Source organism: Corynebacterium tuscaniense DNF00037, from assembly GCF_000759055.1.
Classification (GTDB): Bacteria; Actinomycetota; Actinomycetes; order Mycobacteriales; family Mycobacteriaceae; genus Corynebacterium; species Corynebacterium tuscaniense.
This window is the reverse complement of record NZ_JRNG01000006.1, coordinates 1-95,723: the sequence shown is the minus strand read 5'-3', so window position 1 is coordinate 95,723 and position 95,723 is coordinate 1. Positions and strand designations below refer to the sequence as shown.

The 95,723-nt window shown below is 60.3% G+C and carries 91 protein-coding genes and 1 tRNA gene; 44 read left to right on the top strand and 48 right to left on the bottom strand.

Annotated features, from left to right (window positions below):
- Positions 1-1,029: 1,029 nt before the first annotated feature.
- Positions 1,030-1,884, top strand: a complete 855-nt coding sequence (gene erm, locus HMPREF2129_RS10780) for a 23S ribosomal RNA methyltransferase Erm (RefSeq protein WP_016456425.1) — start codon at positions 1,030-1,032, stop codon at positions 1,882-1,884.
- 70 nt (positions 1,885-1,954) lie between these two features.
- Here erm and HMPREF2129_RS10540 read toward each other — a convergent pair whose 3' ends face one another.
- Positions 1,955-2,362, bottom strand: a complete 408-nt coding sequence (locus HMPREF2129_RS10540) for a type IIL restriction-modification enzyme MmeI (RefSeq protein ID WP_425319843.1) — start codon at positions 2,360-2,362, stop codon at positions 1,955-1,957.
- Between the two features lie 434 nt (positions 2,363-2,796).
- On the opposite strand from HMPREF2129_RS10540, the gene HMPREF2129_RS02385 reads away from it, so the two are divergent.
- Both HMPREF2129_RS02385 and HMPREF2129_RS02380 read left to right on the top strand, forming a co-directional pair.
- Positions 2,797-3,771 carry an NAD-dependent epimerase/dehydratase family protein gene (locus tag HMPREF2129_RS02385; protein ID WP_034662607.1) on the top strand — a complete coding sequence of 325 codons (975 nt, stop codon included), beginning with the start codon at positions 2,797-2,799 and terminating at the stop codon, positions 3,769-3,771.
- A gap of 544 nt (positions 3,772-4,315) precedes the next feature.
- The gene (locus tag HMPREF2129_RS02380; protein ID WP_198021509.1) at positions 4,316-8,671 is read left to right on the top strand and encodes an NACHT domain-containing protein; all 4,356 of its coding nucleotides are present in this window, start codon (positions 4,316-4,318) and stop codon (positions 8,669-8,671) included.
- Between the two features lie 221 nt (positions 8,672-8,892).
- Here the strand turns inward: HMPREF2129_RS02380 and HMPREF2129_RS02375 are convergent, their stop codons facing one another.
- The 13 genes from HMPREF2129_RS02375 to HMPREF2129_RS02320 all read right to left on the bottom strand — a co-directional run bounded on the left by HMPREF2129_RS02375 (position 8,893) and on the right by HMPREF2129_RS02320 (position 16,804).
- On the bottom strand, positions 8,893-9,585 hold the full coding sequence (locus HMPREF2129_RS02375; protein WP_052092559.1) for an ABC transporter ATP-binding protein: 693 nt from the start codon (positions 9,583-9,585) through the stop codon (positions 8,893-8,895).
- A gap of 62 nt (positions 9,586-9,647) precedes the next feature.
- Positions 9,648-10,730: a FecCD family ABC transporter permease gene (locus tag HMPREF2129_RS02370; protein ID WP_084576451.1), complete on the bottom strand. Its 1,083-nt coding sequence runs from the start codon at positions 10,728-10,730 to the stop codon at positions 9,648-9,650.
- Between the two features lie 3 nt (positions 10,731-10,733).
- Positions 10,734-11,939, bottom strand: coding sequence for an ABC transporter substrate-binding protein (locus HMPREF2129_RS02365; RefSeq protein ID WP_034662599.1), 1,206 nt, complete (start codon positions 11,937-11,939; stop codon positions 10,734-10,736).
- 294 nt (positions 11,940-12,233) lie between these two features.
- Positions 12,234-12,584: a VOC family protein gene (locus HMPREF2129_RS02360; protein WP_034662596.1), complete on the bottom strand. Its 351-nt coding sequence runs from the start codon at positions 12,582-12,584 to the stop codon at positions 12,234-12,236.
- Between the two features lie 163 nt (positions 12,585-12,747).
- Positions 12,748-13,191 (bottom strand): alternative ribosome rescue aminoacyl-tRNA hydrolase ArfB, encoded by a 444-nt coding sequence (gene arfB / locus HMPREF2129_RS02355; protein WP_034662593.1) that lies wholly within the window; start codon positions 13,189-13,191, stop codon positions 12,748-12,750.
- Between the two features lie 31 nt (positions 13,192-13,222).
- Positions 13,223-13,534, bottom strand: a complete 312-nt coding sequence (locus tag HMPREF2129_RS02350; RefSeq protein WP_269544833.1) for a putative glycolipid-binding domain-containing protein — start codon at positions 13,532-13,534, stop codon at positions 13,223-13,225.
- 65 nt (positions 13,535-13,599) lie between these two features.
- Positions 13,600-13,842 carry a hypothetical protein gene (locus tag HMPREF2129_RS02345; RefSeq protein WP_034662591.1) on the bottom strand — a complete coding sequence of 81 codons (243 nt, stop codon included), beginning with the start codon at positions 13,840-13,842 and terminating at the stop codon, positions 13,600-13,602.
- A 2-nt stretch (positions 13,843-13,844) separates the two neighbouring features.
- Positions 13,845-14,090, bottom strand: a complete 246-nt coding sequence (locus HMPREF2129_RS02340; protein WP_034662589.1) for a ribbon-helix-helix domain-containing protein — start codon at positions 14,088-14,090, stop codon at positions 13,845-13,847.
- A 313-nt stretch (positions 14,091-14,403) separates the two neighbouring features.
- Positions 14,404-14,946, bottom strand: coding sequence for a DUF488 domain-containing protein (locus HMPREF2129_RS02335; protein ID WP_034662659.1), 543 nt, complete (start codon positions 14,944-14,946; stop codon positions 14,404-14,406).
- 123 nt (positions 14,947-15,069) lie between these two features.
- On the bottom strand, positions 15,070-15,444 hold the full coding sequence (locus HMPREF2129_RS02330) for a hypothetical protein (protein WP_034662587.1): 375 nt from the start codon (positions 15,442-15,444) through the stop codon (positions 15,070-15,072).
- A 15-nt stretch (positions 15,445-15,459) separates the two neighbouring features.
- Complete coding sequence (locus tag HMPREF2129_RS11300) at positions 15,460-15,585, bottom strand: hypothetical protein (protein ID WP_257997210.1); 126 nt, start codon at positions 15,583-15,585, stop codon at positions 15,460-15,462.
- A gap of 88 nt (positions 15,586-15,673) precedes the next feature.
- Entirely contained in the window at positions 15,674-16,273 is a 600-nt protein-coding gene (locus tag HMPREF2129_RS02325) for a hypothetical protein (protein WP_156959217.1), read from the bottom strand.
- A 36-nt stretch (positions 16,274-16,309) separates the two neighbouring features.
- Entirely contained in the window at positions 16,310-16,804 is a 495-nt protein-coding gene (locus HMPREF2129_RS02320) for a DUF1707 SHOCT-like domain-containing protein (protein ID WP_034662582.1), read from the bottom strand.
- Between the two features lie 51 nt (positions 16,805-16,855).
- On the opposite strand from HMPREF2129_RS02320, the gene HMPREF2129_RS02315 reads away from it, so the two are divergent.
- Complete coding sequence (locus HMPREF2129_RS02315; RefSeq protein ID WP_034662579.1) at positions 16,856-17,629, top strand: MerR family transcriptional regulator; 774 nt, start codon at positions 16,856-16,858, stop codon at positions 17,627-17,629.
- A 222-nt stretch (positions 17,630-17,851) separates the two neighbouring features.
- Positions 17,852-18,838 carry an NAD(P)-binding domain-containing protein gene (locus tag HMPREF2129_RS02310; RefSeq protein ID WP_084576449.1) on the top strand — a complete coding sequence of 329 codons (987 nt, stop codon included), beginning with the start codon at positions 17,852-17,854 and terminating at the stop codon, positions 18,836-18,838.
- A gap of 22 nt (positions 18,839-18,860) precedes the next feature.
- Here HMPREF2129_RS02310 and HMPREF2129_RS02305 read toward each other — a convergent pair whose 3' ends face one another.
- The gene (locus HMPREF2129_RS02305) at positions 18,861-20,753 is read right to left on the bottom strand and encodes a heavy metal translocating P-type ATPase (protein WP_034662576.1); all 1,893 of its coding nucleotides are present in this window, start codon (positions 20,751-20,753) and stop codon (positions 18,861-18,863) included.
- Positions 20,750-21,109, bottom strand: a complete 360-nt coding sequence (cmtR, locus tag HMPREF2129_RS02300) for a Cd(II)/Pb(II)-sensing metalloregulatory transcriptional regulator CmtR (protein ID WP_034662574.1) — start codon at positions 21,107-21,109, stop codon at positions 20,750-20,752. Before cmtR ends, HMPREF2129_RS02305 begins: the two co-directional genes overlap by 4 nt.
- Before the next feature lie 377 nt (positions 21,110-21,486).
- Here cmtR and HMPREF2129_RS02295 point away from each other — a divergent pair, with 377 nt between their 5' ends.
- On the top strand, positions 21,487-21,747 hold the full coding sequence (locus HMPREF2129_RS02295) for a HigA family addiction module antitoxin (RefSeq protein ID WP_034662570.1): 261 nt from the start codon (positions 21,487-21,489) through the stop codon (positions 21,745-21,747).
- Between the two features lie 91 nt (positions 21,748-21,838).
- Here HMPREF2129_RS02295 and HMPREF2129_RS02290 read toward each other — a convergent pair whose 3' ends face one another.
- A complete protein-coding gene (locus HMPREF2129_RS02290; RefSeq protein WP_052092549.1) occupies positions 21,839-22,876 on the bottom strand; it encodes an FUSC family protein in 1,038 nt (345 codons plus the stop codon).
- Between the two features lie 92 nt (positions 22,877-22,968).
- Positions 22,969-23,412: an alternative ribosome rescue aminoacyl-tRNA hydrolase ArfB gene (arfB, locus tag HMPREF2129_RS02285; protein WP_034662568.1), complete on the bottom strand. Its 444-nt coding sequence runs from the start codon at positions 23,410-23,412 to the stop codon at positions 22,969-22,971.
- 102 nt (positions 23,413-23,514) lie between these two features.
- Between arfB (HMPREF2129_RS02285) and HMPREF2129_RS02280 the strand changes: the two genes are divergently transcribed.
- Positions 23,515-24,024, top strand: coding sequence for a DUF1707 SHOCT-like domain-containing protein (locus HMPREF2129_RS02280; protein WP_034662565.1), 510 nt, complete (start codon positions 23,515-23,517; stop codon positions 24,022-24,024).
- On the opposite strand, the gene HMPREF2129_RS02275 is transcribed toward HMPREF2129_RS02280, so the two are convergent.
- Positions 24,025-24,723 carry a YoaK family protein gene (locus tag HMPREF2129_RS02275; RefSeq protein WP_232218072.1) on the bottom strand — a complete coding sequence of 233 codons (699 nt, stop codon included), beginning with the start codon at positions 24,721-24,723 and terminating at the stop codon, positions 24,025-24,027.
- 510 nt (positions 24,724-25,233) lie between these two features.
- On the opposite strand from HMPREF2129_RS02275, the gene HMPREF2129_RS02270 reads away from it, so the two are divergent.
- Positions 25,234-27,345 carry a YhgE/Pip domain-containing protein gene (locus tag HMPREF2129_RS02270; RefSeq protein WP_034662562.1) on the top strand — a complete coding sequence of 704 codons (2,112 nt, stop codon included), beginning with the start codon at positions 25,234-25,236 and terminating at the stop codon, positions 27,343-27,345.
- A gap of 87 nt (positions 27,346-27,432) precedes the next feature.
- Here the strand turns inward: HMPREF2129_RS02270 and trhA are convergent, their stop codons facing one another.
- The 8 genes from trhA to HMPREF2129_RS02230 form a co-directional block, all read right to left on the bottom strand.
- Positions 27,433-28,125, bottom strand: coding sequence for a PAQR family membrane homeostasis protein TrhA (gene trhA, locus HMPREF2129_RS02265; protein ID WP_052092548.1), 693 nt, complete (start codon positions 28,123-28,125; stop codon positions 27,433-27,435).
- Positions 28,126-28,309: 184 nt separating this feature from the next.
- Complete coding sequence (locus HMPREF2129_RS02260) at positions 28,310-29,170, bottom strand: SDR family oxidoreductase (RefSeq protein ID WP_084576448.1); 861 nt, start codon at positions 29,168-29,170, stop codon at positions 28,310-28,312.
- Positions 29,171-29,273: 103 nt separating this feature from the next.
- Positions 29,274-30,065: an ABC transporter ATP-binding protein gene (locus tag HMPREF2129_RS02255; RefSeq protein ID WP_034662556.1), complete on the bottom strand. Its 792-nt coding sequence runs from the start codon at positions 30,063-30,065 to the stop codon at positions 29,274-29,276.
- A complete protein-coding gene (locus HMPREF2129_RS02250; protein ID WP_052092547.1) occupies positions 30,058-30,966 on the bottom strand; it encodes an ABC transporter permease in 909 nt (302 codons plus the stop codon). Before HMPREF2129_RS02250 ends, HMPREF2129_RS02255 begins: the two co-directional genes overlap by 8 nt.
- Positions 30,963-31,955, bottom strand: coding sequence for an ABC transporter substrate-binding protein (locus HMPREF2129_RS02245; protein ID WP_034662553.1), 993 nt, complete (start codon positions 31,953-31,955; stop codon positions 30,963-30,965). The genes HMPREF2129_RS02250 and HMPREF2129_RS02245 overlap by 4 nt, the downstream gene beginning before the upstream one ends.
- A 124-nt stretch (positions 31,956-32,079) precedes the next feature.
- Positions 32,080-33,453, bottom strand: coding sequence for a DHA2 family efflux MFS transporter permease subunit (locus tag HMPREF2129_RS02240; protein ID WP_034662644.1), 1,374 nt, complete (start codon positions 33,451-33,453; stop codon positions 32,080-32,082).
- Positions 33,454-33,569: 116 nt separating this feature from the next.
- Entirely contained in the window at positions 33,570-35,600 is a 2,031-nt protein-coding gene (locus HMPREF2129_RS02235) for a bifunctional metallophosphatase/5'-nucleotidase (protein WP_034662550.1), read from the bottom strand.
- A gap of 150 nt (positions 35,601-35,750) precedes the next feature.
- Positions 35,751-36,179: a cupin domain-containing protein gene (locus HMPREF2129_RS02230; protein ID WP_034662548.1), complete on the bottom strand. Its 429-nt coding sequence runs from the start codon at positions 36,177-36,179 to the stop codon at positions 35,751-35,753.
- 108 nt (positions 36,180-36,287) lie between these two features.
- Here HMPREF2129_RS02230 and HMPREF2129_RS02225 point away from each other — a divergent pair, with 108 nt between their 5' ends.
- A complete protein-coding gene (locus HMPREF2129_RS02225) occupies positions 36,288-36,605 on the top strand; it encodes a DUF4298 domain-containing protein (protein ID WP_034662545.1) in 318 nt (105 codons plus the stop codon).
- Here the strand turns inward: HMPREF2129_RS02225 and HMPREF2129_RS02220 are convergent.
- Both HMPREF2129_RS02220 and HMPREF2129_RS02215 read right to left on the bottom strand, forming a co-directional pair.
- A complete protein-coding gene (locus HMPREF2129_RS02220) occupies positions 36,602-37,936 on the bottom strand; it encodes a DUF4185 domain-containing protein (RefSeq protein WP_084576447.1) in 1,335 nt (444 codons plus the stop codon). The two genes, HMPREF2129_RS02225 and HMPREF2129_RS02220, sit on opposite strands and share 4 nt — an antisense overlap.
- A gap of 78 nt (positions 37,937-38,014) precedes the next feature.
- A complete protein-coding gene (locus tag HMPREF2129_RS02215; protein ID WP_034662542.1) occupies positions 38,015-39,181 on the bottom strand; it encodes a hypothetical protein in 1,167 nt (388 codons plus the stop codon).
- Between the two features lie 145 nt (positions 39,182-39,326).
- Between HMPREF2129_RS02215 and HMPREF2129_RS02210 the strand changes: the two genes are divergently transcribed.
- From HMPREF2129_RS02210 to HMPREF2129_RS02165, 10 genes are all read left to right on the top strand, one after another.
- Positions 39,327-40,049: an Rv1157c family protein gene (locus tag HMPREF2129_RS02210; RefSeq protein WP_232218071.1), complete on the top strand. Its 723-nt coding sequence runs from the start codon at positions 39,327-39,329 to the stop codon at positions 40,047-40,049.
- A gap of 35 nt (positions 40,050-40,084) precedes the next feature.
- Positions 40,085-40,621, top strand: a complete 537-nt coding sequence (locus HMPREF2129_RS02205; protein WP_034662539.1) for a DUF402 domain-containing protein — start codon at positions 40,085-40,087, stop codon at positions 40,619-40,621.
- A 37-nt stretch (positions 40,622-40,658) separates the two neighbouring features.
- A complete protein-coding gene (locus tag HMPREF2129_RS02200) occupies positions 40,659-41,585 on the top strand; it encodes a DUF808 domain-containing protein (protein WP_034662537.1) in 927 nt (308 codons plus the stop codon).
- Positions 41,586-41,650: 65 nt separating this feature from the next.
- Entirely contained in the window at positions 41,651-43,567 is a 1,917-nt protein-coding gene (typA, locus tag HMPREF2129_RS02195; protein ID WP_034662534.1) for a translational GTPase TypA, read from the top strand.
- A 2-nt stretch (positions 43,568-43,569) separates the two neighbouring features.
- Complete coding sequence (locus HMPREF2129_RS02190; protein WP_034662531.1) at positions 43,570-45,216, top strand: ABC transporter family substrate-binding protein; 1,647 nt, start codon at positions 43,570-43,572, stop codon at positions 45,214-45,216.
- On the top strand, positions 45,206-46,084 hold the full coding sequence (gene mshB, locus HMPREF2129_RS02185; RefSeq protein ID WP_034662529.1) for an N-acetyl-1-D-myo-inositol-2-amino-2-deoxy-alpha-D-glucopyranoside deacetylase: 879 nt from the start codon (positions 45,206-45,208) through the stop codon (positions 46,082-46,084). The genes HMPREF2129_RS02190 and mshB overlap by 11 nt, the downstream gene beginning before the upstream one ends.
- Positions 46,081-46,443 (top strand): hypothetical protein, encoded by a 363-nt coding sequence (locus HMPREF2129_RS02180; RefSeq protein ID WP_034662526.1) that lies wholly within the window; start codon positions 46,081-46,083, stop codon positions 46,441-46,443. Before mshB ends, HMPREF2129_RS02180 begins: the two co-directional genes overlap by 4 nt.
- A 36-nt stretch (positions 46,444-46,479) precedes the next feature.
- On the top strand, positions 46,480-46,803 hold the full coding sequence (gene fdxA, locus HMPREF2129_RS02175) for a ferredoxin (RefSeq protein WP_034662523.1): 324 nt from the start codon (positions 46,480-46,482) through the stop codon (positions 46,801-46,803).
- 3 nt (positions 46,804-46,806) lie between these two features.
- Entirely contained in the window at positions 46,807-47,910 is a 1,104-nt protein-coding gene (gene dapC, locus HMPREF2129_RS02170) for a succinyldiaminopimelate transaminase (protein WP_034662520.1), read from the top strand.
- Positions 47,911-48,008: 98 nt separating this feature from the next.
- Positions 48,009-48,632, top strand: coding sequence for a GtrA family protein (locus tag HMPREF2129_RS02165; RefSeq protein ID WP_084576446.1), 624 nt, complete (start codon positions 48,009-48,011; stop codon positions 48,630-48,632).
- Here the strand turns inward: HMPREF2129_RS02165 and HMPREF2129_RS10535 are convergent.
- The 5 genes from HMPREF2129_RS10535 to HMPREF2129_RS02140 form a co-directional block, all read right to left on the bottom strand.
- Positions 48,610-49,695: an HNH endonuclease signature motif containing protein gene (locus HMPREF2129_RS10535; RefSeq protein WP_052092546.1), complete on the bottom strand. Its 1,086-nt coding sequence runs from the start codon at positions 49,693-49,695 to the stop codon at positions 48,610-48,612. The two genes, HMPREF2129_RS02165 and HMPREF2129_RS10535, sit on opposite strands and share 23 nt — an antisense overlap.
- A 115-nt stretch (positions 49,696-49,810) precedes the next feature.
- Complete coding sequence (gene dapD, locus HMPREF2129_RS02155) at positions 49,811-50,755, bottom strand: 2,3,4,5-tetrahydropyridine-2,6-dicarboxylate N-succinyltransferase (protein ID WP_034662518.1); 945 nt, start codon at positions 50,753-50,755, stop codon at positions 49,811-49,813.
- Between the two features lie 5 nt (positions 50,756-50,760).
- The gene (locus HMPREF2129_RS02150) at positions 50,761-52,119 is read right to left on the bottom strand and encodes an amino acid permease (RefSeq protein WP_034662516.1); all 1,359 of its coding nucleotides are present in this window, start codon (positions 52,117-52,119) and stop codon (positions 50,761-50,763) included.
- Complete coding sequence (locus tag HMPREF2129_RS02145; RefSeq protein WP_034662513.1) at positions 52,119-53,510, bottom strand: amino acid permease; 1,392 nt, start codon at positions 53,508-53,510, stop codon at positions 52,119-52,121. The genes HMPREF2129_RS02150 and HMPREF2129_RS02145 overlap by 1 nt, the downstream gene beginning before the upstream one ends.
- Positions 53,511-53,579: 69 nt before the next feature.
- A complete protein-coding gene (locus tag HMPREF2129_RS02140; protein WP_034662510.1) occupies positions 53,580-54,500 on the bottom strand; it encodes a DapH/DapD/GlmU-related protein in 921 nt (306 codons plus the stop codon).
- A gap of 27 nt (positions 54,501-54,527) precedes the next feature.
- Here HMPREF2129_RS02140 and dapE point away from each other — a divergent pair, with 27 nt between their 5' ends.
- Genes dapE through HMPREF2129_RS02110 form a run of 7 tightly spaced genes read left to right on the top strand, consistent with a single transcriptional unit; the run spans position 54,528 to position 59,362 of the window.
- Complete coding sequence (gene dapE / locus HMPREF2129_RS02135) at positions 54,528-55,601, top strand: succinyl-diaminopimelate desuccinylase (protein ID WP_034662507.1); 1,074 nt, start codon at positions 54,528-54,530, stop codon at positions 55,599-55,601.
- A gap of 41 nt (positions 55,602-55,642) precedes the next feature.
- Complete coding sequence (locus HMPREF2129_RS02130) at positions 55,643-56,437, top strand: LOG family protein (protein ID WP_034662505.1); 795 nt, start codon at positions 55,643-55,645, stop codon at positions 56,435-56,437.
- 23 nt (positions 56,438-56,460) lie between these two features.
- Positions 56,461-57,273: a dihydropteroate synthase gene (gene folP / locus HMPREF2129_RS02125; protein WP_034662631.1), complete on the top strand. Its 813-nt coding sequence runs from the start codon at positions 56,461-56,463 to the stop codon at positions 57,271-57,273.
- On the top strand, positions 57,270-58,001 hold the full coding sequence (locus HMPREF2129_RS02120) for a glucosyl-3-phosphoglycerate synthase (protein ID WP_034662503.1): 732 nt from the start codon (positions 57,270-57,272) through the stop codon (positions 57,999-58,001). Before folP ends, HMPREF2129_RS02120 begins: the two co-directional genes overlap by 4 nt.
- A 9-nt stretch (positions 58,002-58,010) precedes the next feature.
- A complete protein-coding gene (locus HMPREF2129_RS02115; protein WP_198021508.1) occupies positions 58,011-58,301 on the top strand; it encodes a cell division protein DivIVA in 291 nt (96 codons plus the stop codon).
- A gap of 13 nt (positions 58,302-58,314) precedes the next feature.
- Positions 58,315-58,485 carry a DUF3117 domain-containing protein gene (locus tag HMPREF2129_RS10770; protein ID WP_084576442.1) on the top strand — a complete coding sequence of 57 codons (171 nt, stop codon included), beginning with the start codon at positions 58,315-58,317 and terminating at the stop codon, positions 58,483-58,485.
- 10 nt (positions 58,486-58,495) lie between these two features.
- The gene (locus tag HMPREF2129_RS02110; RefSeq protein WP_034662500.1) at positions 58,496-59,362 is read left to right on the top strand and encodes a methyltransferase domain-containing protein; all 867 of its coding nucleotides are present in this window, start codon (positions 58,496-58,498) and stop codon (positions 59,360-59,362) included.
- A 121-nt stretch (positions 59,363-59,483) separates the two neighbouring features.
- Here the strand turns inward: HMPREF2129_RS02110 and HMPREF2129_RS02105 are convergent, their stop codons facing one another.
- On the bottom strand, positions 59,484-60,860 hold the full coding sequence (locus HMPREF2129_RS02105; RefSeq protein WP_034662499.1) for a GH32 C-terminal domain-containing protein: 1,377 nt from the start codon (positions 60,858-60,860) through the stop codon (positions 59,484-59,486).
- 38 nt (positions 60,861-60,898) lie between these two features.
- On the bottom strand, positions 60,899-62,077 hold the full coding sequence (glgA, locus tag HMPREF2129_RS02100; RefSeq protein ID WP_034662627.1) for a glycogen synthase: 1,179 nt from the start codon (positions 62,075-62,077) through the stop codon (positions 60,899-60,901).
- 110 nt (positions 62,078-62,187) lie between these two features.
- Here glgA and glgC point away from each other — a divergent pair, with 110 nt between their 5' ends.
- The gene (gene glgC / locus HMPREF2129_RS02095; protein WP_034662496.1) at positions 62,188-63,411 is read left to right on the top strand and encodes a glucose-1-phosphate adenylyltransferase; all 1,224 of its coding nucleotides are present in this window, start codon (positions 62,188-62,190) and stop codon (positions 63,409-63,411) included.
- Between the two features lie 18 nt (positions 63,412-63,429).
- On the opposite strand, the gene HMPREF2129_RS02090 is transcribed toward glgC, so the two are convergent.
- Positions 63,430-64,083: an O-methyltransferase gene (locus HMPREF2129_RS02090; RefSeq protein WP_034662624.1), complete on the bottom strand. Its 654-nt coding sequence runs from the start codon at positions 64,081-64,083 to the stop codon at positions 63,430-63,432.
- A 121-nt stretch (positions 64,084-64,204) separates the two neighbouring features.
- On the opposite strand from HMPREF2129_RS02090, the gene sigE reads away from it, so the two are divergent.
- Genes sigE through tatB form a run of 3 tightly spaced genes read left to right on the top strand, consistent with a single transcriptional unit; the run spans position 64,205 to position 65,557 of the window.
- Entirely contained in the window at positions 64,205-64,816 is a 612-nt protein-coding gene (sigE, locus tag HMPREF2129_RS02085) for an RNA polymerase sigma factor SigE (protein ID WP_034662494.1), read from the top strand.
- Positions 64,817-64,827: 11 nt separating this feature from the next.
- On the top strand, positions 64,828-65,151 hold the full coding sequence (locus HMPREF2129_RS11295) for a hypothetical protein (protein WP_198021507.1): 324 nt from the start codon (positions 64,828-64,830) through the stop codon (positions 65,149-65,151).
- Between the two features lie 4 nt (positions 65,152-65,155).
- Positions 65,156-65,557, top strand: coding sequence for a Sec-independent protein translocase protein TatB (tatB, locus tag HMPREF2129_RS02080; protein ID WP_034662491.1), 402 nt, complete (start codon positions 65,156-65,158; stop codon positions 65,555-65,557).
- Between the two features lie 15 nt (positions 65,558-65,572).
- Here tatB and HMPREF2129_RS02075 read toward each other — a convergent pair whose 3' ends face one another.
- Positions 65,573-66,724 carry an Mrp/NBP35 family ATP-binding protein gene (locus tag HMPREF2129_RS02075; RefSeq protein WP_034662488.1) on the bottom strand — a complete coding sequence of 384 codons (1,152 nt, stop codon included), beginning with the start codon at positions 66,722-66,724 and terminating at the stop codon, positions 65,573-65,575.
- Between the two features lie 47 nt (positions 66,725-66,771).
- On the opposite strand from HMPREF2129_RS02075, the gene HMPREF2129_RS02070 reads away from it, so the two are divergent.
- From HMPREF2129_RS02070 to HMPREF2129_RS02060, 3 genes are read left to right on the top strand one after another with little or no spacing between them, the layout of a single operon-like run.
- The gene (locus HMPREF2129_RS02070; RefSeq protein WP_308410345.1) at positions 66,772-67,293 is read left to right on the top strand and encodes a general stress protein; all 522 of its coding nucleotides are present in this window, start codon (positions 66,772-66,774) and stop codon (positions 67,291-67,293) included.
- Positions 67,294-67,995, top strand: a complete 702-nt coding sequence (locus tag HMPREF2129_RS02065; RefSeq protein ID WP_034662486.1) for a hypothetical protein — start codon at positions 67,294-67,296, stop codon at positions 67,993-67,995.
- Between the two features lie 32 nt (positions 67,996-68,027).
- On the top strand, positions 68,028-68,363 hold the full coding sequence (locus HMPREF2129_RS02060) for an SdpI family protein (protein ID WP_034662483.1): 336 nt from the start codon (positions 68,028-68,030) through the stop codon (positions 68,361-68,363).
- Positions 68,364-68,433: 70 nt separating this feature from the next.
- Here HMPREF2129_RS02060 and HMPREF2129_RS02055 read toward each other — a convergent pair whose 3' ends face one another.
- Both HMPREF2129_RS02055 and HMPREF2129_RS02050 read right to left on the bottom strand, forming a co-directional pair.
- Positions 68,434-72,174: a multifunctional oxoglutarate decarboxylase/oxoglutarate dehydrogenase thiamine pyrophosphate-binding subunit/dihydrolipoyllysine-residue succinyltransferase subunit gene (locus HMPREF2129_RS02055; RefSeq protein ID WP_034662480.1), complete on the bottom strand. Its 3,741-nt coding sequence runs from the start codon at positions 72,172-72,174 to the stop codon at positions 68,434-68,436.
- Positions 72,175-72,445: 271 nt separating this feature from the next.
- Positions 72,446-73,321 (bottom strand): hypothetical protein, encoded by an 876-nt coding sequence (locus HMPREF2129_RS02050; protein WP_102723189.1) that lies wholly within the window; start codon positions 73,319-73,321, stop codon positions 72,446-72,448.
- A 79-nt stretch (positions 73,322-73,400) separates the two neighbouring features.
- On the opposite strand from HMPREF2129_RS02050, the gene HMPREF2129_RS02045 reads away from it, so the two are divergent.
- Together HMPREF2129_RS02045 and HMPREF2129_RS02040 are read left to right on the top strand one after the other, a co-directional pair.
- On the top strand, positions 73,401-74,990 hold the full coding sequence (locus HMPREF2129_RS02045; protein ID WP_034662475.1) for a carboxylesterase/lipase family protein: 1,590 nt from the start codon (positions 73,401-73,403) through the stop codon (positions 74,988-74,990).
- A gap of 92 nt (positions 74,991-75,082) precedes the next feature.
- Positions 75,083-75,886 (top strand): hypothetical protein, encoded by an 804-nt coding sequence (locus HMPREF2129_RS02040; protein ID WP_034662472.1) that lies wholly within the window; start codon positions 75,083-75,085, stop codon positions 75,884-75,886.
- On the opposite strand, the gene HMPREF2129_RS02035 is transcribed toward HMPREF2129_RS02040, so the two are convergent.
- Together HMPREF2129_RS02035 and HMPREF2129_RS02030 are read right to left on the bottom strand one after the other, a co-directional pair.
- Entirely contained in the window at positions 75,887-76,348 is a 462-nt protein-coding gene (locus HMPREF2129_RS02035) for a hypothetical protein (protein WP_034662469.1), read from the bottom strand.
- Positions 76,349-76,400: 52 nt separating this feature from the next.
- Positions 76,401-76,895, bottom strand: a complete 495-nt coding sequence (locus HMPREF2129_RS02030) for a hypothetical protein (RefSeq protein WP_034662466.1) — start codon at positions 76,893-76,895, stop codon at positions 76,401-76,403.
- A 62-nt stretch (positions 76,896-76,957) separates the two neighbouring features.
- Here HMPREF2129_RS02030 and HMPREF2129_RS02025 point away from each other — a divergent pair, with 62 nt between their 5' ends.
- Together HMPREF2129_RS02025 and HMPREF2129_RS02020 are read left to right on the top strand one after the other, a co-directional pair.
- The gene (locus HMPREF2129_RS02025) at positions 76,958-78,196 is read left to right on the top strand and encodes an MFS transporter (RefSeq protein ID WP_052092544.1); all 1,239 of its coding nucleotides are present in this window, start codon (positions 76,958-76,960) and stop codon (positions 78,194-78,196) included.
- A gap of 13 nt (positions 78,197-78,209) precedes the next feature.
- Positions 78,210-79,205: a nucleoside hydrolase gene (locus HMPREF2129_RS02020; protein ID WP_156959215.1), complete on the top strand. Its 996-nt coding sequence runs from the start codon at positions 78,210-78,212 to the stop codon at positions 79,203-79,205.
- Positions 79,206-79,216: 11 nt separating this feature from the next.
- Here HMPREF2129_RS02020 and HMPREF2129_RS02015 read toward each other — a convergent pair whose 3' ends face one another.
- Together HMPREF2129_RS02015 and HMPREF2129_RS02010 are read right to left on the bottom strand one after the other, a co-directional pair.
- The gene (locus HMPREF2129_RS02015) at positions 79,217-79,774 is read right to left on the bottom strand and encodes a DUF4352 domain-containing protein (protein WP_034662463.1); all 558 of its coding nucleotides are present in this window, start codon (positions 79,772-79,774) and stop codon (positions 79,217-79,219) included.
- A gap of 384 nt (positions 79,775-80,158) precedes the next feature.
- Positions 80,159-80,698 (bottom strand): hypothetical protein, encoded by a 540-nt coding sequence (locus tag HMPREF2129_RS02010; RefSeq protein ID WP_034662459.1) that lies wholly within the window; start codon positions 80,696-80,698, stop codon positions 80,159-80,161.
- Positions 80,699-81,175: 477 nt separating this feature from the next.
- Between HMPREF2129_RS02010 and HMPREF2129_RS02005 the strand changes: the two genes are divergently transcribed.
- On the top strand, positions 81,176-83,227 hold the full coding sequence (locus tag HMPREF2129_RS02005; protein WP_034662612.1) for a DEAD/DEAH box helicase: 2,052 nt from the start codon (positions 81,176-81,178) through the stop codon (positions 83,225-83,227).
- A 91-nt stretch (positions 83,228-83,318) separates the two neighbouring features.
- On the opposite strand, the gene HMPREF2129_RS02000 is transcribed toward HMPREF2129_RS02005, so the two are convergent.
- The 3 genes from HMPREF2129_RS02000 to putP form a co-directional block, all read right to left on the bottom strand.
- Positions 83,319-83,801: a hypothetical protein gene (locus HMPREF2129_RS02000; RefSeq protein WP_034662455.1), complete on the bottom strand. Its 483-nt coding sequence runs from the start codon at positions 83,799-83,801 to the stop codon at positions 83,319-83,321.
- 209 nt (positions 83,802-84,010) lie between these two features.
- On the bottom strand, positions 84,011-84,634 hold the full coding sequence (locus tag HMPREF2129_RS01995) for an HNH endonuclease family protein (RefSeq protein ID WP_034662452.1): 624 nt from the start codon (positions 84,632-84,634) through the stop codon (positions 84,011-84,013).
- 6 nt (positions 84,635-84,640) lie between these two features.
- Complete coding sequence (putP, locus tag HMPREF2129_RS01990) at positions 84,641-86,233, bottom strand: sodium/proline symporter PutP (protein ID WP_034662449.1); 1,593 nt, start codon at positions 86,231-86,233, stop codon at positions 84,641-84,643.
- Positions 86,234-86,411: 178 nt separating this feature from the next.
- Between putP and HMPREF2129_RS01985 the strand changes: the two genes are divergently transcribed.
- The 5 genes from HMPREF2129_RS01985 (at position 86,412) to HMPREF2129_RS01965 (ending at position 94,712) form a co-directional block, all read left to right on the top strand.
- Positions 86,412-89,420 carry a DEAD/DEAH box helicase gene (locus HMPREF2129_RS01985; protein ID WP_034662446.1) on the top strand — a complete coding sequence of 1,003 codons (3,009 nt, stop codon included), beginning with the start codon at positions 86,412-86,414 and terminating at the stop codon, positions 89,418-89,420.
- Between the two features lie 3 nt (positions 89,421-89,423).
- Entirely contained in the window at positions 89,424-90,296 is an 873-nt protein-coding gene (locus HMPREF2129_RS01980; protein ID WP_034662443.1) for an SWIM zinc finger family protein, read from the top strand.
- A 59-nt stretch (positions 90,297-90,355) separates the two neighbouring features.
- Complete coding sequence (locus tag HMPREF2129_RS01975; protein ID WP_034662440.1) at positions 90,356-91,507, top strand: metallophosphoesterase family protein; 1,152 nt, start codon at positions 90,356-90,358, stop codon at positions 91,505-91,507.
- Positions 91,507-94,161 (top strand): AAA family ATPase, encoded by a 2,655-nt coding sequence (locus tag HMPREF2129_RS01970; RefSeq protein WP_034662437.1) that lies wholly within the window; start codon positions 91,507-91,509, stop codon positions 94,159-94,161. The genes HMPREF2129_RS01975 and HMPREF2129_RS01970 overlap by 1 nt, the downstream gene beginning before the upstream one ends.
- 71 nt (positions 94,162-94,232) lie before the next feature.
- Positions 94,233-94,712, top strand: coding sequence for a MarR family winged helix-turn-helix transcriptional regulator (locus HMPREF2129_RS01965; protein ID WP_034662432.1), 480 nt, complete (start codon positions 94,233-94,235; stop codon positions 94,710-94,712).
- On the opposite strand, the gene HMPREF2129_RS01960 is transcribed toward HMPREF2129_RS01965, so the two are convergent.
- Positions 94,709-95,251, bottom strand: a complete 543-nt coding sequence (locus HMPREF2129_RS01960) for a YceI family protein (protein WP_034662428.1) — start codon at positions 95,249-95,251, stop codon at positions 94,709-94,711. The genes HMPREF2129_RS01965 and HMPREF2129_RS01960 overlap by 4 nt on opposite strands.
- A 196-nt stretch (positions 95,252-95,447) precedes the next feature.
- Between HMPREF2129_RS01960 and HMPREF2129_RS01955 the strand changes: the two genes are divergently transcribed.
- Positions 95,448-95,521 (top strand) — tRNA-Arg (locus HMPREF2129_RS01955).
- Positions 95,522-95,723: the final 202 nt, after the last annotated feature.

The window sequence follows — 95,723 nt, the reverse complement described above, 5'->3', positions numbered from 1 at the left end:
CGCTGCAACACGTCCGTGGCGCGCCGTTGTGTGACACGCAACACAGGTGTTGTGTGTTCGTTTCGTAGTTTTGACCTCGTTTCGTAATTTGCCGATCAAAATACGAAAAAATTACGAAACGCTCTACCTGCGGTTTCGTGATTTCCGCAAACGAAAAGAACAAAACTACGAAACACGCGATAACGCTGTGACCTGCATAGACACGTCACATTTCGGCGGTGTTTCGTAATTTTGCGGTATTTCGACCCAAACCTTTTAAGAGAGAGACACAGACACGCATTGCAGGCACATGTCTACGACACAGAGCGTCCTCGTTGAGGGCACGCTGCAGGGGTTGCAGCTATGTGACACGGGACACAATCGCAATCAAGGTGTCTCTTCTTATTTAGATTTTCTTCAAAAAGTGGAAAAATTACGAAACGAAAACCATTTACGCTGCTCAACGTATGTTTTTGTGTTTCGTAGTTTTGTTCTTTTCGTTTACGAGATTACGAAATGACCCGCAAATACCTACCGTGACCTGCGGTGATGTGTTTCGTATTTTTCTGCGTAATTTCACGTCGCCCGAAGCAGGCACCCTGCCGTGTGCTTGCTGCAGGGCTGCGGCCGTCCCTCCATGTGGAGCGTCAGTGTCGATGCTGTAACTTAAACGTACATACATTTGTGGCGCTCTCGTTACGTGTCTGTGCATTGCCGAGCTCTTTACTGTTGTGTGTGGGCGCGCAGCCGTAGTGTCCGTGCCACTCCGAGTAGGGCGCGTCGTACCCCAAACCCATGTTCAATTAAATTCCAATCCAGAGAGGTCTTGCACTGTTGCGGTGCGGTTGTCTTCTTTCTCACCGTATTGGACCCTGCGAAATTAATTGGATACGATAGGCCCATGTTGATTTCAGGTTCCGTTTTCATGCGGCCGCTCACCAGCCGCTAAGGCGGTTTTCTCCCTCCCGCAGGTTAGAAACCGCTCCGGTCCTTTAGCCGGGCGGCCATTTGCCATGCCCGGCTCCGTTTCAACTCCACGGAGCACACCTGATGTCTACATACGGATACGGCCGTCACGAACATGGCCAAAATTTTCTCACAGACCACAAGATCATCAACTCCATCGTCGATCTTGTAAAACAAACCTCCGGCCCCATCATTGAGATCGGGCCAGGAAGCGGTGCCCTCACTCACCCGATATCCCACTTGGGGAGGGCAATAACGGCAGTTGAGGTAGACGCAAAACTAGCTGCCAAACTCACAAAAAAGACCGCCTCGGCGTCGGTCGAAGTGGTCCATGATGATTTCCTCAACTTCCCGTTACCCGCCACTCCCTGCGTCATTGTGGGAAACATTCCCTTTCACCTCACCACTGCCATTCTTCGAAAGTTGTTGCATGCGCCGGCATGGACTGCCGCTGTACTCCTCATGCAGTGGGAAGTCGCTCGCCGCCGGGCCGGGGTAGGTGCAAGCACGATGATGACAGCTCAGTGGTCCCCATGGTTCACGTTTCACCTTGGTTCCCGAGTACCAAGGTCTGCTTTCCGGCCACAGCCAAACGTTGACGGGGGGATCTTAGTGATCCGCCGGGTGGGTGACCCGAAGATCCCGATAGAGCAACGCAAAGCCTTTCAGGCGATGGTGCACACCGTTTTCACCGCCCGGGGACGCGGGATAGGGGAAATTCTCCGAAGGGCAGGGTTGTTTTCATCACGTTCAGAGACACAATCATGGTTGCGCTCGCGAGGAATCGACCCCGCAACCCTACCTCCCAGATTGCACACCAGCGACTGGATCGATCTCTTCCAGGTGACTGGTTCCTCTTCACCGCGCCATCGGCCCATTTCACAATCGGGAAGTAGTCAACGCCCTCCTCAACGGAAAAATCGAGGCCGGCGGCGGTAATCCCCCCACCACCAAAACCGAAATCCACCAGTAGTAGTGAACGACCCATGTTCGTCTACCGTGAGCCGCGTTATGGCAGTGACGTGTTCTCGTCGGGCACAGTCATAGTTCCCGGCGTTGCCAGCGACAGGGTTCTACACCCAGCAGCGGGACCGATCAAAATCACCCGCACGGGGAACGACCCTGCTGGTGGTTTCGATTTTGATGAAAGCGAGGAGACATAGCCCCTCGCCAACTCCCCGTAGCTGGCGAACAGTAGCTCCTGGCGCTGGCGCTCGTTGGTGAGTTTGCGTGCCACATCGAAAGCCTTATCGACTTCCCGGTCCAAGTTGTTGTGAGCCTTGAGCAGAATTGGGTCCATCGATAACGGGTTGTAGTGCTCCGCGAGTGACCGCTGGGGGTGCCGCTCGCGTGCCCGCAGCACCAACTGTCCAGCGTCGATGATTCGCTGCTGCGCCTTCTCATCTAGTTCACACAGAGCTGGTCCGCAGTTGTAGCTCCCGATGTACTCCGAAAAACGGAAAAAATAAATAGTGGGGATACATCAACCTTCCACTTTCCATTCTTCCGGCTCAGAGTATTGAGGGGTCTGGGACCGGGTCCGTAAACCCTTTATGTTTTTCGCGCACAGCGGTTTTTAGCGACGCACCCTATAGGTTTTCCGCAGAACCTATATGTGTTTCTGTGCACCCCCATATGTTGTCTGTTTCTAGCGGTATTTCGTTGTACTTTGCGCATCGAATAGTTATTTATCGACGACACTCCGTCGAGTTCAAGTTCAACGTGTAGGTTAGCCGAATAAGAAGCTCTGGCAGATGGTGGGGCAATCCTGCTCTGACATCTTAATCTAGCTTGGGTGCGCTGGGATTAGGACTGGTCACGTGTGAGAAGTTTTCGTGTACAACTAGTGACATGAACTTTTTATTGCTCGGTGGTACCGGTTTCCTTGGAGGACACATTGCGGCTGCAGCAGTCGACCGAGGCCATCAAGTTACTTGCCTTGCACGAGGTAACGGGAAGGCTCCCAACGGAGCTGAGTTTGTGAGTGCGGACCGTGACCGTGACGGTGCGTACGATGAGGTTGCGGGGAAAACTTGGGATACCATTGTGGATCTGACGAGTCAGCCGAAGCATGCGCGGGATGCGGCGGCGAAACTCCAGGCCAAGCATCGTATATTTGTGTCTTCGAGCAGCGTATATGAGGATCAGGGAAGTATTTCTTCCGAGTCTGATTCCGTAGTCACTCCGCTTGAAATTGACTACATGGAGGACATGGGGCAGTACCCAGCCGCAAAGTCTGCTTGCGAAACGATTTATCGCAGCACAAATCGGTCGGTAATGGTAGTTCGACCCGGTCTGATCGCTGGCTACGGCGACGAAACAGGGCGCAGTGGTTACTATCCGTGGCGCTTCGCGCATCCCACGGGTGAGAACGTGATCGTCCCAGACCCGGCGTTTCCCGTCGCTATGATTGATGTGAAAGACCTTGCAGGCTGGATAGTTGAGTCTGCAGAAGTTGGGACTTTCGGAACCTTTAATGCTACGGGGTTTGCTACTTCCTTGTCCGATGTGTTCAAGATTTCGCGTGAGTTAACCGCATCGGAGGCTACGGAGCGACCTTGCTCTGATGAACTGCTTCTCGCTAATGATGTAACCCCGTGGATGGGCCCAAAATCGTTGCCGTTGTGGGTACCAGGTGAACAGTTTCGCAACATCGCGCTACTCGATTGCACCGCAGCCTACGAAGCTGGCCTGCAGATTCGCCCGTTGAAAGAAACATTGGCGGATGCGCTGCGATTCGAAGAAGAACAGCAGGGGGAAAGACTCGCTGGGCTCAGCGATGAAGAGGAAGTCGTGCTTCGCCAGCGGTTAGAAGGTGGTATTTAGTTTCGGCAGGAACAGTTTTAGTTGCAGTCGGGACCGTACTAAGTTGGTTTTCGTTCCGCGACTGACTGTGAGAATGAGTCCGAATCTGGCTTGAGGGCAACTTCGGCGGTGCTAGCTCTTCATGACGCGGAACGATCTAGCCTGCGGAGGTTGCCTTTCCGAGCAGGAAACGCCTTGCGGCACACTTTTCAGCTTCTCGAATCGCTTGCAACTGAGTGAGGTAGCCTTCTTTCGCCACTCCGTTGAATTCGAGTTCAACGTGTAGTTCCTGGACAGGGTTACTTTTAGTTGTAATCGCATTTTGGCCCGTAGTCGTTTGAGTGTACTTAAATAGACGCAAGTGCCTCACACTCGGTGCCCATACTCGGTCGAGCCTGCACTAGTCTGCTATGAGTGTCGCCATACGGCATCCCACGTTGAAAGTGATCTCGGAGGTCTGATGTCGCCTAGACCTGGCGGAGAAACAGACAAGCTTGGAAATAGGTACGAGCTCGCATGGGCTATCCGCCATGCCTTATATTGCATCGTCGACGATAGACGGGCGTTGACTGCGGAAGACATCGACGCCGAGCTAAATCGAGGTTCCGAGTTCACTTACGACGACGGTCTCGTTACCGAAGTGCACCAGTTAAAACGACAGAACGGCACTAGTAACAGTTGGACAGTCAAGGCTCTCGCCGATCAAAAGATCTTCGAGGCGGCTGCGGAGCATGTGGCGGCGGGCCGAAGTTACCATTTTGTCTCCCTGGTGCCGTGCCGGTCCTTACAAGAATTGTCCGATCGTGCTCGCAAGTCAGATGATCTAACGAGTTTCACCGACTGCTGGCTTTCTAAAGAGCTAACACCGGTCTTTAACCAATTGGCGGCGGCCGAAATCCTGGGCAATCCCCAAGTGGCCTGGAACACACTTCGCGGAATGCGGTTCTTAGTTCAAGATGAACTCGACATCGTCCGCACGAACAGTATGCTTGCTGTGTGCAGTCTGAGGGGAGCTAGCGGCGACCTCATATCTCTTGCTATAGGGGATATCCTTCTCGACAACCTCGGTAAGCGGTTGACTCGAACTGAACTTTTTGCTCTTCTCGCTCAAAGGGGCATCAAGCCACTGGAACCTGGGTCGCATCTGACGTCGCACCAGCAGGTGTTTAAGATCACGAAAAGCTGGCGTCAGTCCGTTGAACGTGAACTCTTGCAACCACCGATTAAGCGTGCAGAGGCCGCCCACCTAGTGGAGGCGCTTGATAAATATCGGATCGGGCTCGTCGCAGGTACGGCGGGAGGTGGGAAGAGTTCCGTTCTCGAACAAACTGCTGCCGCTCTTGAATCGGCTGGTGCCGAGGTGCTGGCGCTACGATTGGACCGATGCGGTCCGTTCGCGTCGACTGTCGAGTTGGGGCATCAGTTCGGGTTCGAAGTCTCTCCCGCAGCCGCTTTGGCGAGGGCGGCTGACGATCGCGACGCCTTCCTGATTATCGACCAACTCGACGCGGTGAGTCTTGCCTCCGGACGTATGCCGGAGAGTTTCGATGTCGTTATGGATCTCATCGACGAAGCACTGTCAGTGTGCGGAATCCGTGTTGTTATGGCATGTCGCCAGTTCGACATCGATAATGATCACCGTATCCGCGCATTTGCGTCTCGTACCGACGTAACAACGGTGGAAGTCGACCGATTGTCGAAGGAGGAAGTCGAAGCGGCAGTGACAAGAATGGGACTCGACCCAGCGCGGTTAAATCCATCACAACTAGCCCTTCTGCAGACGCCGCTGCACCTTGTACTCCTGCAAACGATTTCGACTCAGGCTGACGCGCTGGCCTTCCATTCGCGCGGATCGCTCTTTGAAGCGTTTTGGGAGCGCAAGCGACAAGCAGTGCGTTCGCGGCGAGTGAATGTCAGATTCAACGACGTGGTCAGTCGGATCGCCAACGCTGCAAGCGATCTGCAAGCGCTGTCTGTCCCAATCGAGATTCTGGACGATGAGGACCTTATTGAAGACGCCAACGTCCTCGTTTCAGAACACTTGCTTGCGCAAGACGGCGGTCGCATCGCGTTCTTCCATGAAACGTTTTTCGACTACGCCTTCGCACGTCTGTGGGTGTCACGCGGGGAGTCACTCGTTGACTTCCTTCTCCGTGACGAGCAGGCACTTTTTCGACGTGCCCAGGTTCGCCAGGTCCTGCAACATCTCTACGAGCGAGCGCCGGATCGTTTCCATACCGAGGTCGAATCAGTACTTACCGCTAACGACATCCGATTTCACATAAAGGAGACAGTCCTTGCCGTCGTAGCTAATCTTCTTGCGCCGACGACTGCCGATGCCGAAGTGATGGTCCGGATCGCCGCGGGACATCCGGGCTTTGAAGACCGGCTCTGGCAGCAGTTGAGTAGACCACAGTGGTTCAGACGATTCCTTGAGGATGGTCAGATTGCTGCTTGGCTTGATGGCCCGAACGAGGGTATGCGGAATCACGCGTTGAATATGATGGCTAGTGCGGTCAAAGAGCACCCAGTATCGATCGCAAAGCTGTTAGGGGACCGCAAGGCCCAGCCGGAATATCACCGCTGGTTGCGTTGGGTCAGCCGTTTTTCGGATGTCTTTCAGAACCGAGATTTGTTCGATTTGGTGCTCGAAGGAGTTCGCGAAGGCGCCTACGATGGGGCACAGCATGAACTTTGGCTAACGATGCGCAACCTGCCTAAGCACGAACCACTTTGGGCGATCGAGGTGTTGCAGGCTCGGCTGATCGATCACGGGGATGCCCTGACGCTTAACGAGGAAGGCAAGGTGACTGTGCTCGGCATGCGAGAGTACAGCGCCGCCGAACTCGTTAGGTATACCGCACATGCTGAACCGTTGGCATTCGTGCTGGTCACGGTGCCGTATCTCCGACGAGTCATGGCGAGGACCGCGATCGAGCCTGGCGTCGACGGCCTGATTCGCGATCTGCACTTCAGCTTTCGCATCAAGGACGATGACTTCGGCAGCTACCGGCTTGATGGCATCCTGCTGGCGGCGTCGGTCCGAGCGCTGGAGAGTGTGGCAAAGAGCGCCCCTGAGGAGATCCGGTTCCTTCTCGAGGAACTGGCTTCCGATCCCTACGACGGATCGCAATTCTTGCTCTACCGAGCATTGTCAGCGGGCGCAGAGCATTTTGCCGGGTGGGCGGCGAGTCTCTTGCTCGAAGGCGGACGTCGTCTCCGTTGCGGCTATATCTCCGATTCCCTATGGGTTGCACGGGAGCTTGTCCTGGCGATTGCACCACACGTGTCCGACGAAATTCACCAGCGGCTCGAGAAGTTGTTTCGAGATTTGCCTTGCGAGTGGGGGAGTAACTGCGGCTCGGGACGCTCGGCTTTCACGTTTCTATCCGCCCTGGAAGAAGCGCGGCTTACTACGGTCGGTCAACGACTCCTCGGGGAATATCGACGGAAGTTTGGGGAGGACGCCCCCGCAGAGCCACAGGGAATTACCGGTGGTTCCATCGGTTCGCCGATCGGCCTTGGTGCCGCAAAGAAAATGAGCGATTCACAGTGGCTGAGGGCTATGTCAAAGTATGACACTGACAAGACGAATTGGGCGACCTTCACCGGCGGAGCCCATGAATTGTCCAGCGTGCTGGGCAATCAAGTAGCCGCAAACCCCGAGCGCTTCGCTAGGCTGGCGCTGCGGCTGTCCCCAGAGTTCAATGCGGCTTACTCCGGTGCGATGCTTAGGGGCTTTGGCGAGGCCGATGCGAGCGATAGCACCGCGCCGCTGATCTTCGACGCTGTCCGTCACATTGCTTCGCTGGGACAGGCAGAAAATGATCGGTGGCTCGGGATGGCGCTACAAAAATACTACCGCGAAGTGCCGCTTGACCTGGTCGAACTGATTAGAGACAGCGCTGTGCACGCGCTGGATCCGGCCGATTGTTCTCCTGTGATCGTTCGGGATGGAACGGACGCACCAAGTGCCGTGGATATGCAATTGAACGGCATCAACACGGCACGAGGGAGTTTGGCCGAAGCTCTCGGCGATCTTTTGGTCACCGACAGTGACGGCAAGAGAACTGCACTGGTCGCGCCATATCTCAACGCGATGGCCGGCGATCCGGTACTCAGTGTCCGTTCGTGCGTTGCCTACACCCTCGCCGCCGCGCTACGGCATGCTCGCCCAGAGGTCATGAGGGCGTTCTCAACCCTGATCAATACTGACGATCGTCTCCTCGCCGCCGGATCTGTTCAGCATTTGATGGTCTACATCGGCAACGTGAATCCCGAGGTTATAGATCCGGTAATTCAGCGCATGTTGGCATCGGATGATGCCGAAGCTCGTGAGGCTGGTGGCGCCGTCGCGGCGTTCGCGGCGATGGAATGGGACCGCCCCGATCTTATGAAACAAGCGCTGTCGGGAGACTTTCACGCCCGAAAGGGCATCGCTGAAACCTGTGTTCAGTGTGTCGATCGCACTTCGAATGTCGAACTGGCCACGGCGACCCTAACCCGGCTTATGAACGACGAGGCGGATGGGGTGCGTAAGGAAGCGGCTACTGTGGCGCTTCACCTTCGCGAGCAACCGCTCCAGCCATTCGTTAAACTACTCGCGGCTTTGATCGACTCGCCGGCTTACGAACACGCCACGCCCCAGTTGCTGGTCACGCTACAGTACGCGCCGGATAGGGTCGATGAACTGGTCTTGAGAGCTGCAAAACGGTTCGTTGATGTCTTCGGGCACGATGCCGCGGACATTCGCACCGGCGCAGCGGGAGATGCGCATTACATCAGTGAACTGGTGGTGCGTGGGCTAGCGCAGTGCCGGGATCCTACCCACCGAGCGGAGTTGCTCGACGTTTTGGACTCTCTCTTAGAGCTTGGCGCGTACGGCATCAGTGAGGCCATAACGGATTCAGAGCGGTTATAACCGATAGCGCTCGAAAGGGCCGCGGGTTTCATTGGAGCCAATGTCTCCTGGCGGGAGAGGTTGATCCGATTCGTAACGTGGTCGAATTTAAGTTCAATGTGTAGCTAACGTGTAGTCAGGGTGTACCGCGTCGCGCTCGACTTCCCACGCGAAGCTAGCCCCAGCGATGCGTCCCTGGAACCCGGACATGAACTGGCCGGGCTGGATATGGGCCCGCGCATTCACACCGGGCAGATGACCGGCACGCCGTCGTCGTCGAGGATGCGGGCGCTAATGCCGTAGACCTCGTTGAGGAGCTCAGGGTTGAGCACCGCGGCCGGGGTATCCAGTGCCACGACACGGCCCGCTTTGACCACGAGCAGCTCGTCGCAGAAACGTGCGGCGAGGTTGAGGTCGTGGATTGCAACCAGGGCAAGCCTGTCGGTTCCCACCACTTCATCGCGGATGATGTCAAGCAGGTGCACCTGGTGGCGCAGGTCGAGGGCGGACGTGGGTTCGTCGAGAAGCAAGACGCTCGGGGTGCGCACGAGCATCTGCGCGACGCTGACCAACTGGCGCTGGCCGCCAGACATGTCGGAGACCATGCGGTCGGCGAGGTGCGTGATGTTGAGTCGCTCCATGATGTCCGCCGTTGCCGCGACTGGATCAGTATCGACCGCGCCGCGGCGCTTCGCGGAAACCATGATGGACTCGAACGCGGTGAGTGACGCGGTGGTCAGCATGTCTTGGGGCACGTAGCCGATGGCGGTGGTGCGAGACTTGCCGGTGACTTCGCACCCATCGACGACGATGGAGCAGGTGCCTTGCGACGGCTTCTTAATCCCCGCGATGGTTTTCACCAGCGTGGACTTGCCGGCGGCGTTTGGGCCGATGAGCCCTACGACTTTGCCTTCTTCCAGCGGGCCGAAGGTCATGTCGTCGATGATCGTGGCACGGCCGTAGCCGACGGTGAGGTGCTCAGCGGAAATTACCACGGTTAGCCCCTCTTTCGTGCGCGGGTGAAGATGAGGAAGACGAAGAACGGCACGCCGACCAGCGATGTGATGATGCCGATGGGGATCGCGAGCCCTGGGATGATGGAGAGCGATACCGCATAAGCCACGCTGAGCAGCATCGCGCCCGCGGCTGCCGCGCCGGGAAGGAAGAACTTCTGGTCCTCGCCCACCAGCATGCGGGCGACGTGGGGGCCGACAAGGCCGATGAAGCCGATGATGCCGGTGAACGCGACCGCCGAGGCGGACAGGAAGGATGCCACAAGCAAGGTAGTGAGGCGCAGGCGTTTGACGTCGATGCCGAGGGCGGCAGCGCGATCGTCGCCAAGCCGTAGTGCCGTTAGGCGCCAGGAGTTGACCACGCAGAAGGGGATCGCTGCGGCGACCACCACAGCGAGGATGACGTTCGCGGTCCAGTTCGCGCGCTGCATCGAACCCATGGTCCAGAACACGATCTGTTGGAGTGCTTCGATGTTGGCGCTGTACTGCAGCAGCGAGAGCAGGGCCTGGAAGAAGAAACTCAGCGCGATTCCGAGGAGGATCATCGATTCGGCGGTGGCGCCGCGCCACACGGACGCGACTGCCACGATAGCGACGGCGAGAAGTGCTGCTATCGCCGCGGTGAGCGCCAGGTTAAACTGCGGGTTCGGGATGAGCGTCCAGCCCATCACAATGGCGATCGCCGCACCGAACGCGGCTGCCGCCGAGATACCGAGGGTGAAGGGCTCGGCAAGGGGGTTGTCCAAGATGGTCTGCATCTGCCCGCCAGCGAGGCCGAGCGCGGCGCCGCACAGCAGTGCCATCACCGCAGCGGGCAAGCGCAGGGTGCGAATGACCACGCGGGTCTGATCCTCCACCGACTCGGGGTGGAAAACGGCGTTGTAGACGTCGGCAAGTGCGATGTCGATGGGGCCGACGACGACGGCGACGAGGAAGCTCGCGAAGGCCGCGATGACCAGCCCCACGATAGCGAACGCTTTGTTGCGCCCGCGCTTGTGGTAGCTCGTAATCGCGGCCTGGCGAGCATCCACGTTTGCGGCGGGCTGCGCGGATACTCGAGTTGTCATGGGTTAGCTCTCGTCCGGGTTCGCAGGATCGTAGAAAAACACGCCGCTGTACTCGAACGGCATCCACTCCTTGTGGAACTCGATGAAGTCCTTGGTGGGGTGGTAGTCAGCGAACTCCTCCGGGTGGATCCACTTGGCAAAGGCTTCAAGCGCGAAGACGTTGAACGGGTTGTCGTAGAACTGGTGGTACACGGCGAAATAGTTGCCGGTCTGCGGCGCTTCGAGCAGCTCGAAGCCGGGCAGTTGCAGCGGGCCGCTGCTAGTTTCTTTCGCCAGCTTGACATCAGACTGGTAGCCCATCTCCACGTGACGGAAGAGGTCGGTCTTGTTCGGTTCGCGCGCCCACTCGCCGCCGGTGACAATGATTTTCTCCGGGTCGAGCTCAATCATCTTCTCTGGGGTGATGGTCTTAGTTTCCGGGCCGAGGACTTCTGGGCCGAGGTTGTGGCCGCCGGCCGCGGTGACCAAGGTGCCCAGGTGCACGTTGCCTGCGATGGCGCAGCACTCGTTGTATCCGGCTGCGGTCCACAGCAGTACGTCAGGCTTCTCGGCAATCTTCGCTGCACGCTCGGAGATTTCCTTGACCTTCGCGTCGTAGAACTCGTTGTACTTCGCGGCGCGTTCGCTCTGGCCGAGCAGGTCACCCAGAAGCTGCATGGATACGGTGGTGTTTTCCAGCGGCTTCTGGCGGAAGTCGATGTAGGCGTAGGTAATGCCGGCGGCATCCATGTCTGCGATCATGCCGGCCTCTTCGGCGGCCTTCTTCTGGTCGAGCGTCATAATGACCACGTCCGGGTCCTGCGCGAGCAGGTTCTCAACGGTGACGTCGCCCTTCTGGATCATCCCGATCGCCGGCAGATCCTTCGCTTCCGGCTGCAGTTCGAGGAGCTTATCGCGGAACGCGCCCGCGTTCTTCACCAGGTCTTGGCCGTACGCAACTATGTTGTCCAGCGGGTTCTCCTGCAGCAGGGCGGTGGCGTAGGCTGCGCGGCCCTCAGCCAGCACGATGCGGTCCGGCATCTCCGCGAACTCGATGGTGCGGCCCGCCGCATCCTTCACCGTCAGCGCTGCGTCCGCAGTGCGTGCCGACGTGGCAACCTCAGAGGATGCCGTGCTGGCGGTGGTGCTGCCGGAGTCGGAGCAGGCGGCCAGGCCGATCGTGGTGGCGAGTGCAACCACGGTTGCGCCGATCTTTTGTGAAAGCTTCAAAACTTCCCCTTTAGTTAAGTAAGCCTAAGCTTAGTTACAGGAACGATGGGAAGACTAAGGTAAGGCTAGGCAAATGTCAACGGTCTGAGTCGTGCATCATGCCACTTGCCCCATAACCATCCCCATGTACCCCATATTTTCGCGGTTCGGCTGCCTACCCAACGCGGGGGCGACATGCGTGGCGAAGCTGTCCAAGATCTTCCCGTTGACGTCCATGCCCATCCCGGTGGGGATGGTGTTAACGAGAATGTAACCGTGCAACGAGATACCGCCGAGTTCAAATTTAACGTGCAGTTACGCTTCGGGGCTACCCACGCAAAACTCGTTGCCTTCTGGATCCTGCATAACGGTCCAAACAAGTCCCGGTGCCTCATGACGGCCGAGTTCAGTGGCACCCAACATCCTGAGGCGCTCCACTAGGGCTTCGCGTTCAGTGCCGCCGCCGTCGATGTGAATGCGGTTTTTACCGGGGGTGGGGTCGGCAACGCGCGGAAAACCCAGCGCCGGGGTGGAGCCGACCATGACAAAGTCTCCGTAGTCGGCGACAATCTCGCACCCTGTCGCGGAGGGCCAGAATTCGGCGAGCCGAGAGGGATCGTTGCAGTCGAAGGTTATCTGGCGGATAGCGAAAGTTGAGTCACGCATAGTCCGCACCGTATCCGTGCTTCACACTCCACGTCTCGCTTCGTCTTCTTTGAGAATTCGTGGGATGCCCCGAGCCGCCGCACGTTCTCCCCTCAGACATCTGAGCGGGGGGCACGGCTTTTCGGCTGTTGAGGTTCTTTGGTACGAGCCTGCAGGAGTGGTGTTACGGCAGCCGGGGCTTACGCCTCATCGCCTTCAACTCCGAGCGCCGCTTTTTCGCTTCGAGACGGCGCCGCACTGAGCCGCGCGTCGGCTTCGTTTTCCGCCGCGGGGGAGGCGGTGGGGCGAGCGCCTCACGCAATAGGGAGGCCATGCGCTCTCGCGCCTCGGCGCGGTTACGGACTTGCGAGCGCTGCGTCGACGCGCTCACGGTGAGCACAGTGCCGTGCAGGCGGTGTTCGAGGTTGTGGAGGGCGCGGCGGCGTTGGGCGTCGGAAAGCGATGCGCATTCCGCGATGTCGATGGAGAGCTGCACCTTGCTGTCGGTGGTGTTGACGCCCTGGCCGCCGGGGCCCGACGCTTTCGCAAACCGCTCCGTCAGGTCGGCGGCGACGATGACCAGACCCCCAGGGATCCCTGGGCCGGGCGCGATGGTCAGGTCGTTCATACCGCCCAGCTTAGTTAGAGTTGTTTCCGGATCAGACCCGCCGTGCGAGATCAGGGTAGTGTACGACCACTCCGTCACCGTTGACCTCCAACTCGACGTCGACTCCCCTTGTTCCGCTTTCGTATCGGACAGTTTCAGCATCGACGGAGCTGTAGTACTGGTCTGATGTGATCACCTGGAGAGACGGGATATCAATCCAAGCCATGATCAGCTGCGTTTTCGGAACCTGAGTCTCAAGCAGCGTCAAGCGACGAATAGGCATTGTGTTGGTGAGAGGGCACAGACCGAGATCGCAATCGAGTGCGGCGGACCAAAACTCGCCGAGTTTTGAGACACTTGCAATGCCTTGGCGAGCTCATGATTGCTGTATCCGGTAAGCACACCGGGTTTCTTCGAAGATATTCGTGCCTAGTCGAGCAGGGTGCGGTACTGTTTGCGTGCCTTCAGGGAGTGAATGATCGTTTCGGTGCCGTCATCCCAGATGAGTACGACAATCTCGAGTAGTCTCATTGAGCCGTCGAATCCGAGGCGCAGTTCCCTTTGAGGGTGTTCCTCATCGAGTGGGGTCTTAAAAACGCAGCCTGAAGTCGCGGCAGTAACGGAGTCGTCTGGCTTGATGCCGTGTTTCGTGGCGCTTCGGCGTACGTCCATTTCTAAATAGCATTCTTTAGCGCTTCGCGGATTGCCTGAGAGCGTGACCATCCGTTTTCAGCCGCAAACTTGTCGAGGTCCGATATCTCGCCGGGGGAAAGCCGAATGGAGATAACCTTCGCAGCATCTTCGTTTCGAGGTTTCCTTCCACGTCGACGAAGTGTCTCTACGTCGTAGCCTTTCTCGGCTTCGGTTACCCACGCATCGATTTGCTCTTCGCTGACTAGCTTCCCGTTGATAGTTTTCATGCATCTAATCGTAATACGGAAAAGGGCTTGGCGGCTAGGGGGAGGTTATATTCTTTCGACAATCCGTGGACTTCAAGCTCGACGTCTAGGGCCGTGGCAAGTCGGTAGCATGTTTTTCGATTCGACGCTTTGGGGCACTAACGGGGTCCCAGGTGGTTTTCTTAGATTGAGCGGTTCAGATTTCCTAACCTAAAGCTCGTTTGAGCGTGCTATCCGTTGGTGCGCCTCCGATGCTGCTGTTCATAAGGTGGCGGGCTACAAAGGCGTAGATCAGGCCGAGAAGGGTGCAGCCCCCTGGCTTCTGGTGTACGCGCTAGCCCTGCTCGGGGTAGCGCACGAGGAGATCGTTGCCGATGACTGCGCCGTCGCTGAGCGTTGCCTCGCTCACCTTCGCCCCGGCTGCACCCAGGCCCATAATGTGGCCAACCTTGTCACCGTGGGCGATGAGGTGGTCGGCGATGATACGTCGGTGGCAGCGCCACCACACCGCCTCGGCGCACATGATCGCGGTGGGGGTTTCGGCGGCGTTCGCCCGTAGCTGCGAGATCGCGTCCGAGAACTCCTCGCCCAGCGCATGGTCGGCGTAATTGTGGAAGCTGCGGTTACGCCAGTTGCCGTTAACCTCAAACGGCACCGAGTGGGACACGTTGCGCCGCCCGGTGAGGCCCTCGCTTCTGCTGTAAGTGATGCCACATGTGGGAAGGTGTTCGGCAAGGTGGTCGCCGTTGAACCACGGGTACTTCCTGGACCCGGGTAGCTTGCGCACATCCACGATGGATGCCACACCGGCAGCCTTGATCATTTCAGCGAAGTCCTCGAACTCGAGGTTGGAGTGGCCCACGGTGAAGATGCGCATGTCGCCAATGCTACGCGCCAAGCGGTTACACCCACATCGGCGTACAGGTATCGTGCACTGACAGGTGGTCGGACTGGTAGGCGGGGGTAGCAGGCAGTATGTTTGATGCATTCGCACCTGCCTTTAGTGGCATAGATCCGGCTTACCGCTGAATGTCGGGGCCGGGACCGATTGCTTGAATCTCAACGGGTCACCAGGGCGCCGACGAAACCCTGACCTTCCTGTTTGCGGGTCAAAATCCATGAACTCTTTGTTAAAGGAGCCATCTCCGTGCTCGTTGTTGCACCTGTGGTGCTCACGGAACAGCCCGGTGAGGTTTTCGATGCCGGTGTTGGTGTCGAAAAGCATCGCGGCATCGTCATCCGCGAGGTCGTCCAACGTCAGCGCAAGCACCATGGACGCTGCGCCGTCGTTCGACTTCTGACAGTGATCCTCGTACTGCTCGAGAATGGCGAAGAACTGGTCAAAGCGCCGTTGCGCCGGCGTGCGGGGATCCATCTCGCCTTGCAGCTCCTACAAGCGCTCCATGTCGTGCCGGACGTCCTCGAATGCGAGGTTGGAGGGGTCTTTGAACAGTGCGCTAAGCGTGCGCAGCGCCGTGGAAATCTCGTTGACGCACCGGGCGATTTCGCTGGTCATGGCCCCTCCTTCCTGTCAAGAGTGCGGTTGTATGAAAGTGATGAACTCAATCTAACAACGCGTCCGACACAGCCATTCGAAAGGAGGGTTAATTTAGCACTTCAATGCCCATTTTGGCGTTGTCGTTGAGCATGAGCTGGCTGCCGAAGGGCAGGCTCGCGTCGGACGAGTACGAGAAATGGTTAGGTGAAACCCGCAGCCGCACCCGCTTTCCTACGTACTCGTCCCAGCCATTGGTGTAGTCCGAGGTTCCGAAATCCCAATGCTGCACGGATCCGAGGCGAGCGAAAGGGTTTTCTTGGGCGACCTGGCTTCCCGCCTTATTTGCCGTGATGTTGACGGGGGAGTCGAAGGCCAGCACGTAGTACACGTTGTCCGGGTCTTCGTCGTTCGGAGCGGGGCGGCCCTTCCTTGCCTGCTCCGTCGACCACGCTTCCACGTTGCCGGTGACGAGCAGGTCACCGTTCGAGTCGACGACTACCGGCGCGTCTTCCGCAGTATCCGCCGGTGCTTCAGCCTCCCCGCCAGGCTCTGCAACCTCCGCAGACTCCACAACCGCGCCCGAATCCGGGTCCACCCACTGCGTGGACGTGACCACCACGGGCTCGGGCACGCCACCTCCGGCGCAACCCGTAACCACCCCGACAGAACTAGCTACAATAAGCGCGCACGCACGAGGAAAACGCATGCTCCCATTCTAAAAGGAGCGCGCAGGAATTCTCGGCTACTTCCCAAGCTCCTTGCGTCGCTCGGCGGCAAGTTTCAACCGCTCGGCGCGATCAGAACGTTCCTTCTCTAACAGGTCCTCGAGAATCTCGTCCTCCTCGTCGGAGATGTCGAAGACGATGTACCAAGCGACCGCGAGAATGCCCACCACCGGCCACACCACCCAGGCGTAGTCCAGGTCGAACCCAAGTTGCAGCACAAAAAATACCGCCAAACCGCCGATGAGGGTGGTGTAGATCGCGGTGTCCAGCTTCCGCTTCGCTGCGAGTTTCTCATCCAGCTCGAGCTCAGACGGCATCCGCTTCTCCAGTGGGGCCGGTGCGGCCGGGAGGTCGTCGAAAAGCATGGAAAGCTCCCCGCGCGTGCGTGCGACTGCGGCCTGACCTGTGCGTTCTTCGAACTCCCCGACATCCAGGTAACCGTCTGCGAACAGTGTGCCCAGCCGGTCCAGCGCTTCCGAACGCTCGGCGTCGCCCACGCGGACTTCGTCCATGAATGCTCCCAACTTGCACTTACCTCTGCGGCAAGCTGTTCAATCGTAACCATGGTAGATGGTATCGAATACACGATCGGCGAAGCAGCGGAGGCCCTCGGCGTTTCCACCAAGGCGCTGCGCCACTGGGAGGCGCTCGGCCTCATCACACCCGCGCGCACGTGGGCCGAACACCGCGTTTACAGCGAGGCGGACCTCGAGCGCGGCGCGGCCATCGCTCTCTACCGTTGGGTCGGCGTGCCGCTTGCGCAGATCGCGCAGCTTCTCGACGCCTCCGGCGCGGCCCTCACCCGCGCCCTCAAGCACCACCAAGAAGCACTCGCTTCTCGACGGCGCACGCTCGACGCCCAACTCACATCTGTCCAGCAACTCATTGACAACGCAACGAAAGGATCGATCGACATGGACGCAATGAAGAAGTACCTCGGCGAAGATATGCCCGCCTACCAGAAGGAGGCTGAGCAGCGCTGGGGTGATACCCCGGAGTGGGCGCAGTCACAGAAAAAGCTCGCTCAAATGGGCGAAGGTGACTTCAAACGCCTGCAGGAAGAACAGGACGCACTCGCCGCGGAACTGATCGCCGCACGCGATTCCGGCGTGGACCCCGGCTCCGAGGAAACCGAAGCACTGGTGGAGTGCCACCGCGCAAGCATCGCCCAGTGGTACGAGGTGACCCCGGCTCGCCAGCTCATCCTCGCGCGCATGTACGTTGACGACGCGCGCTTCCACGAAGCCTACGGCGGCGCGCAGGACTACCTGCTCGAGCTGGTCACCGCCCACGTGGCGGCCGAAGGTGTGGACGTGGGCAACCCGCAGTGGGATTAGCAACGGAGCAGTAACCCCGCCGTGCCCTGTTGCTTCTTTGGATTTACTTACTATCTTTCGCGGAAAGATTCCTTTGCGCAGATGCGCCTTGGAGTTCAAGTTCAGTGTGTAACGCGGGTGTTAGGGTGGGGATTGTTGACTACTACTGACAAGCTCTCCCCGTTGGTGAATTCGCGGAGACGCAAAGTGGTCGGGCATGTGCCCGATGAGGTGAGAGGCGTCATGGAGCATCACACGGCCGTCGTCGTTGGTGGTGGCCAGTCCGGTCTAGCCACGGCATACTACCTGCGGCGCTACGAAGTGGACTTCTTGATCTTGGACAATCAAGAGGAAGCCGGTGGAGCGTGGTTGCACACGTGGCCTTCACTGACGCTTTTTTCGGCCGCGGAGTTCTCCAACCTGCCCGGCTGGCCTATGCCGCGGTACCCGGGGTACCCGCCGGCACGTCATGTCATCGACTATCTGGAAAGCTACGAACGACGGTACGGCCTCCCGGTTCGGCGCCCAGTGCACGTGCGCAGCGTGTCCCATGAGGAAGGGATGTTCTTCCTAGATACGAGCGCCGGTCAATTCACAGCGGACCACGTTGTCGCGGCCACCGGCACGTGGTCCGCGCCTTTTGCGCCCCACTATCCGGGCACCTTCCGTGGACGTCAGTGGCACTCGTCGACCTACCCCGGCCCCGAACCATTCCGCGGCGCGAAGGTCGCGGTGGTCGGTGGGGCGAATTCGGGTGCCCAGATCGCCGCAGACCTCATTGGGACATCGGAAGTCACATGGTTCACACGTGAGCAACCGCGCTGGATGCCTGACGACGTCGATGGCCGCGATCTCTTTCTCCGCAGCCGCCGCCGGATTCTCGGTGGCGATTCCGGCCCGAACCTCGGGGACCTCGGCGACATTGTCGCGCTTCCTCATCTCCGTGAGCTCCGCAACTCCGGCCAACTCACCGCTACTCCCATCTTCGATAGTTTGAGCGAGCTCGACCACGACCATCTGATCTGGTGCACTGGTTTCCGCCCGGCCCTTGGCCCATTCCGCCACCTCATGCGCGACCGCGAACCAGAAGTGGAGAATCTGCATCTAGTCGGTTACGGCAACTGGACCGGCGACGGATCGGCAACCCTGATGGGTGTCGGGCCCTTTGCCAAACACACTGCCCGGGTAGCCGCGGGCCGTGTCGATGAAGCACGGCAGCATGAGTTTTGAAATGGCGCCAACGTAACTCGACTCAGCGCTTCGCTTGCGCAGCTCGCAGGCCGTTCAAAATCACGATGACTTCGGCGACCTCGTGAACCAACACGACGGCGGCCAGGCCCAGCACGCCGCTGATCGCCAGTGGCATCAACACGATGATGATGGCCAGAGACAGCACGATGTTTTGGTTGATGATCCTGCTGCCTCGGCGGGCGTGTTGCAGCGCCTGCGGGATCAGCCGGAGGTCGTGGCCGGTGAAGGCGACGTCAGCGGACTCGATTGCGGCGTCAGAGCCGGTTGCTCCCATCGCTATGCCCACTGTCGCGCTCGCCAGCGCAGGAGCGTCGTTGATGCCGTCGCCAATCATCGCTGTCGGCGTCTTGGAGGAGAGTTCGGCAACGATGCTTGCCTTGTCCTCTGGACGCAGCTCGGCGCGCACGTCGTCGATTCCGGCGATTTCAGCCAGCGCCCGGGCGGTGCGAGTGTTGTCGCCGGTGAGCATGCTCACTTCCACGCCGTTGGCGTGCAGGGCCTGCGCGGCTTGGGGTACCTCGGGCCGCAGCTCGTCGCGGACCCCGATCACCCCGGCGAGGGCGTTATCGACGGTGACAAGGACGCAGGTCTGGCCCTCGGACTCCATGCGCTCAACATCTGCCTTTAGTGGCCCGGCATCGATCCACCGGGGGCTGCCCACCAGCACCCGTCGACCTTCGACGGTGCCGCCGATGCCATGCCCGGCTTCCTCGCTGATGTCCTGGGCGGCGGGCGCTTCGGGCACCGCTGCCGCGATCGCCGCGGCGAGGGGGTGCGTCGATTGCTGCTCGACTGCCGCCGCGAAGGCAAGCACCTGCGCCCGATCGAATCCGTCTGCCGGGACCACGCCTGTAACCTCGGGCTGGTTGCGTGTAAGGGTTCCGGTCTTATCCACCGCCAGGTGACGGATGCCGCCGAGCCGCTCGAACGCCGCGCCGGACTTGATGACCACGCCGAACTGGCTGGCCGCGCCGATCGCGGCTACGACCGTCAGCGGCACGGAGATTGCCAGCGCGCACGGCGATGCTGCGACCAGGACTACCAATGCCCGGGTAATCCACGTCTCAGGGTCGCCGAGCAGCCAGCCAATCACGCCGACCAGCATCGCCAGGATCATCACCCCGGGCACTAGGGGTTGGGCAATCCGGTCGGCGATCCGGGCGCGGTCGCCCTTTTCCGCCTGCGCCTGCTCGACCAGGTCCACGAGTGTGGTCAGCGAGTTGTCCGTTCCAGCTGCGGTCGTCTCGACCTCCAGCACGCCGGCGGAGTTGATTGCTCCCGCGGGCACCTCGTCGCCGGGTGCAACCTCTTCCGGAATGGATTCTCCGGTGATCGCTGAGGTGTCAAGGCTGGAGCGCCCAGACCGAATGATGCCGTCTGTGGCGATTCGTTCCCCGGGGCGAACAAGCATCAGCTCGCCAGCCACGAGGTCCTTCGCTGCGACCTCGACCGTCGTACCGTCGCGCAGCACCGTCGCGGTCTGCGGTACCAACTTCAACAGTGCCCGCAGGCCGCCCTGTGCCCGGTCCATTGCCTTGTCTTCCAGCGCCTCGGCGATCGAGTACAGGAACGCTAGCGCCGCGGCCTCTCCGACGTAACCGAGGATTACCGCGCCGACCGCGCTGATCGTCATCAGCAAACCAATGCCGAGCTTGCGCTTCGTGGCAAGGTTTCGGATCGCGTCGGGCGCGAACGTATACGCCCCTAGCAGCAGGCCGACCCAGAACAGTACTGTCGCGGGTGTCTCTACCCCGGACCAGTCCAGCGCCAGGCCTATGCCGAGGGCTACGCCGGAGAAGATCGGCAGTAGCAACTCGGGGTCCTTCCACCATGGCCGATCGAGTTCTTCGATCTCTGTGGCGGGTTCGTGTGCGCATCCACACGCCGAGCTCATGCGTCCGCTCCCTTCTCGCCGCAGCCGGGCACCGAGCATTCAGGGTCGATGCACGGGGCGTTTTCGTCGACAGCCAACGTCGCGTTTACCAGCGCGTTGAGCGCTGCCGCGAGGTGCGGATCGGCGATTTCGTAGCGTGTCTTGCGGCCCTCCGGCTCGGCGACGACGATGCCGCAGTCGCGCAGGCAGGTCAGGTGGTTCGAGACGTTCGAGCGGGTCAGGTCCAGGTCGCGCGAAAGCACGGCCGGGTAGCTCGGGCCGTCGAGTAGTGTCATCAGGATTCTGGAGCGCGTCGGATCCGCCATGGCCCGGCCGAGCCGGTTCATGACGTCGAGGCGTGAAGCAATGGTCAGCATGTGCTGAACAATACATCGTGTGCTGAACTATTCAAAATGTGCTGAACTGACAGTTACGCGAAGGTCCTGCGACCTGCAAGAATTAGTCGATGGGATAGCAGATGACTGATCCTTTGTGGTTCGGCTGCCACCCAACGCGGGAGCGACGTGGGCGGCGAGGTTCTCGAGAAAGTAACTTTGCAACTACATACCGTGGAGTTCAAATTTAACGTTTAGCGTTATTGATGCGTCGCGTTATGGGGGTAGCGTGAGTATGATCCAGTCGTTCGCTAGTAAGCGCACTGAGCGTCTTCGGTGGACGGCAGCTGGTCCAGAGGAGGTCGAGATCGTTGACTATCACTGACAAGCTTCCACCAGTGCACCCTGGTGAAATTCTCATGGGGGACTTCCTCAAGGAGATGGGGGTTATCCAGCACAAACTCGCTGTTTCCATCGGCGTTCCACCGCGCCGGATCAACGAGATTATTCACGGGAAGCGGGCTGTTACCGCCGACACTGCACTCCGTTTAGAGAAATATTTTGGGATGAGCCCGCAATTCTGGCTCGGGTTACAAACCCAGTACGACTTGGATGTGGCCGAGGACAAAATCCTCGCCGAGATTGAGCAGATTCAGCCGGTCCAAGCTGCCTCGGCATAGCTGTGGTAGTTCAATCCAAGCCATGATGAGATTCGTCTTTGGAGCCTGCGCTTTTTAACGAGCTTCGGTGCTTCGTGGGTGCTTAGTTCGGTTACTTGTCACGCCGAGGCGATATGGCGATAGGGTTGGCACGCACGTACCCCACAGCGATGATCGTCAGGGCAGCCACCGCGCCAAGCATGGTTTCGGCGGTGCGGGCGAGCAGCATTGGGACGACGGGAGCGGCGTCCACAACTTGCACCATCAGCAGTGCGGTCGGGGTGATGAAGCTGGCAGCGATGGTGTAGTTGCGGGTCACGTACATCTCGGTCAGGTACTGAAGGATGACTATCCACACGACGATCTGCCAGCCCTGCAGCGAGTGTGACAACAGGAAGCCGGTGATGGCGATGCCTGTCAGGGTGCCTAGGACGCGTTCGATGGCGCGGAAGTACTGCATCTTGAACCGGGAGTTCACCAGGGGAGCGGCGGCGGCGACCATGGCCCAGTAGGAGTGGGAGAGGGAATCGATGAGCGCCACGGAAATCAGCCCCAAGGTGCCGGCGAGCAGCGGGGCGAAGAAAAACCGGTTGGCTTCCAGCACAAGGCGCTGGCGTGGTACTCGGCCGGCGTCAGGGGCGCGGGTGGGGACCTCATCTTCTTTCGCATCTCCGCCGGGACCTTCACCGATGAGGTGGGAAACTTGCCCTAGTAGGAGACTCACCAGAGCCGCGCCACCCGCGATGGCGCAGGCGAGCAGGGGATGAACGGGGTTGCTCAAGGAACCGACAGCAGCGATGGAGAAGATGATAAACACGGACCCTGTTGGCTTCATATCTGTAGCTAGTGCAATCGTCGCCCAAATCGACGATGCAAAAGCCGTTACGATCATCAGGATCCACGGGCTGACACCGAACCATGCGATGGTCGCGCCGAGAGTAACCATGAGGGTGAGCGCTACGCCAGAGAGGATGTGGTGCTTCAGACGGGTCTTGCGCGTGGTGTGGCGACCGTACACGCCGGTGAAGGCGCCGAAGTTTGCGTAAATTGCAAGATCGAGTCGACCGAGCGCTAACAGCGTGAACATCGGTATGGCCACGCCGAGTGCGGTTCGGAAAGCCGGAATGTGGTCGCGTTGTGCAGGCCTCATGGTGAAGAGTGGACTGAAATGACGCAACCGTGGCCTCCATGCCTATTGATTGTTGTGACAGCGACACTGTAGCGGGTCGTGCTCGTGGGGCATTAAGGAAGGTCGGGGCGTCGCCTCAAGGATTTGAGTTCTGAGCGCCTCTTTTTCGCTTCACGACGGCGCCTCATCGCGCCCTGCGTCGGTTTCGTTTTGCGTCGCGGGGGAGGAGGCGGGGCGAGCGCTCCTCTCAGCAGGGCAGCCATGCGGTCACGAGCCTCCGCGCGGTTGCGGGCTTGGGACCGCTGTGTGGACACGGAGACGGTGAGTACAGTGCCGTTGAGGCGGCGGCGGAGGTTGTGGAGGACGCGGCGACGGTGTGCGTCGGAAAGCGATGCGCACGTTGCGATGTCGAGGGAGAGCTGAACTTTACTGTCCGTCGTGTTCACACCCTGGCCGCCCGGACCCGATGACCTGGAGAAGCGTTCCGTCAGGTCGGCGGCGGCGATGATGACACCGTCGGGGATCCCCGGGCCGGGAGCGATGGTCAGGTCTTTCATGCCGTCCACTGTACTTTTGGCACAGTAGAAAGGGAGCGGGGCAGGTACGATTGCAGACCTATCCGTTCTGTAGCGAACCGTGTAGAGGAAGGTTTGAGCGATATGACATCACAATTCGATCCGTCCGAGGTCCGTGTAGGCGACTCCGAACGGACGGCCGCGCTTGACCAACTCGGGCAGCATTTTGCCAACGGCTACTTGAACGTTGAGGAGTTTGAGGAGCGAACAGCACGAGCAGCAGTCGCACGGACCCGCGCGGATGTTGCACAACTGTTTGGGGATTTGCCGGATGCGGAAGATGGCCAGAAGGCTCAGATCAGCACAGGCGAACTCGATGACATGCTGGAGCGAAAAAGGAAGCTGGATCGTGCGCTCGGCCTTATTTGGTCGGTCACGATAGCGGTGTTTTTTGTAGGGCTTTTCGCGTTCGATTGGGATTATTTCTGGGTGGTATTTCCCATTGCCGGCTTGGCAACGTGGGGGCTGTACGAGTTCTACGGGATTAGTGGTGAAGAAGACGAAGTCCTCGACAAGATCATCGAGGACGAAGGATTGTCTCGCGCTGAGCGCTTGCGCATTGAGCACAAACGCCGCAAGGAACTGGGGAAGTAATTAGACGGGCAACCCGCGAACACGTCTGCGGTGACGGTTGAGTATCGCCACAGCGGTTCCGGCGCAGAGCAAGCCGGTGACAACCCACACGGATTTCAAGCCAAACACCACGTAGCAGCGACCGCCAAGCAGTGCGCCACATGCGAGGGAGAACCAGAGCGCAAAATTGATCAGCCAGGCGCTGTGAGGCCCGCCGAAGAACGCACCAACGAAGCGTTGAGACATCTTCACCAGGGTGCCAGTCGTATAAGTGAGGGAAATGGTGACTTCACCATCACGTTCAAAGGTGGAGTTCATTGCGCCGACGGTGAAAGCGAGGAAGTAAACCGATAGTCGCTCGTGCCCAAGTGCCAGGAATAGTGAGGAAACACCAGACATTGCGCAGATGAACAGCAGCACGGCTTCCCGCGTTCTGGTGGGGGGTAGGTGCCGGTGGCCAAGCTGACTAATCAAAGCGCCGACGGCCACACCTACGAGGAATGTGATCATGACGCTGCCGGCGATGGACACCACATCCCATTTGCCTGCGTTGACTGCCGCGGTCAGGCGCGTGGTGTTGCCCGACATGAATGACAGGAAGTATCCGCCCAGGTACAAGAAGCCGATCGTGTCTACGAAGCCGGTGATTGAGGACAAATAGATTGCGAGTGCGTGTTCGCCTCTGCGGTATTTGCTCATCATTCCCCCCTTTTTCTTCATTGTTTGATTCTTATTTCGCACATATTAATCATTACGAGTCGTTTCCGCCAAGACTACCGCCGACTTTGGATGCGCAGAATCAGGGGAGGGGACGTGCCAGATAAGTCGCTAAAAAGACGAGTTGAACGGGTGTGTGCGACGCGTATTCCCAGCTAAGATTCCTTCTTGTTATTGGTATTGGTGCGCTCGTTTAACTTGCTTTGGTAGCTAATCTCGTTGGTCTGAATGTAATTTGTTTCCGGTTTGGTGTGGGGGTGGGCGGTGGCTTGGTGGATGTTGGGGGCGCCGATAAGCTTCGAAGCTTTTAAAACGGCGGTGAGCTGCGGGAAGGGCCAATTAAGGGGTGAGCCACCGAAAAAATCTATGGAAGCTGAAAATTTTTCATCCGATACTTCGTAATTCTTCGCGTCCGCATACTATATTCCTCTACAAAGTAATTTGGATCACGTCCTTGTGGTGAGTGTGCTGTTGTACATGATGGCAAGGTGTTGGCAGGAAAGAGGTAATCGTTTGAGCACCGCAGTCATCCCTGAGGGCGACAACGCTTCCCAGGATTCAACTGTTGAGGCTGGGGATATGAATCGCCTGGAACGCCTCCTCATGTGGCGGCCTTTCTCCACGACGGCGCGAACACTTATCATCCTGGCTCTCGTAGTCCCCTTGCTGTTCTCGGGCTTGTTCATGTGGGCCATGTGGGATCCGACTGGGTCCGTGCCGCAGACGCGCCTCGCCGTGGTCAATGAAGACAAGGGAGTGAACCGTGGTGAGGGCGCCGGGCTGGAGAAATTCGGCGACGACGTGGCAAAAGGCTTGACCTCCCGTGACTACCTTGACTTCACGCAGGTCTCCGCGGAGGAGGCCCGTGATGGCCTGCTGAAGGGCAAGTACCTGTTCACGGTGACGATTCCGGAGGATTTCTCTGAAAACGTTGTCACCGTGATTGATCCGGAGCCGAAGCAGGCAGAGATCCTCATTGACTACAACGATTACAACGGCACGAACGGTGCCGTCCTGACCTCGGGCCTTGTTCCGAAGATTCAGACTGAAGTTGCTTCGCAGGTGGCCAAGACCTACGCGGAGCAGGTTCTGTCCGGCATTAATCAGCTGGGTGACGGCATTCGCGCTGCAGCTGACGGTTCGAAGCAGCTTGATGACGGCGTGGGGCAGCTCAAAGACGGCGCCGGCCGCGCGATCGACGGCATCAATCAGCTTGACGACGGCGCGAATCAGCTCCACGACGGCACCACCCGCCTTGTTTCCGGCACCGGTGAACTCAATGATGGCGCATACCAACTCAAGGACGGTCTGAACCAGCTCAGCGACGGCACTGACCGCCTGGCAGACGGTGCTCGTCAGATCGACGAAGGCGTGAACAAGCTTACCGGCATGCTCATCCCCGTGCTGGAAGGAGTAGAAGGGGCCGCTGGGCAGCTGCGCCCGGTCATTGATACGCTGCGCTCCGTCGGCATGCATGAGCAGGCGGACAAAATTGAAAACTCGCTTGGCCGCATCATGCCCGGCAGTGACACCAATGTGGTGAACGACCTCCGGCGCCTGAGCGCGGGTACCGGTGAGCTTCATGCCAACTTGTCTGACCCGAACATGCCGTACCGCAATGGTCTGAACCGTCTGGTGGATGGTGCTAGTCGCCTCGCCGAAGGTACGGACACGTTGAAAGATGGCGCGAATCAGCTTAACGACGGCACGGGGCGCCTCGTCGACGGCACCGGCCAGCTCGCCGATGGTGGTGCGCAGCTCGGTGACGGCATCGGCCGCCTGAAGGACGGTTCGGAGGAACTGTCCACCAAACTGGGCGACGGTGCGAAGCAAGCACCCGCAGTGAAGTCCCTTGATGCCTCCTCCGAACAGATCGCTGTGCCGATCCTGTTCCAGGAAGCAAACCTTCACCCGACGCAGGTTGTTGTTGACCCGGCTGACCCGACCGTGAAGAAGCCGTCCAGCGGTTTCTCCATCCTCGGCCTTATTGTGATCAACTTCCTGCTCATGGCGGTTGTCTCGATTCTATTGCCGCACGCGATTGGACGCCGCCACAAGGCGTCTGGCCCGGTTGGCCCGGTGATGAGCGCGTGGGTCCGCATGTTCGGTATCAACGTGAGTCTGACTGCGCTGCTCGCCTTCGTGTCTGCCTCCCTGGGTTGGCGCCCGAGTAGTTGGATCGTGGCCATCCTCGCACTGCTGATCATCGATGCGGCAGGCACATCCATCTTCCAGTTCTTCCGCATCCTCTTCGGACGCGTCATCGGTGCTCTGTTCAACGTCGGATTCTTTGCCATGGGTCTGTTTGTGGCCGGTGCCGTGTGGCCGCTGTCCACCCTGCCGGGACCGCTCGCAGCCCTGAACCCACTGCACCCGATGAGCCATGCACGCAACCTGTTCGTTCGCTCTGTCGATGGCATTTACGACGGCACGTTCTGGCTCGCCTTCACCGTCCTCGTTGTCGCGGGATTGGTGGCGGTGGGGGCGTCCATCGTGATTTACGACGCTCGCCGCAAGGCCCTGCACATCCAGGACCCGAACGAGAATGAGCGTCAGCGCGAAGAATACGAACGTGAGATCCGCGAAGGTGAAGAGCCACTGGAGTCGGTGTTCTCCCGCAGCTAATCACTGGAGCGCTTAGCTGGAGCTGGAAGTAAACCGTGGTTTCCGTTCATCGGAGCCACGGTTTTCTTGTGCGCTGATGATGGGTGTTTAGGCGACCAGCAGCCAGATCGCCACACAGTGGATCACGGCGGCGACGATGGTCAGCGTGTGGAAGTGCTCGTGGTAGCCGTAATAGCGCGCTTGACGGCCTGGCCATTTGAAGCCGTAAATAGCGGCGCCGAGGGTGTACAGCACACCGCCCGCGAACAGAAGCCACAGCACCGCCGCGTTGCCGGAGCGCAAGAGCGTGGGAATGAGCGGAATAACAATCCACCCCAACCCGACGTAGATGACGGGGGAAAGCCACCGTGGGTGGTTGATCCAGAACAGCTTCAACGCCATGTTGGCCAGCGCACCACCCCACGCCACGGTAAGTGTGATGGCAGCCATCTTCGGGGGCAGCGCGATGAGGCACAGCGGAGTGTACGTGGAGGCGATGAAAACGGCGATCATCGCGTGGTCCGCACGCCGCCAGGATTCGACGCCACGCTGCGTACGCCAGGGGAAACGGTGGTAGGTTGCCGACACCGTGAACAGGGCAGTCAAACCGAGCCCGTAGATGGTTACGCCTAGCGCTTCCCACCATGGGCGCGTCATCCAGGAGAAAGTGATCAGGACAGTCGCCGCGATCGTCGCTACCTGCGCCGCGAAAAGGTGCGCCCAGCCGCGCACGAGTGGGCGTTCACCACGGTCGGCGACCCACCGGGTCTCCTGGACTTGGTCTTTGCTGGTGACGGTCATGTGGACCATTTTAGGACGCGGACGGCAGTTCCGAGTTCGGCACCGTCGCCTGGCGGTGACACATTCTGGGGTGGCAGATCAAAGTTCGCAGCCTTGAGATCGCACAGGGCGCTGCCGATATCCACCACAATATTGCGTGAACTTGTCGCGCATCAGCAGATAAGCGTGGCGTCCTGCGTGCTATCTACCAGACGGACGCGATGCGCACGGCTACATGCGCCAAAGGATCCGGGAACGGCTTGCGCATCCACTTCAGCAGGCGATCTGGCAGGCTCACCGCGTGGTGCTGCACGTACTTGATCCACGGCTGCTTGGAGTAGAGCACCTTGATGGTCTCATCCGCGATGTCGCCCGGGGTGAGGTTGACACCCATGTTCTTCACGGACTGCGCATTCACATTAGCCACTTGGGTGGCGGCCCACAGTGGCATCATGTCGTGGACGCGGATATCGTCCTTGCGCCATTCCACGGACAGAGCCTCGGTGATGCCGTTGACGTAGAACTTCGTGGCCGAGTAGGTAGAAATTTCAGGCTGGCCAAAGATGGCAGATGCCGAGGACATGGAGATCAACACCGCGCCCTTCGTCGCCTTCAGGTAGGGGTGTGCCGCCTGTGCGCCGAAGGTGACGCCAAGGCAGTTAATGTCCAGGATCTTACGGATCTTGTCCTCTGGCTGATCAACCAGCAGGCCATCGATGATGATGCCGGCGTTGTTGAACAGGAAGTCCAGGCGGCCACCGGTCTGTGCGGTGAATTCTGCCAGTGCCTTATCCCAGTTAGCGCGGTCCGCTACATCGAGGTGGCCGGAGATGAGCTGGCCTTCCGGAATATCATCCGTGCCCCACGTGGTGTCCTGCACGTCGTAGGAGCCAACGGTCCACCCAAGGTTGAGCAGGCGCTGCGCCGTTGCCTTACCAATGCCGGAGGCGCCACCGGTGATGAATGCAGCTGGGCGCTGCTTCGCATCCGCCACAAAGTCAGCGGGCTTGACATACGGGACCTCACTGAGGTCTTCATGAAAGGGCTTTGCAAATGGGTTCCACATGCGTTCAACCCTAAAACTAAAAAACGGGCTGTGTGGGCGGAATCACAAAATAATTGCGATTGCCCATCGGGCTGCTCAGCGCGCGCAGCCCGATGGAGAGGAGTTAGCCCAGGAACGCCTTGTCCGACAGCGTTGCGCCCTTGATGTTGGCAAACTCCTGCAGCAAGTCGCGCACCGTGAGCGTCTTCTTCAGGGCCTCATCGGCCTCGTAGACGATTCGCCCCTCGTGCATCATGACCAGCCGGTTTCCCACGCGGAGCGCCTGCTCCATGTTGTGGGTGACCATGAGGGTGGTCAGGCCACCGTCTTCGACGAGGCGTTGGGTTAGCTCGGTCACCAGGGCGGCGCGGCCGGGGTCGAGGGCGGCGGTGTGTTCGTCGAGAAGCATGACCTTGGGATGAGTAAACCCGGCCATGAGCAGTGACAGTGCTTGGCGCTGACCGCCGGAGAGAAGGCCCACTTTGTGCGTGAGGCGATCCTCCAGACCGAGTTCGAGTGTGGCCAGCTGCTCTTTGAAGAAGGTGCGGCGCTTCTCCGTGAGTGCAGGGCCCAGGCCGCGACCTTTGCCCCGTAGGTACGCGAGCGACAGGTTCTCCTCGATAGTCAAGTTCGGCGCGGTGCCGGCGAGCGGGTCCTGGAACACACGCGCGATCGATGCAGCACGCTGGTGCTCCTTCATACGCGTGACATCCTTGTTGTCCACGCGCACCGTGCCGCTGTCCGGGCGCAGGCGGCCCGACACGAGGTTGAGCAGCGTCGACTTACCCGCACCGTTGGAGCCGATGATGGACACAAAATCGCCCTCAGCGAGTGTCAGGTCCACCCCGTCCAGCGCCACGCGCTCATTGACGGTTCCCGGGAAGAAGGTCTTGTGTACGTGATTAATCTCAAGCATGAGTAGCCTTCTTTTCGCTTATCGACGTCTTCTTCCCCGCCTTACCCACACCCTTACCCATCGCCTGGAACTTGGGCAGCAGCAGTGCCAGCACAACGAGGACGGCGGAGACGAGCTTCATGTCATTCGGGTTCAGGCCGACCTGGAGCGCCGCGAAGATGATGAGGCGGTAGAGCACCGCGCCAACCACGACGGCGAGAATGGCCTGCAGCAGGCGGGACTGGCCGATGACGGCTTGGCCAACGATGACAGACGCAAGACCCACGACGATGAGGCCGATACCCATGGAGATATCGGCGAAGCCCTGGTACTGCGCTACGAGAGCGCCGGCAGTACCAACGAGGCCGTTGGACAGAGCCAACGCCAGAATCTTCGTGTTGTCGGTGTTCACACCGAAGGATGTGATCATCGGGTCATTGTCGCCTGTTGCGCGGATGGCCAGACCGAGGTCCGTTTTGAGGAACCAGTACACAATCAAAGCCAGGACGACGACGATGGCGGCCAGCAGCCCAACACCACCCCATGTGCCCATGATCTTGGCGTCACGCAGGGTAGTGAACACCGTGTCTTGGCGCAGCAGTGGCAGGTTCGCCCCACCCATGATGCGCAGGTTGATGGACCACAGGCCGATTTGAGTGAGGATACCGGCCAGCAGGCCGTCGATACCGCCCTTGGTGTGCAGCAAACCGGTGATGATGCCGGCAGCGAAACCAACGACAAAACCCATCGCCGTGGCTGCAAATGGATTCCAGCCAGCAACGATGAGCACTGCGGCTGTACCGCCACCGGTAGTGAAACTTCCGTCGACGGTCAGGTCGGCGAAATTGAGGACCCTGAAGGTGAGGTAGACACCAAGTGCCATAACCCCATAAAGGATGCCTAGTTCAAGTGCGCCGATCATACAGTCTCAGCCTGGTCCTTAATCTCCTGCGGAATGGTGACACCCTGGGCCTTTGCAGCGTCCTCGTTAATGACGTAGCTGTACTTCACAGCCTTCTCAACAGGCATCTTGGCCGGGTCTTCGCCGTCACGCAGGATGCGGATGGCCATCTCGCCGGTCTGCTTGCCCAGCTCCTTGTAGTCAATGCCGATGGTGGCCACTGCGCCGCCTTCTACGGTGCCGGCCTCAGCGCCGATCACCGGGATCTGCTTTGCTTCAGCAGCCTGGACGAGGGAGGAGATGCCGGAGACAACCATGTTGTCCGTGGGCACGTAGAACGCATCCACATCGCCGATCGCTTCAACAGCCTGCGGGATCTCGTTGACGGAAGTCACGGTCTGGGTGACAATCTCCCAACCGCGCTTCTTAGCCTCTTCCTGAGCGGCCTTCACCTGGATTTCAGAGTTGACCTCACCTGAGGAGTACACGATGCCGACCTTCTTGGTCTCCGGCACCAGCTGGGAGATGAGGTTGAACTGTTCATCCAGCGGCGTCTCGTCCGACGTGCCGGTGACGTTGCTGCCCGGTGCGTCCATGGAGTCCACGAGCTGCGCTTCCACCGGGTCAGTCACAGCGGTGAACAGCACCGGTGCGTCCGCGATGTTCTGCACAACTGCCTGCGCAGCTGGGGTTGCCACTGCCAGGACAGCGTCCAGGTTGGAGTTAGCAAACTGTTGGGAGATAGTCAGTGCGGTGGACTGCTCGCCGTTAGCGTTTTGCTCATCCCACGTGACCTCGATGCCGGCATCTTCGAAGGCTTCTTTGAAGCCTGCGGTTGCAGCGTCGAGAGCGGGGTGCTGGACTAGTTGGTTGATGCCAATGGTGTAGGAGCCGTCCTTGCCACCAGCATTATCGCTGGAGCCGCTGGAATCGTTGGAGCAGCCGGCCAAAGCCAGGGTTGCCGCCGCAACAGTGGCGGTCACGGCACGGGAAAATGTGCGTTTGAACATGAGTGAGCCTTCCGGTTCGTGGTCTACCGTCTTCATCGCGGAATGACGTAGACCCTAGCCCAGAACCGGTGTGGCTCATGCGCGAATCAAAGAATTTTATACACTTTTGTGGAAAAATCAGGTTCTAGGAGTTATCGCTCCACGTCCGCGTCTGAGCAAAAAAGAACGCCACCACGACGCCCACTGCCAACACGCCGGCGGGCAGAAGAAGCGAGTGGCTCATCGCCACCGCGAGAGGTTCTCGTGCGACCTGCGCCGACATCAGCGCTGCGATCGCTGCCGAACCAATCACCGCACCTACTTGCCGCAGGGTGTTGTAAATACTTGAACCCGCCCCGGCCAAGGCTGGATTGAGGTTTCGCGTGGCAATCATGGACAGTGGCCCCCACATCATGGAGTTGCCCAGGCCATAGAACACGGAAATCAGCAGCATCCAGTTCGGAGCAATGCTCGGGTGGGTGATCGCCGCAGCCGCCCCAATGCTTGCTGCCGTTACTGCGATTCCGCAGATGGCAATTGGCTTCGGGTCCTTTGTGTTCGTGAGCTTGCCTACATGCGATGACAATGCCCCCGACACCACCCCCGACGGCAAGATCAACAACGCCGCCTGGGTTGGAGTGAGCCCTTGGACATTTTGCACATAAATCATCCACGGGATAGCAAAGGTAGACACTGCGAAGCCGACGCAGGCGATGGTGAGCGAGGCGAGGGTGAAGTTGCGGTCGCGGAAAAGCGAAAGGGGAACGAGTTGATCGCGTGTGGTGCGTGATTGCCACACCATGAATGCGCCGAGCATAAGCACGCCCGCGATGATCAGACCGAGCGCGCGGTAGTCCCAGTTCAGCGCCCTGCCTTCCTGGATACCGAAGATCAGGCAGAACATGCCCGTTGCGGACATAGCGACGCCGAGCCAGTCCAGGCGGCGCGCAGTGAGCGGGAGAGCGGGCACGTGCTTGGCCGCGAGGAAGAGGCCGATGATGCCCACTGGCACATTAATAATGAAGATCCATTCCCAGCCACCAAGATCAACCACGAACCCACCGAGGAGAGGGCCGACGACCGTGGCCACGCCCGCGGTGGCGCCCCACACGCCCATGGCTGTGCCACGTTGCATCGGCGGGAACGTGCGGATCATCACTGACATTGTCTGCGGCGACAGCATCGCCCCGCCGAGGCCCTGGAACGCGCGCGCAATGATGAGCAGTTCCACCGTGCCTGCCAGACCACACGCGAGAGAGGCTAACGTGAATACTGCGAGGCCCAACATGTAGAGGATCTTCGGGCCGAAGCGGTCGCCCAACCTGCCGGTGATAAGCAGTGGCACCGCGTACGCCAGCAGGTAGGAGCTGTTGACCCAGATGACCTCGTTATAGCTGGCGTTTAGATCAGTGGCGATAGCCGGGATGGCCACCGCCACGATCGTGGAGTCAACGAGGATGATGAAAAATCCCAGCATCATTGACCACAGCGCCGGCCACGGGTTGTTTGTCTGCGTCACATTCACTCCTTGCTGCCGCTGTTACCTGCCAGCGGGGTCTGACGGGGGAAATGTACCCCCTTTGAGGGCGGGAGTCGAGTGGTGCGTGCGGGGCCAGAGCTGGCCCCGCAGCAGATTTAAGGCAGCAGTGCCTTGATCTGCTTCTGTATCTCCTCTGCGAAGTGCGGGTTGAAGAAGAAGAGGCCACCGATCAGCGCAGCGATTGCAGCCAGCGCGCCGAAGAAACCGAGCACGCCCTTGGCCGCGGGGGAGGATCCTTCGCCCGGGGTGTCCTGGCCGGAGCCAGCGCCGGTGGTCTTCACCGGGAGGAACACGTTGGTCTTGGCATCGGTGGTGATGCGCAAACGGGCATCGGCAGGAGCGTCGGCGGGGACAGCCAGGGTGACGGTGGCCTTGCCAGCTTCGCCGAGTCCTGGTGCGCCAAGGTCTGCGTCGATGGTGGAGGAGGCCTCCGTCAGCTTCTTTCCGTCTGCGTCTTCGAGGGCCACGGTGACAGTGGTGGCGGTGTCATCCTGGGTATAGATGAGGGAGGACAGGTTGATGGTGTTGTTCTCACCAGTCTTGAGTGGCTCGTCTACCTTGACACCCACGGCAGACTGTCCACGCGGTGTCTTCTCTTCGTCGCTCTTGAGGTACTGGATGAAAGCATCCACGTCCACGAGGCCGATGTTGGTCATCGGGGATCCCTTCTTAAAAGCGTCGAAGCTATCGCCGCCGCTGAGGAGGAAGGTGGAGCCAGCAATGATGTAGTCCTTCGCCGGGTCCAGAGGCTTGCCGTCGATGTTCACCGATGTGATGCGGTTGCCGTGCTCCGCGTCCGGGTTGTAGGTGTAGGACACGTTGTTGGACAGGCCGAGTGCCAGGCGTGGGCGGTCTGCTCCTGGCTTCCACTGCTGCTCGAGGGCTTCCTTGAAATCCGCGCCTTTGATGGTTTTGTAAGAGTTCTCGTTGCCGAAGGGCTGAACGGAGAAGGCCTGCTGGTAGGTAATGTCCCCGGCTGCCAAGTCGTCCCGCACGCCGCCAGCGTTCATCACACCGATGTCAGGTGTGACGCTGGAGTTCGCCGCGATCGACCACTTGGCAGCTTCAGCCAGAAGGTTGTTGAGGGAGGACTCCACACCACGGTTGGAACCGGAGTCTTTGCCCTCGTTTCTACCGCGAGTGAAGGCCTGGTCGATGGTGGCAACCAGATTCTCCCCCTCCGTCTTTGCCTCTGCTTCAGCTGCATCGACGATGGCGGCGATCTCCGGGTACTTCGTATTGCACGCAAGGATCGTTGCATTATCGACGACCTTTGCCTCATCCACCGTCACCTTCTTTGTCGCGCGGTCGATGCTCAGATCGACGTTGGCGAAACCTTGGGAGTACTGGCCAGCCTGCAGGACTACCGGGGTGTCAGTTCCAGTGGGGTTGACGTAGGCATGGGTGTGGCCGAGGAATGCGACGTCGACGTTCGGGAACTTGTCTGGGCTGATGTCGCCTGCGTGGACCAGCGCCACGACGACGTCTGCCTCGCCGGACTCCTTAATCTTCTTGGCCACAGCGTTGGTGGCTTCTACCGGGTCACTCCAGGTTATGCCCGCGATGCCGTCGGGACTCACCAAGTTCGGCATATCAGCGGTGACGGTGCCGATGAAGGCCACCTTCACGCCGTCGAGCTCCTTCATCTCATACGGCGCGGTGCCCTTGACGGTTTCAGCGTTTGCGGCCAGGTATGAAAACGAAGCGTTGGGGATCACACGGTCCGACAGGTCGGCGGCGCCCTTGTCGAATTCGTGGTTACCCACTGCGGAGACCTCGAGGTCCATGGAATTGAGGACGTCGATGGTAGGGGCATCATCAAGCAGCATTGCTTCGAACGGGCTGGCGCCGATGTTGTCGCCGGAAGACGTGAAGATGTGCGCGCCACCATACGGCTCCGCTTCCTTATCAATAGCGCACTTGAGACGCTCTGCTCCGGGAACCGAATTCGCAGGATTGCGGACATCCTCGGCGTACTTGAAACGACCGTGGAAGTCGGTGATGTTGGAAATGGAGATCTTGGCAGTGTCCTCGTCGGCCGACGCCACAGGGACGGTCAGTGCAGTGACGGACAGGGCGCTGATCGTCGCGGTGGCAACGGTGGCGCGCAGGGAACGGAAGCTCATGCGGAAAACCTTGTGTCTAGGGGATGCAGGTCAACCACAGACGCTAAGAACGCAAGGTGTCACGGGAGTGAATCTGACGTGACACTTCAATGAAAAACCGGCTCACATGTTGCGGGCCGGTTGAATCAGAGTGCGATCAGGACGGGGTGTTTACACGCCATCAGTCTCCTGCGGGTCGCTGTCAGCGTCCGCCTTGGTCTCGTGGCGGGTGCCCGGCTTGTGCTCTGGCGGAGCGTAGATGGAGTACAGCTTCGCTGGAACAGAGCCCTCGTTGGTGAAGTTGTGCCACTTGCCAGACGGAACGAATGCCGCCCAGTCAGGGCCGACAACCTGGTCAACTTCCAGGTCGTCCTCGCTGGCGCCGATCATGGCGCGGAGCTCACCAGCTTCGAGGCGCAGGAACTGGTCGTGGCCACCGTGAATCTCAGCACCGATCTCGCCGCCCGGCGGGATCGTCATGACGGTGAGCTGGAGGTTCTCACCGGTCCACAGGGTGTCACGGAAAGCCTCGTTGTCCAGGGTCGCCTTCTCAATGTCGACGACGTATGGGTTTGGTCCTTTGTCGTTACCAGTTGCCATGGTGTCCTCCTTGGGTGACGAATAATCAGGCACGTTCCATGGTAGTCCTGTTCTCACACTTAGGAAGCGAAAAACATTCTGCAGGTATTCTGCAGGTATCGTGCAGCTATGACTTCTGAGAACGTCCCCGAGCACATCAAACAGGCCGACTCGCGCCTCCGGCATATCACCACCGTGAATGAGAAGTGGGAAGCCGCAGGGGAGCAGCTGGCGCAAGATTGGGCGTCGCTAAGGCTCCTCATCGAGTATTACGAGTCGCAGTGGGGCGAGGACATGGAAAAGTTCCCACGTGCACCCTACGGCGTGCTGTCGGAGGACGGCGTGTGGAATGAGATGGGACGTTTTTACGAGGCGCTCAAGGAGATTCGGGACGTGTCCACGCGCATCGTGCATGAATACGAGGGGGAGGAAACGGAGAACGCCTAGACCACGTCCGCAGCCTCCTCCACGGCCCGCTCCTCGCTGAGTTTCGCTTCAACGTCTGGCGTGACTGGCTCCTCAATAGTGTTGACGCTGTCCTGATTGCCTACCTCGTGCGGCGCGGCGGGTGTGATGCCAAAGAAGGTGTCCAGCCCCTTCACGTTGAATTGCGTAGCCATGTATCGCGAATTATTCGATGTGTTCCATTGAGACACCACGAGGTCAAGGTTGTCCAGAGTGGAGCCGGGCACTATGTAGCCACCATAGAGTTGTGTGAAGTTATTCTCATTTTGCGTCCCCAACCAGCCGCGGGACCCCGCAACAACGGCGTGCGCAGGTGAGATCGCGTTCCAATCGGTCGCGATAGTGGGAGAGATGCGCACTTCAATCGACGCGGTCTGCTCGTTGAACATTGCCAGCACCCAGTGGCCCTGGATGTAACGCAGGGACATCTCGCCAGCACGCACGTTGTTGCTCAAAATCGGCACCAGGTCCCCGCCCCACATCCCAGTGCGCGGATTGAATCGCTCCCACCGCGCCGGGTTGGCAATATCAGCCTCGCGGAACCGGGACAGATACACCGGGTGGTTGCGCTTAAATTCAGACGACACCACGTAGATGAACCCGTCCGGCCCCAGCTCCCAGCTGATCAAGTTGCCCATTCCATCAAGGTGGTTAGCGGGGCTTTTGCTTATCGACGTCCACCGCGCACCCCCATCCGTCGACCTCCAGATCTCCGTCTGCAGCACATTGCCAATACCCCGGTTCCACATGCCTTGCATGTACAGGGTCCCGCCTAGGTTTATCACATCGGATGGGATCAGGGTGAGGCCGTTGTCGTGGCGGTAATCGACGAGTTGCTCGACCTTATCGCCGCGGTTAAGCGGGGCGATGAAGCGAATGCGGCCGTTTTCATCGCACACAGCGCGGACACCGACGGGGCTGAGCCAATCGCCTTGGCCGAAGCCGTTTCCGGTAAAGGAATCTCCGAAGATGACGCCGAACTGTTGTCCCATTTCCTCCCCAATTCCCAGTGGCACCATGATGCCCAGGTCCACGGCGCCAAGACCAACGACGTGTTGGTGCCTCCCCAGCAGGTCACCGATGAGTTTGACGGTGAGACCTTCACTGATCGTCTTCGGCGTGCCATTCGGCTGGTGGGGAGCGGAGCTGCCTGGGAAGCCCGAGCTGCCGGAACTTAACCTGCCGGAACTCAGCTGCCCGAGGTCTGAACTTTGGGCCTCAGCTGTCGGGGTGCTCACCGCGCTGGCACAAAGCGCGACGGTAAGGGCGGTTCCCGCCAAGTGGGATAGTGGTGTGTACGGGCGCTGCGTCATAGTGGGGACAGCTCGTTTCTTTCTTGGAGGGAGAGTTTTCTGGAGACACTCTAACCACAAGCCGAATGAATCACCTGATTAATCGGGTTTACGGTGTCGTCCGGTGTATGTGCTGGTTTCTTCCTCAGGGGTGATCACAGGCTCAGGCTCGGATTCGGGCTCAGATTGGGCGCTTAACATTTGCTCGACTCTCTTCCGCAAGAGTTCGTCGCGTTGGGCGCGGCGTACGCGGACCTTCTCCACTTCCGACAAGTAATTATTCTCACTAGCCACGGAATCGTGGGAGGGTGGGGTGAAGCCGATGGGGGCTGGGAAGGGCTCGGTTGGGGTTTCGTCGATAGGCTTGGTAGGTGGCTCTGAGATCGTGTCGGGGAGGATCACAGTACGCGCGTTACCTGCTGGAATGGGCTGGTCGTCCGGGTCGACTGCCACTGAACTATCCACAGTCACCGCAACGGTTCCGTCCCCAAACTCAAAAACCTGGAAGGAATTCGGCTGGGGCATCTCAGACACGGGGAGCGTGGGAAGATTCCGCATTGCCTGCACTGTGGATTGGCGGGCAATATCCAAAGTTACGGTGCCGTCTTTGGCCATGGCGCGGGCGAGAACGGGGGCGGGATCGTCGATAAGCATCTCGAGCAAGGCCCTGACCTCACCGCTATCCCTTTCACCGAGAGCACCCAGGACGCGTCCATCGCAGGTGACCACAACAGTGTTTTCATGGATGTTCAGCCCCACCAACCATTGGCCGGGGGACAAACGCTTCGTCTCCGCCTCGGTGTAATCACCCGCCGTCACGTCTACCGGCAAACGCTCATGGACACCGCCACTTCCCGAGGGCAACACCATAGCGCCGTCTACCGGATTGTTACGCGGCACCACAAACTCGGGGAGGGCGAGATGGACGATGACATCGTAGATCCCCGTGATGCGGTCAAGCTCAAACGAGGCTTGTGCAGCAGGGATGAAGCCGCACTCATGGATGACATCCACGAGGGGATAGTCCGCGCGTGTGGCCGCGTCGATCTCCCCGATGATCGCACCGAAAGCTAGGGGCCAGCGCACCCGCCACGTGCCAGTGAGTGCATGCGGCTCGAGTTCCACAGAGGTGGCAAGATTGTGCTCGGAGCCGGCGACAGTGGGGATATGATCAAAAAGAGTTGCCTGCACGAGGTTGCCCACGCGCACGTTCGCACCATCGCCCAACGTGGTGGGGGTGAGTGGATATCGAGGCGTAGGCTCCATGAGGCACTACTTTAGCCCGACGCGCCACTGACTGACAGCGCCCCGAGGGATACACAATCACCAAACGTGTTGCAATTGTTTCTAATGTGACTAAAGTTGTTCAAGTTAACGCGTTATTGTACCAACGCAAAGGAATGTCTTGTAGATGATGCTGAAGCGTCCCCGCACATCCCGTATTTCTGCTCTCACTGCCACTGGTCTCATGGCCATTGCATCCGTGGGCACCATTGCGCCGGCCATTCCTTTGGCTAATGCGCAGCCCGCGCCGGGAATTTCATCGCTGCCTCATATCCAGGTGCCCCATATCGTTGGTCCCCTCGGTCAGCCGATGCCCGATGTCCAGCGTGCTGTCACCGACTTTGCCAACCAGCCCTGGGTGCCGCCGCAGGTGCGGGACGCACTGTTGCAGGGCTTGGCTTTTTTAGCTGGTACCGGTGAGGTCGGCGGCCCGCCACTTCCGGATAATGCACCGCAATTCCGCCAAGCCTTCTGGCCCACGGTGTCTCCGCACTGCATGGGGCCGGGGCTGACCTCCACTGGCACCGCGATCGCGGTGCCAGGGCCTGCTGCTTTGCCGGCACCGGCGCCGAAGGCGGGGCAGGCTACGTTCGTCTTCACTGCGCTGGGAACAAAAGCAGCTGCTCCTGAGCAAGACCAGATGAACGTTTATTGGGTCAACTTGGGCACTTTCCGTTCGGGTGTAACGCCACTTCAGAACAACGGGATTAACCCAACAGGACCGGCAACTCTGTCCGGGGTTGCGGACACTGGGTCCGGCACGATCCTCGCGGTGGTTGCCGGATCGGTGAATACAGGTGGCAAGAGCTGTGGGTTCGCGCCCACGGCACTGGCGGCACGAGTCAAGTAATAGCCATGAGCAACGGTCACGAGAGGAGAGGCACTATGACTGTGAACCTTCACCCGGTGAAGCAGGAGACATTTGACATGACCTCTAACACCAACACGGACCCGAAGGGGTATCTCCGTGAGGTGGACACGTTCAAGGTCACGGATTTTGGCCTCTACATGGCGCGCGGGGCGAACCACCCGAAGTTTGGCTACCTGGAGAGTTGGCTGCTGCCGAAGCTGAATCTGCGCGCCAACATCTTCCACTTCCGCGAGGGGGTGGAAGCGGAGCAGGACTACTACTTCGATATCGCGGAGATCGACATTGAGGGCAAGGTGTGGCGCACCCGCGACCTCTATGTTGACCTGGTGATGGTGCAGGGGGAGGCGATTGATGTGCTCGATATTGATGAGCTCGCCGCCGCTACCTCCGCCGGCCTGATCAGCGCGGAAGACGCGGAGAAGGCCATTGATGCCACGCTCAACGCAGTGGAAGGAATTACTCGCCACGACGATGACGCGATGGAGTGGCTTCGCGCCCAGGGCATCGAGTTGACGTGGGCTGAGGAAGTGGAACTTATGCCAGTCGCATAAACTGCGCTGACAAAACCACTCTCTGAAAGGTTTGCTCATGGCCGGAGGCCTTCTTGCACTGCTTGACGACGTCGCCCTGATCGCCCGCACCGCCGCCTCCAGCGCGGATGATGTTGCGGCCATGACAGCGAAAACATCGGCGAAGGCCGCCGGTGTTGTCATCGATGATGCTGCTGTTACCCCGCAGTACGTCACCGGCGTGACCCCGGCGCGTGAGCTGCCGATGATCTGGAAGATCACTAAGGGCTCGCTGCGCAACAAACTGATCTTTATTCTCCCGATTGCGTTGCTGCTTAACGCGGTCGCTCCGTGGGCACTCGTTCCCATCCTGATGCTGGGTGGGGCGTATTTGTGTTTTGAGGGGGCGGAGAAGATCGTCGATAAGCTTCTGCATGATGCGGAAGAACAAGCCGACCGTGCCGTCAACCGCGACGAGGCGGATGAGGACACCCTGGTCAAACGTGCAGTGACCACGGACCTGATCTTGTCGGCGGAGATCATGATCATCTCCCTCGATGAGGTAGCGGACCAGCCGTTGTGGATGGAGTTTGCTGTCCTTGTCGCCGTGGCGCTGTTCATTACGGCGGCGGTGTACGGTGCGGTGGCGTTGTTGGTGAAGATCGACGATATCGGACTGGGCATGATTGAGCGTGGTCACGCCCCGGCGGTGGGCAGGGGCCTGGTCAAAGGCATGCCGTACGTGTTGCAGGCGATTGGCATCATCGGCACGGTGGCCATGCTGTGGGTCGGCGGGCACCTGATCATCCGCGGTCTGCACGAGGTCATTGGGTGGCACTGGCCCCACGACGTGCTGCAGCGCGGCGCGGAAGCCGGCGGCGGGGGAGCAGCCGGCTGGTTCGTGGACACCGGTGGGTCACTCGTGGCGGGTCTGATTACAGGTTTTCTTGTGTTCGGCGTTGTGGAAGCCGTGCGAAAGATCGCGGATAAGGGTAAGGCGGAGTAGGGTTTAACCGTTCAAGGCCTGCCCGCGCATGAGCGGGAGGCACATTCCACGCAAAAGGAGAGCGCGTGTCGCACCCAGAGTTTCGCAATGTAGCCATTGTCGCCCACGTTGACCACGGTAAAACCACCCTCGTCAACGCAATGCTGGAGCAGTCCGGCGTCTTCGGTGATCACGGCGAACACGGCGACCGTGTTATGGACTCCGGTGAGCTTGAATCGGAGCGTGGCATCACCATTTTGGCGAAGAACACCGCCATCCGCCGTCAAGGTGCAGGCAAAGATGGCAGTGACCTGGTGATCAACGTGATTGATACCCCGGGCCACGCGGACTTCGGTGGCGAGGTCGAGCGTGGCCTTTCCATGGTTGATGGCGTTGTCCTGCTTATCGATGCCTCCGAGGGGCCCCTCCCACAAACCCGCTTCGTCCTCGGCAAAGCCCTGGAGGCAAAGAAGCCGGTGATCATCTGCGTGAACAAGACGGACCGCCCGGATGCACGCATCGATGAGGTTGTGGAAGAAGCCCAGGACCTGCTGCTGGAGCTCGGCGCGGCTCTGGAAGACCCGGAGGCTGCCGAGGCCGCTGAAAACCTGCTGGAGCTGCCGGTGCTCTATACCTCCGGCCGTGCGGGCCGGGCCTCTCTGGAGAACCCGGGTGACGGCGAACTACCAGCCAACGAGGACCTGCAGCCGCTTTTCGACGTCATCTACGATGTCCTGCCGGAACCCTCCGCCGACATCGACGCCCCCTTCCAGGCGCAGGTGACCAACCTGGACTCCTCTTCTTTCCTGGGCCGTATCGCTCTGATCCGCGTGTTCCGTGGCTCTGTGAAGAAGGGCGACAACGTTGCCTGGGTGCACTACGACGAGGACGGGGAGCAACACGTCAAGAACGTCCGCATCGCGGAGCTGCTGGTCACCGAGGGGCTTGAGCGTGTCCCGGCGACCGGTGCGGTCGTGGCCGGCGACATCGCCGCTGTGTCTGGCATCGACGAAATCATGATCGGTGACTCTCTGTGCGACCCCGACAACGTGGCGCCTCTGGACCGCATCAAGATCGATGACCCGGCAATTTCCATGACCATCGGTGTGAACACCTCCCCGATGGCTGGCCGCGGTGGCGGCGACAAGCTCACCGCCCGCCTGGTCAAGGCGCGCTTGGATCAGGAGCTCATCGGCAACGTGTCCATCAAGGTGCTGCCCACGGATCGTCCGGATGCGTGGGAAGTCCAAGGCCGCGGTGAAATGGCGTTGACGGTGCTGATTGAGACGATGCGTCGTGAAGGCTTCGAGCTCACTGTGGGCAAACCGCAGGTGGTGACAAAGGAGATCGACGGCAAAACCTACGAGCCGTATGACCACATGATCATCGACACCCCGGCTGAGCACCAGGGTGCCGTCACCCAGCTCATGGCCAGCCGCAAGGGCCAGATGACCGCCATGGGCAACGCCGGTTCGGGTGACTGGGTGCGTATGGAATTCGACGTCCCGTCCCGTGGCCTCATCGGCTTCCGCACCACCTTCCTCACCGAGACCCATGGCGCCGGTATTGCGAACTCCTACTCCATCGAGCACCGCCCGTGGGCCGGCGAGATCAAGGGCCGCCCGACCGGTTCGCTTGTCGCCGACCGCTCTGGCCAGGTCACCGCATACGCGCTGCAACAGCTCGCAGACCGCGGCGAGTTCTTCGTCGAGCCCGGCGCGGAAACCTACGAGGGCATGGTCGTTGGCGCGAACAGCCGTGATGAGGACATGGACATCAACATCACCAAGGAGAAGAAGCTCACCAACATGCGTGCGGCGTCCGCTGATACGACGGTGACTCTGGCCAAGGCGAAGACCCTCTCGCTGGAAGAAGCCATTGAGTTCTGTGACGATGACGAGTGCGTCGAGGTCACCCCCAACGTCATGCGCGTGCGCAAGCTCATCCTGGGAGCCACGGAACGCGGCCGTGCCCGCTCCCGTGCGAAGCAGTTGAATAAGTAAGCATGAAGGGAGCACTTCGCTTATCCACGATCCCCCTTCTCCTCGCCCTTTCCGCATGCACCGCTAACCCAGGTCCGCCCCCGATCGTGGAGGAGGAGACAACCACTACCTCGACCCCGGTACCCGCCCCGGCGGCGCGCTCCGAAGTCCGGGTGGGGGTGTCGCCGTTGCGCAACGGGCTCAATCCGCACCTTGCCGCGGATGAGAACTCGACGGTGCATGACATCGCGGAGCTAACGCTTCCGAGTCCTTTCGTCCGTGGGCCGGAGGGGGAGTGGCTCCTTAACTCCGACGTCGCGGAGAGCGCGGACTTTGTTCCAGACGCGGAGCGGCCTACGGTGCGTTACCAGATCAACCCGGCCGCCCAGTGGTCTGATGGCAGTCCGCTCACCGGTGCGGATTTCGTGTACTTGTGGCGTGGGATGGTGTCCACCCCTGGGACAGTCGACCCGGCTGCGTATCGCGCCATTAGTGATATCCGGGTGAGTGGGTCTGGCAAGACCGTTGATGTGGTGTTCGCGGAGCCGGTAGAGGAGTGGCAGTTCCTGTTCACGCATCTTCTCCCGTCCCATTTGCTGGATTCAGGGGCGAATGACTTTGCCACCGCGCTTGCCCGTACCATTCCTGCCTCTGCTGGTCGCTACATGGTGAATTCCGTGGATCAGGCCGCGGGGGTCATTGTGTTAAACCGGAATGACAGGTTTTGGGGGGAGGGGCCTGCGGGCATCGATATCCTCACCCTCGCCGCGGCGCGTTCGACGGACCAAGTGGCGGACCGCCTGCGCTCTGGCCAGTACGCATTCGTGGACCACGTGCCGGGGGAGACGTCCATGGATACGTACTCCCTCATCCCGGATACACAGGTGGAAATGCGGAAGGGGCCGCGCGAGCTTGGTGTGACCATGTCTGTTGATTCGCCCGTTCTTGGGGAGCTCGCCGCGCGTCAAGCCCTCTCATCGCTTATCGACGTCCCCCTCATCTCCCGTATCGCCTCCGGCCGCACCTCCACCACTGGTGCGCTAACTTCTTCTGCTGCTGCTCCGGCGGCTCCGGGGGGAGCCGCCGCCGCGATTCCTGCGACGAAGAAGCGACCGCTACGGATTGCTGCAGACCCGAGGGACCGTGAGGCGATGCCAGCGGCGCGCGCCATCGTGGACGTACTCAATGGCCACGATATTCCAGCGGAGGCTGTGGCTACGGATATGACTGACATCGCGAAACGCTTACCGAGCAGTGAAATCGATGCCGTGGTCGGATGGTCGCTTCGCACCAGCCCAAATGCATGGGCAAGTGAGATTCAGTGCCTAGCCGAGGACGGCGTGCTGGCTGGCAACTTGAGCGGGTTGTGCCTGCCCGAAACGGAAGACCTCGCGGCGGATATCTTGAGTGGCACGATCGGCGCCAAACAAGCGAGTGAACGGGTGGCTGGGCTGCTCAAGAAGGAAGCGGTGTGGCTGCCACTGCTCCGAGAAGAACACATCGTGGCATTGGGCACCTCCTTGTCCTCACCCGCACTCATCGATGATCCTGCGGCGCGACTGACCGCTGCCCCCACCTGGGTTCTGAACACAAGGAATGGGGGCAACGCAGTGAGCCCCCTGAACGATGACCCTTTACCACCTGAAGAGGAGAACGAACATGTCCCGTGATCTCACTGGTTTCAGAGTTGTGGCTGTTCATGCCCACCCGGATGATGAGGCGCTGTTCACCGGCGGTGCCCTTGCCACTTTGGCGCGCCGGGGTGCGGATGTCCTCGTGGTCACCTGCACGCTCGGGGAAGAAGGCGAGGTCATCGGGGAGCCTTACCAGCACCTGGTTAATGATCATGCAGACCAGCTCGGCGGGTTTCGTATTCACGAGTTGAACACGGCACTGTCCGCCCTTGGTGTGCGCGGGGAATTTCTCGGCTGTGCGGGCAAGTACCGGGATTCAGGCATGGCGGGCTCACCAGCGAGCCGGAACCCGAAGGCCTTTGTTAATTCCGGGCAGCGAGCAATCGATGACCTCGTAGACGTGTTCAATCGGGAACGCCCCCACCTGGTGCTCACCTACGACTCTAACGGCGGCTACGGGCACCCCGACCACATCCGTGCCCACGAGATCACCCATGCGGCAGCCGAACGCGTGCACGTCCCGCGCATCCTGTGGGCCGCGCGTCTGCGCAGCGAGCTTGACGGGATGATCGCCACCCATATCCCCTCCGGCTGGACCCGCCCTGAGCCCGGCGAACTCGACGCCGTCGATACAGTGGACACCTGGGTAGAACTCGACGACACCACCTACGCCGCCAAAACCGCCGCCATGCGCGCCCATGCCACCCAAATCTGGGTAGCTGACGGCTCCGTGTCCACCACCAACCCACACGCCGCCTTTGCCACCGCACCGGATGCCACCGTGGTCACCTACGCACTGTCTAACCTCATCGCGCAACCCATCCTTCGCCGCGAACATTACTGCGTCGGAGCGGGCCTGCCGCTGGAACCCGGCGCGGACATCACCAGCGGAATCCCCCGATGACCCCACAGCCACGCACCGACTTCACACCCGGCGAAGCTCGAGCCGGTATCACCTGGCTTAGCGTCGGTGCACTCGTGACGTTGCTGGTGGAGGTCGGTTCCCTCGACAAACTCTGGGGGATTCCGGCCATCGTCGCCGCCTGGGTGTTGGGTGGGGTGGGGACGAAGACGGGGAGACTGTGGACGTCGAAAAGCACCATTGCTTTGGTGCCTACCTGGACATGGCTCGTGGGCCTAGCACTGCTCTACATGGGGCCCGACGTGACCCGCGAACTCCTACGCACCCACCATCTTCCCGCGCTCCTCCTGCTCGCCGCCGGCACCGCAGGAGGCATTTGGCCCTTGCTGCGCGATAAGTGACATACTGGACCCAACCGACAAAACGGAGGAGACCCCTTGACCTACATCATCGCTGAACCATGCGTTGACGTGCTCGACCGTTCATGCGTGGAGGAATGCCCCGTCGACTGCATCTACGAGGGCAAACGCATGCTCTACATCCACCCCGACGAATGCGTGGACTGCGGCGCCTGCGAACCCGCCTGCCCCGTCGAAGCCATCTTCTACGAAGATGACCTGCCCGATGAGTGGAACGACTACTACGACGCCAACGTCGCGTTTTTTGACGACCTCGGCTCCCCAGGCGGCGCCGCCGCCGAAGGCCCCTACGACTTCGACCACCCCTTCGTGGCTGCGCTGCCACCAATGAACCAGGAGTAGGACATGGGCCCGCGCCAACCACTCAGCCACATCCTGCCGGACTTCCCGTGGGACACCATCGCCGACGTGAAGGCGCGCGCCGCCGCCCACCCGGATGGGCTGGTGGACCTGTCCGTGGGCGGGCCCGTTGACCCCGTCCCGCCGTCTATCCAACTCGCGCTGGCTGAAAACGCCGCCGAGCCGGGCTACCCGCAGACGACTGGAACGCCTGAGTTGCGAGCGGCGATCGTCTCCGCGCTGTCGCGTCGCTTCGGCATCGAAGGACTCAGTGAAAGCGCCGTGCTGCCCACCATCGGGCTTAAAGAAGTCGTGGCATGGTTGCCCACGATGCTGGGCCTGCGTGGCCAAACCGTTGTTATTCCGGAAGTCGCGTACCCCACCTACGAAGTCGGCGCACTCATCGCCGGGTGCAACGTCGTGCGCTGCGACGACCCGGCCAATGCCCCCCGCGACACCGCCCTCGTCTTCCTCAACTCGCCCTCCAACCCGACCGGTGCAGTAGCCCCTGTAGAGCAGCTGCGCGCCTGGGTTGCGTTTGCGCAGGAAACCGGCGCCATCATCGCCTCCGATGAGTGCTACTTGTACTTAGGGTGGTCCGTTGAACCGGTGTCGCTGCTACACCCGTCTGTCACGGATGGTGACAATACCGGTTTGTTGGCGCTGCACTCCCTGTCCAAAACGTCCAATATGGCGTCTTATCGTTGCGGCATGGTCTCCGGCGACGAAGCGCTTGTGCAGGAAATTCTGGAGGTGCGCAAACACACCGGTCTCATCGTTCCGGGGCCGATCCAACACGCTATGGTTGCTGCGCTAGAAATTGACCTGCACGAAGAAATGCAGCGCTCTACCTATGCGATGCGTCGTCTTGAGCTGCTCAAGGCTTTGCCCGAGGCTGGGTTCACCGTCGACCATTCCGATGCTGGCCTGTACCTCTGGGCACAGCGCGATGGCATGGATTCCCGCCAGGCCCTCGACTGGCTTGCCGACCGTGGCATCCTCGCCGCCCCCGGTGATTTCTACGGCCCAGCCGGCGCTGACCATGTCCGCATCGCCCTGACAGCGACCGACGAACACATCGCCGCCGCGGCCAACCGATTGATTTCCTAAACACGCCCAGAACACGCACGGTTTCGGCGCGTCGTGTCTCACGGAGTAAGATTGCCGAAAGTTGAACGCACCCTAAAACCCGGACTGAGGAGAGCTGCATGGTGGAAACGGTGCCCTCATCGGCGGAGTCGGCTGAGTCGGCTGAGCCCGTCGGGTCTGCGGCGGTTAGTGGCGCGAATAAGGCGAAGAGTGTGAAGCTCGTCGATAGTGCTCGCGAGTTCATCAAGTTCGGCATCGTGGGTGGCTCGGGTGTGCTGGTGAACCTTCTCGTGGTGTTCATAGCCACGAAGAGTTTCGGCGCCGGGTGGGGCATCCATGAGAATGATGTCTTTTTGAACCTCTTTGGCACTCGGTGGAATATCCGTTGGTACCACGTGATCATGACGATCGCTTTCGTTGTTGCCAACACCTGGAATTACCAGTTGAACCGCTCTTGGACGTTTAAGAACGCGTCAAAACGGTCTTGGCTGCGCGGGTTTTTCCCTTTCTTGACCACGGGCGTGGTGGCGTTCGTGGTCAGCCAAACTGTAGCTACGTTGTTGATGAATCCAACATCACCCATCGCTTTGCCGGACCACATCTTCGATGGCTCCACGGGGTTGCGCACGAAGTTCTACTGGTCCGCCGGGATTTCTACGTTGGTGGCAATGCCGGTGAACTTCATCATCAACAAGCTATGGACTTTCGGGCGCCCCAAAGTCATCCGTATTGAAACGGTTTAAAAAGAACATTCAACGCGCCCCATTCGCTGTGTTTATTGGGCACTGCGTAGCCGTTAGGTGAGCGCCAGATTGGTTGGGCGCCAACCTTGTCTATTCGGCCGCGACGCACCATGCCAGGGTCGTCGTCGTTGGTGCCGTTGTGGTAGCGACAGAGGGGGACAAGGTTCGCAACATTCGTCTCGCCCCCGTTCTTCCAGGCTGTGATGTGGTGGATTTCGCAGTTTTCTGCACCATGCCGGCATCCAGGCACCGGGCAGACCGGCATCACCGCCTTGGCTAGGTCCCGTTGCTTCTGGTTGGCAAACCGCTGCGTCCGGTAGAGGTTGACGGCGCCTTCCTGTGGATGGAAAAGCGCCACCTCGAGTTCCGCGCCGTGGTACTCGGCGAGATAGTCCGCACCGGTCATGGTGGTGCCGTCGGTGAGCCCAAGGATGGTCTCATAGCCTTCGCCGCGCACGATTCTCACGTAAGCGGGCAGCGGGATGAGCACCAAGGGGCGCGGGGCAGCGGCGGGAATACCTGCGCCATCACCCCGCAAGAGCTTGAGCAGCGGTCGGACCATCTGTGCCGCAGCAGGCTTCGACGGATCAATCAACGAGCGCAGCGCGTGTTCCAAGTCCGCCAGGTCCCGTTCGGGTGCAGTGACAGACATGCCTCCCATCCCATCCCGTGGCGCGTGGAATTTCACCTGCGGCTTCGGTGCTGCGGGCTGGGGGCGGGGGATGAGGCGGTCGGCGCGACGCCGTAAAGCCTCGTATGTGCAATGCGAAGCCAGCAGAGCGCGGCGAAGACGCATGCGCTCGCCGTGGTCTTCGATATGCGCGATTCGCTTCTCGACGAACACCAGCTGCTCCACCACAAACCCACCCACCAACGCCTCCTCCCGGGCGAGCCGTTGTTGCTTGGGGGTGCGCGTTGGCCCCCAGTAAGCGCGGTGGACGGTCTGGAGATCAGCAGCGTGGCGTGGCGACATCCCGGCGGCAATAGCACGCTGGCGGTCAAAGCCTTCGAGGGCGGTGAGCGCGGTGCCGGAGAGGACCTCCAGGAGTTCGTCGAACGTCATACTTCGGACGCTATGTGGGTGGGAAGGCGCCCGCAAGCATCACGTGCTGCGCCTGTGGATAACTGTAGTGACACGTCTACAAAACGACGTTTTATCCACAGAAACAGGCGTTGGGCTAGTTTTTGTGCAGCGCCTCGTTGAGCTCGACAGCCTTGGCGCGGACGGCTTCGACGGCTCCGGTGAGCGAATTGCGGCGGAATAAAAGACCGTTCTTGCCGGACAGTTCGAGGGCTTTCGCTTCCGTGCCGTCGCTGAGGCGAACTTTGGTGCCGGCGGTGAGGTAGAGGCCAGCTTCGACAACGCAGTCATCGCCTAGTGATATGCCCACTCCTGAGTTCGCGCCGAGCAGGCAGCGCTGCCCGATTGTGATGGTTTCCTTCCCACCACCGGACAGTGTGCCCATGACGGACGCTCCGCCGCCGATGTCTGTACCGTCCCCGACGACAACGCCAGCGGAGATACGGCCCTCGACCATGGAGGCGCCGAGGGTGCCGGCGTTGAAGTTCACAAAGCCTTCGTGCATGACGGTGGTGCCTTCGGCCAGGTGGGCGCCAAGGCGGACACGGTCAGCATCGCCGATGCGCACACCGGTTGGGACAACGTAGTCCACCATTCGGGGGAACTTGTCCACGGAGTAAACCACCACCGGTCCCTTCGCCGCGAGACGCCCGCGCGTCATCTGAAAATCACCGACGGCGCAGGGGCCGTAGTTTGTCCACACGACGTTGGACAGCAGCCCAAAGATGCCGTCCATGTTCGCACCGTGGGGGCGGATGAGGCGGTGGGAGAGGAGGTGGAGGCGCAGGTAAACGTCGTAGGCGTCGACGGCGGGCTGTGCAAGATCCGCGATCGTCGTTTCCACCGCTACGCGCGCCACGCCGCGGTCTTCGTCGGGGCCAACCAGCGCTGCGAAGCGGGCGTCAGGTTCGTCGAGGCGCTGTGTCCCCGTCCCTGTCACCGCCTCTCCAATCTTGGGGGCTGGGTACCAGACGTCGAGGACGGTGCCGTCGTAGGTCAGCGTTGCTATGCCGCGGGCGTGTGCAGTCGTGGGTGAATCCATGCGGATTACTTTAGGGCGCTCCGCTTCTTCGTTAGAAGCGACAAGCCGACCAATGCAAGGGAGAGGATGGTGACGGAGATGACTTGGGAGCGGGCGTTGGCGTCGAAAAGCATGAGAACGGTGAGCCCGAGCAAAGCGGCCAACGTGACCCACGGCACCCACGTGGCGCCGCGTACGCGGACGGCAGAGGAGCTGATGCGCGGGTGAAGTTTGATGAAGCTCAGCGTGATCATGATCCACGTGACAATGAGGCAGCCACCGGTGGCGGACATGATGAAGTCAATCATTCCCGGCGGATTCCACCACTGTAGGCCGACCGCGACGAACGCGAAGAACACAGAGATGAGCACCGAGTTCATGGGCACGTTGTTGGCGTTGGTTTTAGCCATCCACTTCGGAGCGTCGCCTTCGAGGGCCTGCTGGTAGGCGAGGCGGGAGGTGCCATAGATCTGGGCATTGAACGCGGAAAGCAGGGCGAGCACGATGACCACTTCCATGAACGCTGCGGCGCCCGGAATGTTGGCCATGTCGAGCACGGCAGTGAAGGGGGAGTCCGCAGCGGAATCAGCACCGTCGATGGACGCGTAGGGCAGCAGCAGCGTGATCACGGCGACGGAGCCGAGGTAGAACACGGCGATGCGCCAGATGATGGAGTTCACGGCGCGCTTGACGTTATCGGCCGGGTTTTCGGATTCGGCGGCGGCGATAGTGACCACTTCGATGCCCCCGAATGCGAAAGCGACGGCGAGAAGCCCCGCGGCGATACCCGCGATGCCGTTGGGGGCGAAGCCGGATTCGCGCACGTTGTCAAAGCCGACGAAACCGCTTGCCGGCAAAACGCCGAGCCACAGCAGCACGCCAATGATGAGGAAGCCGATGATCACCGCGATCTTGATCATGGCGAACCAGTACTCAAATTCGCCGAACCCCTTGACCTGGGCCAGGTTCACGGCGGTGAGAATGACCACGACGGTGAGCCCTGGCACCCATTGGGGCACGTCAAACCAGGAGGCCATCATGGCGGATGCACCGGTGAGTTCGGCGCCGCACGCCATGATCAGCAGAAAGTAATACAGCCAGCCGAGCAAGAACCCCGCCCAGTGGCCGAATGCCATGCGCCCGTAGGTGGCAAAAGAACCCGACGAGGGGTGCGCAGCAGCCATCTCGCCGAGCATGCGCATAACGGCGATGACAATGAGCCCGGCGATTGCGTACGCAACAAGAATCGCGGGGCCGGCAGCGCGGATGCCCACGCCGACGCCGAGAAACAGGCCGGCACCCACCGCGGTGCCTAGGCCCATGAGGGTGAGGTGTCGGGATTTCAGCCCGGTGCCGAGTTCGCTTTGGCTTGTCCGCGAGCCCATTAATTCGCCGTCCTTCCCTCCGGCTTACGCGTCCACAGGACGCCGGCGAGGGAAATGATGCCGACGACGACGGCGACGGCGAACATCTGGAAACGCCCGTCCGGATTGGAGAGCATGAGCAGGATGACACCACCGGTAAGCGCAACCATGATCCAGGGGAGGACGTTGGGTGCCCACATGCGGACGTCGGTAATTTCGCCGTTCTCGACGAGTTTGGGGTGCAGGCGCACAAAGGACAGTGCAACGGCGATCCACAGCACGATGAGGCAGCCGCCGACCGCGTTAAGCAGGAAGGCGAGCAGCCCCGGTGGGTTCCAGTACTGAAGGGCAACAGCGACGAAGCCGAAGAAGACGGAGACGACGACGGCGCGGACAGGAACACCGCGGCTATCGGTCTGGGCGAAGGCCTGGGGTGCGTCGCCGCGCACGGCGAGGTTCTGCAGGAAGCGGGAGGAACCGTAGATCTGAGTGTTGCATGCGGAAAGCAGCGCTACGACGATAACGGCTTCCATGATGCCCACGGCACCTGGGATGTTGGCCATCTCCAGGACGGCGGTGAAGGGGGATTCAGCGGCCGAGTCTGCGCCACCGATTTGGTCGAAGGGCAGCAGCAGAATGATCAGCAGGACGGACCCGATGTAGAACACGGAGATGCGCCAGATGATGGAGCGGATCGCGGAGTGCACGCCGGCTTCTGGGTTTTCGGATTCGGCGGCGGCGACGGTGACAAGTTCAATACCGCCGAAGGCGAACGCCACCGCCAAGAGTGCGGTAGCCACGCCAGCCCAACCGTGCGGCATGAAGCCGACCTCGTTGACGTTGGTCAAGCCGATGAAGTCGCCCGACGGCAACAGGCCTAGCCACAGTGCCGCGCCGATGCACAGGAAGGCGACTATGACGAGGACCTTGATCAGTGCGAACCAGAATTCGAACTCGCCGAAGTTTTTTACTGCGGCGAAGTTGATCACGGTAAAGACAGCAATGGCCGCCAGCGCCGGGATCCATGGAGAGATGCCAAACCAGTGGGCGACGATGGCGGAGGCACCGGTGATTTCAACGGCCATGATCATGATCATCATGAACCAGTACAGCCAGCCGATGGCGAAGCCTGCCCAGCGGCCGTAGGCCTGTTCAGCGTAGATGGAGAAGGTGCCTGAGGAGGGGCGTGCAGCGACCATCTCCGCGAGCATCTGCATGAAGCACACGGTGATGAAGCCAGCGACGATGTAGGCGAGGATGACGGCAGGGCCTGCGGCGGCGATGCCAACGCCGGTGCCGAGGAAGAGTCCGGCACCGATAGCTGAGCCGAGGCCCATCATGGTGAGGTGGCGCGTTTTCAGACCGCGAGCAAGCGCGGTGGAATCGGCGACGGGAGAAACAGGTGTGGACATGCCCAACACTTTAAACGGCGCCGCGCAGCCGTTGACATTGCGCTCCGGTTTAGCGGTGTCGTATGAGTCCTAGGTGCGCCACCGAAGAACGGGGATGGTGGAGTACGGCTCGTTCTGGATGCTCATGTTGTTTGAACCGGCGATGTTGGTGGCGGGGAAATCGTTACCCGTGGTGGGGTCAAAGATAGGGGTCTGCGGTTCCAGGATGATGCCGGCGCCAACGTTGCAGTTGTTGCCTAGGCTGATGCCGTTGACGCTGGCGGTGGGGTGGAAGTAGCAGTTGTCGCCGATGCGCATGGGGGCGCGACCTAAGTCGGTGGTGCGGGTGGCCATGAGGGCACTGCCACGCTCGAGGGTGCTGTGCGCGCCAACGACGACGAAGGAGGAGATAGTGCCTTCCACTCGCACGGGTCCAAGCGTGCCGGCGTTGTACGACACGTATCCTTCGCGCACCACGGTGGTTCCTTCGGCGAGGTAGGCGCCCAGGCGGACACGCTCGGCTTCCGCAATGGTGACACCGGTGGGCACCACGTAGTCCACCATGCGGGGTAGTCGTTCGATGCTGTACACGTGGATCGTTCCGCGTGCGCGCAGGTTTGTCCGTACGTATTCAAAATCATCGGGCAGACACGGCCCCTTGTTGGTCCACGCGACGGGAACGAGGAGGTCCAGTGCGTCTGTCATGTTGATCTCCAGCGGCCGCACTTTGCGGTGGGAGAGCAGGTGGAGGCGGAGGTAAACATCGAAAGCATCAATCGCAGGAGCGTCCAGATCGGCAATTTCGGTGAGGATCGGAACCACTTCGACGTGCCTGTCCCGGTCCATGCCGACGAGGTTGAGCAAGCGCGGGGAAAGTTCGTTGGCGCTGACGCGGCGGGTGGAGGGAGTGGCGATATCGTCGATAAGCGAAACTGTGGGGAACCAGGCATCGAGAACGGTTCCGTCGGCGGCGATATGAGCAATTCCTAATGCACGGGCTCCAACTGGCATGGGTGTCATCGTACTAGGCTCGCACGCGTGGATATCTTCGCCGACCCAGTTGAGCTGACTAAGCAGCTTATCGACGTCCCGTCCCCCTCCCACCATGAAAAGGCCCTCGCCGATGCCCTCGAGGGACCCCTGCGGGATTTGCCGGGCGTGGAGAATGTGCGGCGCGGCAACACGCTTGTGGCGCGGACGCATCGAGGGCTGCCGCAACGCGTGGTGTTGGCGGGGCATATTGATACGGTGCCGATCGCGGACAACGTCCCGCACCACATGGAGGGGGACGTTTTGTGGGGGTGTGGTGCCGTGGACATGAAGTCCGGGATGGCGTGCTACATCCATGCTTTTGCCACGTTGTGTGATGCGGATGACCTTGCCTTTGACCTCACCTTGATTTGCTACGAGGCTGAGGAAGTGGCCGCGCAGTACAACGGCCTGGCTTTGTTGGAGCGTGACTGTCCGGAGCTTCTGGCAGGGGACCTGGCGTTACTCGGGGAGCCGTCGGGTGCGGTGATTGAGGCCGGTTGCCAGGGCAGCATTCGCGTCATTATCACGGCTCGGGGGACGCGGGCGCATTCCGCGCGAGGCTGGCTGGGACACAATGCGGCGCATGATCTCGCAGGCGTACTGGCGCGCATTGCAGCCTACGAGCCGCGCACCGTCACCATCGCTGGTTGCGAATACCGCGAAGGCCTCAACGTCGTTGGCCTGTCAGGTGGTGTGGCCACGAACACCATCCCGGATGAGGCCCAGCTCACCGTCAATTTCCGCTTCGCCCCAGACTGCAGCCTGGAGAAGGCCAAGGCGCACCTGGAGGAGGTGTTGGCCCTCGAAGAAGGCTTGGAGTTGACCTACGACGACGCCGTTGGTGGCGCGCTGCCCGGCCTGGATGTTCCGGTCGCACAGGGGCTTTTGGCGGCTGTCGGTGGGGTTTATCGCGCCAAGTTCGGATGGACGGATGTGGCCCGCTTCTCTAGTCTGGGTATTCCGGCTGTGAACTTCGGCCCAGGCGATCCGGGCTTTGCCCATAAGATCGACGAGCAATGCCCCGTCAGCCAGATTCAGGGTGTCTCAAACGCCCTGATGGCGTATCTCACCGAGGCCTAAGAGAACAGACAAGTACGACAGTATTAAGGCGAAGAATTCCCGTGGCTCCACACAAAACTCCCCGTCAGTCTTCTGGCCCCGGCCGTGACCGCACGCTCCGTGGCCCCATTTTGGCGCGCGACAGGAACGGGTTTGACCCGTCTACCTATGACCAGCGTCTGTTGGAAATGGGGCGTGCGGACCATGATTGGAAGCACGCTGATCCGTGGCGCGTAATGCGTATTACCTCGGAGTTCATCGCTGGTTTTGATGCTTTGCATGACCTTGATTGGGCTGTCACCGTGTTCGGTTCTGCGCGCTTGGGTGAGGGCACCCCGGAGTATGAGCAGGCGCGCCAGCTCGGCGCAGCACTGGTGGAGGCGGGGTACGCCGTGATCACCGGTGGCGGGCCTGGCCTCATGGAGGGGCCGAACCGGGGTGCGCACGAGGTAGGCGGGACATCCGTAGGCCTAGGCATTGAGCTGCCGTTCGAGCAGGGCCTGAATGAGTGGGTCGATTTGGGTCTGAACTTCCGCTACTTTTTCGCGCGCAAGACCATGTTCCTCAAGTACTCCCAGGCGTTTATCTCGCTGCCGGGTGGGTACGGCACGATGGACGAGGTTTTTGAGATCCTGTGCATGGTCCAGACGGGCAAGGTGACTAATTTCCCGATTGTTCTCCTCGGCACCGAATATTGGGGTGGGCTGGTGGATTGGATCCGCGAACAATTGCTCGGCCGCGGCCTCATCTCGGACGGGGATGATCAGCTCTTCCTGGTTACGGACTCGGTGGATGAGTCGGTGGAGTACATCGTGCAGGCCCACTCCACCATGACGGATCCCCGGAACATCCAGTGACGTCCACCGCGCTGCCCCGGGTGATGGCGATTGTGAACCGCACCCCGGATTCCTTCTATGACCGCGGCGCGACCTTCCACTTCGACGATGCCTTGCGCCGCTGTGCCGAGGTGGTGGAGGCGGGGGCTTCGATCATCGACGTCGGCGGTGTCAAGGCCGGTCCAGGGGACGAGGTTGACGCGGAGGAGGAGACCGAGCGCGTCGCGCCCCTCATCGCGGCGATCCGCGAGCAGCATCCGGCGGTGGATATCTCCGTGGACACGTGGCGCGCGGCTGTCGCCGATGCCGCGGTGGACGCAGGAGCCACGATTATCAACGACACGTGGGCGGGTTTCGACCCGGAGCTCGTCGAAGTCGCCGGCGCGCGCAAGGTTGGCTACGTGTGCTCGCACACAGGCGGGGCCACGCCGCGCACGCGTCCGCATAGAGTGCTTTACGACGATGTGGTGGCCTCCATCATCCACACCACCACCGCCCTGGCCGAACGCGCTGCTGGTTGTGGTGTCCCGGACGAGAAAGTCTTCATCGACCCGACCCACGACTTTGGTAAGAACACCTTCCACGGTCTGGAGATCCTGCGGCGCATTGAGGAGATCACCGCGACTGGGTGGCCGGTGCTCATGGCGCTGTCCAATAAGGACTTCATCGGGGAAACTCTGGACCGGCCGGTAGGGGAGCGCGTTGCCGGCACTCTCGCTGCCACGGCGTGGTGCGCCGCCCGGGGGGTGGCAGCGTTCCGTGTGCATGAGGTCGCTGAGACAGTGGACGTGATCCGTATGACTGCCGCGATACAAGGTGCTGTCGCGCCTTTGAACACTGTGCGGGGTCTGGCATGAGGGTCTCCGTGGTGATCCCGGCTTTGAACGAGGAAGCCACCGTCGCTGGTGTTGTGAAAGCTGCCAGGGCCTCCTGTGCCAGTGAGGTCATCGTGGTGGACTCTGACTCTACGGATGCCACCGCTGCCGTTGCACGCGAAGCCGGTGCCACGGTGCTCAATTGGGGCGATATCGCCCCCGACATTCCCGTTCGCCCAGGCAAAGGCGAAGCGCTCTGGCGCGGGGTGCGCGCTGCTACGGGGGATGTGGTGGTCTTCCTTGACGCGGATGTGACCACGGTGGAGCCGGGGTGGGTGGATGCGTTGGCGGGGGAGTTCGCCGACAAGCGTGTGCAGTTGGTCAAGGCGACCTATCGTCGCACGCTCGATGGGGAAGATCACGGTGGCGGGAGAGTCACAGAACTGACGGCGAAACCACTGCTGAAGCTTCTGTTCCCGGCGATCCCCGCGCTTGAACAACCTCTTGCTGGCGAGTACGCCATCCGACGTGATGCGGCTTTGCGCCTGCCGTTCGTGACAGGCTACGGCGTGGAGGTGGGTCTACTCATCGACGTGGCCACCGCCTACGGGTCCGGTGCGATCACCCAGGTCAACCTCGGTGTGAAGACGCACCGTAACCGGCCGCTAGCCGAACTGGCGGACATGTCTGACATCGTGGCGCGCACCATCTTAAGCCGCGCCAGGGTCGCTGGCACAGCTGTGGAAGAACGTCCACCCTGGGTGGGATAAACTCGCCTCATGCTGTCTTGGATACTGCTGATCCTGGTGATCGCCGCTATTGCTGTTTTTGGCATTTGGGTTTCCGCAAGCCTCTTCGGGCGCGGTGAAGTCCTGCCACCGATGGATGAACCTGCAGACGTGATCGCCGCAAACCGTGCCGCTGTGGCTGAAGGCCGTTTCGATGACATCGCATTAGAGGTGGTCAGGCGCGGGTATCGTCAGGATCAGGTGGACGCCCTCGTCGAGGACCTCAGGCACTTCTCTGCCGGTGCGCGTACTATTGATCTAGTTGACACTGTTGAAGACTAAGGAGTGACACCGCATGGCAGCAATGAAGCCGCGCACTGGTAACGGCCCGATGGAAGTGGTCGAGGAGAGCCGCAAAATTGTGATGCGCATCCCGTCTGACGGTGGTGGCCGTCTCGTGGTTGAGCTCAACAACGAGGAAGCAACGGAGCTGGGTAACCTGCTGTTGTCCGTGGCAGGGGAGTAACTGGAACCTTATGCTCCACCACGTCATTGACGTTCTCGCCGATCCTATTGATGGGTCGGCGCTTTGCGGTGCGGACGAGTTTTCGCGGCTGGTATCAACCACGGGCCACTCGTATGACGTGGCCAAGCAGGGCTATGTCACGTTGGCTTCCGGCGCGGGCCTGAATCATGAGGGCGATAGCCCGGCGATGGTCGCTTCGCGTGAAGCTTTCTTGTCCCGCGGGCATTTCGCGCCCTTCGTGGAAACCGTGACGGAGCGTGTCCTTGATGCGTTATCGCACGGCCCGCTTATCGACGACTCCCGGCCCACCGTCCTCGAAGTCGGCGCTGGCACCGGCTACTATCTCTCGCACACCCTCGATGCAGTGGAGAATTCCCGCGGTGTTGGTGTGGATATTGCGGTCCCGGCGGCGAAGCATTTGGCGAAGTCCCATCCCCGTGTGGGTGCTGTGGTCGCTGACGTATGGGCGGGTCTGCCATTGCAGGATAAATCCGTGGATGTGATCACGGTGATTTTCGCTCCACGTAACCCGGCGGAATTTGCCCGCGTGCTCAGTGATGATGGTGAGGTCATCGTGCTTACCCCGCAGCAAGGGCACCTGGATGAGCTGCGTGAGCCACTCGGCATCTTGGGTGTAGAGGACGGCAAGGTTGACCGCCTCCTCGAACAAGCCCACGGATACTTAGAGCCGGTTGGCGATGGTGAACTGATTGAGTTCCCCATGCGACTGGACCGCGATGCCATTGCTGCACAGGTAGGCATGAGTCCATCTGCGCGCCATATTGAGCCGTCAGTGCTCGCCGAGCGTGTGGCGCAGCTGCCGGAGACCATGCAGGTCACCGCGCGTGCACAGCTAACCCGCCTATGTAGGGCGTAGAACGCCCTACATAGAAAGAGCTAACCAGCTTGCTATCTCTCCCTAGGTAGGGCCTCTTTCTTTTTATCTCTCCCTAGGTAGGGCCTCTTTCTTTTATCTCTCCCTAGGTAGGGCTTTAGCCCTACCTACGCCACTGGTCGTTGATCTTCGCATCCCCTTCAACGGTGGTGCGGATGTCGGCCACGCCGTTTTCTGGCCAGAAGCGGCTGGACAGGGTGACAGCGCCGCCGCCGGCGAAGATTTCGATGGCGGAGCCGTCGATAAGCACGGAAATATTATCTTCGTCTTCGTCGTCAAGTGCGGCGATGGCCGGCTGGCCGTCAAGGCGGTCCAGGGTGATCTTGTCGCCGGAGTGGACGATGGATGCGCAGACCTCGCCTGCGTTGTCCAACACGTCGACGGTGACGCTGGCGCCGACGGGGATCTCGCACAGGCCGGTCCACAGCAAAGCGCGTTGGGTGGCGTCTACAGCACTGGGGAGGCCAGGAGCGGGGGTTTGGTAGAGCTTGCCACCGGCGAGGGTGACCACGCGGGGTAGCGATAGCGCATTGGCCCATCCTTCTGTTTCCCATGTGGGCTGGGTGGTGGGGTCGCCACGGCGGCCACTGGAGGCGAGCAGGCCGAAGATGCGGGCTTCGGCGTAACGCTCGTCATCGGTGTGGGTGCCTGGCACGACGTTGGTGCTGCGCGGACGCGTGAAGTCGTGGCCGTGGTCAAGGCGGGTGAACGGGGTGGTTACCTGGAATTCGGACCCGTCGAGGGTGCCCACGAGGTAGCCGGAGATTTCTCCGTCTTCGCGCTCTTGGGTGAGGAACAACACGTCGTAGATGACGCTATCCACTTCGTCGCGTAGGCGGATGATGCGGGGTGCGACGGTACGTGCGTCTGCGGGAATCCCGGATTCACCGGCGAAGCCCAACGGACCGATGATGGTCCACGTTTCTTGGTCCGTGGATTCAAGAACGACTGGGACGGGCTCCTCCTCCGGGCCGGTGGAGGCGAGCATGAGCCAGCCGGCTTGCCCTTGGTCGCGGTCGTTGTTTTCCTCCCAATCCGGAACAACACAGGGGGAGCGGAAGCGGACGAAGCGGCCGGTGTCCTTCACCACGGGGCCAAGGCGGCGTACGCCTGGGTCGACCTCGTCGGATTCGTCGAGGTGTTCGCAGAGGGCCTCAGTATCGTCTACGTGTGCGACTTGGATGGTGGTGCCAGCGGATGTTTCGGAGGTGAAATATAGGCTGGTGCCGGTCTTGCTGGCTACAACGCAGCCGGCGAGCACGCGGGTTTCGCCGCCGACGGGGGCAATGACGTCGTTGCATTCGTAGAAGTCGAAGGGGTTGCCTTCGGAGTATTGGTGCGCCCAACGGGTGGGGGCGCCTGGTTCGGTTTCGTATTGGTAGAACAGGTGCCAGTCTTCGCCGTTACGGAGCATTCCGGCGGCAGCATCGAGGATGCCGCGTTCGGCGGTGACGTGCAGTTCTGGTCGAAGGGTGCTCACTGTCGGGGTTCCTTTGCGTGCTGTGTTGGGGGTACTGCCTACATGAGCGAGGCGTAGACGTCTACGGTTTCTTGGGCGATTTTGTCCCAGGTGAATTCTTGCTTTACGCGGGCGAGGCCAGAGGCTGCGTATTTCTTGGTCAGGGCAGCATCGGCGGCAAGGGCGTTGACAGCGGTGGCTATGTCTTTTTCGAAGGTGGTCGTGTCCGCTTCGTCGTAATGCACGAGGGTGCCGGTTTCACCATCGACGACAACCTCGGGGATTCCGCCCACGTCAGACGCCACAACGGCGGTTTCACACGCCATGGCCTCCAGGTTCACAATGCCCAGCGGTTCGTACACGGACGGGCACACGAAAATATCGGCTGCGGAGTAAATCTCACGGATCTGTTCTTTCGGCAGCATTTCGGTCACCCAGTGCACACCATCGCGGGTTTCGCGTAGTTTGTTGACGAGTCCTTCCGTCTCTGCCGCAATCTCCGGTGTATCGGGCGCACCGGCACACAGGATGATTTGGATGTCCTTGTCAAAGTCCTGGGCCGCTTTGACCAGGTGGGGCACACCTTTCTGGCGAGTGATGCGGCCAACAAAAGCGACGATCGGCCGGGAGGTATCTACCCCGAGACGTTCAATGATGCCGGTGGATTCCGGTGAGTCGGGTAAGACGTGGAACCATTCGGCGGTGTCGATGCCATTGAGGATGACGTGGACCCGTGATTCGTCGATACGCGGGTAGGCGCGCAAGATGGCGTCCTTCATCCCGGAGGACACCCCGATGACTGCGTCGGCGTACTCCATGGCGTTCTTCTCAGACCACGAGGAGACGTCGTATCCACCTCCGAGCTGTTCGCGCTTCCAGGGGCGGTCCGGCTCAAGGGAGTGTGCGGTGACCACGTGGGGGATGCCATGTAGGAGACCTGCGAGGTGGCCGCCGAGGCCGGAGTACCAGGTGTGGGAGTGGACTACGTCGACGTTGTTGGCGGCATTAGCCATGCGCAGCCCAGTCGAGAGGGTTTTGAGCGCGCTGTTTGCCTCCGCAAGCTCGGGGTCCACGCCGTGCACGTAGACGCCTTCAGCGTCGCGGGGTGAGCCCATGCAGTGGACATCCACCTCAACACCGTCGAGCTGGCGCATAAAGCGGGTCAGTTCCGTGACGTGAACGCCGGCGCCACCGTAGATTTCCGGCGGGTATTCGCGGGTCATCATTCCAACTCTCATGATCATCGACAGTAGCTACGTTTGCGCGTCGCTGCATGGGCTCGCGCCGTGTGGGTAATTTCGGGTGTGATGCGCTGCGAGAACGGGCTAAGTTACATAGTCTTAAAGGTGTGATACGCCAGCCGAATGTTCTTGCCATCGTCCTCGCCGGCGGAGAAGGAAAGCGACTGTTTCCGCTGACTCTCGACCGTGCTAAGCCAGCCGTCCCGTTTGGCGGTAATTACCGCCTTATCGATTTTGTGCTGTCGAATCTGGTGAATGCGGGGTATAACCGCATTGCCGTGTTGACGCAGTACAAATCGCACTCGCTGGACCGCCACGTTGCTACCGCGTGGAACTTCTCTGGTCCGACGCACCAGTACATTGCGTCGGTTCCGGCGCAACAGCGTTTGGGTAAACGCTGGTATCAGGGTTCTGCGGATGCGTTGTTGCAGTCATTGAACTTGATTTTTGATGAGTCCCCGGATTATGTCCTTGTCTTCGGTGCGGACCACGTGTACCGCATGGACCCCTCGCAGATGGTGGAGAATCACATCGCGTCGGGTAAGGCATGCACCGTCGCGGGCATTCGTGTCCCGCGTAGTGAGGCCTCGCAGTTTGGCTGTATCCAGTCTGATGAGAATGGTGCGATCACGGAGTTTCTGGAGAAGCCGGCCGACCCGCCGGGCACTCCAGATGACCCGGATACGACGTTTGCGTCAATGGGCAATTATTGCTTTTCGACGGAGGCGCTGATCCAAGCCCTCCGCGACGACACCGAAAACGACGATTCAGACCACGATATGGGTGGAGACATCATCCCGTACTTTGTCGAACGCGGTGAGGCGAATGTGTATGACTTCTCCTCCAACGAGGTGCCGGGGGCAACAGAGCGCGATAAGGCTTACTGGCGTGATGTAGGGACCATCGATAGTTTCTACGAGGCGCACATGGACCTCATTTCTATCCACCCCGTGTTCAACTTGTACAACAAGGCGTGGCCGATTCACTCCACGGAGGATGAGAACCTGCCGCCGGCAAAGTTTGTCTCCGGGGGTCTTGCGCAGGAGTCCATCATCGCGCCGGGATCCATCATCTCCGGTTCCACGGTGCGTAACTCGGTGCTGTCCACGGATGTGTACGTGGAGGATGGGGCAGTGGTGGAGTCTTCTGTCTTGATGCCGGGGGTGCGCGTGGGTAAGGGAGCGATCGTGCGCCACGCGATCCTGGATAAGAACGTCTACGTGTCCGATGGTGCTGCCGTGGGCACACACCGGGCGGACGATGAACGTCGCGGCTTCACCATTTCCGCGGAAGGCGTGGTGGTTGTAGGTAAGGGCGAATTCGTCGAGTAGCCCTTACCGGTGGTCCCCTTACTGTGCGCGGGTGATCAGCGTGACACCCGCGTCGAGTGGCAGACGCGTGACCAGGGCACCATCGAGGGTGTCGATCAGTGAGTCGGCTTCGCGGGCAGCGGTGGTGTTGCGGTCGGTGCGTGAGGTGTCGATGAGCGTGCCATCCAGCAACGAGCCGAGCAGAACTAGCGTTCCACCTGGTGTGAGTAGAGGCCATGCGGCTTCGACGACAGCGGGGAAATCCACCGGTTCCACATCTGCCACGACCAGGTGATAAGACTCCGCGGCCAGACGGCCCAGCACATCCAGCGGGCGCGATGGCAGGAAGCGAGTGCGCGAGGGGCCAAAGCCCGCGTCACGGAAGGTGGCCTTGGCGCGCGCCTGGTGGTCTGCCTCCGGGTCGATGCAGGTCAGGTTGGACTTCTCCGGCAGGCCAGCGAGGATGTGTAGCCCAACGACACCGGCGGCCGGAGTCATGGCTACAGCGCCACCCTCACCAACAGCGGCCAGCGTTCCCAGGAGGCTACCCAGTGCCGCACCGGGGGTGGGTAGACCGTACTCGCCAGCATCCGCACATGCTGCATCAAGCGCAGCCTGCAGCTCAGGCTGGGTGCTCCGGCCAGCGACGGAGGAAATATACGCGTTCAGAGAAGAAAATGCAGAGTCGCTCACACCGGTCATCCTACGAAATAGAGACACCTTCGACGGGTGGGGCACGCCGCGCGAAGACCTCACAGGTATTTCCTAGGGCCTGGCCACACCTGTGTGAGGGCGATAAGGAACAATAGTATGCATGAATGCGCCTGCTGAGCCTTTGGAGCCCTTGGAGCCACTGACTGGTACCGCTGCTTTTGACGCGGGTGAGGGTGCCATGCCTACGTGGGCGGAGCTCGTGGAGGAGCACGCGGATAGCGTGTACCGGCTTGCTTTCCGTCTGTCCGGTAACCAGCAGGATGCAGAAGACCTCACACAGGAAACCTTCATGCGCGTGTTCCGGAATCTGAAGTCCTACAAGCCCGGCACGTTTGAGGGATGGTTGCATCGTATTACCTCTAATCTCTTCCTGGACATGGCTCGCCATCGCAGCAAGATCCGCATGGAGGCGCTGCCGGAGGACTATGAGCGCGTACCGGGCACCGAGATGACACCGGAGCAGGTGTACAGCGTGGCCAACCTTGACCCGGCTTTGCAGGAAGCGTTGGATGAGCTCAGTCCGGAGTTTCGCGTGTCCGTGGTGTTGTGTGATGTGATGGGAATGAGCTACGAGGAGATTGCTAAGACCCTCGGCGTGAAAATGGGCACGGTTCGTTCGCGGATTCACCGTGGGCGCAGCCAGCTGCGTGATTCGCTGGAGGCTAAGGCGCAGACTAATGAGGGCGCCCGCGAGCTCATCCGCGCACGTTAGGGTGGTGCCTCGTGCCACGTTTTGATTCGACTGATCACCTGAGCTTTGAAGCGGTTGCGGCGCTCGTAGATGGTGAGTTGTCGCGCACCGCAGTGCATCGCGCATGCCTACACCTGGCGGTATGCCAGGTGTGCCAGGATGAGGCTGCCCGTCAACGGGCAGCGGCAGCAGCAGTGCGGGAGCACAATACGGACGGGTGTTTGCGCGCGCCGCGTTCACTGGTGGAAAGGCTTGCTCTCATGGAAGGTGCAGAGGAGATGCCTGTGCACAAGCCGTCGCCAAAAGGCAGTGGGTTGAGCGCCACGTGGTCAAAATTGCGCGAGGGGTTAAAGTAGAGCCGTGTTTAACATTGGCTGGGGCGAGGTCTTCGTCATCATTCTCGTCGGCCTGATTGTTGTGGGGCCCGAGCGTCTCCCTGGGGTCATCCAGGACGTGCGCGCCGCCATTTTTGCCGCGCGCAAAGCCATCGCCAATGCCAAACAGGAGCTCAACGGGGAATTTGATGGCCTGGATGAGTTCCGTAAACCCATGAGCACCGTCACGGAGTACGCGGCGATGGGCCCGAAGAAAGCCATTGCCAAAGTGCTTTTCGACGAAGACGGGGACTACCTCGATGCCCTCAACCCCACCACCATGATGGGTGGGGACCCCGTCCCGGCTCCACGGCCACGGCCGGACAAGGCACAGCCACAACCGCCCACGACGAGCGGTGGCGGTTTCTCCTGGGCTGATGTGACGTAGTTGTGCGTAGTTTTGTTAGTTGTGCGTCACGCCGAGCGAGAGGTTCTTGCCGGCGAGGGATTCACGGCGCACCTTGAGTTTCTTAGCGATGTCATTGATCGCCTTGGCGGCGGGGGAGTCGGGTGCGGAGACGGCGATCGGGGTGCCGTCATCGCCGTGGGCCCGCAGCTGCGGGTCGAGGGGGACAGAACCAAGCAGCGGAACCTCGTCACCGGTGATGCTGGTCAGGCGCTCTGCTACCTGCTCGCCACCACCGGTACCAAAGATATCCATGGTGCTGCCGTCGGGCATGATCATGGCGGACATGTTCTCAATCACACCGGCTACGCGCTGGCCGGTCTGCTGGGAGATGGAACCGGCACGTTCCGCAACCTCGGCGGCAGCAGCCTGCGGTGTGGTCACAATGAGCAGCTCTGCATTCGGCACCAGTTGCGCCACCGTAATGGCCACGTCGCCGGTTCCTGGTGGCAGATCCATGAAGAGGACATCCAACTCAGACCAATACACGTCTGCGAGGAACTGCTGGATAGCGCGGGTGAGCATCGGGCCGCGCCACACCACGGGGGCGTTGCCTTCCACGAATTGCCCGATGGAGATGTGGCGGACGTTGTGGGTGATGGGGGGCATCAACATATCGTCGACAAGCGTTGGGCCTTGCCCCACAGAACCCATGAGGCCGGGAATAGAGTGGCCGTAAATATCCGCGTCGAGAATGCCCACCGTGAGGCCCTGCGCGGCGAGGGACGTGGCAAGGTTGACCGTCATCGAGGACTTACCCACGCCACCCTTGCCGGATGCCACCGCGAACACGCGGGTGGTTGAACCGGGCTGTGCGAACGGAATGACAGGTTCAGACCTGTCACCCTTGAGACGCTGCGCAAGGTTGCGACGCTGCTCATCGCTCATCGTGTGCATGGTCACGCTGACCTCGCCTACGCCCTCGAGCTCCTCAACCACCGCGCGCACATTACTCTCGATAGTGTCACGCATGGGGCAGCCAGCGATGGTGAGGTAGATGCCGACGGCAACATCATTGCCATCAATCCGAACCGACTCAACCATGTCCAACTCGGTGATCGGCTTCCCAATCTCGGGGTCATCCACCCGCGACAACGCATTACGGACGGCTGCTTCAGAAATTCCTGGTGTAGGGCTTGTGTTACTCATCACCGGTCAGTATATGACCCTTACCCGCAGAAACACTAGACTCGACCATGTCCGAGAAACATGAAGCGAGGTTTTTCAACACCATGACCCAGCCGTACAACGCGCGCACCATCCCGCAACGCCCGTCCGGGTGGCCCGTGGGCAGCTTCCACACCTATGCCGAAGCCCAAGCCGCAGTGGACTACCTGTCGGACCAAGAATTCCCCGTGGAAGAACTCACCATCGTGGGCGTAGACCTCATGCAGGTAGAAAAAGTCACCGGCCGCCTGACATGGGGCCGAGTACTTGGTGGTGGCGCACTATCCGGCCTGTGGTTCGGCTTGTTCGTTGGTCTCCTCTTCGCTCTTTTCAGCCCGGAGCCCATGTTGTCCATGCTCACCGCGGTGGTGATCGGCATTATCTTCGGACTCATCTTCGCCGGTGTGGGCTACGCCATGACGCAGGGCAAACGCGATTTTTCCTCCGCGACCACGATTGTTGCGGGACGCTACGACGTCCTCTGCGAGGCCAGCCAAGCCCCACGCGCCCGCGACATGATCTCCAAAAACCTTCCACAGGCAGGACAGTAAATGCGCAAGACCCTCATGGCTGCTGCCGGTTTGAGTATCTTGTTCCTTTCAGCCTGTGCCGAGCCCCCATCAGAGTCCCAATCCACCGTGAAAATTGCGGTGGACCCCACCGATGAAGAACAGATGGTGTTGGCAGAAATCTACCGTCAGATCATTCAGTTTGACGGCCGCGCCGTGGGAATTATCCCTATGGAACTCGCGGATGACAGCACGAAACTTGATGTCCTTCTAGCCGGCGAAGCCAACTTTGCTGTCATGTGTGCTGGTTCCCTCGTCACTCAAACAAACCCGGGTGAGGCTAGCGAACTCAATCGTGCTGTCGCTGATGCTGCGGAAGAAGGACACTCGGACAACGTCGAAGACATCCCACTGTCAACCTATGACGCTGCCGTGGCAAGCCTGCCGACTGTCCTGCGAACCATCGACCCCTCACCAGCTGAGTCGTGTGCGAACCAGGAACACGGCGACCTGCCCAACAACATCATCCCGGTGTTCAAAGCCCAACTTTTTGAGCGCGGCGTTCTCCGCGCCATGAACAAAGCGACCCGCGCGCTAAGCACCGAGGAACTCGATGAACTCGTTAAAGAATCCGCGAAAGACCCCGATCCATCCCATGTTGTGAACGAGTGGATTCAGGAGAAGACTGGCATGGGGGTTGCACTTGAACGCGCTGTCGAAGACGACGAACCTGGCAGCGCCTAAGTCTCCGAATTAGCACACAGGAAGAGAATTACATGTCCGTATTAGCAGTGATCATGGCCATCACATGGTCTGTTTGTGGCGGCGTTTTGATCTGGGTGGGGCTCAAAGCCCGCCAAGGGACTTTGCCCAAGAACAACTGGGTGGGCATTAGGACCTCAGCTCTCCTCGAGAGTGAAGAGGCCTGGATCACTGGCCACAAGGCAGCTGGGGATGTGCTCGCAGCCAGTGGTATCCCGCTGATCATCGGTGGGATTGTGTGCCTTTTTGTGGATGATCACACGATCGGCTGGCTGAGTATGCCCGTTGTTGTGGTTTTGCTCGTCCTGGTGGCGCTCGCTGCGAAGAAAGCTGAAACTGCTGTGAAGTAGGGGATCTTCCTACAGAGACAAGCAAAAAAGGGGGAGCTGCGTGGTGCAGCTCCCCCTTTGCCTTAGCGGCCTAGTCGGCAAATGCCTCGTCGAGCAATGCCTTCTCCTCCTGCTGGTGGACCTTCGCCACACCGGTTGCAGTGGTGGACTGTGCGCGGCGCGAAATGCGTCGCATCGGAGGCATGTTGTCCACGAAGTTGGCCAAGTGTTCGTTGTAGAACGGCCACGGGCCCTGGTTGGCGGGCTCGTCCTGCACGAAGCGGATCTCCTTGGCGTTGGGGTAGTTTGCAAACGCGTCGGACAGGCGGTTGAACGGGATCGGGTGCAGCATCTCCACACGGATGATGGCGATGTCCTCGCGGTTGTCCTTGGCGCGGCGCTTCTCCAGCTCGTAGTAAATCTTGCCGGAGCAGAGCATGATGGTGGTCACCTTGTTGGCATCGCCGATGACCGTGTTGGAGGCATCCACCAGGCGCGGGTCGTCGATGACGGAGCGGAAGGACTTCTGCTCGGTGAACTCATCCACCTGGGAGACCGCGGCCTTGTTGCGCAACATGGATTTCGGGGTAAAGACAACCAGCGGGCGCTTCATGTCACCGAGTGCTTGGCGGCGCAGAAGGTGGAAATAGTTAGCCGGGATGGTCGGCTGAGCGATGGTCATGGACCCTTCGGCCACCAGTTGCAGGAAACGCTCGATGCGTGCAGAGGAGTGGTCCGGTCCCTGACCCTCGTAACCGTGGGGGAGCAGCATGACCAGTTTGGACAGCTGGCCCCACTTGGTCTCACCGGAGGAGATGTACTCGTCAATGATGGTCTGGCCACCGTTGGCAAAGTCACCGAACTGTGCTTCCCATGCGACGAGTGCTTCCGGGTTACCCACGGTGTAGCCGTACTCAAAGCCCAAGCCACCGAACTCGGTCAGGGCGGAGTTGTAGATCCGGAAACGGCCACCGTTGCCTGCATCAATGGCAGCGGCGTCGAGCGGGTTGAACTGCTCACCAGTGTTTGGGTCGAAGAGGACACCGTGACGCTGGGTGAAGGTGCCGCGCTTGGAGTCTTCGCCGGCGAGGCGGACGAGCTTGCCCTGTTTAGCCAGCGAGCCGAAGGCGAGGAGCTCGGCCCATGCCCAGTCGATGTTGCCGGACTCGAAGGAACCGCCACGGTTCTTCAGTACGGACTTCAGGCGCTTGTTCGGGGTGAAGTCCTCCGGAAGGTGCGCGTATGCGTCGGCAAGTGCCTTGAAGGTCTGTGTATCGATGGAAGTGTCCAGGCCACGGGTGAGGGACTGGGACTCGGTGATACCGGTCTGCTCGCCCGGCTTACCGCCACCTTCCTTGACGTCATTGAACACAGAGTCCAGCTGGTCGTGGAAGTCCTGTGCCGCGATCTCGGCTTCTTCCTGTGTGATATCGCCACGGCCAATGAGGTCCTTGGTGTAGCGGGTGCGCACGGACGGGTGGGACTCGATGCGCTCGTACATGAGCGGCTGGGTCACCGATGGATCGTCTGCCTCGTTGTGGCCACGCAGGCGGTAGCAGATGAGGTCGATGAAGACATCCTTGCCAAACTTGCGGCGATACTCAGTAGCCAGCTGGCCAACCCACGCTGCTGCCTCCGGGTCATCGCCGTTGACGTGGAAGACCGGGCAGTCAAAGCCCTTAGCCAAGTCGGTGGCGTAGTAGGTGGAGCGACCCTGGTCCGGGGTGGTGGTGAAGCCAACCTGGTTGTTCACCACGATGTGGACGGTACCGCCTACGTCGTAGCCGGTCAGCTTGGACATGTTCAGGGTTTCCTGAACAACGCCAAGCCCAGCGAAGGATGCGTCACCGTGGAGCATCAGTGGCACAACGGTGTGATCGTCGGCGTTCTTACCGTGGTTAATCAGGTCCTGCTTAGCGCGGGCCAGACCCACCAGAACTGGGTCGACGGCCTCAAGGTGCGAGGGGTTGGCAGCCAGGGTGAGTTTGATCTCACCGTCGCCGAACATCTGGATGTGTTCGCCTTCGAAGCCCAGGTGGTACTTCACGTCACCGGAGCCACCCTGCTGGGCCGGCTGCAGGTTGCCTTCGAACTCGCTGAAGATGGTCTTGACCGGCTTGCCCATGATGTTGAACAAAACGTTGAGGCGCCCACGGTGTGGCATACCAATGACAACTTCATCCAGACCCTGGCCAGCGGCAGTGTCAATGATGGAGTCCATGAGCGGGATCAGGGTTTCAGCACCCTCGAGGGAGAAGCGCTTCTGGCCCAGGTACTTGGTCTGCAGGAAATTTTCAAAGGCCTCAGCGGCGTTGAGCTTTTGCAGGATGTACTTCTGCTCGGCGTTGGTCGGCTTCGGCATACCCACCTCGAGGCGGTCACGCAGCCAGTCACGCTCATCGCGGTCGAGGACGTGGGTGTACTCAGCACCAACGTGGAGGGTGTAGGCGGCGCGCAGGCGGGTGAGCACCTCGCGGAGGGTCATCGTCTCCTTGCCACCGAATCCGCCAACGTTGAAGGTGCGGTCCAGGTCCCAGAGAGTCAGGCCGTGCGTCTCCAGTAGGAGGTCACGGGCATCCGGCTTGGGCAGGCCAGGCTGGTGCCAGTTCAGCGGGTTGGTGTCCGCCATGAGGTGGCCGCGGGAGCGGTATGCCTCGATGAGGTTCATCACACGGGTGGACTTGTCCACGCCGGAGTTCGGGATGTCCTGCGCCCAACGCATTGGTGCGTAGGGGATCCGCATGGCTTCGAAGATCTCGTCCCAGAACTTGTCGTCGATAAGCAACTGCGAAATATCACGCAGGAACTCGCCGGACTCTGCACCCTGAATGACGCGGTGGTCGTAGGTGGAGGTCAGCGTGGTCAGCTTGCCTACACCGAGTTCGGCCAGGCGGTCCTCGGAAGCGCCGGCGAATTCAGCCGGGTAGTCCATGGCGCCAACGCCGACGATGGTGCCCTGACCCTTTGTCAGGCGCGGGATGGAGTGGCGGGTGCCAATGCCACCTGGGTTGGTCAGCTGGATGGTGACACCCTGGAAGTCATCGAGCTTCAGCTTGTTCTGGCGGGCGCGTGCGACGATGTCCTCGTAAGCCTTAACAAACTGGTCGAAGGTGAGGGTCTCACACTCCTTGATGGCTGCGACGACGAGGGCGCGGGAGCCATCCTTCTGTGGAAGGTCAATGGCAAGACCCAGGTTGATGTGCTCAGGCGTGACAACGAACGGCTTGCCGTCCACAACCTTGTAGTTCACGTTCATGCCCGGGTGGAGCAGGGCGGACTTCACAATCGCCCAGCCGATGATGTGGGTGAAGGAAATCTTGCCACCGCGGGTGCGCTTGAGGTGATCGTTGATCTGTGCGCGGTTCTCAAACATGAGCTTGACCGGCATATCGCGCACAGTCGTTGCCGTCGGGACAGTCAAGGACTCATCCATGTTCTTAGCAATTGCCTTGAACATGCCCTTGAGCTGCTGCTCACCAGCTTCTGGCAGGGTGCCAATCTTGTCTAGTGGAGATGGCTTCGGTGCCTGCGGCTGTTTGCGTGCAGACGGGGTGGTGGATTCTGCCACCGCTTTGTCTACCTTGGTCTGGCGGCCGTCCTGGCTCGGTGCGCCAGTGCTCTTGGCAACCTTCGCTTCGGTGCGTGCGCGGTGGACAGTGGTGTCCGCGCTGTTCGCGGCGCCAGAAGCGAGCGGGCTAGACCCACCGGTGACGCCCTTCTTTTCAAACAGATCCCGCCATTCCGCGTCTACGGAGTTGGGGTCCTTCTTGTACTGCTGGAACATCTCATCAACCAGCCAGTCGTTTTGGCCGAATGTGCTCTCGCTGCTCACGGCAGTTACTCGCCTCGCTTCTGTGCTCTAATAGTGCGTTTTGCTTTTTGTACGTTGCCCACGTTACTCGGGGTTAACCGGGGTGTGGATCGTTGTTGACAGCCCACAATACTGCATGCTTTCCGCTGTTTCGGGGAAGTTGCTTGCGGGCACTGTTAATCATGATACGTCCTTGTTCCGTATCGAGTATTCGCTCGGCCCGCCTATCTTGTTACGGCAGCTCATCACGGAGCAAGGAAGTGTTCTTAACCGTGGGGTTTAAAACAAGCCCCTATTGAGAGGAGTCTTCTGCGTCATCGCGGTTTTTCTCAAAGACGTCCATTACAGCTTGGAAGCGGGACTTCCACGATTTCTTTCCGTCGGCTGCTTCAGCCAGTTTCTCTTCCTCGTTGCTCTTCGGTGGCAGGGGTGCCGCGAATTGGGCAGGTGCCGGCCCAAGGTTGCGGGCGGTGTTCTCCACGACTTTCTTGGCCAGCGCGCGGTTAGCGGTCACACCGGCAATAGCGCCGATGCCTAGTGGCATGATTTTGCCGATCCACATGCGGCGCAGCCTGCGGTTGATGCTCTTCATCACCGTGCGCGTCATCATGTTGTTGGCCTGGGTCAGGGTGGGGCCGGTGAATTTAGCCAGGGACTTCGTCGCGGTCAGTGCGGTTGCTTCAGGGCCAACGAGCGTATCGACGATCGCCGCACCCTGCGCCCCCGACAATGCCAATAGAACGATCGCGCGACGGCGCTCCGCGTCAGCAATATCCTCCCCACGCAGGTAGGCCGAGCCCACGGTGTACACGGCTGCCATATCCACGAAGAGGAGGGACTCCGCCGCAATGGCAGCCGAGCCTGTAACAAATCCGACACCAGGCACAGCGGCCGCTCCACCAGCGCCGGCACCGGAACCGGCGGCGGCCTTCATGAAGTGCTTGCGCATGATCTCTTGGATCTCCGCAGGCGTGGCATCCGGGTTCGAGCGGCGCAGCCAGTTGACGTAACCCTTGATGAACCCGGATTGCAGGTGTACGGCACGGTCCAATCCTTTGATGAAGGTGCGGCCGATCCGGGAGGCATTCTCCTCACTAATAGCAGTGTTAGCGGGGTTCGCTTCTACCACCGCAACGTCCTGCTGCTTTTTCTTCCTGCCAAAAACCACTCTGGGGTATCTCCTTAATGTTGAGCGGGCAATCACACCATCCTAGGCCGGAAAATCTTTCCGCGATTAGAGTTGCTGTATGGCCAGCGACCCAGTTGTGATGACCACCGCCGGAAAGATCCGTGGCATCGTTGATCCCGCGACTGGCATGCGCACGTGGCGGGGCGTGCCATATGGGGAACCCACGGGTGGGAAGAATCGCTTTTCAGCCCCTCATGCGCGGGAGTCGTGGTCAGGGACCTTTGATGCCACCACCTTTGCTGAGCCGGCCATGCAGGGCACGTACGGGTGGAATGACAAGGTGATGGGCACGGAGGATTGCCTCACGTTGGACATTGTCCGCCCGGATACGGATGAGGAACTGCCGGTGGTGGTGTATATCCACGGCGGGACGTTCCTTACCGGCTTTTCTAATGAAAAGATTTTTCAGGGCCACCAGTTCGCCAAGGCCACGAACATTGTGTACGTCTCCATTAACTTCCGTTTGGGGGTGCTGGGGTATCTGGATATGCGCTCACTCGGCGAGGATTGCGTGGCTACTCCCGCCACTCATGATCAGATTTTGGCGTTGCAGTGGGTGCGCGACAATATCGCTGCGTTCGGGGGAAGCCCGAACCGCGTGACCATCATGGGGGAGTCCGCGGGAGCCAGCGCTGTTACCGCTCTCATGTCGTCGCCACAGGCAAGAGGATTGTTCCACGGGGCGATTGCGCAGTCCGCGCCCGTCGCCGCGGTGCACTCGCGTCTCCAGGCCGCTATGTGGGTGCGCGCCCTGCTCGATGGGATGGGCATGTCGCGCTTATCGACGATTTCTGATCTCCGCGCCGTCCCCGCCGAAGACCTCGTTCGAGTGGGCAACGCTTTGCTGATCCGCTCCGGTGAGATCCAGTACTTGAATCTCTCTTTCATGCCAACGGTGGATAACTCGGTTCTGCCGCAGCACCCGATTGACGCGTTCGCTGCACATGAGGAAGCCCCGGTACCGTTGATCATTGGGTCGAATTCGGGCGAAGCCAGCTTCACCAAAGCGATGTTCATGTTCAGTCGCACGCGGCAGAAGGCAGCTCGAAGGATCCTTGAAGTCTTCGATCCGGACAACGCCGACGCCATCTTGGCCGCCTATAACAACGCCACCGACCGCAGCGACTTTGCTGAGCTCGTTGCCGATGCCGTGTTCTGGGCGCCCTCCGTGCGCATTGCCTCCGATCACCGCCACGTAGCTCCGGTATGGATGTACCACTTCGACTTCGCTGCGGCACCCCTGCAGAAACTCGGAGTGGGTGCGGTCCACACCGCTGACTTGGAGACGGTGTTTGGTGCCCGCTTTACCACTCCCGCTGGCATCCTGCAGCACCTGAGTCCGCAGGCAGACTTTGACGCGGTCAGTGAGATGATGCAACGCCACTGGGGCTCTTTCTTCCACACCGGACGTCCCGGCGAGATCTGGCCGGAGTATGGCTTCAGCTCAGACACCGCGCCGGGCCGTGCCACCGCGGTGCTTCGCACAGACTCCACGGTGGTGTGGGACCCAAAGGCGGAGAAACGTCGCGCATGGGAGGGTTTCAATCTGACGCAGTGGGGCACCGGCCGCCGTGATATTGCGGAGAGTCTCGCGGATTTCTTGGGCATTGATCCGGATGATCCGCAGTGGAATCCTGCTGCGCCATAGCGTGCTGATGGCTAGGCTGGTTGCCGCTACCACAGGCAACACCCCAGGGCGTCGAAGCGGCGCTGCGGGCAACCAGAAGGGAACCCCACGTCATGAGCTTTTTCGAGGACATTGCCGCCGGTCTTGACCGGGAGGGAATCGAATCCCGCGTGCATGATGACACGATGTTTGTGCCCATCACCTCTGATGTTGAAATTCATTTTGTGGAGATTGACCAGCATCTTCCGGCCGCAAATGTGTACATCGCCGCCGCGGATGTGGATGCGGATGATGATGAATTTGAAGCAGTACTCGTCTCCGTTGTCTTCTCCGTGGAAGATGCTGTAGCAACGGTGGCTCGCCATATGGCTACCGATCAGGTGATCACCGTCCTACGCGATCTGTTGGAGGGCACGGATGAGCGCATTGGGGATGTGGAGTTCTACCAGGATCCGGTCGACCCGCACCTGGTGCGCGCCGAGGTAGGCACCAATGCCGAACTCCAAGTTCAGGTGGAAGAAGTCGATGGCACGCCGTGTGCGACCGTAACGTTTGTAGCCCTGCCCGATTCCTACGATGACCTTTTGGACGATGCTATTGGGGAACTCTGGGATTCAGACGGCGATGCGGAGCTTACCGATGAAGATCGGGAGCACCTTTTTGCCACCCTGCATGCTGAGGTTGCCTCCCAAGCGGAAACCTTGGAACTAGGTGTGTTTCACGACTTTGATCGCCTCTTCGACGTACTTTCTCTCGCCGCCGATCAGGCAGAGGAATGGGAAGCACAACTCCTCCCATTCGACGATGATGACTTCGATGAGCCGGACGTTTACGACATCTTCGGCGCCGACGACGGCGATGACGATGATGACGATGATGGCATCGACTACGACGACGAAGACGCCGACGAGGAGTAACTACGCCGCGGCGATCCCCTCAAACATGGAGGCAGGGGAGTAGACGGGCGTGAAGGTTCCGTCTACGAGCCAGACAAAAGTAGCGCCGGTGGGGGAGTACACCTCGTGCACAGCGCTGACCATGTCGGTGGGCACCAGGGCGCGAACCCAAGCCTCTGCAATCTCGCGGTTGACGGTGTGCCCGGATGCGTCAGTGAAGCGGACCTCAATGAGGTAGGCGGGCACGTGTGATTCGCCGAAGCCCTTGATACGGGCTTGCGCGCGGGGACCAACTCGGCGGCGAGTAATCGCAGCCCTCAACGTGGGGCCGCCGGCAACACGGGGCAGTTCCCGGGTTGGTGGACGCCAGGTTGGGTTGGGCCGGGCCAGGGAGCGCGGGTGGTGAATCACTGCCTCAAAGCGCTCGAGGGCATCAGCATGGTTGGAACGGATAGTGCGGGCAATTTCTCGTGTGTTCGTCATGCTTCACAAGATAAGAGGCACCCACGACACGGGGCAGGAGTGATTAGAACAACTATTCGAATGAGTTGCTTGAAACTTTGGGATCCGTGTTCTTACTCGGGGTGTTTTGATCCGGTGGGTCTGGGATGATCACTGTGCCCAGGAAGGAAAGGGCAACAGACAGTGCTGCGACTAATCTCCAGTGCCGGTTCTTCGGCCTGGGCTTTTCCAATTCTTCCATGCCACGAAGAAGGATCATGTCTGGCACAGTTAACAAATGTTCGGTTTGTCCGCGAACCTTCACGGCCTCCTGGTACGCCTGTAGCTCCCTTTGATCGGCATTCTCGCAGTGGAACCACCAGAGACTAGGGATGAGAAAAGCAATACCCAGCAAGACGTTGCCGATGGCTGCGTTAGTGCCACCGTCACCACCGCTGAGGGCTCCAAAGATAGTGAGCGCGCCCAAGGACACCCCAGCAATGGCTAAGCGCCGTCGGTTCTTTTTCGACGGCTGCCAACCTCCGGAGGCGTTTGTGGGATCAGCAGCATTCGGCGATGGGGTGGTCATGGTGGAGCAGCACCTTTTGCATTGGAGTGTTTTTCGCAGGTCATAGTAGTGTATGCGGTTACATGAGCACGCCTGAACCCATTCCCGGAAGCCCGCTTTCGAAGGCGCCGGAAGTTACGCCGATACCCGCCATCCCCAAGGAAATTTGGGTGCTGGTTGCTGCGGCGTTTCTTATTGCGCTGGGTTACGGGATTATCGCGCCGGTGATCCCGCAATTTGCCAGCAGCTTCGGCGTTACTATGGCGGCAGCGGCAGCGGTGGTGTCAGTGTTCTCAGCCGCACGGCTGGTGGGGGCGCCGGGAGCGGGAAGGCTCGTCGATAAGCTCGGCTCCCGCAAGGTGTACATCACGGGCCTTGTCATCGTGGCGGTGAGCACCGGGCTGGTGGCTGTGGCGCAGGAGTACTGGCACATGCTGGCGCTGCGGTTCATCGCGGGGCTGGGGTCCACTATGTTCACTATTTCCGCGCAGGCACTGATTGTGAAGGTGGCGCCACCGCAGATTCGCGGACGGGCAAGCTCCACGTATGCAACGGCGTTTCTGCTGGGCAACATCATCGGGCCGATCATCGGCGCGGCGCTGTCATTTATGGGTATGCGGTGGCCTTTTGTTATTTACGGCACCGCTGTGGCGCTGGCTGCCGTGGTGGTGTGGGTGGCGCTGCCGAATTCGGATACGGATGTGTCCATGCTTCGGCGCCCTCCCATGCGTCTCCATGAGGCTTTCAGCAATCCGAGCTACCAATCCTTGTTGGCCTCCATGTTTGCTAATGGCTGGGTGAACATGGGCGTGCGTGTGGCTATTTTGCCGCTCTTTGCGGCATCGGTATTCACGCACGGCGCGGCGGCTTCGGGCTTAGCGCTCGCTGCTTTTGCTTTTGGCAATGCGGTGACCCTGCAGTTCTCCGGGCGCCTGGCGGACAGTATTGGCCGTAAACCGCTCATCCTCACTGGCCTTACGGTCACCGCACTGGCTACGGGCACTCTCGGATTCGCTACTGCCGTGTGGACTCTGATCACCCTGTCCATCATCGCGGGCGTGGGCGGCGGCCTCATCGTGCCTAGCCAGCAGGCGAGCCTGGCGGACATCATCGGCAATGATCGTTCCGGTGGCAAGGCACTCTCCGCATACCAAATGTGTGGCGACGCCGGCCAGGTCCTTGGCCCCATCATCATCGGTGCGATCGCCCAGTCTCACGGTTTCTCCGCCGCGTTCATGGTGTGCGGCGTCATCGCCGCCGGGGCGTTTATCGTATGGGCAACCCTTGGCAATGAAACTCACCCCGACAAAGCAACCAGATAGAGCAAAAGACATCATGAGAGTCATCTACGACTGCGATCCCGGCATCGACGACACCTACGCGTTGATCTACCTCGCCGCCCTCGCGCACACGCAGGACATTGAACTTGAGTGCGTGACCACCAGCGCCGGCAACGTGGACGCCGACCAGTGCGCGCGCAACGCCGCCTGGATTCTCAGCCTGTGTGGCCTGCCCACGATTCCGCTTGCCGCGGGGATGCAGGCCCCACTTGAGTGGGAGCTCACCACCACGCCGGACACGCACGGGGACACCGGCCTGGGCTATGCCACCGCACCCACGCGCCACGTTGAGCACGATTGGGCCATGCTGTGGTGCGATGCCATCGACCGCGGGACGGAGGACCTCCACCTCATCATCACCGGCCCCATGACTAACCTCGCCGCGTTTGCTCACCTGCACCCGCAGCACTACGCCAAGCTCCAGCACATCACTGTCATGGGTGGCGCGTTCCTGTACCCGGGCAACACCACACCGACCGCGGAGTGGAACTTCTGGGTTGACCCTCACGCCGCCAAGCACGTCTTTGCCACCACGCCCACGCCGATCACCGTGTGCCCCCTCAACGTGACGGAACGCATGATCCTCACCCCGGACCACCTCGAACACATCATTGACAAACTGGGCACCTCACCGCTGGCACAACACCTTGAGCCCATCACCCGCTTCTACTTCGAATTTCACGAAGACACCGGCGATGGCTACCAGGCCCAAATCCACGACCTACTCACCGTCATGGTCGCACTCAAACAGGTCCCATCGGATTTTCGCTTATCGACGGTCGACCTCGAACCCAATTCCCCCCTCACCCGCGGCACCTCCATCGCCGACGACACCGGCATGTGGGACCGCGACCCCAACGCGAACATCCTCACCGACACCAACCCCACCACCGCCTGGCAGCTTTTCGACACCGCCTGCTCCACCCACGCCCGGATCCATGCCGGCGACCCCGCCCTGGAGCGCCTCCGGCATATGCGGGCGGATGATTAGGGAGAAAAGCACTAGAACGTGGCGTTCCATTCTGCTTTACGGAAGGAGAATACAGGGGCGTACGTGAGTTTGTATTCACCAGGTGCCGCATCGCTGTCGAAGCAAACTGTGCCACCTAAGTTGCCGCCAGGGTTGACAGTTGCGGTCTGCAGTTCTCCATAGGTAGAGATGGTGGTGTCGATGGTGATTCCCGACGGCGTGGTTAAGTCAAAGTCGAACTGGCTAACCTGAGTTTCTTTATCGGAATCATTTTGGAAGTGGACATCAGCACAAACGATATTATTTCCGAAGACATCCGCCCCTTGGTCACGGAAATTGCTGGCTGTCACCATCAATCCCTTGACGTCGGCGGTTTCTCCCATCTGGAGAACGCCTTCGTTGGCATTGTTTTCTTGAGCCTCGTCCATGTTCTCTCTACCGGGGGCACCTTCTGTTTCAGGGGCGGGGGTGTCGGAAACAACAGATTCGTTGTTCGAATCAGGCTTTGTAGTTGTGTCAGACTCCCCAAAAATGACGGCGAGCACCGTGAGTGCAAGGAATACGCCACCGATGATGAGCCCCCACTTCATGCACCCGCCCTTCTTCTGCACTGGCTGAGGGGGAGGGGTCCCATAAGGGGTCTGGCCGGTGCGACCGGAGGCGGGGCTGCCTGTTGTATAAGGATTTCCTGATTGACTGAAATCGTTCGGATCAAAACCGTCGTTTGAGTATGGAGTGCTCAATGTTCGTCCTTTCATATGGCACAGAGAAAATGACTAAAGGGTTGACGTGTAAATCAAATCCCGGAGTGACATCTTACAATTGTTTGCCACGGAAAGGGGTTGAGTTTGAAACAAATTGCGGTTTTGGTGACCAGGCATCGGGGGAAGAAACCCGTAGAACAGTTAGTTGACGGCGCCGGTGACGTCGATAAGCTTTGGCATGCGTTTCATCGTAGGGCAGTGGACCGGGAATTAAACGGGAAGCTCGCCAATGCGTTCCGGGGGCACGGCGACGACGCCTGACTGGCTGTGCATTGGGCCGCAAGATGGGTACTTGTTGAGCTTGTATTCCCCGTCACCGGGGAAGAGGAAGTTGTTGCCGCCGCAGATCCAGCCATTCGGGGCCTCCCAGAAAGCGCCGGAGCCTTGTGGTGAAGTACCGGTGGGGGAGTCTGACATGTAATCGCTAAATATCGTCATGACTTCATCGCAGCTAAAACCATCTTCGAGGGTGACTACAGCGAGAGGGCTGCCGTCTGCGAGCGAGTGGACCTCCCCGCAGGTTGTGCCAGCAGGAACGAGGCCGCCGTTGTTGGTATCTTCGGCTTCTTCCTCAGCTGGCTCGTCGGTGGAATCGGTGGGTTTCTCCTCGTGAGTCTCTGGCTGAGTCTCAGAGGATGCCTTGGGGGTAGCTGTCATCGATGGCTCGGCGATCTCTTCATTGGGGGAGCAGCCAGTCAAGACGAGTCCAGAGACAGTGATGGCAGCAAGAGTGAAACGAGTCAAACGCATAAGAACACAGTCTAGGCAGAAACGCCTGTTGCAATCAGGGATGCGGAGCCGGAGCCTTTAGACGCAGAGTTATCGCCGGTGCCAGCGCAGCAATGTGGGCGACGATTGCCGTTATTAACTTCGATGCCGCCGGAGACCAATTCCGCGACGCAGCTCCATCCCTCCGGTGAGGTCCACTGTGGCGGTGTCTGAGTCGAGGCGCGTACCGATGAACATGTATTGCGACATCACGTCTTCAGGGGCGTTGCAGGTCAATGCGTCTTCTCGTCGTCAAGCTCTGTAGCTTCCTGATTTACAACTGTTATTTCAGGCGCTGGAATCGGATTCTTTCATCGTTGAACAATCAGCGAGGCCAAGCCCCATGAAGGGAACTAAGAACGAGGCGGAACGCATACGCATACAGTGCGTGCTACTTAATGTGTGTTCCAGCTGAGGGAAATGGCTATAGCGCCACTGGTGGCGTACGCTCTGCTCTTGATGACTATTGATGAATCCGCCGCTGAAGACCAGCAGGCGATGCCCCCGGTAGAAGCCGGGGAAGAGATGGGGGCCGGCACTGAGGCCGGCGCGAACGAAGAAACTGAAAACAACGAGAACACCAAGAACCCTGAGGGCTCTGAAGGCTCGGAGTCCTCTGAGTCTGCTCAGAACTCTCAGCCCTTGCAGGAAGAGGGGAATGGGACGGACGAGGAGACGCAGACAAGCGGCTTCGATGGCCTTGACCTCCCGGGCGATGTCATTGACGCGGTGAAGAAGGTCGGCTTTGAAACGCCGTCGCAGATTCAGGCGCAGACGATTCCGCTGCTGATGGAAGGTCGCGATGTGGTCGGCCTTGCGCAGACCGGTACGGGTAAAACGGCGGCGTTTGCGTTGCCGATTCTGGCGCGCATCGATAAGAAGGCCCGCCATCCGCAGGCCCTCGTGCTTGCGCCGACGCGTGAGCTGGCGCTGCAGGTGTCTGATTCCTTCCAGTCTTTCGCTGACCACCTGGGCGGCATTTCGGTGCTGCCGATCTACGGTGGCCAGGCATACGGCATTCAGCTGTCCGGTCTGCGTCGTGGTGCGCAGATCATCGTCGGTACGCCTGGTCGTGTGATCGACCACCTGGAGAAGGGCTCGCTGGACATCTCTGACTTGAGTTTCCTCGTGCTCGATGAGGCCGATGAGATGCTCAACATGGGCTTCCAGGAAGACGTGGAGCGCATTCTTGAGGACACGCCGGATGAGAAGCAGGTGGCGCTGTTCTCCGCGACGATGCCGAACGGTATCCGCCGCCTGTCCAAGCAGTACCTCGACGATCCTGCTGAGGTCACTGTCAAGGCAAAGACGCGTACCAACACCAACATCACGCAGCGTTACCTGTTCACCGCGCACCGCAACAAGCTCGACGCCATCACCCGCATCCTTGAGGTGACCGAGTTCGAGGCCATGATCGTGTTCGTGCGCACCAAGCACGAAACCGAGGAGCTCGCCGAGAAGCTGCGTGCACGCGGATTCTCCGCAGCAGCTATCAACGGTGATATCGCTCAGCAGCAGCGTGAGCGCACCGTCGATCAGCTTCGCGACGGACGTCTGGACATCCTCGTTGCTACCGACGTTGCCGCGCGTGGCCTGGATGTTGAGCGCATCTCCCACGTGCTCAACTACGACATCCCGAACGACACCGAAAGCTACGTCCACCGCATCGGCCGCACCGGCCGTGCCGGCCGTACCGGTGAGGCGATCCTGTTTGTCACCCCGCGTGAGCGCCGCATGCTGCGCTCCATTGAGAAGGTGACCGGCGCCAAGATCGAGGAGATGGAGCTGCCGACCGTTGATGAGGTCAACGACTCGCGCAAGTCCAAATTCGCTGATTCCATCACCGAGTCCCTGGAAGATGCCCAGCTGGACCTGTTCCGCGCACTCGTGCGCAGCTACTCCACAGAGCATGACGTGCCCATGGAAGACATCGCTGCCGCACTGGCCGCGCAGACCTCTGGCGACGAGTTCCTGATGAAGGAGCCGCCGAAGGACAAGCGCGATCGCCGTGACCGTGAGCGTTGGGACCGTGATGACCGCCGTGACCGCGAACGTGGTGACCGGTTTGATCGTGGTGGCCGTGGGGGCCGTGATCGTGGTGGCCGCGGGCGCTTCCACAATGATGACGTTAACTTTGACACTTACCGCCTCGACGTGGGCAAGCGCCAGCACGTGCGTCCGGGTGCCATCGTCGGAGCTTTGGCCAACGAAGGTGGCCTGACCAACCGTGACTTCGGACGTATCACCATTGGTGGTGACTTCACGCTCGTGGAACTGCCCAAGGATATGGACCGTGCCGTCCTCGACCGCCTGAAGGACACCCGCATCTCCGGCCAGCTGATCAACATTCAGCCGGACACTGGTGGGCCGTCGCGTGACCGTGGTGACCGTGGTGGCCGTGGTGGACGCGGTGGCTACCGTGGTGGTCGCTCGAACCGGGATGATCGCGGCCGTGGTGGTCGCGGTGGCTACCGGGGTAAGGGTCGCGGGAAGCGTGACTGGCGGGACTAGCGCCGCCAACTGACAGCGCGAAAAGGGCGCCATCCCAGTGATGTGGGGTGGCGCCCTTGTTTGTTGCTTCTGGGCGGGATTGCCTGAGGGGTTAAGCCGGGGACGGCAGGAACATCAAGATGAGCACCAGGACCCAGAGTAGGTTAAAGATACCAGCGCCGGCAGCAGCCTTGACGCGGGCGGACTCGAAATTGGCGGCAACATCGCGGGAGTCAGCCTCCGCAGGGTCAAGGGCACCCAGGGAGCCCACGATCTTGCGCTGCTGCGGGATCACCATGGCAAACAGGAAACCCCAGGCCAGCACCGACAGGACGATCGCGGTGTGGAGGAAGTAGTTGGAACGGTAGGTTTCAAAGTCGAAAGCCAGCACCGCGGCACCAAGGAGCGGCGCGAGCAGTGAGATCAAACCGTAGGTGGTGGAGATGCGGTGCAGATACGCCGCGCGACCGACAGCGTGGGCGTCACCGGTATTGGCTTCACTGGCTGCTTTCGGGAAAGCGGACGTGGCCACCATGACGGGGCCGATCAGAATGATCGCGGCGGCGACGTGTAGGAAAATGAGGAAGGTGTTCATGAGTCACCACTTTACGGGGTGAGTCGGTTTTTGCATGCGGTGGTTGGGGTTCAGCGCGTGGAAGCGCTGAAAAATATTACATTGCGGCTGTAACTATCAGGCAGAAGAAAACCTCAACCTGCGGGTTTAAAAATCTACTTTCAGTGACATGTAAAATCCTTCACCCGTGACATGAGGGGGCGCGACGGCATCGGTGGGCTTCTCTCTTTTTAGAACGGCAGTGCCGGCAGCCCGAGCAAAGCAGGAAGGGTGGCACAGGCCCGGCGCATGGCGGCTTTGTCGGCGCGGGTGACGGGGAGGTCGTAGGCGTTGGCTACGGCGGCGAGTCGGCGGGAGTAGTCACAGCGGTAGGACCGGGCGGTGGGAAGCCACTCACTGGGGAGTTTGTCGGACTTGGCTTGGTTGGCGGTAGAGGATGTGACGATGAGGTTGGCCGGGTCGTTGGCAAAGGTGAGGCGTTTCTCGTCGGGCCAGGAGTGGGCGCCCATGTCCCAGGCGGCGCGGAGAGGGAAGAGGTGGTCGAGCTCCACGTCGGCGGGCGGAAGCGGAGCGCCGGTGTAGGGGTCGGTGATGGTCACTGGTTCCCACTGGGTGTACGACACGGAGCAGGTGGGCTGGTTGTAGGCAGTGGCCATGGCTGTTTCGCGTGTGGTGCAGCCGGTGGGTTGGTAGGCCCAGCCGTCGCCGAACTGTGCCCGGGAGTAGTCGGGGGCGGTGGGGCGAGACGGGAGGGTGAAGGTGGCGTCGATAGGCGGTGTGTGGACATACGGAAGGGGCACGACCGCAAGCGTGAGTGCGGTCAGTGCCCCGAGATAAATATGGAAGGGCTTCATACCTCCTTAGACTGCGCCAGAGCCGGTTTGGTTCCCTTCGGCCACAGAAATGTTGGAGATTGCCTGTTCAAAGCTGGATTCCGGGTGCGCAATTGTGTAGTCCATGATCTTGATATGGCGGTCAAACTCAGCCTCAGACTCGGCAGAAGGCTTGGTGGCTAGGGACACCACAATCATGGCGATGGTGGCGAAGGCGAAGCCCGGAACCATCTCGTAGATAAGCGCCGAGGTGGCGGGCAGGGAACCCCAGATGAACACGGTGAGGGCACCAACGATCATGCCTGCCATGGCGCCCTGCGCGGTGAGGTGACGCCAGTACAGGGAGGCGATGATCACAGGGCCGAACGCAGATCCGAAGCCGGCCCAAGCGAATGCGACGAGACCGAGGATGGTATCCGACGGGTTGAGGGCCATGACCATGCCCAGGACGGCCACGAGAATGACCATCGTGCGGGATGCGATGAGCAGGGTGGCCTGGGAAGGGGCATTCTTGGAAAAGACCTTGAACAGGTCCTCCACGAGCGCAGAGGACGTGACTAGCAGCTGGGAGGACATGGTGGACATGATGGCGGCCAGAACCGCGGTGAGGACCAGACCAGCAATGAGTGGGTGGAAGAGGATGCGGGTCATGTCCAGGAAGATGGTTTCAAAGCCCTTCTGGTCAGTCACGGAGTTTGCCGTCTGACCGAAGAAGCTCGCTCCGATGATGGCGGTGAAGATGGCACCGAGGAAGCAGACACCCACCCAGATGAGGCCTGAGTTGCGGCCGGAGCGGGCTTCAGCTGGGCTGCGCAGTGCCATGAAACGGGTGACAATGTGGGGCTGGCCCAAGTAGCCCAGGCCCCACGCCAGGTTGCCGATGATAGCGGCGGCGGACACGCCGGTGAAGAAGTTGAAGAAGTCCGGGTTGCCCTCCGGCCACGGGCCGTAGGCGTGGTTGGTGGGGTAGGAGAAGATATCGCCGGGGTTATCAATGGCAAGCAGCGCCATGATGGGCACAACGGCCAGGGCAGCGAACATGAGCAGGCCCTGCGCAACGTCGGTGTAGGACACTGCAAAGAAGCCGCCGATGAAAGTGTAGATCACCGTGATAATGCCAACGATGAGCAAGCCCCAGGCGTAGTCGCCCTGGAAGGTGGACTCAAAGTAGCGGCCGCCTGCAACCATGCCGGAGGAGACATAGAAGGTGAAGAACAAAATGATGATCAGGGCGGCAATGACGCGCAGGGCACGTGATTGATCGTGCGTGCGGTTTTCAAAGAAGCTGGGCAGGGTGATTGAGTTGTTGGCCACCTCGGAGTAGGCGCGCAGGCGTGGGGCCACCCACTGCCAGTTAGCCCATGTGCCGAGGAAGAGGCCGATGACGATCCACAGTTCGCTCATACCGGAGACGAACAGGGCGCCGGGCAGACCCATGAGGAGCCAGCCGGACATGTCGGATGCGCCAGCAGAGATACCTGCGACGAAGGCGGGCAGGTCACGACCACCGATGACGTAGTCACTGTAGGCGGTGGTTTTGCGCCAGCCGTAGTAGCCGATGCCGAGCATGACTGCGAAGTAGGTGATGACGGCGATGATGATCCAGGTGTTATCTGACATGCGCACGTCCTTTCTGCGTAGATCTGCATAGTGGGCAAGAGAAAATGTCACACCTGTCATCTGGCAGGCGGAAAGTGTGGTCAGAATATCGCACGCAGGGTGTGGGCGGGGTCACTGGCTCTTTTCTGAATTGATGCTGGGGAGGTCAGTGTCGCGGTGCAGTGGTAGAAAAGACCTTATGCCTAAATTCCTTCTGCACGGCCTGTGGTTGCCCGGGTCAGGTCTCAACCTGTGGGTTGAGCGTGTGGAGGGACACAAGATTGTGATGCCCTCGCAGGTGCCTGAAGGAACGTTCCCTGCCGTGGTGGAAAGTTTCTTAGAGGATACGCGCTTCCGCCGCCGTGATTCGGTGAAACTGCAAACTCCGAAGGGCAAGCAGCTGCAGCTCAAGGTTCCTACAGCGGCGTTCTCACCGGCAGAGACAGTACAGTTCCTTAGCACCGTGGCCATGCTGGATGAGAATTCCCCGGCAGCCACAGCCGCGCAGCGGGAGGCCATCGCGCCGGATCTGTACTGGATCATCCGCATGTACAACGGCTTGATTCGCTTCGTGCGCGCCGGGCGCGTGAGCATTCACGTGCGCCCCATTGAGGGTCTGTGGTTCCCCGAGTGGAAGCTGGGCACGGGATTGGAAGAGCGCGGGTGGCTCGCCGCGATGATTGCTGCCGCGCCGGGTGTGATCACCGCGAACAACATGAATTTGGATGAGGATGTGGCCACTAATCTGGTTCATTGGATCGCCACCGCGTTGCTCGCCGATGAGCGTGAGCAGTCCCGTGTGTACCCCTGGCATGATTTCGCGGAGGCGCTGCTCACGTCATCCGCATTGCGTCGCGGTGGCTCGGATGTGTCGAAGCAGATCGCGCAGTGGAACGGGTCTATCACCGCGGTCAATGTGCAGCTCGTGTTCATCGTGGAGGAGCCCGTCGATGAGCAGCTTATCGACGACGCGGGGGACCCCGCCGAAATACCCACCACATCCAATGTCCTGCAGTGGCCTGTTCGCGCGCAGGTGCGTGCTGGTGGGGATGCTCCGCGCCCGATTCGGGTCAGCGAATTAGATCGGGCCTCCTTGGCGAGTTTGCGGGACCAATTGCGTAAGGCAGTGACTGTCACTGACTTGTTGGACCCGGATAAGCATCCGCGCCATCCTTTCACGCCGACAACTGAGCGTGATGGTGATTGGGATTCCTACTTGTCCACCGAGGAGATCATGCGCTTGGTGGGCACCACCGCGAGCTTGTTGAGCGCACATGGCGTGAAGATCATGCTGCCGGCTGCCTGGCAACGCATGGAAACAACGGCAAAGCTGACGGTATCTGACCCGGATGCGGGTGATCCGGGGGCCGTACGCCGCTTTGGTGTGGATCAGCTGGTGGCCTATGACTGGAAGCTGGCGCTGGGGGACACGGAGCTCACTGAGTTGGAGATGCGCCGCCTGGTCAGCTCCAAATCCGGGCTGATCAATTTGCGCGGCCAGTGGGTGTTGGCAGATACCCGCAGTTTGGCTAAGTCCCGCAAATACATTGAGTCCCTGAACAAGAAGGAAGTGGACTCAGGTCTGATCACCGCCGAAGAGCTCCGCCAGTTGGCGTTGGAAGCATCCACGGAGCACGACGGTGGTGGCTTGGACATCATCGGGGATGCTCACTCCCCGGTATGGATGCAAGCTCTCATCGGCGGTACGGACCGGCCGGCCCCCACCCGCCAGGAGATCCCGGAAACGGTGCATGCGGAGCTGCGTGACTACCAGCGCAGGGGAGTGGACTGGCTCTACTTCATGTCGCGCAATCAGCTCGGTGCTGTGCTTGCTGATGACATGGGGTTGGGCAAGACCTTGCAACTGCTTGCTTTGCTCGCAGTGGAAGCGGAGAAGAAGGAGAAGACCGGACCCACGCTCGTTGTCGCACCCACCTCCGTGGTGGGCAACTGGGCGCGGGAAGCTGAACGCTTCGTGCCGGACCTCAAGGTCGGTGTTCATCACGGTTCCAATCGCTTGAAGGGGGACAAGCTCGTGGAGTGGATTGGGGAGCTAAACCTCCTCATCACCTCCTACGGCGTCGCCGGCCGTGACTACCTAACTCTTGGCCAGGTGGACTGGGATCACGTGGTGTTGGATGAGGCGCAGGCGATTAAGAATGCGGCAACGAAGGCGTCGAAAAGCGTGCGTGCGATTCCGGCGCGCCACCGCATCGCGCTGACGGGTACGCCGGTGGAAAACAGACTGGCGGAACTGCGCAGCATCCTCGATTTTGTAAACCCCGGCATCCTGGGCTCCCAGGCGTTTTTCCGCAATCACTTTGCCAAGGTGATTGAATCGCGCCGGGACGAGGAACTGGCGGATGCCATGCAGGATCGGCTGCAACGGCTCACCGCGCCGTTTGTGCTGCGCCGCCTGAAGTCGGACCCGGCGATCGTGGAGGACCTGCCGGAGAAGACCGAGCAGGTGGTCACGGTGGATATGACGCATGAGCAGGCTGCGCTGTACACCGCGCTGGTGGAGGCCATGCAGAAAGAGCTGGAAAGCCGCACTGGAATTGGGCGTAAGGGGCTTGTGTTGTCCACCATCACGCGCATCAAACAGATTTGTAACCATCCGGCGCACTACCTGGCCGATGGTTCCCCGGTGACGGAGAAAGGCAAACACCGGTCCGGGAAAGTGGCCATGCTCATGGAGCTCATTGATCAAGCGGTGGAGACGGATCAGCGCGTGCTTGTGTTCACCCAGTACAAGGCTTTCGGTGACATTCTGCAGCCGTACTTGAGTGACAGGCTCGGGCAGGAGATCCCGTTCCTGCATGGTGGGGTGAGCAAGACAGCGCGCGATGATATGGTGGCCGGATTCCAAGATCCGAATGGTCCGCGGGCGATGATCTTGTCCCTCCGCGCCGGCGGCACCGGTTTGAACCTCACTGCGGCCTCCATGGTCATTCACATGGACCGGTGGTGGAACCCGGCGGTGGAAAACCAGGCCACGGACCGTGCATACCGCATCGGGCAGGACCGTAACGTGCAGGTGTACAAGATGATCACGCGCGGGACGATGGAGGAATCCATTCAGGACATCTTGGACGGCAAGCTGCAGCTCGCTGGTGCTGTTATTGGGGAAGGTGAAGGCTGGATCACGGAGCTAGACACGGAGGATCTGGCTGCGTTGATGAGTTACCGCGATGGGGGAAAGGAGTAAACCATGGCACGACGACCACACGAAGACAATGTTACCTGGGTCAACTTCAACCAGCGCAAGAAGGTGAATTCCCCGGAAGAAACGCACCGTCTTGTTGATGAGCGCGTAGAAGCGCAGCAGATCCGAAACAAACGGGCGAAGCGATCAACGCGAGCCTCCCAGTCGACCGAGTTGGAGTACAGCGACCCGGCCCAACTGTTGGTGAATGCGGCTGCACGCGCCACAGACCAGGGGCGCTTTGGCAGAGGACGCAGATATGCAGATGGTGGCAATGTGCTGGAAGTCCGCGTGGAAAGCGGGCGATTCACTGGCACCGTTGCGGGATCACAAAACGAGCCCTTCAACGTGCTAGTCATCCTCCCGTACCGCGAAGGCCCGGAAATTGCAGAGGCACTGGACATGATCACGCGCCAGCCGAAGCTGTTGGACCGGGCGCGCCGGGGCACATTTGACCGGGGTTTGTTAGACATCCTCTTTGCCAGTCACAGTGAGCGGTTCCGCTATCGCTGTGATTGCCCGGATCTTTCCGATGTATGCAAGCACGCCGTAGCCGTATCCATCAAGGCGGCGGAGTTGGTGGATTCAGATCCGAGCATTGTCTTCCGCCTGCGCAACCTGGACGTGAACACGCTGGATCAGCAGTTGCGCGAAACAGCGGGGCAGCGGGCAATGGCGTCCGCGGCGGAAGGCTCGGAATTCTTCTGGGCGGGCCATGAGTTGCCGGATCTACCACAGCCAAAGGTTGCTCCGATGATTGAGGATTCGGATTTGGATTTGCTGCATAAGGCCATGCAGACGATTTCTTTTACCAATATTGATCAATTGCGAGCGGTGTCAGATCTGGAGGATCTGTATGACGCACTAACGCGGAGTTAGCGCACGCATGTTCGAATTTTACGGTGGCGTGTCGCACCCCTTTGATAGAAGTGGACAGCATGAGTGACGGGCTTGTTTTCATCCATACTTCGGACTTCCAATTGGGAATGACGCGGTGGTTTCTCAATGAGGAGGCACAATCGCGTTTCGACGACTCTCGGCTCCGCGCCATCACCCGCCTCGGCGACCTCGCCGTGAAAACAGGAGCGGAATTCATCGTTGTCGCCGGCGATGTGTTTGATGCCAATGCCCTGAGTGAGCGCACGATGGGCCGTGCTCTCGATGCGATTGACGCGCTACCGGTGCCGGTGTACCTGTTGCCAGGCAACCATGACCCGTTAGTACCTGGCGCTGCCATGGAGAAAGCAGACGAGCGCGCCAACATCACTGTTCTGCGCGATAGCACTCCGGTGGAGCACCGTCCCGGGGTGGAGATTGTCGGTGCGCCGCTACTGGCACGCTATGCCTCTGAGGATCTCGCGTCCAAGGCCATTGCGGGGCTGGAGCCCACCTCCTCTATTCGCATTCTTGTTGCTCACGGCCAGACAGAGGGGCGCAGTGGGGACGAGTCGGAGGTGCTTCTCTCACTTCCGAATATGGAACGCGCGTTGAAAGACGGTGTGATTGATTACGTGGCGTTGGGGGATACCCACTCCGCAGGTCCCGTCGGCTCCAGCGGCCGGATCTGGTTCTCTGGTTCGCCGGAGACCACGAACTTTCATGACCGGCGGGAGAACGTGGCCGGGAATGAAGTGAATTCGGGGAAGGCGTTGGTGGTGGACGTCGATAAGCACGACATCGAGGTGAGCGAACATCAGGTGGGTGAGTGGACCTTTGAGGCACTGCACTGGGATGTCGCTGACGGTGAGGATGTGAAGCACGTGCTGGCTGAGTTGGATGCGTATCCGGAGAAGAGTCGCACGGTGGTGAAGTACTCGCTGGCGGGCACCTTGGGGTTGGAGGCCACCCGAGAGTTGGAAGCCGGTCTGGGAGAGAGGGAGCACGTTTTCGGTGCGCTGTTTGAGCGCGAGCGGATCATGGACCTCCACCTAGAACCCAGCGATGAGGAACTTGAGGCTCTCCCCATCACGGGTTATGCGCGTGATGCGATGACGGAGCTCATCACCAGCGCTGCTGACGCCCCAGCGGGTGAAACTGCCGCGCGTGATGCGGTAAACCTGTTGTTCCGTTTGAGCAAGGAGGCGAACTAATGCGTATCCACAACCTGGTCGTTGACAATGTGCGTGGCGTGGAACATCTAGCCCTGACGGATCTACCGGACACCGGCGTGGTTCTCATTCACGGGGATAATGAGGCGGGCAAGTCCACGATCCTCGACGCCCTTGACGCGGTGCTCACCGCCAAGCACACATCCACCGCGGCAAATATCCGTGCGCTGAACCCGATTGGGCGCGATGAAACCCCGTCTGTAGAGCTCGGGGCAACGGTAGGACCATATACCTTCACGGTGCACAAGAGCTTTGCTAAAGGAGCCAAGGGAAAAACCGAGCTGAAAATCATCGCGCCGAAGCGTGAGGAATTGACAGGGGAGCAGGCCCACAACCGCCTGCGGGAGATCCTCGAGGAACATGTGGATGAGCAGCTTTTCGACGCATTGTTTATGCGCCAAGGCTCCTTCACCGACGTCATCGAAGCTGCTGGCATTCCCTCCTTCACCCGCGCGTTGGAGCAGACGGGAACGGATGCTGGGGCAGACACCCTCGACGATTCGGGCCTGATGCAGAAAGTGCAGAAGGAATATGAGAAGTTCTTCTCCCCGAAATCGGGCGCGGAGAAACAAAGCCTCAAAGAGGCGGATGCCGCGGTCGGGGCGGCTGAAGAGGCCGTGCGTGAATCTACTGCACGCAAGGCTGCTTACGAGGATGACGTGGATGTATACGCGCGCAGTGAACACGAGATGCGTATGATCGCCGCGGAACTTCCTGATGCGGAGAAGGAACTCGAACAGCGCGAAGCGGAAGCAGCCGCCGCGCGAGAGGTCGCCGGCAAGCTGACTGAGGCACAGGAGAAAGCTAAGCGCGCCACCTCGGATCACCAGCGAGCGAAAACTGATCTTGAGCACCGCGCAGCCCTGGCCGAACGTGCAGAGAAAGCCGCAGTCGAACTCGTGGAACTGGAGGCACTTGTTGAGCCCGCGCGGGTTAAAGCAGAGGCCGAATCCGCACGCATTGCGGAGAAGAAAACTGCCCATACCCGAGCACGTGAGGTGTTAGCCGCTGCCCGCACCACCACCGCAGAGCGCGAACATGCTCGCGAGCTCGCCCTCGCGGCGCAGCGCATCGGCGAAGTCGAAGAGCAAGTCCGTGAGCTAGACCGTGTGGAAAAAGAGATTGCCGATGTCCTGGCAGCCACGCCAGCACGACCCGTCACGGACGATGACGTTCGTGCCATTGAGAGCGCGAGCCAGAATGTCGCCCTGCAACAGCGGCTGCTTGACGCCACAGCGGCCCGTATTGATCTCACCGCAGCGAAGACGACCACCATCACCGTTAATGGGGACGAGGTCGAAGTAGGGGACCGAGCCCAGTCCCTCGCCCTGCAGGATGGCGTCCAACTCTCCATTGGGGACGTCACGTTGACGTACCGTGCTGCCCCCGGCACGACGGATACGTCCCATGCTGTTGAGGACGCAGAAGCTGAACTCGCACGCACGTTGCACGCCGCTGGCTGTGACACGTTGGAAGATGCACGTCAGCTTCGCGACACACACCGGGACCTTGCCGCCACGCTCACCACCCACCGCGCCCGCCGTGCCAGCATCCTCCGCGGCAGGGAAGCAGATGAGCTGCGCCAGGAGCTGACACGGCTGCGCGATCTCGCCGGAATGTCTTCCGATGAACCTGAAAGCAATGGTGTTGCCATCCTCAGTGTTGAGGAGGCTGATGCGGCGCTTGAGGCTGCCCGCACGGAGGAGAAAGAAGCCAGCGAAACAGCACACGTGTTGGAAGTTGAACTTGCACAACTTGCTGCCCAGCCGGATGCAGCCAAGCTGGCTGATATCGAAGCGCGAGTGGCCAACCACACAGCCAGCCGTGACGTTGCCCAAGCGGAACTCGATGCAGCGCGGGAGAAAATCAGCGATTCTGACCTCGCCACCGCAGCGGAGGAAGCCGCTGGCGTTGAAAAGCAGGCCCTTGCTGAGGCGGAGGAGCTCACCAGCCAGGTGGCCACCGTGGATCCAGAGCAAGCAGAGAGTCTGCGCGCGGGGGCAGCGAACCGCGTGGCTAACCTCACACGCCGCTACGATGCTGCCCGCGATCGCAAGCTGGAACTCGGGTTCCGGGTCACGAGTGCGGAAGGCGAAGCGGAGATTCTGGACAAGGCGGAGGCTGCGCTTGAGGCGGCGAGGGTGCGGCGGGACAGGCTGCGCAGACAAGCATCTGCGGTGAAGCTCTTGCACCGCACCTTAGTTGATCACCGCGATGCGGCGCGCGCCAAGTATGCAGCACCGTTTGCCCAGGCCCTGCAACGATATGCCTCCCGTGTTTTTGGGCCCGGCACGGAGTTCACCCTGGATGAGTCGCTGCAGGTGACAGCCCGCACATTGGATGGTACGACGGTTGATCTGAACCAGCTTTCTGGTGGCGCGAAGGAACAGATGGCGCTGCTGACACGATTCGCTATTGCCGACATGGTTGCTGGTAACGATGTGGGCGCCATGCCGGTGGTCGTTGATGATGCACTGGGTGCCACGGACCCCGCACGTCTTGAGCTGATGAACGCACTGTTTACGCAGGTAGGGGAGCGTTCACAAGTCATTGTTTTGACGTGTTTCCCGCAACGGTTTGATCGGGTGGCAGCTGTTAAAAGTGCTTCGATCCAGGAATTAAAGGAGCGCCGCTAGACAGTGGGGGATGACCCCCGGGGCGAGATCGATTCGCGCGCTGACCTTGCTGTTGACTAGTCTTGGCCAGTATGACAACCGAACCCCGCTGGCTCAGCGATGAAGAGCAGGCGTTCTGGCGGTTGCTTCTAGCAGCCCGCCGCACACTCGACCGGGTGGTCGATACCGCCTTGAATGAAAGCGCGGACCTATCCAGCCCGGAATTTGCTGTGCTGGTTGCGTTGTCCGAAGCCGACGGGCGGCGCTTGCGCCTGCGCGAACTGTGCACCGAGTTGGGGTGGGACCGCTCGCGGACATCCCACCAGATCACCCGCATGGAGCGGCGTGGTTTCGTGTCTAAAGAGAAAAGCCCGGGCGATGCCCGGGGAGTGGTGGTGTGCATCACCCATACGGGGATGAAGCACCTGGAACAGGCTGCACCTGACCACGTGGAGACGGTGCGCCGGGCAGTCTTTGACCACCTAGCGCCCGAAGATGTTTCCGCTATTGCGCGGTTCTTTGAGGGCATCTTGGCCGCCGGAGACGGTACAGACGCCCCCTGCGCCGACTAGGCGCTCTTGATGCCAGAGCCGTCGATCTCGATGGCGATCTTCTCACCCACCAGCGCACCACCGGAGTTCAGCGGTGCTTCAAAGTCAATGCCAAAGTCCTTGCGGTTGATGGTGGTGCGGGCCTCAAAGCCAACGCGGGTGTTGCCATAAGGGTCAACCTCCGTACCAAAGGTCTCCACGTCGAGGGTGACCGGTTTGGTCGTGCCCTTGATGGTCAGGTCGCCGGTCACGGTGCCGTTTCCGGAAGCATCCACATCGAAAGAGGTGGACGTGAAGGTCATCTGCGGGTACTTATCGGTATCGAAGAAGTCTTCGTTGCGCAGGTGCGCATCACGGTCAGCGTTTCGCGTATCGACGGACCCGGTCTCCACCGTCGCCTCCACCTTGCTGTCTGCCGGGTTTTCCTGGTTCACGGTCAGGGTTGCCTGGAAGTCGTTGAAGCTCCCGCGGACCTTGGTGACCATCGCGTGGCGCACGGTGAAACCAATGGTGGAGTGGGTCGTGTCAAGGTCGTACGTTCCGGTGAGAGTGTCGGTCATGGCGACTCCTTAAATCGTTCGTCGAAATATGTTGACATGTCCGCAAATGGGGCATAGTCCCATGCTAAGTCGATGGCTCTGATGTGTCAACGGCATTGGCACTTTTCTCTCACCGACCTGTTTGTGAGACCGCGGCAGGGGAGTGCTAGATTAAAGAGCGCTGCTACAGCACGTGCACTAGCTGCACAGTTTCACTGTCTCCGTAGCTCAGTGGATTAGAGCATCGGTTTCCGGTACCGAAGGTCGCAGGTTCGAATCCTGTCGGGGACGCGCTGTCATGAGTCGCGTCATAGTTGACACTATGAGTTGCTACATCGTTGACAAACCGGCGTCTTGGTTTTTATTTTTCCAAGGCGCCGGTTGTGGTTTTTAGGTCAGGGGTGGGTCGCCTTTTCGCCAGTAGGCTTTTTGGTAGTAGCGGGATGTGTCGATGTAGTGCTCGGTGATGATTTCGCCGGGTTAAACGACAAAA

Excerpts from the sequence above, each read along its gene's own strand:
- erm (WP_016456425.1), top strand. The coding sequence starts at position 1,030 with ATGTCTACATACGGATACGGCCGTCACGAACATGGCCAAAATTTTCTC.
- HMPREF2129_RS02385 (WP_034662607.1), top strand. The coding sequence starts at position 2,797 with ATGAACTTTTTATTGCTCGGTGGTACCGGTTTCCTTGGAGGACACATT.
- HMPREF2129_RS02375 (WP_052092559.1), bottom strand. The coding sequence starts at position 9,585 with ATGACCTTCGGCCCGCTGGAAGAAGGCAAAGTCGTAGGGCTCATCGGC.
- HMPREF2129_RS02370 (WP_084576451.1), bottom strand. The coding sequence starts at position 10,730 with ATGACAACTCGAGTATCCGCGCAGCCCGCCGCAAACGTGGATGCTCGC.
- HMPREF2129_RS02360 (WP_034662596.1), bottom strand. The coding sequence starts at position 12,584 with ATGCGTGACTCAACTTTCGCTATCCGCCAGATAACCTTCGACTGCAAC.
- arfB (WP_034662593.1), bottom strand. The coding sequence starts at position 13,191 with ATGAACGACCTGACCATCGCGCCCGGCCCAGGGATCCCTGGGGGTCTG.
- HMPREF2129_RS02345 (WP_034662591.1), bottom strand. The coding sequence starts at position 13,842 with ATGGACGTACGCCGAAGCGCCACGAAACACGGCATCAAGCCAGACGAC.
- HMPREF2129_RS02340 (WP_034662589.1), bottom strand. The coding sequence starts at position 14,090 with ATGAAAACTATCAACGGGAAGCTAGTCAGCGAAGAGCAAATCGATGCG.
- HMPREF2129_RS02335 (WP_034662659.1), bottom strand. The coding sequence starts at position 14,946 with ATGCGCATCTTCACCGTGGGCCACTCCAACCTCGAGTTCGAGGACTTC.
- HMPREF2129_RS02330 (WP_034662587.1), bottom strand. The coding sequence starts at position 15,444 with ATGGATCCCCGCACGCCGGCGCAACGGCGCTTTGACCAGTTCTTCGCC.
- HMPREF2129_RS11300 (WP_257997210.1), bottom strand. The coding sequence starts at position 15,585 with ATGACCAGCGAAATCGCCCGGTGCGTCAACGAGATTTCCACGGCGCTG.
- HMPREF2129_RS02325 (WP_156959217.1), bottom strand. The coding sequence starts at position 16,273 with ATGCGTTTTCCTCGTGCGTGCGCGCTTATTGTAGCTAGTTCTGTCGGG.
- HMPREF2129_RS02320 (WP_034662582.1), bottom strand. The coding sequence starts at position 16,804 with ATGGACGAAGTCCGCGTGGGCGACGCCGAGCGTTCGGAAGCGCTGGAC.
- HMPREF2129_RS02315 (WP_034662579.1), top strand. The coding sequence starts at position 16,856 with ATGGTAGATGGTATCGAATACACGATCGGCGAAGCAGCGGAGGCCCTC.
- HMPREF2129_RS02310 (WP_084576449.1), top strand. The coding sequence starts at position 17,852 with ATGGAGCATCACACGGCCGTCGTCGTTGGTGGTGGCCAGTCCGGTCTA.
- HMPREF2129_RS02305 (WP_034662576.1), bottom strand. The coding sequence starts at position 20,753 with ATGAGCTCGGCGTGTGGATGCGCACACGAACCCGCCACAGAGATCGAA.
- cmtR (WP_034662574.1), bottom strand. The coding sequence starts at position 21,109 with ATGCTGACCATTGCTTCACGCCTCGACGTCATGAACCGGCTCGGCCGG.
- HMPREF2129_RS02295 (WP_034662570.1), top strand. The coding sequence starts at position 21,487 with ATGGGGGACTTCCTCAAGGAGATGGGGGTTATCCAGCACAAACTCGCT.
- HMPREF2129_RS02290 (WP_052092549.1), bottom strand. The coding sequence starts at position 22,876 with ATGAGGCCTGCACAACGCGACCACATTCCGGCTTTCCGAACCGCACTC.
- arfB (WP_034662568.1), bottom strand. The coding sequence starts at position 23,412 with ATGAAAGACCTGACCATCGCTCCCGGCCCGGGGATCCCCGACGGTGTC.
- HMPREF2129_RS02280 (WP_034662565.1), top strand. The coding sequence starts at position 23,515 with ATGACATCACAATTCGATCCGTCCGAGGTCCGTGTAGGCGACTCCGAA.
- HMPREF2129_RS02275 (WP_232218072.1), bottom strand. The coding sequence starts at position 24,723 with ATGAAGAAAAAGGGGGGAATGATGAGCAAATACCGCAGAGGCGAACAC.
- trhA (WP_052092548.1), bottom strand. The coding sequence starts at position 28,125 with ATGACCGTCACCAGCAAAGACCAAGTCCAGGAGACCCGGTGGGTCGCC.
- HMPREF2129_RS02260 (WP_084576448.1), bottom strand. The coding sequence starts at position 29,170 with ATGTGGAACCCATTTGCAAAGCCCTTTCATGAAGACCTCAGTGAGGTC.
- HMPREF2129_RS02255 (WP_034662556.1), bottom strand. The coding sequence starts at position 30,065 with ATGCTTGAGATTAATCACGTACACAAGACCTTCTTCCCGGGAACCGTC.
- HMPREF2129_RS02250 (WP_052092547.1), bottom strand. The coding sequence starts at position 30,966 with ATGATCGGCGCACTTGAACTAGGCATCCTTTATGGGGTTATGGCACTT.
- HMPREF2129_RS02245 (WP_034662553.1), bottom strand. The coding sequence starts at position 31,955 with ATGTTCAAACGCACATTTTCCCGTGCCGTGACCGCCACTGTTGCGGCG.
- HMPREF2129_RS02235 (WP_034662550.1), bottom strand. The coding sequence starts at position 35,600 with ATGAGCTTCCGTTCCCTGCGCGCCACCGTTGCCACCGCGACGATCAGC.
- HMPREF2129_RS02230 (WP_034662548.1), bottom strand. The coding sequence starts at position 36,179 with ATGGCAACTGGTAACGACAAAGGACCAAACCCATACGTCGTCGACATT.
- HMPREF2129_RS02225 (WP_034662545.1), top strand. The coding sequence starts at position 36,288 with ATGACTTCTGAGAACGTCCCCGAGCACATCAAACAGGCCGACTCGCGC.
- HMPREF2129_RS02220 (WP_084576447.1), bottom strand. The coding sequence starts at position 37,936 with ATGACGCAGCGCCCGTACACACCACTATCCCACTTGGCGGGAACCGCC.
- HMPREF2129_RS02215 (WP_034662542.1), bottom strand. The coding sequence starts at position 39,181 with ATGGAGCCTACGCCTCGATATCCACTCACCCCCACCACGTTGGGCGAT.
- HMPREF2129_RS02210 (WP_232218071.1), top strand. The coding sequence starts at position 39,327 with ATGATGCTGAAGCGTCCCCGCACATCCCGTATTTCTGCTCTCACTGCC.
- HMPREF2129_RS02205 (WP_034662539.1), top strand. The coding sequence starts at position 40,085 with ATGACTGTGAACCTTCACCCGGTGAAGCAGGAGACATTTGACATGACC.
- HMPREF2129_RS02200 (WP_034662537.1), top strand. The coding sequence starts at position 40,659 with ATGGCCGGAGGCCTTCTTGCACTGCTTGACGACGTCGCCCTGATCGCC.
- HMPREF2129_RS02190 (WP_034662531.1), top strand. The coding sequence starts at position 43,570 with ATGAAGGGAGCACTTCGCTTATCCACGATCCCCCTTCTCCTCGCCCTT.
- mshB (WP_034662529.1), top strand. The coding sequence starts at position 45,206 with ATGTCCCGTGATCTCACTGGTTTCAGAGTTGTGGCTGTTCATGCCCAC.
- HMPREF2129_RS02180 (WP_034662526.1), top strand. The coding sequence starts at position 46,081 with ATGACCCCACAGCCACGCACCGACTTCACACCCGGCGAAGCTCGAGCC.
- dapC (WP_034662520.1), top strand. The coding sequence starts at position 46,807 with ATGGGCCCGCGCCAACCACTCAGCCACATCCTGCCGGACTTCCCGTGG.
- HMPREF2129_RS02165 (WP_084576446.1), top strand. The coding sequence starts at position 48,009 with ATGGTGGAAACGGTGCCCTCATCGGCGGAGTCGGCTGAGTCGGCTGAG.
- HMPREF2129_RS10535 (WP_052092546.1), bottom strand. The coding sequence starts at position 49,695 with ATGACGTTCGACGAACTCCTGGAGGTCCTCTCCGGCACCGCGCTCACC.
- dapD (WP_034662518.1), bottom strand. The coding sequence starts at position 50,755 with ATGGATTCACCCACGACTGCACACGCCCGCGGCATAGCAACGCTGACC.
- HMPREF2129_RS02150 (WP_034662516.1), bottom strand. The coding sequence starts at position 52,119 with ATGGGCTCGCGGACAAGCCAAAGCGAACTCGGCACCGGGCTGAAATCC.
- HMPREF2129_RS02145 (WP_034662513.1), bottom strand. The coding sequence starts at position 53,510 with ATGTCCACACCTGTTTCTCCCGTCGCCGATTCCACCGCGCTTGCTCGC.
- HMPREF2129_RS02140 (WP_034662510.1), bottom strand. The coding sequence starts at position 54,500 with ATGCCAGTTGGAGCCCGTGCATTAGGAATTGCTCATATCGCCGCCGAC.
- folP (WP_034662631.1), top strand. The coding sequence starts at position 56,461 with ATGGCGATTGTGAACCGCACCCCGGATTCCTTCTATGACCGCGGCGCG.
- HMPREF2129_RS02120 (WP_034662503.1), top strand. The coding sequence starts at position 57,270 with ATGAGGGTCTCCGTGGTGATCCCGGCTTTGAACGAGGAAGCCACCGTC.
- HMPREF2129_RS02115 (WP_198021508.1), top strand. The coding sequence starts at position 58,011 with ATGCTGTCTTGGATACTGCTGATCCTGGTGATCGCCGCTATTGCTGTT.
- HMPREF2129_RS10770 (WP_084576442.1), top strand. The coding sequence starts at position 58,315 with ATGGCAGCAATGAAGCCGCGCACTGGTAACGGCCCGATGGAAGTGGTC.
- HMPREF2129_RS02110 (WP_034662500.1), top strand. The coding sequence starts at position 58,496 with ATGCTCCACCACGTCATTGACGTTCTCGCCGATCCTATTGATGGGTCG.
- glgA (WP_034662627.1), bottom strand. The coding sequence starts at position 62,077 with ATGAGAGTTGGAATGATGACCCGCGAATACCCGCCGGAAATCTACGGT.
- sigE (WP_034662494.1), top strand. The coding sequence starts at position 64,205 with ATGAATGCGCCTGCTGAGCCTTTGGAGCCCTTGGAGCCACTGACTGGT.
- HMPREF2129_RS02075 (WP_034662488.1), bottom strand. The coding sequence starts at position 66,724 with ATGAGTAACACAAGCCCTACACCAGGAATTTCTGAAGCAGCCGTCCGT.
- HMPREF2129_RS02070 (WP_308410345.1), top strand. The coding sequence starts at position 66,772 with ATGTCCGAGAAACATGAAGCGAGGTTTTTCAACACCATGACCCAGCCG.
- HMPREF2129_RS02065 (WP_034662486.1), top strand. The coding sequence starts at position 67,294 with ATGCGCAAGACCCTCATGGCTGCTGCCGGTTTGAGTATCTTGTTCCTT.
- HMPREF2129_RS02060 (WP_034662483.1), top strand. The coding sequence starts at position 68,028 with ATGTCCGTATTAGCAGTGATCATGGCCATCACATGGTCTGTTTGTGGC.
- HMPREF2129_RS02045 (WP_034662475.1), top strand. The coding sequence starts at position 73,401 with ATGGCCAGCGACCCAGTTGTGATGACCACCGCCGGAAAGATCCGTGGC.
- HMPREF2129_RS02040 (WP_034662472.1), top strand. The coding sequence starts at position 75,083 with ATGAGCTTTTTCGAGGACATTGCCGCCGGTCTTGACCGGGAGGGAATC.
- HMPREF2129_RS02035 (WP_034662469.1), bottom strand. The coding sequence starts at position 76,348 with ATGACGAACACACGAGAAATTGCCCGCACTATCCGTTCCAACCATGCT.
- HMPREF2129_RS02030 (WP_034662466.1), bottom strand. The coding sequence starts at position 76,895 with ATGACCACCCCATCGCCGAATGCTGCTGATCCCACAAACGCCTCCGGA.
- HMPREF2129_RS02025 (WP_052092544.1), top strand. The coding sequence starts at position 76,958 with ATGAGCACGCCTGAACCCATTCCCGGAAGCCCGCTTTCGAAGGCGCCG.
- HMPREF2129_RS02020 (WP_156959215.1), top strand. The coding sequence starts at position 78,210 with ATGAGAGTCATCTACGACTGCGATCCCGGCATCGACGACACCTACGCG.
- HMPREF2129_RS02015 (WP_034662463.1), bottom strand. The coding sequence starts at position 79,774 with ATGAAGTGGGGGCTCATCATCGGTGGCGTATTCCTTGCACTCACGGTG.
- HMPREF2129_RS02010 (WP_034662459.1), bottom strand. The coding sequence starts at position 80,698 with ATGCGTTTGACTCGTTTCACTCTTGCTGCCATCACTGTCTCTGGACTC.
- HMPREF2129_RS02005 (WP_034662612.1), top strand. The coding sequence starts at position 81,176 with ATGACTATTGATGAATCCGCCGCTGAAGACCAGCAGGCGATGCCCCCG.
- HMPREF2129_RS02000 (WP_034662455.1), bottom strand. The coding sequence starts at position 83,801 with ATGAACACCTTCCTCATTTTCCTACACGTCGCCGCCGCGATCATTCTG.
- HMPREF2129_RS01995 (WP_034662452.1), bottom strand. The coding sequence starts at position 84,634 with ATGAAGCCCTTCCATATTTATCTCGGGGCACTGACCGCACTCACGCTT.
- putP (WP_034662449.1), bottom strand. The coding sequence starts at position 86,233 with ATGTCAGATAACACCTGGATCATCATCGCCGTCATCACCTACTTCGCA.
- HMPREF2129_RS01985 (WP_034662446.1), top strand. The coding sequence starts at position 86,412 with ATGCCTAAATTCCTTCTGCACGGCCTGTGGTTGCCCGGGTCAGGTCTC.
- HMPREF2129_RS01980 (WP_034662443.1), top strand. The coding sequence starts at position 89,424 with ATGGCACGACGACCACACGAAGACAATGTTACCTGGGTCAACTTCAAC.
- HMPREF2129_RS01975 (WP_034662440.1), top strand. The coding sequence starts at position 90,356 with ATGAGTGACGGGCTTGTTTTCATCCATACTTCGGACTTCCAATTGGGA.
- HMPREF2129_RS01970 (WP_034662437.1), top strand. The coding sequence starts at position 91,507 with ATGCGTATCCACAACCTGGTCGTTGACAATGTGCGTGGCGTGGAACAT.
- HMPREF2129_RS01965 (WP_034662432.1), top strand. The coding sequence starts at position 94,233 with ATGACAACCGAACCCCGCTGGCTCAGCGATGAAGAGCAGGCGTTCTGG.
- HMPREF2129_RS01960 (WP_034662428.1), bottom strand. The coding sequence starts at position 95,251 with ATGACCGACACTCTCACCGGAACGTACGACCTTGACACGACCCACTCC.